Origin of the sequence: Pyxidicoccus sp. MSG2 (assembly GCF_026626705.1) — a bacterium.
Taxonomy (GTDB): domain Bacteria; phylum Myxococcota; class Myxococcia; order Myxococcales; family Myxococcaceae; genus Myxococcus.
Genome location: NZ_JAPNKC010000001.1, coordinates 8,693,795 through 8,808,516 on the forward strand (window position 1 = coordinate 8,693,795; position 114,722 = coordinate 8,808,516).

Below are 114,722 nucleotides of genomic sequence, written 5' to 3' on the forward strand. Positions count from 1 at the left end.
AGCCTGGGAAGGACGGGGTGGAGACAGGCCAGTCGGGAGAGCTGATGCTCCTCAAGCCGCTGGAGCCGGCGTCCACCTATCGCGTCGAGCGCATCATCCGCTTCAACGACTGACAGTTCACGCACGCGTCTCTTGCCGCGGGCGCCAGGGCGGGGCCGCGTCCCGGGGGAGCCCGTGGCGGAGCAGTCGCTCCGCCACGGTTTCCCATTCATCGCACTACGGCGCGTACGAGTCGGCCGGCACCACGCACAGGTTCAGGGTGGCGGCGTTCTGCCCGCCGTGGCCGTCCTTGGCCGTCATGGTGACGCTGCAGTTGTTGCAGCTCCCGGAGGGAAGCGCGGACGGGGTGAAGCGCGAGCCCTGGGAGTTGGGCGTGGAGAAGGTGCCCGCGCAGGTCGCGGTCCACTGGTACGTCACCGGCTCGAAGTCCACGTCCACGACGTTGGCGGACAGCGTGGTGTCCTGCCCGAGCCGCACGCGGCCCTCGGTCGCCGTCACCGAGACGATCGGCGGGGTGTTGAAGCTCACCTGGATGGTGGCGCTGCCCCCCACGGGCGTCGCGGCCACCACCTCCACGCTCACCCGGGCGGTGCTGACGCCGCCGCGCACGTCGCGGACGGTCAGCGTGAGGGTGACGGTCTGCGCCGTGGACGGCGCCGTCCAGACGGTGTTGGCGGTGCTCGCACTGCTCAGCGAGCCCGCGCTGGCCGTCCAGGCGTAGGACAGCGTGTCGCTCACCACGGGGTCATGCGCCGTGGCGCTCAGGGTGAGCTGTCCGCCGGCCTCCACCGTATTGGAAGACACCGTCACCGAGTCGATGATGGGCACGTCGTTGGTCGGGGTCACCGGAACGCTCAGGTCCTGCAGCGTGACGGCAACCAGCGCCGTGTTGCCCGCGACGATGGTGACGTTGGTGGCCTGGCCCTCGAAGATGCGCACGCCCTGGGCGCTGAAGCCGGTGGCGAGGAAGCTCCGGTCGGTGCCCGCGGGAATGCCGCTGATGGTGCCGCCCCAGGTTCCGCTCGTCTTCACCAGGTCCTGGCTGATGCTGGCGAAGTCCGGGCCGGACACGGTGACCTGGATGCGGGCGACGGAGCTGCCGTTGGCCGCGAACTCCTGTGAGGAGACGACGAACTGCACCGAGCCCGTGGCTGCCTCCGGGCTACAGCCGGCGACGAGTGCGAACATGAGGGTGACGATGGAAAGACGCTTGAGTCCGAGCATGGATGTTCCCCCTCTCACCTCCGGGCGAGGATTCGCCCGCCGAGGTGCGAGGGCTTCAGGTTGCCACATCGCCCCGCATCCCCGCATCCCCCGGCAGGGTGGTAACTCTTGTAACCCCAGTACCCCTGGGTAGGTGGTAACCCGTGTAACCAGGTGGTCTCCCGAGTTACCACCCGCCGAAGGTGTGACGGCCCGGTAACAAGGCCCGTTTCCCTCTGACGCACCGTCTCGCGAGTCCCACGAAAGGGCTGGCATGTCCCCTGCTCAGGGAAAACCCGAAACGCCAGGGCACACCCTCAATGCCCACGAGCAGGGGTACCCCTCACCCTGGCGTCTGCCTTTGCTCTGGGCCGATTCCTCCCAACCATGACCCGAAAGTTCGATTGGCTCTCTTCCGTGACGGCGATGTTCGCCGGCCTGGCCGCGGTGGCTGGCATCCCGACGTCCGCCGAGGCCGCGCAGGACGTGTCGCCGGAAATCGTCTCCGCGATGCGGCGTGACCTGGGCCTCACCGAGGCGCAGGTTCACCGCCGGCTCGCCTTCGAGGCGAAAGCTCCCCAGCTCGAGCAGAGCCTGCGCCAGCAGCTCGGCGCGAAGTTCGGCGGTGCGTGGCTCGACGCGGAAGGTGGCCAGCTCATCGTCGGTGTCACCGACGAGGCCAGCGCGGCCAAGGCACGCCTCGCCGGTGCGCGGCCCCAGCGCGTGGCCCGCAGCCAGGCACAGTTGGAGCGCGTGAAGGCGGAGCTGGACCTCAACGTGAAGGAGCTCTCTCCCGCCATCCACTCCTGGTACGTCGACCTGCCCACCAACACCGTCGTCGTCTTCGCGGACGCATCCAGCCAGACGAAGCTCCGCGCGGACGCCTTCATCGCCGGCAGCAGCGGCGCGAAGGACGGCTCCATCCGTGTCCTCCCCTCCACGCAGGCGCCGCAGGTCGTCTACGACGTGCGCGGCGGTGACCCGTACTACTTCAGCAACTTCCGCTGTTCGATTGGCTTCGCGGTGAATGGCGGCTTCGTCACCGCGGGCCACTGTGGCGGAGCGGGCACCGCCACCACCGGGTACAACGGCGTGGCGCTGGGCACCATCCAGGCGTCCACCTTCCCGGGCAACGACTTCGGCTGGGTGGCGACCAACGGCTCGTGGACGCCGCAGCCGTGGGTCTACAACTACAACGGCGGCAACGTGACGGTGGCGGGCTCGAATGAGGCCCCGCTGGGCGCCTCCATCTGCCGCTCCGGCTACACCACCGGCTGGCGCTGCGGCACGCTCGACGCGAAGAACGTGACAGTCAACTACTCCAACGGCCCCGTGTACGGCCTGAGCCGCAGCAACGCCTGCGCGGACGGCGGTGACTCGGGTGGCTCGTTCATCTCCGGCAACCAGGCGCAGGGCGTGACGTCCGGCGTGGCGGGCACGTGCGCCAATGGCAATCCTCCGCAGACGTTCTTCCAGCCCATCAACCCCATCCTGAACACCTACCGCCTCACGCTCCGCACGACGGGCGGCGGCAGCAGCGGCGCGTCGTTCATCTCGCGCTGGAATGGCAAGTGCATCGACGTGCCCAACTCCAACTTCTCGGACGGCGTGCCGCTCCAGATGTGGGACTGCAACAACACCAGCGCGCAGAAGTGGACCTGGGTCAACGGCACGCTCCAGGCCGGCGGCAAGTGCATGGACGTGGCCGGGGCTTCGACGGCCGGTGGCACGACCATCCAGCTCGCCAACTGCAATGGCAACGCGGCCCAGCAGTTCGTGCTGAGCGGCGCGGGTGACCTCGTCAGCGTGCTCGCCAACAAGTGCGTGGACATCAAGGACTGGAACTCGGCCAGCGGCGCCCGGCTGATCATCTGGGATTGCACCGGCGGTGCGAACCAGAAGTGGGACTACCGCTGAGCCCTGAGGCAGCCTGAAGACATCGCGGGCCAGGGGAGGCGCTGTCTTCCCTGGCCCGTGCTTCAGAACACGCTGCGCACGAGGCCGCCGTCGATGCGCAGCGCGGCCCCGTTGATGGCCGAGGCGAGCGGGCTGCTCACGTAGGTGACGAAGTCCGCCACCTCCTTCGGGTCGATGAGGCGCTCAATCAGCGAGGTGGGGCGGTTCTCCCTCATGAAGCGCCTCTCCGCCTCCGCGAGCGGCAGCCCGGGGAAGATGTCCTGCACCAGCTTCGCGACGCCTTCGGTCCGCGTCGAGCCTGGCATGACGGTGTTGACGGTGACGGCCGTCCCCTTGGTCAGCTCCGCGAGGCTGCGCGACAGGGAGAGCTGCATCGTCTTCGTCGCGCTGTAGTGGGCCATCTCGGGCGAGGGGCTGATGGCCGCCTCACTGGCGATGAACAGCACGCGGCCAGTCTTCTTCGCCAGCATGCCCTTGAGGTAATGACGGGCGAGGCGCACCCCGCTCAGGATGTTGACCTCGAACAGGCGCTGCCAGGCCTCGTCCGTCTCGTCGAAGAAGCCCACCGCCTCGTAGATGCCCAGGTTGTTGATGAGGATGTCCACCGCGGGGAACTTGCGGACAGTCTCGGCGGTGCCCTCGGCGGTGCCGTTGTCGGCCGCCAGCTTCTCGAGCTTCGCCCCCGGCACGCGGGCGCGGATGTCGGCGATGGCGCCCTCCACGCTGGCCAGGGTGCGGCCGTTGATGATGACCGTGGCGCCCTCACGGGCGAGGGCAGTGGCGATTTCCCGACCGATGCCGCCGGTGGAGGCGGTGACGAGGGCAAGCTTGTTTTCGAGCTGGAGGTTCATGCCCCCATAGGTGTCGCGGAGGGAGCCGGCCTGCAACCCTCTCTGGGGACCAGCACCTGTGACTTCGATTCAAAACCGACGCTGAAGCGGGCCCTCAGCGGGTGCGCTTGTCGTAGGCCTTTCGCGCGGCCTCCACCTGCTCGCGCCGTGACAGGGCCCACCGCGCCATGGCGTCGAGGGGCGTCAGCACCTCGCGCCCCAGCCCGGTCAATTCGTAGTCGACCCGGGGCGGAACCATCGAGTCGATTGTCGATTGCGCGGAGAGTCTGGTGCGTGAAGGGTGGGTGTGAGAGGACCTCGAAGGCCTCATTCCAACGGGGCTTCGCATCGAGGATGACTTTGAAACGAGCTGTGCTTCTTTTCCTGTGTGTGGGATTGGCCGCGCCAGCCACGGCGCTGGCGGTGGATCCATTCCTGACTTCGTCTCGCTCCACCACGCTTCCCGCCAATGAGTTCTGGAACATCTACGGGCAGGGGTACGACCTGGGCGGGGGACTTCCTCCGGACCGCAACAATATGTCCTATGGCGGGAATACCGCCTGGAACGAGTGGGATGCCCTCAAGCTCTCCTGGACCAACATCAACGGCGGCCGTACCGCGGTGGCCGGGTTCCTTCGTGGCTCCAGGGTGAATGGGGTGACGACCGAGGCCAATGGCACCTTGACCTCGGGGGCCCGGGAGCGAGGCTTTGTCTGGTCCTGGGCGATCAACGAGCGCTGGCCGGACACCTGCTCGCAGGCAGACTACCCCCGGTGCTTCGCCGCACACGGGACGGAAGGCTCCTTCCACTTCGACCAGGTGCCTGCGTACATCAATGGCATCCATCTGCTGTATGTCTGGACTCGCGACACGGCCTTTCTGCAGGAGATGCTGCCTCGTGCCGAGGTCGTCATGGACGAGTACCTGCTGGGGGTGATGGGCGGGTCGACGGGCGTAGCGGTGATACCCGGGAACGCCAACACGGGGACCTCCAGCGGCCGGCCCAGCACGTACCTGGACCAGATTCGCTCCGGCCACAAGGACACCTGGGTCAACGCCTCGTTCTACACGGCGCTGCTCTCCATGGGAGACCTGGAAGAGGCCGCGGGAAACACCAGCAAGGCCAGTTCCTATCGCACCCGTGCCGCGAGCTTCCGGGCCCATTTCCACGATGCGTTCTGGACGGGCACGCGCTACGCGGGCTGGCGGGATGTGAATGGCGCCCTGCACGATGCCGGATACACGCACGTCAACCTGATGGCGCTGACCCGGGGGCTTGCCAGCGTGAGCGAGGCCGACAGCATCATCGAGTGGCTGGACGGACCGGTGACGGCGACGGTCGGCGGCGTTCGCGTGGGCAGCACCTCCACCTATCAGAACGTCTTCGCTCCCCGGACCAACACCTCGCCCGTGCCCGCCGCGGACTGGGATGAGTGGTCCAACCCTTCGAACATCAGCGGGCCGTTGCCGTACGGCGCGGGTATCGGGGACGGAGGCACGATGCTGTGGCTGGCCTACTACGACGTCATGGGGCGGCTGCGTTACCGGCACGCGGATGAAGCCTTCGCGCGCTACCAGGCCATGTTGACGCAGATGTCCCGAGATACCGCGCGACTGACCTACTGCTTCCCGGAATGGGTCTGGTGCAACGGCACCGGGCGCTACGAGAATGACTTCCACGAGCGCCACGGAGAGGTGGCCACCAACGGACCGTTCCCGGAGTCCGGGCTGTCGGTCCTGCCGCTGCTCCATGGCTTCATGGGGGTAGGCGCGAACCTCCAGGGGCTGCGCGTTGCTCCGGAGCTGCCGTCGTCCCTCGTCTTCGCGTCGACCTCGGGCGTGGATTACCTGGGGGCTCAGCGCACCATCCGGGTGAGTCGTGGCCGCTTCATCTCCAACCAGGAGACCGCCACCAGTACGACGGACGTGGGGAGCTCGGTGCTGACGCAGACCTTCCTGCCGGCGGAAGCGTTCAACGAGGTCGGGGTCCTGGTCGGCACCTATGGCGTGGACGGGGTGAGCTTCACCCTCTCGCTCGAGAAGTCCGGCAATGGAGGGTTCAACTGGGTCCCCGTCGCCACGCGCAGGCTCACGGGCGTGCAGGACAATACGTGGGTCTACATGGGCGTTCCGTCCCAGGCCGCGGGAGGGTTCCAGTACCGGCTGTCCGTGCGGGACGCTTCCAGTGCGCTGGCCTGGTGGAGGGACCCGGGCTCCACCCTCTTCGGTTCCGCCGCGAGCGGCGGGACGCTGCTGACCGGTGACTTCGCCTTCCGCGCGGTGGACGCCTGGCAGACGCCGCTCGTCGGCGAGAGCTCGACGGATGTCGCCGATTCGATGACGGGCTCGCTCGGACAGGTCTTCACGACGACCCAGCCGTTCGACCGGGTGTCGATGCGCATCGGGACGTATGTCACGACCACGTCCGGCTTCACGGCCACGCTCTACCGGGACAGCGGCGCTGGCTGGAAGCAGCTGGCGCGGCAGACCTTCAAGAACGTGGTCGACAACTCAGACGTGATGATGAGCTTCGCGTCCATGAAGCCCGGGAAGTACTACCTGGAGATTTCGGACCAGGTGGGCTCCATCACCTGGTGGCGCAACAGCACGAGCAACCTGGGCGCGGGGTTCTGGGCCGCGACGAACGCGGTGCAGCAGTCGGGCAACCGCACGTTCTATGTCTACCGGGGGCAGTACCGCATCGAGGTGCCGGAGAAGGGCGTCGACGTGACGGTCTCCGCTGGTGACTCCTACACGATGACGAACTGAGTGACGCAACGGGCGGGTGTTCTCCGCCCGTCGCGGGGCCCACGGCGCCTCAGGGCTACCCGTGGGCCCGCTTCCGGCGGGTTCCAGGCTTCCCCGAGGGAGCCGGGGCCTCCACTGGCGGAGGGGAGGCAGCGTCCTGTGCGGAGTAGCTGCGGGCCTCGTCGAGCAGCCACTCCCGGAACGCGGCGAGCCCCGCGTGGTCGTCCGAGCGCTGCGGATACACGAGGTGGTGCGCGCGGTCTGTCTTCAGGCACTCGGTGAAGAGCGGCACGAGCATCCCCGCCTTCACCAGCGGGCGAATCAGCGTCAGCCGGCCCAGGGCGATGCCGAGCCCCTCCACCGCGGCGCGGTTGAGCGTCTCCGTGTCGTCGAAGTTGGCGACGAAGCGACGGGGCGAGGTGCCACCGAAGCGCTCGAACCACGGGCTCCAGGTGGCGGCGGAGCCCAGCAGCGGAAAGCGCTCCAGGGTCCGCAGGGTGGGGCGTCCCAGCCGCTCGATGAGTGCCGGGCTCGCCGACGGGGTGACCCAGTCGTCGAACAGGTGCACGGTGCGCAGCCCCGGCCAGGGCCCACGGCCGAAGCGCAGTCCGGCGTCGATGTCCGTCTCCTTCTCGAAGTCCACGACCTCCACGCTCGACTGCAGGTTGATTTCGAGCCGCGGATGGAGGGCGACGAAGCGCGGCAGGCGCGGCACGAGCCAGCTCGTCGCGAGCGAGGGCAGCAGCGTGAGCGTCAGCACGTCATCGCGCCGTGCGCGGTAGGGCCGCATGGCGTGTTCAATCGCATCGAGGTGCTCGGCGACGCGCTCGAAGAGCCGCCGGCCGTCGGCGGTCAGTTCGACGCCGCGCGCGTTGCGCACGAAGAGGCGCTGGTCGAGCTGCTCCTCCAGGCCGCGAATCTGGTGGCTCAGCGCGCTGACGGTGAGGTGCAGCGACTTCGCCGCGCGCGACAGGTTGCCGTGGCGGGCGGCACTCACGAAGCCCTGCAGGGCGTACAAGGACGGGCGGGACATCGCGGTCAGCACCTTGAGGAAAGTTCAAAGCAGGGTTGCAAAATCATCGCTTTTCCCCCGGGGAGCATGTCCGTACCTTGAGGACAGTTCAACGAAACGCCTGGGGAGGCAGCACATGAGCATCTACAAGGGCCTGTTGATGTTGGAGGGTTATCTGACCACTGTCGAGCGCGACGACGACGCGTCGAGCGGCCGTGGTGCTGGCGCGACGGAGCCTCGCCCGACGGGGGGCAGGCGGGCGGCCGCACCGCGCGCAGTGCCGGAATCGGAGCCGGTCAGCGCGGAGTCGGGCTGCCTGGCCGGAGGTTGCTGCTGAGGGGCTGCTTCACCGCGGCGGTGTCACGGAGTCGGAGCTCGCCGAGAGCATCACCGACCCGCTGGCCCGGCAGGGGATGAAGGAGTTCCGGCGGATTGCGATTTCCGCCGCCGCCATCGCCCGGGCCATCGCGTTCGCCGTGGAGCAGCCCGACGACGTCGACGTCAGCGAAATCATCGTCCGGCCCACGGCCAGCCCCTACTGAGCGGGGACTGTCGGCGCGGGCTTCAGAAGTCTCCACCCACCGCGAGCACCGCGCCGCCGCGGGCCGGCACCACGGACACTCGTGGCAGGCGCCGCAGGTCCGAGTCCGTGCGCCACTGCCGCACCAGGTGCTCGGTGGCGCTCTCCGTGTACCAGGCGCGCAGCAGGTACGCCGTGCCTCCCACCGCCGAGAGCAGCGCCGAGGTCTCCCCGTTCACCACCTCCTGCCGGTCACCTCCCTCCACACGCTGCCTCTCGGCGAGGATCAGCGATACCGCGGCCGACCCCAGGTAGATCCAGCCGAGCGTCGCCAACTGGCGACGGATCCTCCGCTCCTGCGCGAGGAAGCGGTTGAGGCGGTAGTCCACGCGCGCGATGGTCCGGCCCGGGTCCGCCGCCGGGTCTGCTTCCGACGCGTTGAACTCCTCCAGGAGGGTCTTGGGGTCCTCCTGCCGGAGCTGCTGGACGAAGTCCGTGCCATTGAAGAACAGGCTCAAGCCCAGGGTGCCGAGGCCCTGGATGCGCAAGGCGTAGTCCCCATTCGCCAGCAGGACCGTGCTGGCGCCCACCGACGACACCAGGGTCGCTCCGAAGAGGATGGTCTGCGTGCGGCGCCGGTCGCGCTCCACCGCGCTGAAGGTCTCCACCATCTGCCGCATGCGCTCGCGGTCCGCCAACGAGATGCCGTACACGGGCGGGTGCTCAGAGCGCCGGGCCTGCTCGAACGCGGCCAGCGCCCGGGGGCCGAAGGGCGTTGCGAAGAGCTGTCGGAGCTGGTCCTGCACGCCGCGCGCGGCCGGAGGCACGGGCGCCGGGGTGGTGAAGCCCGCCAGCTCCACCGAGGTGTCGGGCGCGAGGTCTCCCAGGGACCAGACGCGCTCGGCGTCGGGTGCGTCCAGGCGCTCCACCTCCATGCCTCGCGCCACCCCGGAGGGCAGCCGCAGCGCCAGCGGGACACCGGCCTCCTTGTTCAGGTCCGCCCAGCGCAGGCCCTGGGCATCGCGCAGCGTGAGGCGCACCGAGGGCGGAGCGTCCACCTTCAGCGTCACCGCCGCGCGCACCGCCCGCAGGTCCACCAGCGTGGCCTGGGAGCTGCGTCCCGGGCCGAGCGCGAACAGGCGCGGCCGGAATAGCGGGTTGGGAATCTCCTGGGCGGCGATGCTCGCGAAGGCCTCCAGCTCCGCGTAGGTGACGCGCCCGTCCGCGTCCGCATCCGCGGCCCCCATCAGCCCCGCGCGCACCACGTGGCTGAAGACGCCGGACTGCAGCTCGGACCACTCGTACACTTCGGCTTCGGCGCTGGTGGACAGCAGCACGCCCACCGCGGGCAGCCGCTCCGCCAGATGCTGCGTCATGTCCGTCGGCGTGGCGTAGCGCCGACCACCCGCCTTGCGCGGGCTCACCACGAAGAAGGAGTTGCAGCTGTCCAGGAGCACGTGCGCGCGCGTCGCGTCCACCTGACGCAGCAGCGCCTGCAGGTCTTCCGAGTCGAAGGGGCGGTCGCCCAGCTCCAGGAAGCCGCGCCCCTTGTCCACGTCGCCGTGGCCGGCGAAGACGAAGTAGAAGTCCACCTCGCGCCCGGCGTGCTTCGCCTCGGCGATGCGCGCGGCCAGTGTCCGGGCCGCCTCCGTCACGTTCGCGAAGGTGGGCGCGCGCGCCACCGGCACGAGCGACGGGAACAGCCGGCGGGTGTCCGAGTCCAGCTCGGTGAGCAGCACCGTGCCCCCGGGCTCCGACAGCATGGAGAAGACCTCGTGGTACTTCGCCCCGTCGTCGTCCGCATACTGCAGCGTCGCCCGGCCGGGCGCATAGCTGTGGTTGTTGGACACCACCAGCGCGAACACCGCCGGCGGCGAGGCCGGGGCCTCCTCCACGGCGGTGGCGGACAGCGTGAGCGCGATGAGGAGCGGCAGCAGGGACGTCAAGGCGTCGCCCCCGGCCCCGCCAGGACGACGGATACGGCCTCCACCGCGGCCTCCGGCCACCGCCGCCGCAGCGCCTCGGGCGTGCGTCCCTCCGGTGCGAGCGACTCGATGTCCTTCACGCCCAGCGGCGCGCGGGTGACGACGGACACGAGCCGCAGCGGCCCGGGGGCCGGCCCCTCCAGCACGACGACCTCGTCCAGCGCCCGCGTCTCCGCCGACGCCGCCAGCCGCACCGACGGCTCGTTCGCGTCCTCGCGCAGGTGGGCCGGGTAGAGCCAGTGCACCTCGCCGCGCGCGTCCTGGGCGAAGGCCAGCAGGTACACCGGCTCTCGCATCTCCAGGTTGCGGTAGCGCACTCCGAAGCCCGACTCCGCGGGCACCTCCGCTCCGGGTGCGAGGGGCGCGGTGCCTGTGCCCGGCGTGTGGAAGGTGATGCCCACGCTCCGGGCCAGCGAGGCCGCCACCGGTCCACCGCGCGAGGTCCACGTCTCCTCGCCGGGTGGCTGGACCGACGTGGGACGCAGGACGAGCACCGCGAGCCCCGCGGCGAGCGCGGCGGCCGCGGCCCCTGCCGCCCAGGGCCGGCCCCAGCGGGAGCGCGCCCGCCGCTCGGCGGGGCCTTCACGCACCCGGCGCATCACCCGCGCCACCGCCTCCTCCGTGGGCGCGGCCGGCTCCAGCGGCGCGGCGATTCTCGCGACGAGCGCCTCAATGTCTCGCAGCTCGGCCTGGCAGCGCGCGCAGCCCCGGGCATGGGCGCGGAGTGACTCTGCCTGTTCCTCGGAGAGCTGCCGGTCGACGAGCTGCGACCAGGCCGACGGCTCGGGGCATGCCGACTTCACGGACGACCTCCAGACACCCTACCGCGGAGCTTCTTCAATCCATGGAACACGCGCGAGCGCACGGTGGCCTCATTGCGCCCGACGATGCGGGAAATCTCCGCGTAGTCGAGCTCCTGGTCGAACCGCAGCAGCAGCACCTCGCGGAACTTCTCCGGCAGCTCCAGCATCGCCTCGCGCACGCGCCGCTGCTGCTCGCGCTCCAGCAACCGGTCCATCACGTCCGGAGCCGCCGATGAGGACTCCGCCTCCAGTCGGGCCTCGGGCGCCTCCGTCAGCCAGCGCTCCCTCCGGCCCGAGTCCCGCGCGCGGTTGCGGCACAGGTTCCGGGCCAGGGTGAGCATGAAGACGACGAAGGGCGCGCGGGGCTGGTAGTCGTGGCGCGCCTCCCACACCCGCACCAGCGTCTCCTGCGCCAGCTCGTCGCCCTCGGCGGCGCTGCCTACGGACTTGCCGCAGTAGCGCGCCAGCCGTGGGTGGTGCCGGCGCACGAGCTGCTCGAAGGCCTCCTCGGAGCCCGCGGCGGACAGGAGCATCAGCTCCTCATCCGTGCGCGACTCGAGCCGTCGCCGGGTGTCCCCGGGGAAGGGGACCACCTTGTGGGAGTCACGGGGAGAATCCGTCATGGCGAGGCCCGCGCACACTACTGGAACCTCCTAGAGAACGGAAAAGCCGCCGGAGATGCCCAGCACCACGCCTCCGGGCCGGGAGAAGCGCAGCACCTGCTTCTCGGTGTCGGTCAGCTCGCGCTCGCCGCTGGTGTGGTAGCGCGCGGGGTCCAGGCGGAAGGCCCAGCCCGCCTCGAACGCCAGCCACCCGCGAACGCCCATGTCCATGCGGTAGCCCAGCGAGGCGTTGGCGGTGGTGGCGGCCGAGCGGATGACGCGCACGCCCACGTCATCCTCCTCGTCGAGCCAGCTCTTGTGCCCCAGGTTGTGCGCGAGCGCGCCCTGCAGGAAGAAGGAGCGCGAGACACCGAGCGGGTACACGCGCGAGTGCGCGGTGAAGCGATAGCCCCACAGCCCTCTGCCCGCGCCGGCGCCCACGGAGAGGAAGTCCACCAGCCGCAGGTCGGCCGCCAGCCCGAAGCCGGTGAAGGAGCCCAGTCCCCCGGCGTTGTTGAAGCCGAAGCTGCCGCCCACATCGAGCCGGTGTCCATGCGACGGCGTATCGAGCACGGAGCCAGGGCCTCCGGATGGCACGTGTTCCCCGGCATGGGCGAGCGTGGACAGGGTGAGCGAGGCGAACAGCAGGGCAGCCGCGGCGCGGACGGTCTTCATGGGGGCTCCAGGGGCCCGCGGCAACGGGCCCGTGTGTCGTGAATGCCCGGAGAACCCCCAGCGCCAACGCGCGTTTAAAAAATCTTTCGCGGCGTTGACGGCTCGCGACGAACCCCTGTCTTATCCCGCCCCGTCTCATTCCGGACAGTAGATGAGGGGGGCTGGAGATGTTCGCGCGCAGGTGGAGACACGAGGTTTTCGAGGGGCCCGTCCGCCTGACAGGGCGTTCGATGCAGGTCCTCTCGCTTCTGCTCACGGGGGCCATGGTCTGCCTGTCACTGAGGCCCATGGCGGCGGCGGCCGAGACGCGCGCACTGCCCATGCCGGCCAGCCGCCCGGCGCCACCGCGGCCCCTGAACAGCGAGGAGAAGCTGGCGCTGACGCTGGCGGCCCTCGAAGGCACCCTGGCCGACAAGGCGAAGTCCGCGACGCAGGGGGCGGAGCTGGCGGTGCTGCGCGAGAAGCTGGGAGCGTTGGACCGGGAGGCGACGGCCGACTTCGCGCGCGTCGAACGGAACGTGAGGGCGCTGGGCCTGGGTCCCGAGTTCCTGCGGCGTCACCAGAGCGCCGTGACTCAATACCGCTCCCGCATGGCGGACCTCCAGGCCCGGCTCGACGTCGTGGGGCGCGCCGGGGACGAGGCGAAGCGCGGGCTCGCGAACGAGGAGGCCCGGAAGCTGCTCGCGAAGACGCGGGAGCGGCCCGCGCGCATTCCCCTGGACCCGAGCCGGCTGCCATTCCGCGCCACCGACGGCCGCACGCGTGAGCCGCTGTCCTCCGCGAAGGACCTGCAGGCCCGCCTGTTCCCGAAGACGAAGTCCTCGCCGGACGCGGCCGCGCGCTCCACGGGAGATGCCAGCGCCCTGGCGCCGCCCACGCCCGCGGACCTGTCGGCCACGGAGGACGTGCAGCTCACGCAGCCCATCCGGGACCTGGCGGACTCGCTGGGCCACCACCCGGTCCGCATCTACAACTGGGTGCGCAACAACATCCGCTTCCTGCCGACGCATGGCTCGGTGCAGGGCTCCGCGATGACGCTGGCATCGCGGCAGGGCAACGCGTTCGACACGGCGAGCCTGCTCATCGCGCTGCTGCGGGCCTCCGACATCCCCGCGCGCTACGTGTACGGCACCGTGCGGGTGCCGGCGGCGCAGGCGATGAACTGGGTGGGCGGAGTGTCCTCTCCTCAGGCCGCGCAGGACCTGATGGGCCAGGGAGGCATCCCCAACGCCGCCCTCGTCCAGGGCAATCGCATCACCCACCTCCAGGTGGAGCACGTCTGGGTGGAGGCGTACGTGGACTTCGAGCCCTCGCGCGGCGCCATCCACAAGCAGGGCGACACCTGGGTGCCGCTGGATGCGTCGTTCAAGCAGCACGCGGTCACCGCGCCCATGGACCTGGCGCACGAGGTATCCATCGACTACGGCCAGCTCACGCGCGGCATGGCGGAGGCTGCCCGGACGTCGCCCCAGGGCGGCGTCACGGGCCTGTACCCCGGCTACGTCCGGAAGACGCTGGAGGACGCCCTGGCGGAGACGCAGGACAAGCTGGGGGACCGGATGGCGCAGCTCACCCCGGAGGATGTCCTCGGCTCCGTGAAGGTGGTGGCGGACGAGTCGACGCTCCTGGCCGGCAGCCTGCCGTACCAGCTCATCGCGCGGGGCGCCTCGCCGAGCGCGCTGCCACCGGGCCTTCGCCACTCCGTCAGCCTCACGCTCTACGCGACGCAGCTCGACCGCGCGTATGAATCGCCGGAGTTGAGCTGGTCCATCAGCCTGCCGGAGCTGAACAGCCGGCGGCTCGGCGTCCACTACCGGCCCGCCACGCCCGGCGACGCCCAGCTCATCCAGAGCTACGTCAGCCAGGGGGCGTCGTCTCTGCCCGTGTACCTCATCCGCGTCGTCCCCGAGGTGCAGGTGGACGGGGTGGTGGTGGCGCAGGGCAGCCCGGTGATGATGGGAACGCAGCAGGTGTGGGAGCTGTCGCTCCAGGAGCCGGGCCGCTCGTCACCGCCCGACGCGTACGAGGTCGTCGCGGGCAGTGAGGTGGTGTTCGGCGTCAACGGCAACGGCATCACCCGGAAGGTGCTCGAGGACCGCTTCGCGTCCATGCCGTCCGACTCGGTGGCGGAGAACCTGCACGAGGCGGCGCTCACGTTCTGGTACCAGCACGATTTGTTCGACGGAGTCGCCGCGGCGACGCACCGCGTGCACACGCAGCGCCTGCCGTCGGCCGGCCTGTTCGCCACGCCGATGGAGGTCCGGTACTGGTTCGGGCTGCCGCGCAGCGGCACCTTCGCGTCGTACGTCATGGACGTGCAGCGCGTCACCGTCGGCGTCACCGCGGACTCCGCGAAGCAGCAGGTCGACTTCATGTCGCAGGCGGGGCTCCAGGGCTCGTACCTGGAGGGCTCCGTGTTCGAGCAGCTCTTCCGCCGCTTCCAGGGCACGGGCCAGTCGACGGCGCAGGTGCTGGTGGACGCCGCGGCGGACGACATCCCCATCTACCGCATCGACTCCAGCAACGTGGACACCGTCCTGCCGCTGTTGAGCGTCTCCGAAGACGTCCGCCAGGACATCGTCAACGGCGTCGCCGCGGGCAAGCGCGTCACGATTCCCCAGCGAGACCCGCGCGGCGTCACCGGCTACATCGTCCAGGACCCCCAGACGGGGGCCGCCGCCTACCTCATCGAGGGTGGGCTCAACGGCGGCAGGCAGAGCAACTGCCAGGAGGAGCCGCAGCCGGTGCGGGTGCCGAGCTGGCTGGTGGACCTGTTCCTGGCGCTGCTGCTCATCGCCATCATGGCGGCCCTCATCTACATCGCCGTCCAGTCGGGAGGGGTGCTCGCGCCGCAGGCGGCCTCCGTCTTCCTGGCCGTCGCGGGAGGCTCGCTGATGTTCTCCGGCAATGCCTACGCGGCGACGCGCAACCCGTGCTGCACCGTGAAGCCGGTGCCCCACCTGGGCGGAGACCCGGTGCACGACCTGTGCGCGGACCTCATCGGGCCCAATGACCATCCCGGCATGGACGCCCACGTGGACGGGCGCAACTTCGACGCGGTGACGGACAACGCGGTGCTGTGGGAGGTCAAGACGTACAACCTCGCCAACTGCACCACGAGCTTCTGCCAGACGGTGCTCCTGCCCCGCTGGGTCGCCGAGACGAATGCCCAGCTCCAGGCGGACCTGCAGCTGGCCCACCGCTGCGGCTACATGATGGCCTTCGGGGCGGGCGACCCCATCTTCGCGGCGATGATCAGCCCCACCGCGTATGACGTGATGGCGGTGCAGCCCGGCATCTGCCTGCAACCGTGACCGGGACCGACGCGCATGCGCCTCAATCCCGTGAAGTTGGACTTCATCGTGCCGCCGCTGACCCCGGATGACGGACGCATGTCCGGGGTGCTGCGCGCGCTGGAGGACTTCTTCCCGGGCACGGAGCTGAGCTGGCGCGTCGAGCAGACGGAAGAAGGCGGGCCGGCGGCGTCCCGGCCCGCGCACGATGAGAGCCGGTACCGGCAGGTGCGAATCTCCGACCGCGACGCCTGGGTGGCGGACTGCCTCCGGAGCGGGACGCTGCTCCAGGTGTTCAGTGGGCCGGGGCAATACCCCGTCAATGTCTCCACGAGCCCCGGGCTGCGCTCGAGGACCCGAGACGGCGCGGAGCAGGAGACGGTGACGGTGTGGCTCTCCCGGGACGAGGTGCTCACCGACGGGCGCGTGGGGCAACTCGTGGCGCGGTGTGGAGACACGCTGCGAGCCTGGCACCTGGCCTTCACACCGCTGGCGGCCCTGGGCACGCTGCTGCCGGTGCTGTTCTCGGCGAACGTACGCCTGCCGGCCTCCCTGGACCCGAGGGCGCGGCTCCCGGCCCTGAAGGCGCTGCCCCGGCTGGGCAACCGCACCGAGCTGCTCCCGGGCCCGGAGACGCCGCTGCAGCTCGGGTGGCTGAACTACTGGTCCCCGGAGACGGCGCTGCGGCTCGGCTTTCCCGACGCCTCCCGGGACGGCGAGTGGCTGGCGCGGAGCACCCGTACGGACTCCGGCGCGTGGGTGGTGAAGCTCACCGACACGCCGCTGGAGCTGGAGCGGCCCGAGCACGTGGAGGCGCTGGTGCGGGCCTATGCCCGCTTCGACCCGGTGGGCGCGCGCGGCTGACGCTCACGGAGCCGTGAAACACCGGAGCGGGTCTGTCTACCCGGAGGAGTCGCTCGGGTTCGGTGCCTCTCCCGTCACTGCCACGTGAAGCCTCTGGCGCACCTGGTTGTAGAGCGCCAGCCGCCGGGTGCCGGGCGGAACCACCCGCTCCTTCGCGGTGCGCAGCGCGGTGAAGATGCGCCAGGAGACGTGGGCCTCCATCCGCGCCAGGGCGGACCGGAGCTGCTCCAGCTCCGCGCCCTGCTGCTCGATTCGCGCCCGCGCCTGGTCCAGCGCGGTGGCCTGCTGTTCGATTCGTGCCTGGGCCTGCGCCAGCTCTCCGCGAAGACGCACGGCGGTGGCGGTCTCTGCTTCCAGGGCGGAGCTCAGGCTGGCGTTGCGCTGCTCCACGCCGGTGATGTGGGCCTGGCGCGCCTGGGCGAGCTCCTGCGCCGCCGCGGCCCGTTGCTCCACGCCGGAGATGTGGGCCAGGCGCGCCTGGGCGAGCTCCTCCGCCGCCGCGGCCCGCTGCTCCACGCCGGTGATGTGGGCCTGGCGCGCTTGCGCGAGCTCCTGCGCCGCCGCGGCCTGCTGCTCCAGATAGGCCACATGCGCGGGGTGGCGAGGGTCCACCGCATCCGCGTACGCCCGCCCGGTGCGACCGTAGGCGGCCCGGGTGGTGTCGCCCAGTGACGTCCCTCCCGCCCGGGCCTGCTCGTACAGCGAGACCAGCTCCTGGGCGCGCCCGCTCAGCCGGTGTTCGCTCCAGAGGCGGTCCGCGACGGCCGCGACGTCCAGGCGCTCTGCCTCCTCGAAGAGGAGGTGGCCCAGCTCCTCGCGTGAGGGACGCGCGCGCGTGTGGCGGCCGGAGAAGTTGACGCGGGCCTGGGCGTCGAAGTGCTCGACGGACAGCAGGCCGTCGCAGCCGTGGACGTCGTAGAGCAGGCACGGAATCTGGAGGGCCGCCGCGAGCAGCGGCGTGCGCCCGATGCTCACCACCCGGTCGAAGTCCCGCAGCAGCTCCGGCGTTATCTCCGTGGAGTGATGGGGCAGGCCCAGGTGCGTCCACGACACTTCCGGGCGCGCCCGGCACACCGCGTCCAGGTCTTCCTTCAGCCGCGGGTCCAGGTGGTTGGTCACCACCGCGATGCGCCGCGCCGGGCGCGCCCGTGCGGCAGCGGGCTTCTCCAGGCCGGTGTCGTCGAACCAGTTGCGGCACAGCGAAACGGGCACCGCCGCGCCGAAGGGCGTGGGCGTCAGGGCCTCGCGCACCTCCTCGGAGACGGCGAGCGCGTGGGCCACTCCGGCCCAGACGATGGGCGCCCCTTCCAGGGCGGGCAGCACGCCCAGCGAGGAGAACACCACGGGGGCACGCAGTCGGAGCGCGCCCAGGAAGTAGAGGCAGGGCGCGTGGTGGACATGGAGCACCTCCGGGTCGAAGGCCTCGATGGCCGCGTCATCCGTCACCGAGAACACGCGGACGTCCCGGCGGCGGAACTCCTCGGAGATGGCTCCGGGACGGAAGGTGAAGAGGGCCACCTGATGGCCGGCCCGGGTCAGCGCGGTCGCCAGTTCCAGGCAATACAGCTCGGAGCCTGCGCGCTGATCGAGATGATGATTCGCGAGGAGGATGCGCATGGGGGGCTGCCCACATGGTAGGCCGGCCCGGCGCTTGTTGTGACCTCAAAGTAACAGAGCCTGGAAAAGTGCTGAGGAGCGGACGGATGTATGCCCGGCAGTCCGAGGGCTCCCCGCCTCCACGGGGGGAGCCCCCGTCAAATCAGGCCGACAGCTTCGCGGTGAGGTCGATGGAGGTGGGGCTCGTCGGCACGGCGAACGTCTTCCCAGCGGCCTTGCCGAAGTCGAGCGTCCTCAGGTCGACGGAGTACACGAGCATGTTGCCGTACATGCGCACGTTGAGGACGGTGTGGGTGAGGTCCTTCACCACGGCCCACTGCGTGTAGTCAGCCTCCTCCTTGCCCGTCTTCAGGCTGAGCGAGCGGCTGGTGCCCTGCGGGATGTCGACGTCGTTGAGGATGTGGAACGCCAGGTTGCACGCTTCCGCCGCGTTGGCGGGAGGCTGGGCGAACTGCTTGAGGTAGGCGGCGCGCACGAAGCGCGCGGGCGGCGTCGAGTCACCGGGGATGCCGCGCAGGCCGCTGCCATGTCCCGAGGGCGCGAAGGACTTGCCGCCCATTTCCACGGGCCTGGCGTCCCACGGCGACAGGTTGGAGTAGCCACCGAGATTCTCCAGTTGCTGCGGGAAGGGAGGGTCGTTGGTGAGGACGGCCACGGGGTTGGAGTAGATGTTCGCCTTCCCGTCGATGAACTCCACGACGAGGCTCTGGCCGCGCGCATCGTGGATGGGGAAGTGCAGCGGCAGCATCTTGGTGAGCCAGGTGCCTTCCCAGACCTCCGCCTGTCCGGTGGTGAGGGCGAGCCGCACCTCGTCCACGTCCTTGAAATTGCCGAGCACCCACCCGGCGAAGTCCTCCAGGGCCAGGGCGCGGGAGGTGTTCGTCACCGTCTGGTAGGTGGAGCCGGGCAGCCAGAGGCAGCCAATCGACAGGCCGTGCGTGTTCAGGCCATCCACCACCATGGGGAAGTCGGAGTACGCGGTGAGGCCGACGTACCCGTACTTCACCGTCCACGACAGCCCATTCAGGCCCGTGGGTGAGAGGGATTGGAACTTCGCACCGGGCGCGCGGACCAGGAGCATGGATTGGAGGTCGAGGCCGAACTCCATGCTGCGGCCATTCACCGCGCTCTTGTCCGTGGCGGTGATGAGGAAGTCTGTGCACATGTGTGGGACTCCTGCGTGGAGCCGACCCATCCGCGGGGGCGGGGGTCGTCCACGATGCCGGGCCCCTTCTGCACGTGCCGCACCAGCTTTTCGGCCAGACCAGGCCTCCAGGCAATCCAGGAGGTTGGGTGCATGGAGCGGTGGTGGATGGCCGGGGCTGCGTCCTGATGGGAAGCACCTGCGTCCTTCGCACGCGTGACTGGATTTCTCCCGGTCTACACTCCCGGGGATGACGGAGCAGCAGAACGAGCTGACGAACCTCATCCGGAAGATCAACGACCTCCACTACATCGAGACCTACAACCGGGTGGAACTGCCGGAGGCCGAGTACCTGGCGGTCCTGCGCAAGGCCCAGGACAGCAACGCCGCGGTGCTCGACAGCATCCGGCGGCTCCTCGCCGAGGGCGTGAGCCTCGACTTCAAGACCATCAATGGCCACACGCCCCTGGCCGTCGCAGTGACCCAGAACAACGTCGAGCTGATTCAACTCCTGATGGAGCACGGCGCCGACATCCGCGAGGAGGTGGGCTACGACACCCCGCTGCACCGGGCGGCGGAGTTCGGAGCCGACCGGGTGGTCCGGTTCCTCATCGAACAAGGGCTGGACCCGCGCGGGAAGACACCGGGCGGCAGGTCCGTCCTGTTTGCGGCGCGCAGCTCGCGTCACAGCAAGAACGTCGTCCCCCTGCTGGTCGAGCTCTTGAAGAAGACGAAGTCGGAGCGGCCACCGCCTCCGAAGAAGCTGAAGGAGCTCTCCGAGGAGCGTGTCACCCGCTACCTGGCCGGCCCCGCGCCGGGGGCGCTGGAGCCCCGTGAGTGGGAGGCGCTCCGGGCGTTCATGGACAGCGTCTTCGTGGAGGAGCACTCGGTCACCATCGACCAGCTCTACGAGAGCATCGAGGAGCACGGCGCCATGCGGCCCCACCTCGTCTTCGCCTGCATCGACCTCATCCGGCAGGTGTCGACGCGTGAACCCAAGCCCAAGAAGGTGAAGAAGGTCTCCAAGAACGTCTCCGTGCACCACGGCGACCTGGAGGTGGACGGCAAGCTGAACGTGGGCTCGCTGATGGTGACGGGCAGGCTGACGGTGAAGGGGAGTGCCGCGAACCGCCAGGGGCGCCGGTTGTTCGTGGGCGGCGACTTCGAGTGTGACACCCTCTACACGGAGGGGCCCGTGGTGATTGGAGGAGACCTCCGGGCCCGCGCCGTCGAGGCCTACTACAACGACTACAGCCTGGAGGTGCGCGGCGTGCTGAAGGCCGACACGCTGACGGTGGAGCGTCATCAGGTGACGGCGGGCCGGTTCGATGTCAGGGAGCGGGTCGACAAGTAGCGCGGTGGCGTAGGCTCCGCGCCATGCTGACCCGGCTCACGCGGCTGGAAGTCGATGGGTTCCGCTCGCTGCGCGACGTGGTGCTGTGCCCGAGAGCGCTGGAGGTCGTGCTGGATGCAGAGGGCACCGCCACGCGGGACCTCGTCGCGCTCTTCGAGCTGCTGCGGGAGCTGGCCGAGGGTCGGCTTCAACAGCACCTGTCGCGGAACCGCGTGAGCACCCGGGGCTCCGTGCGGGTGGAGCTGGGGGTGCACTTCGACCAGTACGGAGTGGAGCTCCAGTGCTCGGCGGATGGCATCTGGCGTATCACCCGAGAGGAGCTGCACCTCCTGGCGGGGGTGTCATGGTGCCTCACCGACCCGGCGAAGGATGCCCCCCGGGAGGAGTCGATGTTCCCCACGTACGCGGCCCGGAAGCCCGAGCCCAGGGCTCCCGGCAGCTCCGGTGATGAGGAGGGCGAGTGGCTGGGCTTCGTCGTCAGCGAGACGCTGTGGAACGTCCGCCAGTTCCTGCGAGGCTTCCGCGTCCAGTCCGCCGAGGACTTCACCGAGGCGGAGGGCTCGTTCCTGTTCCTGGAGGAGCCGTCCCCGGACCTGCCCGCGAACGCCCTCTGGGACCGCGCCCGGTCCGCTCGCGCGGCGTCCTCCCGGTTCCAGGTGCTGCTGTGCACGCCGTCGGTGACGCTGGCGGACACCTTCGACCGCGAGGACGTCGTCCGCGCCGAGACGTCCGAGGCCGTGTCCTGCTTCCAGCCGCTCGTGCCGCGTCGGGACGACTGACGCCGCTACGACTCGCGAGCGGGCAGCCCCTCATCCAGGAACGCCTTCAGCTCCGGGAGCACGCGCTCGGGGTGCTCCTGGTGGGGACTGTGCCCCGCGTCCACGCGCAACAGCCTCGCCTTCGGAAGCCGCCGCGCCGCCTCCTCCGCGAGCGACGGAGGCAGCACATCCTCCTTCTCACCCCATACGAGCAGCACCGGCGCCTTCACCTCACCCAGTCGCTCCCGTCGGTGGAACACGGGCCCCGTCAGCGGCACCAGCGTGTTGAACGCCCGCGCCCCCGCGTCCCGGCCTTCCGGCACCGCGAGCAATTCATAATCCAGCGCTCCCAGCCGCTCGCCCAGCGGCGTGGGAGGCGGCGGCATCAGCCGGGACCAGGCCCACGGCCCCAGCGAGCGCGCCAAGCGCTCCGGCCCGGCCCGGAAGAACAGGCGCGCCTTGCGCAGCATCTCCGGCCCCAGCCCCATCGCATCCACCAGGGCCAGCCGCTCCACCGGCACCCGGCCGCGAAGCGCCAACTCCAGCCCCACCAGCCCGCCCAGCGAGTGGCCCACCACCGCCACCGGCCCCGTCCCCAACTGGAGCAACAATTCCTCCACCGGCTCGGTGAAGAAGCGCACCCCGTCCTCCGCGGAGTCCAGCGCCCCCTCTGTCGCCGAGGACATCCCAAAACCGGGAAGGTCCACCGCCAGCACCCGGTGTCCCCGGGCCAGTGCCGTCAGGTAGACGAACCAGGTGGACGCGGCCCCGCCTCGCCCGTGTAGCAGCACCACCGTGGGGCCCTGGCCCCCCTCCAGAACCCGCAGCGCCCCGCCCCCTGGCAGCCAGCGCACCGTCGCCGTCACCGCCGGGGCCAGTTGCCCCAGCAGTCCCGCCTCCACCGCCCCCACCGCCGGAGCCTTCGCCGGCGCCTTCATGACCGGCCCCCGGGACACGCGGGGCGGACCGGCTTCCACCGGGAGTGGAACGTCCGGGGGTGGGACGGGGCAGGGTGGGACATGGGAAACGGGGCTCCGGCAGGGGCGGTCGGACGCGCAACTTACTGGAATGGCCGGGCTTCTGCGGTGTTGAGCCCGATACCCGGTAACCCCTAGGCTGCCGCCGCCAGTCCGACACGAGGCGACATTGAACACCGACATCCGCGCGCTCACCGAACGCGTGCAGCAGGAAAGCAGCTTCGTCGAGATCCTCAACCAGGAGACCGGCAAGGTCATCGTCGGCCAGCGCTACATGCTGGAGCGCATCCTCATCGGCCTGCTCTGCAACGGGCACGTGCTGCTCGAAGGTGTCCCCGGCCTCGCGAAGACGCTCACCGTGCGCACCGTGGCGGACGCGCTCAGCGCCACCTTCATGCGCATCCAGTTCACCCCGGACCTGCTGCCCGCGGACGTGGTGGGCACGATGATCTACAACCAGCAGGCCGCGAACTTCACCGTCCGCAAGGGCCCCATCTTCGCGAACATCGTCCTCGCGGACGAAATCAACCGCGCCCCCGCCAAGGTGCAGTCCGCCCTCCTGGAGGCCATGGCCGAGCGCCAGGTCACCATCGGCGACCAGTCCTTCGGTCTGCCCTCGCCGTTCCTCGTGCTGGCCACCCAGAACCCGATTGAACAGGAAGGTACCTACCCGCTGCCCGAGGCGCAGGTAGACCGCTTCATGCTCAAGGTGAAGGTGGGCTACCCCACGCGCGACGAGGAGAAGGTCATCATGGACCGGATGTCCGGCGGCACCACGCCCCGGGCGCAGAAGGTCATCAACCTGGAGCACCTGGTCCGCGCCCGCGAGCTCGTCCACCACATCTACATGGACGAGAAGGTGAAGGAGTACATCCTCAACGTGGTGTTCGCCACGCGCGAGCCCAACAAGTACGGCCTCAAGGACCTGGCGGACTACATCCAGTTCGGCGCCTCGCCGCGCGCCACCATCTCCCTCGCGCAGGCCGCGCGCGCCCACGCCTTCCTGCGCCACCGCGGCTTCGTCACCCCCGAGGACGTGAAGGCGATTGCCTTCGATGTGCTCCGCCACCGCATCGCCATGACGTACGAGGCGGAGGCCGAGGAGCTCACCACGGAGAAGATCATCCAGCGCGTGTTCGACCGCGTCGAAGTCCCCTGACGCACCCTCCCGAGCCGCAGGCGCCCCCGTGCTTCCCAAGGACCTCATCCGCCGCATCCGCAAGCTGGAGATTCGCACCCGCAAGGTGGTCTCCGACATGCTCGCGGGTCAGTACCACTCGGTCTTCAAGGGCCGCGGCATGGCCTTCTCCGAGGTGCGCCAGTACCAGCCCGGTGACGAGATTCGCATCATCGACTGGAACGTCACCGCACGCATGAACGAGGCCTACGTCAAGGTCTTCACCGAGGAGCGCGAGCTGACGGTGATGCTCCTGGTGGACGTGTCCGCCTCGAAGGAGTTCGGCTCCAAGGAGCGCACCAAGGCGGAGATTGCCGCCGAGGTCGCCGCGCAGATTGCCTTCAGCGCGATTGCGAACAACGACCGGGTGGGGCTCATCCTCTTCTCGGACCGGGTGGAGAAGGTGGTGCCGCCGCGCAAGGGCCGCACGCACGTGCTGCGGCTGGTCAGCGACATCCTCACCTTCCAGCCGCAGGGGAAGGGGACGGACCTGTCCACGGGGCTCACGTACCTGACGCAGGTGGCGAAGCGGAAGGCCGTCACGTTCCTCATCTCCGACTTCCAGGCGCGCGACTACGAGAAGCCGCTGCGGCTGGTGGGGCGCAAGCACGACCTGGTGCCGGTGGTGGTGGAGGACCCGTTGGAGGAGGCCTTCCCGCGACTGGGGCTGGTGGAGATGGAGGACCCGGAGTCGGGCGAGCGCTTCGTGGTGGACACCAGCGACCCGCGCGTGCGCGGCCGTTTCGCGCGCGCCATGCAGACCGCGCGCGACGAGCGCCGCAAGCTGTTCAAGAAGCTGGAGCTGGACCACGTGGAGCTGCGGGCCGGCGATGACCACGGCAAGGCGCTCGCGCAGTTCTTCCGCGCGCGGGCCCGGAGGATGGCGGCGTGACGCGGCTCCTTCCCGTGCTGGCCCTGTTGCTGGTGGGTGCGCTCCCTTCGAGTGCGGCGGCGCAGCAGCCTCCCGGCGCGCCCGCGGACGAGACGGTGCAGCCGCAGAACGTCTCCGCGCGCGTGGAGCCGAGGCAGGTGCGCATCGGCGACCCCTTCGTCTACGAGGTGGTCATCACCCACCCGAAGGAGCACCGCTACGAACTGGTGATGCCCAAGGAGACGGGCGACTTCGAGGTGCTGGACCAGACGCGCCAGCGCCAGGACGGGCCGGACTCGGCCACCACGACCTTCGGCGTGCGCATGTCCGCCTTCGCGCTGGGCACGGTGCCGCTGCCGTCGCTTTCCTTCGACGTGGCCACGCCGGACGGCCCGAAGAAGTTCTCCCTGCCGGGCCGCGAGGTGGAGGTGGTGTCCACGCTGCCGCCGGACGTGGACCAGCAGGGCGTCCACTTCTTCGACCTCCAGCCGCCGCAGGAGGTGCCCATCCGCTCGTGGCGGCTGGTGCTGGTGGGGCTGGGCCTGCTGGCCGCGGGCCTGCTGGCGTGGGCGCTGTATCGCTGGTGGAAGAACCGGCCGAAGCACGTGGAGCAGGTGCCGCTGCTGCCCCTGGACGTGCGCACGCGCAAGGCGCTGGACGCGCTCAAGGCCGAGGACCTGCCCGCGCACGGCCACGCGAAGGACTTCTACTTCCGGCTCTCCGAAATCGTCCGCGGCTACCTCGGTGAGCGCTACGGCTTCGAGGCGCTGGAGTGCACCAGCTCGGAGCTGATGGCCTCGCTGCGCCGCCTCCCCACCCCCGGGCTCCCCGAGGACGCGCTGATGCGCTTCGTGTCCGAGTCGGACATGGTGAAGTACGCGCGCGCGGATGCCCCACCCGAGTCCTGTCGCGACGCGCTCGCCTTCGGCTACGCGCTCATCGACAAGACGTACGTTCCGCCCCCGCCCCAGGCTCCCGCCAATGCCGCCGCTCCCCACGTTCAATAACCCCGAGGCGCTCTGGGGGCTGCTGCTCGTGCCGCTGCTGCTGGTGCAGGCGTGGCGGGAGCGGCGCGCCCGCGCCACGCTGCGCTTCTCCGCCGCGCACGTCTTCGCCCGCAACGGCAAGGGGCTGCGCACGTACCTGCTGCCCCTGCTCCCACTGCTGCGCGCGGCGGCGGTGGCCGCGGCCATCTTCGCCATTGCCCGGCCCCAGGCGCGCGACTCGCGCGTGCGGGACTTGTCGGTGGAGGGCATCGACATCGTGGTGGCGCTCGACCTGTCCACCTCCATGGAGGCCGGAGACTTCCGCCCGCAGAACCGCCTGCACGTGGCGAAGGAAGTGCTCAGCGAGTTCATCGCCAACCGGGTGAATGACCGCATCGGCCTGGTGGTGTTCGCGGGCGCGGCCTACACGCAGGCGCCGCTGACGCTGGACTACGGCGTGCTGAAGGAGGTCATCAAGCAGTTGCGCACGCGCGTGCTGGAGGACGGCACGGCCATTGGCGACGCGCTGGCCACGTCGCTCAACCGCCTGCGCGACTCGGAGGCGAAGAGCCGCGTGGTGGTGCTGATTACCGACGGTGACAACAACGCCGGGAAGATTTCGCCCATGGACTCGGCGAACATGGCCCACTCGCTCAACGTGCCCATCTACACGATCCTGGTGGGCAAGGGCGGCAAGGTGCCCTTCCCGCAGGGCACCGACCTGTTCGGCAACACCGTGTGGCGCGAGACGGAGATTCCCATCAACCCGGAGCTGATGCAGGACATCGCGGACCGCACCGGCGGTGAGTACTACCGCGCCACGGACCCGGAGGGCCTGCGCGCGGGCCTGCAGAAGGTGCTCGACTCGCTGGAGCGCTCGAAGCTGATGGAGGGCGGCGCCAGCGCCACCTACCGCGAGGAGTTCCACCCGTTCCTGCTGGCCGCCTTCGGCCTCGCCGCGCTGGAGTTGCTCCTGCGCGCTTCCTTCCTGAGGGTCTTCCCGTGACGCCCGTGGAAGCCTGGCGCTTCACACTGCTCGGCTACCAGGTGGGGCTTGCCCAGCCCTTCTATCTGCTGCTGGTGGGGTTGGGCGTGCTGCTGGGGCTGCTCGCGCTGGTGGGCGCGCTGCGACGCTCCTCCCGCGTGCGCGCGCTGCTCAACGAGCGCCACGCGGAGCGCTTCACCCCGGGCGTCTCGGTGTGGCGGCCGGCGGTGCAGGGCGGCATGTACGGGCTGGGGCTGGCGCTCTTCGGCTTCGCGCTCGCGCAGCCGCAGTGTGGCACCAAGAGCGAGCTGACGAAGCGCCGCGGCATCGACGTGGTGGTGGCGCTGGACGCGTCCAAGTCCATGCTCGCGCGCGACGTGCAGCCCAGCCGCCTGGAGCGCGCGAAGCTGGAGCTCACGACGCTGCTGGATGAGTTGAAGGGCGACCGCGTGGGCCTGGTGGTGTTCGCGGGCGACGCGTTCATCCAGTCGCCGCTGACGTCGGACTACTCGGCGGTGAAGCTGTTCCTGCGCGCGGTGGACCCGGAGGTGATGCCCCAGGGCGGCACCAACGTGGGCGCGGCGCTGAAGCTGTCGAAGCAGGTGCTGGACAACGCGGACCGCGGCTCGAAGGAGCGCGTGGTGGTGCTGCTGTCGGACGGCGAGGACCTCTTCGGCGAGGTGGCCGAGGCCACCGAGGCGCTGAAGGAAGCGAATGTCCCGGTGCTGGCGGTGGGCGTGGGCTCCGAGTCCGGTGAGCCCATCCCCGTCTACGACAGGCGCGGCGAGTTCGTGGACTACAAGAAGGACGCGGCCGGCGAGACGGTGATTACGCGGTTGGACCGCGCGGGCCTGACGACCATCGCCGAGGGCTCCGGCGGGGCCTTCTTCTACCAGCCGCGCGGCGTGGCCATGGCGCAGGTGGTGGAGCGCATCGACCAGATGCAGAAGAGCGAGCTGGAGAGCCGGGTGACGGTCCGCTACGACGAGCGCTTCCAGTCCTTCGCCATTCCGGGGCTGGCGCTGCTCGCGCTGGGCATGCTGCTCCTACCGTCCTCGCGCCGGAGGTCCTCGCCGTGAGCGCGCGTCTGGAGTCACCGAGCCGAGCGAGCCGCGCCGCGCGCTTGCTGACCTGGACGCTGGTGGTGGCGCTCGCGCTGCCGACGTCCGCGGGGGCGGCGGGGCCGCTGCAGAAGGACCACCCGCTGGTGGAGCAGGGCCGCGAGGCCTACACCGCGGGCCGCTACGAGGACGCGCTGGCTGCCTTCGAGGCTGCGAAGAAGGAAGTGCCCAATGACCCGGCGGTGGACTTCAACCGTGCGGACGCGCTGGCGAAGCTGGGGCGCGTCCCCGAGGCGCAGGAGGCCTTCCGTGGGGTGACGGAGTCCAACCGTCCCGACCTGCGGCAGAAGGCCTGGTACAACCTGGGCAACCTGTACGCCACCACGGGAGACAAGCAGGAGGCGTTGAAGTCCTACCGGCGCGCGCTGACGCTAGACCCGCAGGACGTGCAGGCCCGGCACAACTACGAGGTCGTGCTGCGCGACGTGCCACCTCAGCAGCAGAAGAGCCAACCCGACGGCGGCGCGGATGGCGGCTCCGACGGAGGCAGTGACGGTGGGCGCCCGGATGCGGGCCAGGACGGAGGCACGCGCGGCGATGGTGGCACCCCGCAGGACGGGGGCATGGATGGTGGCGCGGACGGCGGCGCGGATGGTGGCAGCGCGGATGGTGGCGCGGACGGCGGCGCGGATGGAGGCCAGGGCGACGGTGGCAGTGACGGCGGCGCGGATGGCGGCGCGGACGGCGGGCAGCAGGGGCCGCAGCAGAAGGGCGACGGCGGTGCCGACGGCGGCGCGGATGGTGGCCAGGACGAGGGTGAGGGTGAATCGCAGGACGGTGGCAGTGACGGGGGCAGCGCGGGAGAAGAGGACGCGGAGGAGTCCCGTGATGGCGGGGCGAGCCCGACGGACGTCGACCGGCAGGAAGCGGAGCGCCTGCTGGATGCGATGAAGCAGAACGAGAAGAATCTCCAGCTCTGGCGTTTCCAGCAGAAGAAGAAGCAGAGGAAGCCCAATGAGAAGGACTGGTAGCGCCCGCGGGGCCCTGCTGGCCGTGCTCGCCCTGCTGGCCACCGCGCCGGCGTGGGCGAACGACGACCTGGATTTCTACCAGACGGTGGACCGCGAAGAGGTGGGCAGCCAGGACACCTTCCGCCTCACGGTGGTGGTGGTGGACGCGCCGCCCAACGCGCAGGTGCAGTTGCCGGAGTCGGAGGACTTCGAGGTCCTCTCCAGCTCGCGCAGCAGCCAGCGCTCCATCTCCCTGTCCGGCGGCGGCCCGGCCGTCATCCAGGACGTCACCCGGTACGTGCTGGTGATGCGGGCCAATCGCGCCGGGCGGCTGACGATTCCGCCCTCGCAAATCACGGTGCGCGGGAAGACGTACCGCACGCGGCCGGTGGAGCTGTCGGTGAGGACGGGCCGGCTGAGCTCGCCGCCCTCGGGCAGTTCCGGAAGCTCGTTGCCGGACCCGTTCGCCAGCGCGCCCTCGCAGCAGCGGCCGGACCCGTTCGGCGAGGAGCTGGATGCGGACGAGCCCACGATTCCGCGCGGGGACTCGGACCTGTTCCTGCGCGCGAGCCTGGACCGGGACGAGGTGTACGTCGGCGAGCAGGTGACGCTGTCGCTCTACATCTACTCGCGGGTGGACCTGTCGAGCGTGGACTCCGTCACCATGCCCAAGCTGGAAGGCTTCTGGACGGAGGAGGTGGAGAGCCCCACGCAGCTGTCCGGCGAGCAGAAGATTGTCGACGGTATTCCCTACCGCGCCTACCTGCTGCGCCGCCGCGCGCTCTTCCCGGTGAAGCCCGGCACGCTGTCCATCACCGCCGCGGAGGCGGACATCACCACCGGCTTCCTCTTCGCCGGCCACCGCGTGCACCGCGTGTCCAACGCGCTGAAGGTGAAGGTGCGGCCGCTGCCGCCGGGCGCGCCCCCGGGCATGGCCAACGCGCAGGTGGGCACCTGGCGGCTGTCCATGGACGTGTCGCAGACGCGCGTGGAGCTGGGCCAGCCCGTCACGGTGAAGGTCATCCTGGAGGGCGTGGGCAACGTGAAGAACGTCACCCCGCCGAAGCTCACCGGCCCCGCCGCGCTCAAAATCTATGACCCCACCACGACGGACAAGGTGGCGCCCCAGCGCAACCGCGTGCAGGGCCGCCGCGTGGTGGAGTACCTGGTGATGCCGCAGCGCACGGGCACCTTCACGCTGCCCGCGCTGGAGTTCCCGTACTTCGACCCGCGCCAGCAGGCCTACGAGGTGGCCCGCACGGACGCGGTGACGATTACGGTGGAGGCGGGTGCGGGCGGTGTGTCGGCGCTGCCCTCGTCGCCGTCGCACGTGGCGGACGCGGCCAACGAGCAGAAGAACGTGCTGACGGCGGGCGGGCTGCGGCCGGTGCGCTACCAGGCGAAGTTCGTGGCCCCGTCCGAGCCCCCGTGGAAGCGCGGCTTCTTCGTGCCGGCGGTGCTGGCGCCGCTGGGGCTGTTGCTGGGCGTGGCGCTCATCGGCGGGGTGCGCGGCAGGCTGGCCACCCGGACGGAGGCGGACCGCGGCCGGCAGCAGGCGAAGGCCGCGCGCAAGCGTCTGGCGGAGGCGGAGAAGCTGCAGGGCGGCGCCAACGTGGGCGCCTTCTACGCGGAGGTGGAGAAGGCGCTGCACGGCTTCCTGGAGGCGCGGCTGGGCGTTCCGGTGGGCGGCCTCACCCGCGAGGTGCTCGCCGAGCGGCTGGCGGCGAAGGGCGCGGACGCGGAGCGACGCTCGCGGGTGCTCTTCGTGCTGGAGGCGTGTGATCTCGGCCGCTACGGCGGCGGCGGCAACCCGGCGGAGCGGCAGAAGGTGATGGATGCCGCGATGGCGGCCATGGAGGGTTGGGCGTGAGCGGCTACTACACGCCGGAAGAGGCGCAGGACGTCTTCCTGAAGGCCAATGAGGCGTACGCGCGCGAGGACTACGCGGCGGCGCAGCAGGGCTACGAGAAGCTCCTGTCCCACGGCCACGGCGGACCGGACGTGCTCTACAACCTGGGCACCTCGCACCTGGCGCGGGGAGACCTGGGCCGGGCGGTGCTGGCGCTGGAGCAGGCGAAGAAGGAGGGCGCCCGCGCGCCGGACCTGGAGGCCAACCTGGCCGTGGCCCGCGCGCGTCAGGTGGACAAGGTGGTGGGCGCCACGGCGGAGGAGGAGTTCCTCCCGCGGGTGACGGCGGCCACGGACGGCACGGTGGTGGCGTGGACCTTCCTGGGCACCTGGGTGGCGGCCTTCGCGCTGGTGCTGCTGTGGCGCGCGCTGCGCCCGGGCCGGCGCACGGCGGTGGGCATCATGGCCGCGCTGCTCTTCACGGTGGCGGTGCCCTCCGGGCTGCTGCTGGCCGCCCACGCGTGGGTGGAGGAGACGGTGCACGAGGCCGTCGTCCTGGCCCCCACGTTGGTGGCGCGCGAGCTGCCCCAGGCCGGCGCCCGCTCCATCTTCGAGGTCCACGCCGGCCTCAAGGTGCGGCTGCTGGAGGAGACCGGCCGCTTCGTCCGCATCCGCCTCCCCAATGGCCTGGAGGGCTGGGCCGAGCGCGAAGGCGTGGCGGAAATCTGAAGTCGTGGCCGACCCCCGCCTTCGGGCGCGGCGCGGCATGGAAGGGCGCGCTGTCCCGCAGCTAGACTCGGGCGGAGGGAAGGCGACTTCTTCCCGGAGGTCGTGGCTCCGTGTTCGAGGTCGAGGCGCGCGTCGGCAAGAATCGGCTGGTGGTGCGTATCTGGGGAGACGTCGAGGACGCGGAGGCTCGCCGGATTGGCGACGCCGCGGTGGCCGCCATCGACCGGCTGCGGCCGGGGCTCGACCTGGTGTCGGACCTCAGCGGCCTGACGTCGGTGCCTCCGGAGGCAATGACCCAGCTGCGGCGCATCGTCGAGGCGGCGCGGGCGCGGGGCTTCCGCCGGAGTGTGCGGGTGGTGGGGCGCTCGACGGTGGCGGCCCTCCAGTTCGAGCGCATCAGCCGCGCCATCGGCCACGAGGCGCACCTGGCCTTCTCATTGGAGGAGGCCGAGCGGCTGCTGGACGGCGGCGGGTCTACCTGAGTCGCCTGGGGCGGAGGCGTCCCTTCCGCTTCAGCTCCGCCGGCCGGTGAGGCGCGCGAAGAGGCCGCGCCGGGACTCCTGGCGCTCGCCCGCGGCGGCCGCCATGAGGCCCGTCACCTTGAGCAGGTTCTGCTGGAAGACGGCATTGCCCGGCTCCAGCTCCACGGCGCGCTCCAGCAGCGCCGCCGCGGTCCTGTAGTCCTTGCGCTGGTGGACCAGGATGAGGGCCAGCTTGCTGTGGAGCGGCGCGGCCTCGGGCACGCGGTCGATGGCGCGCGTGAGCACCTCGATGGCGCGCTCCACCTGTCCCTCGCGCTCCAGCCGCACCGCGCGCTGGAGGAAGTCCTCCGCCGTGGCCGGCCCGTTGCCCCGGGGCCGGGGCGGGGGCACGGTGGCGCGGGGAGGAGGAGGCGTCGCTGCGAGGGGCGGCGAAGGGAGCGGCGGGGGCTGCGCGAGGGCGGGCCGGGACGGCGGGCTCGACGGGTCCGGTATCACCGCCCGGGTAGGGCGGGGGGCGGGCTCCTCGTCCCCGAGCGCCATGGGCTCCGGCACCAGGAAGTCGTTGCCGTCCAGCACCGGCAGCTCCTCCGCCGGGAGCGTGTGCAGGCCGGGGGCGCCGGGCATGCGGTGCAGCTCCACCACGCCGCGCTCCAGCAGGGCCTTGAGGACGACCTTCACCTCGATTTCGGGCAGCCTCGCCGCGCGCGCCAGGGCGGGCACCGGCTGGACTCCGTCGATGAAGGACGCGATGTGCGCCTCGAACGGGTGGAGCGGCTGCAGGGCGATGTCCAGCCCGCCGCGCAGGTGCGGCACCGTGTGCGCGTCCATGGGCACGGTGAAGCGCGCCGTGGCCAGGTCATGCGGCGTGGGCTGCTGGGGCGGCGGTAGCGGCACCTCCAGCGTCCGCGTGCGCTGGGGCGGCGACAGCAGCGCCCGGACGATGGTGGGCTCGTGGGCGACGTACTCGCCACTGGCCTGCTCCGCGTCCAGCAGCAGCCCGCAGTGCGTGCACTGGAAGTCGGCCTCGCCCACCAGGCCCTGGCACTCTGGACATTCGAGCTTTGCGGACATTTCCGGCTCATCATAACGCCGGGGGGGCGGGGGCGTCGTGACGCCCGGGCGTCGAATGTTGGCTTCACCCGCCTGTCAGTCTGGCTAATCAGCAGGCGTGCGGGAGCCGGGTGGGATGGGGGCGTGGGAAGTGAGGCAACCGCACGGGGCCCGGCTTACGTAAGGGCGGTGCGCGGTGCACCCGACAATCGACGCAACCACCCTGTTGCGAGGGGGGCTCGCGGGGCTATACCGCGCGCCGCAGGTGGCACCGGCATCGGGGGTGATGCACGGGCCCGCGAGCTGTCCCGCAGTGGTCTCGAGTCGCGCCCGGAGAACCATGGCTGGCAATTCCCAGGCACCCTTCCACATCCTGCTCGTCGAGGATGAACCGGTCATCCGGGAGCTGGTGCGCTCGATGTTGAGCGATGGCACCGTGGACGTGGTGTGCGCGGCCAACGGGCTGGAGGGGCTGAAGCTCGCGCGCAGCCAGACGTTCCACCTCATCTTGATGGACGTGGTACTGCCGCAGCTCGATGGCATCTCCGTGTGTCGCATCCTCAAGAGCGACCCGGTGACGGCCGAGGTGCCGCTCTACATGCTCACCGCGAAGGCGAAGAAGTCCGACATGGAGAGCGCCACGCTGGCTGGCGCGGACGGCTACATCCACAAGCCCTTCCGCGGCGCGGAGCTGATGGCGCTGGTGGAGCGGCTGCGCGCGGGCCCGCTGAAGACCGAGCCCGCCTGAGCCCCTCGCGGGGCTTCAGGGAAGGCGCGGGTGGAGGAAGCGCGCCAGGGCGAGGAAGTCGTCCCAGTCCAGCTCGCCGAACTCCAGCGCCACACCATCCACCTCGCGGCGGCGGATGGTGCAGGTGGTGACGATTTCGCGGTCCCCCGGCAGGGGCACGGCGATGGTGAGCTGCTGAAGGCTGTCCGCCGCGTGCGCCTGGAGGAACAGGCCGGCCATGGACACGTCGCGCGCCTGCACCGTCACCGTCCGGCCCGACAGGTGCACCTTCACGGTGAGCTGGGTCTCGACGCGAGGGTGGAAGCGTTCGACTGCCTTGGGATTGCCAGTGGGAGTCATCACCGGTGCGGCTCCTCTTCGTGCGACAGGGTGCGACAACTCTGAGGCACGGGGCCGGAGAGGCAAGTTTCCGTCCGCCCCGTCCGTCCCGCTGGACGGACCCTGCTCCCGCTCCGCGGAGGGCCCACGCCCACGCCGCCCGGGCCATGTGCTTGGGATTGCTGGGGTTGTGCCCTGGCATGCCGGCTGAAGAAGACCTCCCGCAACCCACCGCAGGAGGCTGCCCTTGGACAACGACAACCGGATTCCCTCGCTGACCATCACCCCCACCGTTGCGCGGCAGACGCCGAAGAACGAGTTCGGGACGGTGCTGGCGCGCGCGGCGCAGGAGGTGGTGCGCTCGGGCGCGGGACTCGTGGGGGGGATGATTCCGGCGGGCCCCATCGTGAGCGCGGCCGTCTCCAGCACGCGGGCGGTGGTGTCGACGGTGGCGTCCACGGGCGGGTCCAGCACCACGGTGCCCGTGGGCTCCGGGGGCACGGCGGGCGCTGGCGGCTCGACGGGCACGGGCGCGGCGACGGGCAATGGAGACGCGTGGGATTTGCTGGAGGCGCAGCGGGCGCTCAGCGCGGATGGCCAGAAGTTCAACATGGCCTACCTGGCGCTCCAGAACGAGATGCAGAAGGAGAGCCGCGAGCACAACGCCATCTCCAACATCATGAAGGTCCGCCACGACTCGGCGAAAGCGGCCATCAACAACATCCGCTGAGGAGTCGGGCAAGCCATGACCATGGACAAGTTGGGCCCGGTGGGCGGAGCGGGCGTGTCGCCCTCGGTGGAGCCCGCGCGGGAGCGGTTCGGCAAGGTGCTGGAAGAGGCAAAGGGGCCCGCGCGGGGCGCCGGGTTGCCGGTGGCCACGGAAGGGCCGCCCCGGAGCGCGCGGACGGAGGCTCCGCGAGGGCCCGGCCGGGCGGAGGCGGTGGGCCGGGCCTCGCCGGGTTGCGCGGAGGTGAAGCCGGGAGCGTCCCGGGTGGACTCGGTGCAGGCGGCGCGCGAGCAGCAGGCGGCGCAGGTGCTGGACAGGGTGGGGCAGGCGCAGAAGCGGCTGGACCACATCCTCAAGCTCGCGGAGTCCGGCCGCACCTTCAGCGCCGCGGAGTTGCTCGCGCTGCAGGCCCACGTCTACCGGGCGAGCCAGGAGCTCGACCTCGCCGGAAAGGTCGTCGAGAAGGCGACCGGCGGCGTCAAGCAGGTCCTGCAAACGCAGGTTTGAGGAGCCCCCATCATGCGATTCCCTCCCCGACGCTGTCTCATCCTCCTCCTGCTCCTGGGCGCCACCGCGTGCCGGGAGCGCATCCAGCACGGCCTGGACGAGCGGCAGGCCAACGAGCTGCAGGCGGTGCTCATCGAGCGCGGGCTCGACGCGCGCAAGGTGCCGGAGGGGGGCAAGAAGCCCTCCTGGTCCATCGAAGTCACCGACGAGCACTCCTCGGACGCGGTGCGAATCCTCGCGGAGCTGGGGCTCCCGAGGCCCGCGGAGGAGGTGGGGTGCGACGTCTTCGGAGGGGGAGGGCTGGTGCGCACGCCGGTGGAGGAGGGGGTCTGCCGGGTGCGTGTGCTGGAGCGGGGGCTGGAGAAGACGCTGCAGACGGTGGAGGGCGTGCTGCTGGCGCGCGTCCACCTCGTGGTGCCCGCGCCGCCGAGGCCCGGTCAGGCCCCCACGCCCTCGAAGGCGTCGGCCATGCTGCGCGTGGTTCCGGGAGACGCGGCGCGGGTGCGGCAGTCCTCGGAGACGTTGAGGTCCCTCATCGCGGGAGGGGTGGAAGGCCTGTCGCCGGAAGCGGTGTCGCTGCTGGTGGACGAGGTCTCCACGCGGGTGGAGGTGCCGGCGGGAGGGGGCGTGTCACTCCTGACGAGGCTTCGCGCGCTGCTCGCGGTGCTCGGCGTGGTGGTGACGGGGCTGGCGGTGGCGCTGGTGCTGGTGACGCTGCGGATGCGCCACTACCGGGACAGGGCTTCTGCGGCGCCCGTGCCTCCAGCACCCGCGCGGCCGGTGCTGACACCGGGAGCGGCGCGCAAGGTGGCGTGAGAGTTCAAGGGAGGACGTCACCATGGAAGCGACACGTGTGGGCCGGGCGGCCCGGCCGAACAAGAGGGCGAAGCCAACGGCCCAGGTCCCCGCTCGGGAGGCGCCGCCGCCTCAGGCCATACCGCCTCCGCCGCTGGCCCTTCCGCTGGAGCGCTGGGCGCTCGTGGCGTGGGTGCTCGGGCGCGAGCGGGCGGCGGAGCTTCTGAGCGGGCTGGGCGTGCGCGAGGCGGAGCGCGCGAAGGAGCACCTGCTGCGCCTGGCGGGGCTGCCGTCGGCGCAGCGACAGGCGAAGGTCGCGGTGGAGTTCGGGGAGCGCGCTGACGCCGCCGCGAGGTTGAAGGCGCTGATGGAAGAGGCGTCGGAGCCGCTGCGGAGGGAAATCTTCCGGCGCCTGCCGCCCTACCACCGGAGCCTGTTCCCCGGACGCCCCGCGGAGCCTGGGGAGCAGGCGTCGCCCGTCATGGGAGCCCTGGCCGAGCGGCTCATTCGCGAGGCCACGCGCTGAGTCTTTCGCGGAGCCGTCCCGGCCCGCGTACCCGGCATCCCGCATCCGGATGCCACGTCTCTTCAACCCCACGACTTCACGGACGCGGCACCTGGCGGGTGCCGTGCACGGGTGGGGTGTGTCCCAACACCGCCAGGGAGCTTTCGATGAACCCCGATGTCGAGCAGTCCGCCACCCGGAAGGTCCGCCCGCTGCGCGGGTTGGGCTCGCGCCGATTGACCCGCGCGCACGTCGCGCTCTCGGAGCGGCCCCGCGTCGCCGAGCTCGGCCGGGAAGCGCTGGGTGTGGTGGCGGACGTGTTGTCCCGGGAGCTGGAGTGTCCGGTGAAGGCGGAGGCGCGGCTCCTGGAGGCCGCCATCTCTCCGACGACGGGGCTGGCGCAGCCGGCGGTGTTCGCGCTGCTGGAGTTGTCGGCGGTGGGCGGGACGGGCGTGCTGGAGCTGGAGCCGGCGCTCGCCTTCGCCGCGCTGGAGCGCATCGCGGGTGCGGGGCAGCGGCCGGGCGTGGTGACGGAGCTGGCGCGGCTGGAGGAGGCGACGCTGGCCTACCTGCTGCTGCTGGCGCTCTCCGCGGTGCGCTCCCAGGGAGTGCTGAACCCGAAGCTGGGGCCGCGGCTGTCGGGCGTGACGATGCGGCGGGCGGACGTGGTGGCGCGGCTGGATGGGCGGCAGTCGCTGGTGGCCATCGAGCTGTCGCTGACGGTGGGGGCGGTGAGCGCGGGGGCGCGCCTGCTGCTGCCTTCCCCGGTGCTCCAGACGGTGTTCCAGGAGCTGCCCGTGGAGTGCGGGCCGGGCATCGCGCCGGAGGTGCTCGCGGCGTCGCTGGAGGCGCGGTGCCTCATCGGACAGACGCCGCTGCCGGCCATGGCGCTGGAGTCGCTCTCCGTGGGGGACGTCGTCCTCTTCGAGGGGGTGCGCCGCGAGGGCGGGTGCCTCCTGGGCCAGGGGCGGCTCGTCACCCGTGGTTTCGCGCTGGTGGGGAACTTCCTCGCCGGGGGCTTTTCGCTGACGCGCGCGGAGGGAAGCGCGCATTCCCAGGAGTCGGACATGGTGGACCTGAAGGAGCTGCGCGAGGGCATGCCCCCGCTGCCGGTGGATGTGGAAATCGAGCTGACGCGGGTGATGGTACCGCTGTCGGAGCTGGCGGCGCTGAAGCCGGGCGCGCTGCTGCCGCTGCACATCAGCGCCAACGCGCCGGTGCTGCTGCGCGTGGGCGACCGCGCGGTGGCCCGTGCCGAGCTCGTGGAAATCGAGGGCGAGGTCGGTGCCCGGGTCCTGGCGCTGCTGCCATGAGGCCACCGATGAAAAGCGTCCTCTCATCCGTGTCTCCCCGCGCGCGCCTGCTGGCGGCGGGGGCCCTCGTGCTCGGGCTGTCGGCGCTCGGGCCGCTGGGGGGACTGTCCATGACCTCCGCCGCACGCGGGCTGCTGGGTGCACTGGCGCTGGGCGGCCTGGGCTGGTGGTTGCGACGACGGGGCGCACCGGGGCCGGAGGTGCCCCAGGTGGCACGGCTGCACGTCGTCTCGCGAGCGGGGCTCTCCCCGCGGTGTGGCCTGGCGCTGGTGGAGGTGGACGGGCGCAGCTTCCTGGTGGCCTTCGGGGATTCGTTCGCGGAGATCCGCGAGACGCAGGAGCCGGAGGACGTGTTCGCGCGGGCGTTGGCGCAGGCCCGCCGGCCGATGCCGAGGCGCCGCGTACCATGGCGGGGCAAGGGGGTGGGGCGATGAAGCGCGTGCTCATGGGCGCGGGGCTGCTGGCTCCGGCCCTGGCCTCCGCGGCGGAGACGTCGCTCTCGCGGATGTCCTATGCGGGAAGCCCGCTGTCGATGATGGGGATGCTCGCGCTGATGTCGCTGCTGCCGTTCGCGGTGCTGATGCTGACGAGCTTCTCGAAAATCGCGGTGGTGCTGTCGCTGGCGCGCTCGGCGATGGGGACGCAGCAGGCGCCGCCGACGCTGGTGCTGACGGGACTGGCGGCAGTGCTCACGGGGCACATCATGGCGCCGGTCATGGAGCGCATGTACGACGCGGGGCAGGTGGCGTACGCGGAGGTGGAGGCGGGCTCCGGGGCGCAGATTCTGTCGGCCGCGTCGCGGGTGTCGGAGCCGCTGCGCTCGTTCCTGGTGAAGCACGGCAGCCCGGAGGAGCGGGCGCGCTTCGTGGACCTGGCGCGCGAGCTCCGGCCGCCGGAGGAAGCGGACGCGGTGCACGAGACGGACCTCTTCGTGGTGATTCCCGCCTTCGTCATCACCGAGCTGAAGGAGGCCTTCCAGATTGGCTTCCTCGTCTTCCTCCCGTTCCTGGTGCTGGACATGGTCATCGCCAACGTGCTGCTCGCGCTGGGGATGCAGACGTTGTCACCGAGTCAGGTGAGCCTGCCCTTCAAGATCCTCCTCTTCGTCGCCGTGGATGGCTGGGCGCTGCTCGCGCGGGGCCTCATCCTCGGCTACCGGTGACGCCATGACTCCGGACGTCCTGCTCACGCTGGGGCGCGAGGCCTTGCTGTTGATGGTGCTCGCCTCGCTTCCTCCCATTGGCGCGAGCCTGCTGGTGGGCTTCCTGTCGAGCCTCTTCCAGGCCACCACGCAGCTCCAGGAGAGCACGCTCGCGGTGGTACCCAAGCTGTGCGCGGCGGTCCTCGCGCTCGTGCTCGCCGGGCCGTGGATTGCCGGGCAGCTCACGCGCTTCACGCACCAGCTCCTCCTGCTCATCGCCGAGGTGGCGGCATGAACCTGGAGCCGCTGCGTCTCTGGCTCGAAACGCTGGGGCCGGACATCGTCGTGGTGGCGCTGTGTGCCGCGCGGCTCGTGCCCATTGCTTTCCTGTGCCCGCTCTTGGGAGGGCAGGCCACACCCACGACGGTGCGGCTGGCGCTGGTGCTCTCCCTGGCGCTCTTCCTGCGCCTGGAGGCGGGCGTGGAGCTGGTGACGCCGGTGGCGTCCTCGCTGGAGCTGGCGGCGTTGGTGGTGCGAGAACTGGGCTATGGGATGTCGGTGGGGCTCGTGGCGGTGCTGCCCTTCGACGCGGCGCGGATGGGCGGACGCTTCATCGACCTGTTCCGGGGGACGTCGGCGGAGGCCAGCCTGCCCGCCGCGGGCAGTCGCGAGTCGGCCACGGGGGATGGGCTCTACCACCTGCTGGTGGCGCTCGTGGTGTCGGGAAGCCTGTTTTCGCAGGTCCTCTCCGGGCTGCTGCGCGGCTTCGGGGTGGTGCGTCTGGGAGCCTTCGTCCCGACGGAAGCGGCCGCGATGCACGTCGTCGTGCTGGCGGGAGGCGCCCTGGCCTCGGGCCTGGCGGTGGGGGCGCCGGTGGCCGCGGCGGCGCTGGCGGTGGACTGCTTCCTCGGACTGGCTTCGCGAGCCGCGCCACAGGTGAACCTGCAGGAGGTGGGAGCGCCGCTGCGGATTCTCGGGGGCGGCGCGTTGCTGTGGCTGGGCGTGGGCGTGCTCTGCGAGCGACTGCTGGCGGGCGTGCTCTCCACGGAGGGCGCACTGGCGATGCTGGGCGAGGTGGCGCGATGAGTGGTGAGAAGACGGAGCAGCCCACCGCGAAGCGCCTTCGGGAAGCACGGCGCAAGGGACAGATTCCGCGCAGCCGGCTGCTGACGTCCAGCGCGGTGACGTTGGGAGGGCTGCTGGGCTTCACGGCCTTCGCACCCGAGGGCTTCCTTCGACTGCAGGACTGGACCGCGCGTCTGTTCCTCGAACAGCGCGACCTGGGCGCGTGGCGGGAGGGGCTTTGGATTGCCGCGAGGCTCTGCGGGCCGGCGCTGGGGGGCGCCCTCGCGGCGTCGCTGGGGGTGTCCGTCGCCACGGTGGGCTTCGAGCTGGAGATGGGCCACGCGGCGCCGAAGCTGGAGCGCATCAGTCCCGCGGCGGGGCTGAAGCGGCTGTTCAGCCTGCGGCCGCTGGTGGAGGTGGGGAAGGCGCTGGCGGTGGTGGCGCTGGTGGCGGCGCTCGTCTGGAGCGAGGTGGAGGAGGTCGGCCCGGACGCGCTGCGTGTCGCCTGGCTGGGCGGCGCGCAGGGACTGACGCTGCTGGTGGAGCGCCTGGGCACTCTCGCCATCCGGCTCGCCTGGGTGGTGCTGCTGCTGGGCGTGGGGGACTACGCCCTCGCGCGTCGGCGCCACCTGAAGGACCTGATGATGAGCCGCGAGGAGGTGAAGCGCGAGCACAAGGAGAGCGAGGGCGACCCGCGTCAGAAGGGACAGCGGCGGGCCCTGCAGCGGCAGCTCGCGCAGGGGGGACCGGCACGTGGAGTGCAGAAGGCCACCGCCGTGGTCATCAACCCCACGCACCTCGCGGTCGCGCTCCGCTACGACGCCCGGGAATGTGAGGCGCCCTACCTCGTGGCCAAGGCCCGGGAGGAAGACGCCCTTGCCCTCCGGGAGGAAGCGCGGAGGCTCGGGATTCCGGTGGTCAGGGACATCCCGCTGGCCCGCAGCCTCATCCACTACGACCTCGGGGAGGCCATCCCCGAGGAGCTGTACCAGGCGGCCGCGGTCGTCCTGCGCACGGCGATGGAGACGCGAAGCGTGGACGACCATCCACGGAGACAGACGCCATGAACCCGCTCTCGAAAATCTTGTTGAAGGCCCGGAAGTCCTCGGACGTGGTGCTCGCGGTGGCGATGGCCGCCGTGTTGGGTGCTCTCATCATTCCCCTGCCGGCCTGGATGCTGGACGCGGGGCTCGCGGTGAACCTGGCCGCGGCGGTGGCGTTGCTGGTGGCGGCGCTCCGGGCAAAGGACGCGCTGAAGGTGACGGCGTTTCCCACGCTGCTGCTGTTCACCACGCTGTTCCGGCTGGCGCTCAATGTGTCGTCCACGCGGCTGGCGCTCGCGGAGGGGCATGCGGGCGAGGTCATCCAGGCGTTCGGAGAGTTCGTGGTGCGTGGGGACTACGTGGTGGGCGCCGTGGTCTTCGCCATCCTCACGCTGGTGCAGTTCCTGGTGGTGGCCAAGGGTGCCGAGCGCGTCGCGGAGGTGTCCGCGCGGTTCACCCTGGATGCGATGCCGGGCAAGCAGATGTCCATCGACGCGGACCTGCGCGCGGGGGCCATCGACCAGGCGCAGGCCCGGCGACGCAGGCGCGACCTGGAGCGCGAGTCGCAGATGTTCGGCGCCATGGATGGCGCGATGAAGTTCGTGAAGGGCGACGTCGTCGCCGGCCTCGTCATCGTCGCGGTGAACCTGCTGGGAGGAACCGTCATCGGCGTGCTCCAGGGCGGCATGTCCCTGTCGGAGGCCGCGTCGACTTTCGCGCTCATCGCGATTGGGGATGGACTGGTGTCGCAGGTCCCCTCGCTCTGCATCGCGGTGGCGGCGGGCCTCGTCGTCACGCGGGTGGCCTCGGAGAAGGAGGACGACTCGCTCGGCCTGGAGATTGGCTCGCAATTCTTCGGCGAGGCCCGGACGCTCTGGGTGGTGGCGGGGCTCTGTGGAGCGCTGGCCCTCATGCCGGGCATGCCGCACCTGACGTTTCTCATCCTGGCGGCGGGACTGGGCGGGCTCGGCCATGCGCTGAATCAACGGGAGCCCGTGGGGCCCGGGGAGAAGGAGGGCGCCAACCCTGGCGCGGCCGCTCCAGGCCCTGCCCCGGGCGCGCCGCCGGAGAGCGCCTCGGTACCCGTGGGCGTCTCGCCGCTCACCCTGGACCTGGCGCCGGACCTGACTGCGCTGGCGGAAGAGGAAGGCGGTGCCTTCGTCCACAAGACGCTGAACGCGGTGCGGGATGAGCTGTTCTTCGAGCTGGGAGTGCGCATCCCCGGCATCCGCGTGCGGACGCAGGCTGCCTACCTGTCGCCCGGGGAGTACCGCATCCAGGTGGACGAGGTCCCCTCGGGTGGAGGGCAGGTCGTTCCGGGCACGCTCTACGCGTTGGCGCCCCCGGAGGAACTCGCCTTCCTCCAGGTGAAGGCCGAGCCCGCGGCGGAGCCCGGCACCGGCAGGACCATCAGCCGAATCACGGAGGCGGGGCGGGCCCTGCTGGAGGCGGCGCAGGTCCCCATGCGGAGCCCGGCAGCGCTGCTGGCGGACCACCTGCGGGGCGTTCTGCGGGCCCGCGCCGCGGACCTGCTGGGGCTCCAGGACGTCCAGGGACTGCTGGAGGGGCTGGAGGCCCAGTCACCCGTCCTGGTGAAGGAAGCCCTGCAGAAGGTGCCGCTGCCGCTGCTGACGGATGTGCTGCGCAAGCTCCTCCAGGAAGGCGTCAGCATCCGAGACCTGCGCGCCATCCTGGAGGCGCTCGTCTCGCCCACCACCGAGGGGGACGCGGTGGCGCTCGCCGAGCGCTGCCGCCAGGCGCTGCGCCGGTACCTCAGCCACAAGTTCGCTCCCACGGGGCCGCTGTACGCCTACCTCGTAGACCCGGAGGTGGAGGAGGTGCTGCGGGCGACGGGGCCTCGCGGGCCCGCGCCCGACCCGGAGCGGGTGGCGGAAATCCTGGAGGGCGTGAGGCAGGTGGCGACGGGAGGGAGGGCGGTGCTGCTCACCGCGCCGGATGTGCGCCGGCCCCTGCGCAGGCTCTGCGAGGGCGCATTCCCCGACGTCGCGGTGCTCACCTACGGCGAGCTGGACGGGGCGCTGCAGATTCGTCCCATCGGTCGGCTGTCGCCCGTGCCGATGGGACGCTGAGTCAACCGGAAGGGCTCAGAGCCCCGTGCCGGTGCTGGGGCCCTTGCTCTCGGAGACGGGGGGAAGGTCCGTCTGGGCCTGCTGGGGCGGCGGACGGTTGACCCGGTCGCGCAGCTCCTTGCCCGTGCGGAAGAGCAGGCCGCGCTTGGGCTTCACCGGGATGACCTGTCCCGTCTTCGGATTGCGGCCCTGGTAGCCCTGGTAGTTCTTCACGTGGAAGGCACCCAGGCCGCGAATCTCGATGTTCTCCCCGCGGCAGAGGGCATCCTTCATCGACTCGAAGATCGTCTCGATGGTGGCCTCAGCCTGCTTCTGCGTCACGCCCCGCTTGGCGACGAGGATGTTGATCAGATCGGACTTGAGCATCGGACGCTCCCGCAAACCCGGTGACCCCTTGGAAACAGGGCACTCTGGCCCTCGGTCGAATCCTGAAAACATAGCAGAACGCATCCCCCATGCAAGCGAGGTGGACAGCCAACCACCCAGAACCTCTACGGATTTCCGCTAGCCGCAACCCTGGGGGACGCGGGGGCCACGGGCTCGGCCAGTCCGGGGCGCAGATGCACCACGAGGTCCAGCCAGCGGGTGCGGCGCAGCAGGTCGATGCCGGCGCAGTCGGCCGCCTGGAAGAGGGGCTCCATCTGCTCGAAGCCCGGCGCACGGGGGCCGCTCCAGGTCTCCGAGTCGCCGCTGATCATCACCCCGTGCACCGCCAGCGTGGTGTCCGCCAGCGTGAGGGTGGCCGGGTCCCTTGCGGGACGGAGGCCGCCCCGGCGCAGGCGCTCGAGCAGCTCCGCTTCCACCATGCGGTCCACGACTTCGTGGACGAGCGACTCGGGGACCCGCAGGCGGGTTGCCAGCTCGCGGGGCGTGGGGGCTTGCGTCCCATCCACCCAGGCCAGCGTGGTCTCCTGGGCGATGCGGGAGGCCACCAGCTCGTGTGCGCGCGGGTGGGTGCCAAAGGCGAAGAGCGAGTCCCGGAAGGCGGCGTGCTCCACGGCGTAGGACAGCCGGGCCCCGAAGAGGAGCAGCAACCAGCTCACGTACACCCACGCGAGGAACAGGGGCAGGGCGCTGAGGGAGGCGTAGATGGGGTTGTGGCGGAAGCTGCGGAGCGCGAACTCGGCGTAGACCTGCTTGGCCACCATCCACCCCAGGCCCGCCACCAGCCCTCCCGCGAGCGCCGAGCGCACGCGCACGTGGGAGTAGGGCGTCCAGAAGTAGAGCAGGGTGAGGCTGGCGATGGCGACGAGGCTGGTGCCGAGGAAGATGAAGGCGTGGGCGTGAGGGGCGTGGGTCTGCAGGAACTCGCGGACCTTGCCCGTCCCGGAGAAGGAGACCGCGAGGAAGAAGGGGCCCAGTAGCAGCAGTCCCCCGTAGATGAGCAGGCGCACGCCCCAGGGGCGCTGGCGGCGGATGCCCCACAGCTCGTTCACCGCGCCATCGAGCTGCCGGAGCAGCGAGCCCGCGGACATCATCACCGCGAGGAAGCCCACGCTGCCGATGGCGATGCGGTTGCTGGGCTGCAGGAACCGGTCGAGGAACTCGGACGTCTTGCCCACCACGCCCGGATCCAACAGCTCGCCTACGACGCGGCGCAGCTCGGCCTTGAACCCGTCCTGGTGGAAGGCGGTGAGCAGCACCAGGGCCACCGTCAGCAGCGGCACCAGCGAGAACATGCTGATGTACGTGAGCGCGGCGGCCCGCAGCCGCAGGTTCTCCCCACGGAAGCCCTGGGCCACGGTCCGCGCGGCCATGAAGGTGTCCGTCGCGAAGCGCCCCACCTGGGTGCGTTGTGCTGGAGCCCAGACCCGGAGGGCCCAGGCCACCGTCCTGTCTCGCGTCGCCCGCAGCCACGGAAGCGGATTGGCCGTCACGGTCCCCCCCAGGCGCCGCGAGGCGGGTGGGCAGGAGCCCGCTCGCGACAGGCGATACGGCACCTCGTAAGGGTCGGCCCGCGTAGGGGAAGGGGAGAAATCATCCGTGGGAGCTGGCCGGGCCCGGAGCGGACAACGCCCCGCGGCAAGGGGACCCAAGGCTAGCCAATTCGAGGCCCCCGGGGCCAGCCCACCCCAGGGGGCGTGGGCGGCCAGCGCATCCCATCCGACACAGCCGTGAGGTGCGGCGGAGTGCATGGGAAACCGTGCCGGAAGCACCCACGGCACGGAACGGAGCAGGACGCCTGCTCCCTTGCCCTGCGTCCGTCACGCGGCCGCGGGGCTGGGAGCCGGCTTCAACCGCCTGAGGCTCAGGTCGTGCCGCCGCCCGACGGCTCGGAGCCGCCGCCCGACGACGAGGGCGGAGTCGAGCCGCCACCGCCTTCATTTCCGCCAGAGCCTCCGCTGCCACCAGGCGAGCCCTGGCCACCGCCGCGCTCACCACGCTCACCGCGTTCGCCCCGGTCACCGCGCTGCTCGCCGCCCCGGCGCTCACCGCGTTCGCCGCGCTGCTCGCCGCCCCGGTCGCCGCGCTGCTCACCGCCACGCTCGCCACCGCGCTGCTCACCGCCACGCTCGCCACCGCGCTGCTCACCGCCCCGGTCGCCCCGGGGCCGGTCGCCGCCGCGGTCGGGCCGACGGCCCTCGCGCCGGTCGCCACCGCGGTCTCCGCGCTCGCCACCGCCCCGGTCGCCACCACGCTCACCCCCCCGGTCGCGGTCCCTGCCGCCACCGCCCCGGCGGCCCTGGTCCTGGCGTCCGTAGCCGCCGCCGCCGTTGCTGTCCGGCTTGCGCTGCTGCATGGCCAGCTCACCGTCACCGGAGCCCGGCGACGAGGCCACCTTGTGCTCGGGGCCCGTGGCCGAGCGGCCGTAGATGTCGTACTGCTCGCGGTGGTAGTTCTGCTGCGCCTTGACCTGGATGGACTTGTTGTACCGGTCCATCAGGTGGCGCAGCTCGTTGCGCTCCTCGCCCTGGAGCAGGCGCGCCACTTCCGCGTTGCAGTTGATGACCAGCGTGGAGTCCTTGTAGCCCGGCGCCTCGCGGCGGATCTCCCGGAAGATTTCGTACGCCACGGTGGTGGCCGTCTTCACGAAGCCGTTGCCGTCGCAGTACGGGCAGTCCTCGTGCAGCATCCGGCCGATGGACTCGCGCACGCGCTTGCGCGTCATCTCCACGAGGCCCAGCTCGGAGATGCGCAGCACGTTCGTCTTCGCCTTGTCGCGGCCCAGCGCCTCCTGCAGCGACTTGAAGACCTTGTCCCGGTTCTGCGCCTTCTCCATGTCGATGAAGTCGCAGATGATGATGCCGCCGATGTTGCGCAGCCGGAGCTGGTAGACAATCTCCTTGGCCGCCTCGACGTTGATCTTCGTAATCGTCTCTTCGAGGCTCTTCTTGCCGACGTACCGGCCCGAGTTGACGTCGATGGCGGTGAGCGCCTCGGCCTGGTCGATGATGAGGTAGCCGCCGCTCTTCAGCCACACCTTGCGCTGGGTGGCGCGCTGCAATTCCTGCTCGATGCCGTACGCGTCGAAGACGGTGTCGTCGCCCTCGTGTAGCGCCACCCTGTCGCGCAGCGCGGGGTCCTGCGCGGTGACGAAGCCGAGGATGCGCTCGTACTCCTCGCGGTCATCGACGACGAGCTTCTCCACGTCGTGCGCGAAGAGGTCTCTCGTGGCGCGCAGGATGAGGTCCAGGTCCGGGTGCAGCAGGCCGGGGCCGCCGCGCTTCTCGTTGCGGCGCACCACCTGGTTCCACACCTCGATGAGGAACCGGATGTCGCTCTCCAGCTTCTCCTGGGGAACGTTCTCCGCCACCGTGCGGACGATGAAGCCCGTCCCGGGCGGCCGCATCTTGTCCACGATGTCGCGCAGCCGCCGGCGCTCCTTCTCGTTGGAGATGCGGCGGCTGATGCCCACGTGGTCCACCGTGGGCATGAACACCAGGTGACGGCCGGGGATGGAGATGTGCGAGGTGAGCCGCGCGCCCTTCGTGCCGATGGGGTCCTTCGAAATCTGGACCACGACTTCCTGGCCCACCTTCAGCAGGTCCTCAATCTTGTCCGTCCGGCGCTGCTTCGGCTTCTCCTTCTCGTCGTCGCGCTTGTCGCCGCGGCGCTTCTCCTCCGGGCGCCGGCCCTTGTCCTTCTCGCGGTCCTTCTCACGGCCCTCGCGGGCGCGGGGCTCGCGAGCCTCCCGTGCCTCGCGCGGCGTGCGGCGCTCGCCGGAGACTTCGGCGGGGCGCGCGGCTGGCGCGGACTCGGCGCCGGCGGGCGGGGGAACGATTTCGCCCAGCGCGGCGGCCGCCGCCGGAGGAGGCTCCGCCTGCAGCATCGCCGCCGCCAGTGCCGCGGCGGTGGCGCTTGCGTCGGAGCTCTCCGCGGCGCCAGCCTCCGGGGCCGCGGCGGCGCCCTCGGGAGCACCCGGCGCGGCGGCCTCGGCCACCGGCGTCGCTTCCGTCACCTCCGTCACCGCGGCGGGAGCCTCGGCGGAGGCCGGAACCTCGGGCGCCGCGCTGACCGCGGGGGCCTCTTCGGCGGCGGGCGCGGCGGCCTCGGCCGGAGCGGGCGTGCTGTCCGAAAGAATCACGGCCGGCGCGTTGGCGGCCAGCTCCATGACGGTGTCGCGTGGCAGGGACGAGGCGAGGTGCAGGGCCGCCTCGCCGGTCAGCTCCTCCACCTCCGCCTCCACCACGGGGCCATGGACGTGGGCGGCCTCGGCCGCGTCGGCCTCGGACTCGGTGGGGACTTCCGGCGCGTCCTCGTGCTCGCCCTCGGTCAGCTCGAACTGGGCGCGCGCGAAGTCCGGGTCGTAGACGACGTCGCTGACGTAGAGGAAGGCGGCCTTCTCCAGGCCGATGTCGACAAAGGCGGCCTGCATGCCCGGGAGCACCCGGACGACCCGGCCCTTGTAGATGTTTCCGACGACTCCCTTGTCCTTCTTACGCTCGAGGTAGAACTCCGCGATGTGGCCGCCCTCGACGAGCGCGACACGAGTCTCGCGACCCGCGGCGTTGATGACCAGGATGCTGCTCATGGATGAATCCTGCACGCGCGCGCGGTAGGGCGGACCTCACCGGACGGGAGGCGGCAAGACGCCGCGCCTCCGAGCACGCTGCGAAGGGAGAGGCGGCCTCCGGTGGACCTCCGGCGAACCGGCCCCGCCCGGACTGTCCGGGTAGGGTTCGTGTCGCACTGTCGAGGACCGAGGGGACCACCGCCTGCTCCTCCGAGTTCATGTCGCCCCGCATTGCGACCGGCACCGTACCGGGCGGGGCCTTGTCTTCACACGCGCTCGAGTCCCTCCACCACGTGCGGGCCACCCGCTCTTCTATCCGCACCCGGTCGGTGCCCGTCTGGGGCCACCTTGGGGGGGCGACTGGAGCCTCGGTGCAGCCGGCGCGCCCGGAGGAGACCGGAGACGCAACCCGTCAAAATCCCTACCGGACATGACCCCCGACAACGCGGGGCGTCATACAAACGTCCAGAAACACGGAGAGTTTTCCACCCCCTGCCCGTGGTGTAAAGCCGAGAAACGGCTTCCATCCACTGTCTGGCAGATGATGGGTGCCTGCCCGGCCGGGCTTCAGGCCTGGGCCGGGGCCTGCTTGCGGCCCTCGGGCTTGTCCAGCCGCCCGCGCGGCCGGCGCACCAGCCTCAGCCCCGTCCACGTGGCGTCGATGAGGCAGATTTTGTTGTCCACCAGACCGATATCCAGGGCCGCGTGGCGGACGAAGTCCTCGGAGAGGCTCGTCTTGACGCCCTCGCCGCCGGGCCAGCACACCCAGATGCCGCCGGTGAGCGCCATGGCACGTGCCAGGGCGGGCAACCGCTGCACCAATTCCTGGGCGTCCGAGGTGAAGAAGAGGATGACATCCAGGCCTGTCTGCGCGGTGATGAGGAACTCCACCCCATCCGGCAGCGGGTTGAGCTTCTGCACGAAGCCCCGCGGCGGGTTGATGACGGAGACCTTGGACCCGGCCCGGATGCCCAGCATGGCCGGCAGGGATGCCAGCGCGTAGGGCGTCATGACGTGCGCTCCACGTTGAAATGACTGAACTCGCCGGTGGCCTCGCCGTCCGTGCGCGCCACGTCCGTGACGCGCGCCTGCTGCGGACCGCGGTGACACCACCGGATGAACTCTTCCAGCACGGCGGGCGCACCCTCCGCCACGGCCTCCACGGCGCCGTCGGAGCAGTTGCGCACCCAGCCGGTGAGGCCCAGGCGCGAGGCTTCGCCGCGGGCGCTCTCCCGGAAGAAGACGCCCTGCACCTTGCCCTCGATTCGCAGCGTGACTCGCCGCGCGCCACTCATGAACCCAAGCCTCACCCTCTGGCGTTGGCCTGCAACAGCTGCAGGAACGCCTGCTCGTCCAGGATTCTTACCCCGAGTTCCTGGGCCTTCTTCAGCTTGCTACCGGCATCGTCGCCGGCAACGAGAAAATCGGTCTTGCGCGAGACACTTCCCGCCACCTTGCCACCACGCCGTTCGACCTCTTCCTTCGCCTGCTCTCGCGTCATACCCGTCATGGCCCCGGTGAGCACCACCGTCTTGCCCACGAAGGGGCCTCCGGTGGCCACCTGCGGGGGGGCCGGGGAGACGCCGGCGCGCAGCAGCGCCTCCACCGCGTCGCGGTTCTGCGGCTCCTGGAAGAAGGAGTGGATGACCTGGGCCATGACGGGGCCCACGTCCTTCACGCGGGTGATTTCGTCCAGGCTGGCGGTGAAGAGCTGGCGCACGTCCGGGAAGGCCTCGGCCAGGGCCTTGGCCGTGGCGTCCCCCACATGGCGGATGCCCAGCGAATAGAGGAAGCGGCGCTGCGTGGTCTGCTTGGAGTGCTCCACCGACGCCAACAGGTTGTCCGCGCTCTTGTCGCCCATGCGCTCCAGCGTCAGGAGCTTCTCCTTCGTGAGCGCGTACAGGTCCGCGAACGTCTTGACCGTGCCGGTGGCCACCAGCTGCGCGGCCAGCTTGTCGCCCAGGCCCTCGATGTCCATCGCGATGCGGCTGGCGAAGTGGCGGATCTTCTCCACCAGCTGCGCGGGGCACGAGGCGCCGGTGCAGCGGATGACGGCCCCGTCCTCGTCCTTCACCGCCACCGCGCCGCACACCGGGCAGTGCTTCGGGAACTCGAAGGGCCTGGAGTCCTCGGGACGCCTGGACGGCACCACGGAGACGATTTCCGGAATCACGTCACCGGCACGGCGCACGAAGACGGTGTCGCCCCGGCGCACGTCCTTGCGGCGCAGCTCGTCCTCGTTGTGCAGCGTGGCGCGCGCCACGGTGACTCCGCCCACCTTCACCGGCTTCAGGTGCGCCACCGGCGTCAGCGCGCCCGTGCGGCCCACCTGGATGCCGATGTCCTCCACCAGGGTGGATTCCTCCTCCGGAGGGAACTTGTACGCCACCGCCCAGCGGGGGCTCTTGGAGACCTGGCCCAGCCGGCGGCGCAGGTCCTCCTCGTCCACCTTCACCACCATGCCGTCCACTTCGAAGGGCAGCCCGTGGCGGCCCTCGAGGGAGGCGTCATGCGCCTTGCGCACGCCGTCGATGCCCTCCGCGCGGACGTAGCGGTTGATGGGCAGGCCGAGCGTCTTGAGGTACTCCAGCTTCTCGATGTGCGACTTGAAGTCGGGCACGCCGTCGCCGGGGACGCACTCGTAGAGGTAGATGGACAGCGGGCGCGCGGCCGTCTCCTTCGGGTCCAGCTGACGGAGGCTGCCGGCGGCGGCGTTGCGCGGGTTGGCGAAGAGCGGCTCGCCCTCCTCCTCGCGCTTGTCGTTGAGCTTCTTGAAGTCCGCCTTGCGGATGAAGACCTCGCCGCGCACCTCGAGCAGCCCGGGCACCTTCACGCCGCCCTGCGGGAGCAGCTCCATGGGCAGGCTGCGCACGGTGCGCAGGTTGGCGGTGACGTCCTCGCCGGTGTTGCCGTCGCCGCGCGTGGCGCCCTGGATGAAGACGCCCTTCTCGTAGCGCAGGGAGATGGCCAGGCCGTCGAGCTTCGGCTCGCACACGTAGGTGACGGAGGGCAGTCCCACCAGCTTGCGGATGCGCTCGTCGAACTCCTGCAGGCCCTCGTCGTCGAAGATGTTGGCCAGCGAGAGCATGGGGACGCGGTGGACCACCTCCCCGAACTCGTCGACCGCCGCGCCGCCCACGCGCTGGGTGGGCGAGTCCGGCGTCTGCAGGGTGGGGTGCTTCTCCTCCAGCCCCTGCAGCTCGCGCATCAGCTTGTCGTATTGCGCGTCGCTGATCTCCGGCGAGTCGAGCACGTAGTAGCGGTAGTTGTGGTGCGCCAGCTCATGGCGGAGCTCGCGGGCTCGGGCTTCGGCTTTCTGGAAGTCGTCCACGATGTGCGGTCCTTACCTCAAATCCCACCACCGGAGGGGGCGCCACGCGCGGGCCTCCGGTGTCCGCGCAATCTAGAGCGCCTCACCGACATGCCGTCACATGCTTCCGCGCGATGCGCTGGAGCTTGCCCGGAGCGACAACCCGTGGAGTAGGACGCCGGTGACGGGGCCTGACCCGGTGCGGCGCACGGGAGGGAGGACGTCCCGGCGCGAACCCGTGGGGATGGGCCGGACTGGAAGGCCGGGACGTCCGGTCGGGGCGGGTGGGGAAGGGGAGGACGGGCCGGCGTGTTGCCTTCCCACACGGGGGGCGCCGTGCGGCAACCCGCGGGGTCCTTGCTTCCGGGACGGGGCATGACATGCAGGCCGGGGCCCGTCGCGGAAATGTGCCGGCCCCGCTCTCCTGTTGGTCATCAGGAAGAGAGGGACCCCGGACAGCAAGGATGCCTTGACAGGTCCGGAGGGGGTCAATAACGTCCCTCGGCGGTTCATGGCGCAGGAGTTTCGACGGCGCCGTCTTCTCCCCAACCAACAGGCTCACGCCCGCGCAGTCCCGTTCAGGGATTCCGGCGGGGCCGTCCTCCTGGAAGGTGCTTCCGAGGGCCGCGGACATTTCCGCAGCAATCCCCCCCGTCCGACGCCTCGGTCGCCCCGCTCCTCCCCAAGCGTTACAGACATGCGTAAAGCCCGTACTTCGAGAGAGAAGGTTGCCGCCACCGAGGTCGCCGTGGAGGCCGACGTGGAGAAGCCTCGCCGCAAGCGCGCGGCGAAGACGGCCGACCGCGACGACACGGAGAAGCCCGCCCGTGCCCGGCGCACCCGCCGCGACGACGAGGTCGCGGCCGAGCCCGAGGCGGCCCCCGAGCCGCCCCGCCCGGTACTCACCCCCATTTCCCGCCCGGTGCGCGACGACGACATCCAGGAGGCGCGCATCTCCGGTGGCGACGAGGAGCAGCCGGCCGCCACGCTGGCGCCTCCTCCAGAGTCCCCCGAGGCCCCCGCCTTCACGGAAGTCACGCGTGACGGCGCGCCGATGCAGGTCATCAAGCTGAACGACCTGAAGCGGATGAAGATCACGGACCTGGCGAAGATGGCCCACGACACGGGCATCGAGGGCTACCAGGGCCTGAAGAAGCAGGACCTCATCTTCGCGCTGCTGGGCGGCATCGCCGACAAGCGCTTCGAGGTCCACGCGGAGGGCGTGCTGGAGCTCCTGAGCGACGGCTTCGGCTTCCTGCGCAGCTCGGACAGCGACTACCAGCCCAGCCCGGACGACATCTACGTGTCCCCGTCGCAGGTGCGCCGCTTCAACCTGCGGCCCGGCGACACGGTGACGGGCCCCATCCGCCAGCCCCGCGAGGGCGAGCGCTTCTTCGCGCTCCAGAAGGTGGACAAGGTCAACTTCGCGGACCCGATGTCGGACGCGGCGCGCGAGCGCATCCTGTTCGACAACCTCACGCCGCTCTATCCGACGCGCAAGCTCAAGCTGGAGCACGAGTCGTCGGAGATGACCACGCGCATCATCGACATGTTCTGCCCCATCGGCCTGGGCCAGCGCTGCCTCATCGTCGCGCCGCCGAAGGCCGGCAAGACGGTGCTCTTGCAGAACATCGCGCACGCCATCAGCCGCAACCACCCGGACGTGTACCTCATCGTGCTGCTCGTGGACGAGCGCCCCGAGGAAGTCACGGACATGGAGCGCAGCGTGCGCGGCGAGGTGGTGTCGTCGACGTTCGACGAGCCCGCCACGCGGCACGTGCAGGTGGCGGAGATGGTCATCGACAAGGCCAAGCGCCTCGTCGAGCAGAAGTACGACGTCTGCATCCTCCTGGACTCGATTACGCGTCTGGCGCGCGCCTACAACACGGTGGTGCCCGCGTCCGGCAAGATTCTGTCCGGCGGCGTGGACGCCAACGCGCTCCACAAGCCGAAGCGCTTCTTCGGCGCCGCGCGCAACATCGAGGAGGGCGGCTCGCTGACCATCATCGGCACCGCGCTCATCGACACCGGCAGCCGCATGGACGAGGTCATCTTCGAGGAGTTCAAGGGCACCGGTAACTCCGAAATCGTCCTGGACCGGAAGCTGATGGAGAAGCGCATCTTCCCGACGTTGGACATCAACAAGTCCGGCACGCGCAAGGAAGAGCTGCTGTTGACGCCGGGCGACCTCGTGCGCATCACCGCCCTGCGTCAGGTGCTGCACCCGTTCACGCCGATTGACGCGATGGAATTTGTGCTCAAGCACATGCGTCCGACGCCGTCGAACGCCGACTTCCTCGGCTCGATGAACCGGTAAGCCACCGGAAAAGGAGCGCCCATGCGCCGCCCCCTGCTGGTCCGCCTGTCCACCCTTGTCGTGGGGATGACACTCGGAGCGCTGGCAGGGTGCGACCTGGGCACCCTGGACCCGCCGACGGAGGACCCTCCGCCGGTGCTGTCCAGCGCCACCTGCTACGGCGATGACGACTGCGTGGCCGACGCCTGCTGTGGGCTCGGCACCGCCGTCACCCACGTGGAAGAGGGTCCGAGCTGCGGCGGCGTCTCGTGCACGGGCGGCTGTCCGGCGGGCTCCATCGACTGCGGCCGCTGCATCCCCGTCTGCCGGGGCTCGCGCTGCTCCGCCGCCTGTACCGCGAGCCCGTGAGGGCCTGAGCCTCCGGTGGGCGTGTGTCAGGCCCTCGACGTCCCGGGCCCGCCGTGGGCCAGGTGCGCCTGGCCCGTGCCCTCGTCACGCCGGTGCGTGAGGCCTCAATGAGAGGAGGCTTGCGTCACGCCGCGGGCGCCCGCGGCGCCTCGGCCTCCGTCGTCGCCACCACGGGCGCCGGTTGGGCCTTGAGGCGCGCATAGTCGAAGCACGCCACGAGGATGGAGGCGACGGGCACGGCGAAGAGGGCGCCCACCAGTCCGAAGAGCCGCTCCCCGGCGATGAGGGAGAAGGCGACGATGACGGGGTGCAGGTGCGCGGCCTGGCCCATGATTTTCGGATTGAGGAAGTACGCCTCCAGCGCGTGGATGCCGACAATCCACGCCAGAATCGCCAGGGCCTTCCGGAAGTCGTCCGCCAACGCGATGAGGACGATGGGCACCGAGCTGAGGATGGTGCCGAAGATGGGGATGAGGCTGAAGAGCGTGGCGATGGTGGCGAGCAGGAACGCGAACTTCACGCCGAACAGCAGCAGCCCCACGAAGGTCAGCGTGCCGTTGACGACGCAGATGGTGACCTGGCCGCGCACCACGCCGGACAGGGAGCGGTCGATGCGCTCGACGAGCTGGCGCGCGTCGTGGGTGTATTCGGGGGGAATCAGCGTGCCGACGTAGCGGCGGATGGCCTGCGCGTCGATGGAGAAGAACGCCCCCACCATCAGCACGAAGAACAGCATGAAGACGCCCGCGGCCACTCCGGCGACGATGCTGCGCGACACGTTGACGATGTCGCCCAGGTTCTCCCGCACCAGTGACGAGGCGCGCTTCACCGTGTCACCCAGCAGTTGCTCCAAATCCAGCGCGAGGCTGAACTGCCCCGTGTGGACTCCGTCGTCGGCGCCCTCCAGCGCGCGGGTGGAGAGGGCCACGGGGATGCCCCGGTTGCTGAGCCACGTCTCACCGCGCTGGGCCAGCTCCTGCACGTGCTCCGGGGTGAGCGTGTTGGCGAAGGCCATGGCGTCGCGGCTGACGCGGGCCAGCTCGCGGTAGAGCTGCGGCACCAACGCGACGAAGAAGAGGTACACGCCCACGAAGAAGCCGGCGTAGATGAGCAGAATCGCCACCCAGCGCGGCACGGTCCGGCCCGCCACCTTCACCCGGGTGATGCGTGCGACCAGCGGCTGCACGAGGTACGCGATGAGCGCCGCGCCGGCGAACGGCATCACCACCGAGCGGAAGGAGACCAGCGCCACCGCGATGGCCAGCCACAGCGCCGCCAGGATGAGCAGTCGCTTGCGTCGTTCGGTCGTCGGGGTGTGGAGGCCGGGAGGAGGGTCCAGGGGCTGCAACATGGCACCGGCTTATGGCAGTGCCTCCCCCCTGACAAGAGCAGGCACGCTCGGGCCGCTCCTCGTCACACCCGCGTCAATCCGGAGTCCCTGTAGCGCTACAGCAGCGCCGGCCCCGTGGAAGCAGGCGGGCAGGCGAGGAGCCCTTCAGGCGCTGGGCACCGTTGCGAGCCGCAGCTTCGACTCCAGCCGGTCCAGGCAGTCCCGCATGTGCTTGCGCTTGACGCGGCCCTCGGTGGCCTCACCCAGGCCCGCCATCTGCTCGGTGAGCCAACGACTGAGGAACAGCAGCGGCAGCCGGTCGTCCGGACCCAGGCCGTGCTCCAGGTAGCGCTTGTGGCGCATGTACTCGTCGTAGGCGTCCGCTTCGTGTGCCAGCTCCCAGCGCGTCAGCCGCAAGGCCTCCGTGTAGACGGCCGGCGCGGGGCGCGGGCGGGGCTCGGTGAAGAGGGGCGCGAAGCTTCCGCCCGTGTCCAGGTCCAGCTCCTGCACCGGCGGGGGCCACTGCTGGAGGTCCTTCGCCAGCAGCCGCGCCACCTCTTCCAGGAGGTGGTCCAGCAGGGTGACGGGCTTGAGGTCGAAGAGGTGGTCCCAGCGCGACGGCATGCCTTCCTCTCTACCTCAGGACGCGGAGGCCGGCAGCGACAGCGAGCGCAGCACCGGGGCCGGTGCGGGCTCGCCATAGCCCAGGGCCAGCTCGCGGCGGATGACCTCGTACACCGCCCGCCGGGTGAGCAGCTCGCCATGGCCCGCGCCGGGCACCTCCACGTTGAAGACGTTGGGCTGTCCTTCCACGTCCACCACGGCCGAGGGCCAGCGCGTCACCCCGTCCTCGCGCGAGTAGAGGGACACCAGGCGCACGTCGCGCGGGAAGGCCCCCATGCGCAGTTGCTTGAGGAAGGGCGACACCGGCGTGAGCTGCCACATGCTGCGGCTGAACCAGCCCAGCGTCGCGCAGCCCAGGTACGCCAGCCGCGAGCCCCGGTGCGGCGTGCCCAGCGTAACCAGGCTGCGCACGCGCTGGTCCCCACCCAGCCGCTTCACGTAGTAGCTGCCGATGAGGCCGCCCTTCGAATGGCCGATGATGGTGAGCGGCCCCATGCCGGGGAAGCGCGAGTACATGCGCTCCACCTTCTCGCGCACCTTCCGGGCCAGCACGTCGATGCCGTAGGTGTTGAAGCGGTCCAGCGCCCCACCCAGGTGGATGGACCAGACGCAGTAGCCGTCACGCCGCAGCCGCTGCTCCAGCACCTCGAAGACGCGCCGGGTGCTGAAGAAGCCGTACAGGAGCAGCACCGGCTTGGGGCAGTCCGTGAAGTCCGTCCGCCGCACGATGCGGTTGGCGTTCGGGTCCAGGTGCACATAGCCCGCGAGGTCCCGAAGCTGGCGCTTCCACCGGCGGTAACGCAGGACGAGAGGATTCATGTCACACCAGGGCGCCCACGGCGCCGCATGTGACCAGGATAGGGAGCGTGTGCTGCCCGTGCCGGCCTGCCCGCCGGGTGGGCGCGGTGCAACGCGAAATGCTCAACGTCCCGCGTCACCCCCGAGGGCACCACCGTCGGGAATCCCACCATCCCTCGTCCCGGCGTCCGCGGTTCCTCCGTCCGAAGTGCCCGCGTCCGTGCTGCCCTGGCAGCACGCCGGTACCTGCGCGAAGTACAGGCCCGCCTGCGAGCAGGGGACGCGGATGTCGCGGAGGTAGGCGCTGCAGCCGCGCACCAGTCGCGAGCCCTCACACACGGGCGGGCCCGCGTCCGCCGGAGTGCACGCCGTCAGCTCCAGCGCGCACACCGCGCGTGAGCGATAGAAGCGTGCGTCGTTGCGGTTGCCGGGGACGACGGTGCAGGTGGCGCCCTCGCCACAGTCCTGCACGGTGGGCCCGGTGGAGCAGGGGCCCACGGCGCAGGCGGTCTCACAGTTGATGGCCTCCGTGTCGTCGCAGCGCGGGGCCTGGGCGCAGAGGTCTCCGCCCGAGCAGGCGGAGGTGAGGAGGAAGAGGAGGACGAGCGGAGGTGCGAGACGCGGCAAGTGGGGCCTCGGGCGGGTTCAGGTGAAGCGCTCGAGGAAGTTCACCAGGATTCGCCTCCCAGAGGGAGTGGGCGCGATGCCCGCGAGCAATTGGGGCACCCGCTCTCCCGGCGCGGCACCTTGCGCGACGGCGTCCCGCTCCAGGCTCTCCTGCCTCGCCAGGATGATGGCGCGGATGGCGTCCGCCGGGGCCTCCGGGTGGAACTGCACGCCGCGCACGTTCGGCCGGAAGGCCAGCGCCTGTGCGGCGGTGTTGGCGTTGCCCGCCAGCACGCGTGTGCCCTCGGGGAGCTGGGTGACGATGTCCTCGTGGGTGGCCTGCACGGCGAAGCGCTCGGGCAGCCCGTCGAAGAGGGCGTCCTTGCGGCCCTCCTCCGTGAGGGTCACCTCCACGGTGCCCGTCTCCCGGCCCCTCGGGTTGCGTTCCACGCGGCCGCCGTACGCATGCGCGAGCAGCTGCTGGCCGAAGCACACGCCGAGCACCGGCGTGCCGCGCTCGCCCGCCTCGACCATGAAGGCCGCGGCGCGCTCCATCCACGGCTCGAGCTGCGTCACCGAGAGCGGAGAGCCCGTCATCATCACCGCGTCGTAGCCGTCCGCACTCTGGGGTAGCGGGGCTTCGCGGTGCACGTGGAGGATGTCGAAGCGGTAGTCGGACAGTCCGATGGTTTGCAGAAACCAGCGTTCGTAGTCGCCCACCGAGAGGCGCACGGACTGGGCCGCGTCGCCTGCTTTCAGCAAGAGGACGTTCTTCACCGCGGCGGGTTGCCGCATCCGTGCCTCGTTCCTAACGTCTCGTGCCACGCGTGTCCGCTCCTGAGCATTGGGAGGGGGCCGCCAGTGTGACCCGGGGCATCCCGATGATGGACGCTTGCTCGCTCACTCCTCGGCTTCCCGCCCTCACGTTGCACATCGACAGTCCGCTCGACGAGGCCACCCGGCACGGTGGCTGGAAGGAATGAATCCATGCCGACGCGTCCCAAGGCGAAGGTCCTCACGCATCCTGCCATGGCCCGGAGGGCCCGCACCAAGGAACGCGAGCCCACTCGCGGCAGCATCTCCCGCGAAGGCAACGGGACGGACACGCTGCGCCGCTGGCTGGACGAGAGGGGTGTGAAGAAGGTGAAGGTGGGCGCGGTCGACATCGACGGCATCTGGCGCGGCAAGTACATCTCCCTGGAGAAGTTCCTCAGCGCCGCCAAGGGCGGGCTGGGCTTCTGCGACGTCGTCTTCGGCTGGGACATGGGCGACGAGCTGCTCGACAACACCCAGGTGACGGGCTGGCACACCGGCTACCCGGACGCGCACGCGAAGGTGGACACCTCCACCGGGCGCATCATCCCGTGGGAGCCTGACACCGCGGCCTTCCTGCTGGACTTCGTCAATGCGGACGGCTCTCCCTTCGAGGCCAGCCCACGCCAACTGCTGCAGAAGATTTCGGCGCGCGCGAGGGAGCTGGGCTATCTGCCCCGTTTCGGCGCCGAGTACGAGTTCTTCATCTTCAAGGAACAGCCGCAGAGCCTGAGGGAGAAGGGCTTCCAGTCGCTGACGCCGCTGACGCCGGGCATGTTCGGCTACTCGTGGCTGCGCACCTCGCAGAACGCGCCGCTGGTGCACGCGCTCATCGACGGGTGCAACGGCTTCGGGCTCAACATCGAGGGCTTCCACACGGAGACGGGCCCGGGCGTCTACGAGGCCGCCATCCGTTACGACGACATCGAGAAGTCCGCCGACAAGGCCGCGCTCTTCAAGACGGTGGTGAAGGAAATCTGTGCCCGCCACGGCCTCACCGCGTGCTTCATGGCGAAGGTGAACGCGAAGCTGCCGGGCTGCTCGGGGCACGTGCACCAGTCGCTGTGGGACTTGAAGGGGGAGAAGAACCTCTTCCACGAGGAGGGCTCGCCGCACGGCATGAGCCGGATGATGCGGCACTACATCGGCGGGCAGCTCGAGCTGATGCCGGAGTTGACGGCGCTCTACTGGCCCACCATCAACAGCTACAAGCGCAGCGTGGAGAACACGTGGGCGCCCACCACCGCGACGTGGGGCCTGGAGAACCGCACCACCGCCATCCGCGTCATCGGTGAGAACGCCAAGGCGATGCGGATTGAGTACCGGCAGCTCGCCGCGGACATGAACGCGTACATCGGCATGGCGGTGAGCCTGGCCGCGGGCCTGTGGGGCATCCAGAACAAGGTGGAGCCGCCCGCGGCCTGCAACAGCAATGCGTATGCGGAGGCCGACGCCCGGCCCCTTCCCCGCAACCTGAGGGACGCGGTGGCGCTGCTCAAGAACAGCGAGCGCGCGCGGGAGATTCTGGGCGAGGGCTTCGTGGACCACTTCGTGCGCACGCGCGAGTGGGAGGTGCGCCAGTACGAGCGCGCCGTCACCAACTGGGAGCTGGAGCGCTACCTGGAGCTCATCTGATGAGCACGACGGAGGAAGCAGTCATGAAGCCGTTCGACATCCCCACCGAGCCCCGTGTCACGGAGATGGCATGGCCCACGCGCATCGTCTTCGGCGCGGGCGCCCTGCAGCGGCTCCCCGCCCAGGCGCAGCGACTGAAGATGAAGCGCCCGCTGCTGGTGACGGACGCGGGCGTGGTGAAGGCGGGGCTCGCCGCGCGCGTGCTCGAAGTCATGAAGAGCGCGGGCCTGGAGTGCGCCGTCTTCGACCGCGTGGAGCCCAACCCCACCGAGCGCGACGTCTTCGCCGGCCTGGAGGCGTACCGCAAGGCCGGCTGTGACGGCATCGTCGCCCTCGGCGGCGGCAGCGCGCTGGATGCGGGCAAGCTGGTGCAGTTGCTCACCACGCACGAGCCGCCGCTCAGTCGCTACGACGACGCGAAGGGCGGCGACCAGTACGTGCGCGATGATTTGCCGCCGCTCATCGCGATTCCGACCACCGCGGGCACGGGCTCGGAGGTGGGGCGTTCGGGCGTGGTGACGCTGGAGGACACCGGCCGCAAGACGGTCATCTTCAGCCCGCACCTGCTGCCACGCGCGGCCATCTGCGACCCGGAGCTGACACTGGGCCTGCCTCCCGGCGTCACCGCGGCCACGGGCATGGACGCCTTCACGCACTGCCTGGAGGCGTACCTGGCCAATGGCTTCCACCCGCTGGCGGACGCGGTGGCCATCGATGGCATCCACCGCGTGGGCCGCTCGCTGGTGACGGCGGTGAAGGAGGGCAGCAACCTGGCCGCGCGCACGGACATGATGGTGGCGGCGATGGAGGGCGCCATGGCCTTCCAGAAGGGCCTGGGCGCCTGCCACGCGCTGGCGCACGCGCTCACGCCCATCTCCGGCGTGCACCACGGCCTGTCCAACGCCATCGTCCTGCCCGTGGTGATGGAGTTCAACCGCGCGGTGTGCACGGCGCGGCTGGCCCGGGTGGCGCAGGCCATGGGTGACACGTCCAATGCGCGCGAGGAGGTGCTCGCGAGCAACGCCATCGACAGGGTTCGCCGGCTCAACGCGGCCATTGGCATCCCCTCGCGGCTGCGTGACGCGGGCGTGCAGGAGAAGGACCTGCCGAGAATCGCGGACAAGGCCTTCCAGGACGCCTCGCACCTGAGCAACCCGCGCAAGGTGACCGAGGCCGACCTGCTGGCCATGGCCCGCGAGGCGTACTGACGGAAGCCTCGTGGACCTCGGACCGGGGGAGGCGGAGTGCCTCCCCCGGGTGTTTCAGGGCGCCTCTTCCGAATCGCCCGGCCCACCCACGGTGCCGCCATCCGGGAGCACCGGGGCGCCGCCCGTGCCGTTGCCATTGCCGTTGGGAGTGCCGGCATCCACCTCGCCGTGCGAGCCCACCACCGCACCCGTCACGGGGGGGGCGGACTCCTCGGGGCTGAACTCCAGAATCTCCACGAACACGCGCCCGGGCAGGCGCAGGTCCATGGCGTTGATGCGCTCCTGGCCGCGCAAGTCATAGAGCTGCTGTGCCACCGGGCCCGCGGGGATGCGGTCATCGGAGAAGAAGATGTACATCCGCACCTTCCCCTCCTGGACGGGGATGCGGAAGCTCGTGTTGGCCACGGGCTTGTTCGGGTCACACCGGATGGACCGGTTCTCCCGCGTCAGCGTGAGCTGACGGATGATGCCTTTCTCCGACACCGTGTAGAGCATGCAATAGGGGAGCTGTCCCTCCGAGGGGATGACCTCCACCGTGGCCGCACCCGTCTTCCGCAACTGCGCGCGAGCGGGCCTGTCCGCCTTCTTCCCGTCACAGCTCCCACACAGCGCCAACACTGTCGACACCACCAGCACCGCACTCCAGCGCTTCATGTGTCCCTCCCGAGGGGCGTGGAAGAACCACCGTCTGCGCGGCAAGCCTACTTCGGGGCATGGGACTTCGGGGAGGTCATGGCAGCTCGCGTGGCACTTCCCGGACACCACAACGACCGCTTGTGCACACCGCCACCGGGCGAGTCCGGGGGGGAGCACACGGGGGAATGATGCAGCGCTCCCCACGCTCCCGGCACTCGCGCTCGCGCACGTCGATGGCCTGGTCCTCCGCCACCGTCACCGCGCGGCCGGTGCACAGCCGGGCGCAGCACTCGCCCTCGGGCACCAGGGTGATGGCGCAGTCCGCGTCGCTCCGACATTGGGCCGCCTGCGCGGTGGGCGACGGGCCCGTGGGGCCGCCGTCCGTGGGCATGGTCGCCGAGGTGCCGCCGCTCGCGGTGGGCGTCGCATCCGGACCTTCCGCGTGCGCCGAGGGTGCAGGGCCACCATTCTCCGGTGACGCCGCGTCGTCTGGCCGGCTCATGGGCTCCACCGAGCGCGCACAGCCGAGGCACAGCAGGAGGGAGCACAGCAGCAGGGAAGGGCGCATGGGGTGCATCGTGTCCCAGGTGGCTGGAGATGTCCGTGCCGTCATCCACGCCAGGGTGCCGCTTCGCGTCATCGTCGCCGTGGAGGCCTCCGGGACGCGGCCCTGTGCGGGGCCGCATCGCGCACGGAGTCCGCCCGGGGTGTCACGCCCGGGCGGGGTCGGTGCTTCAGGGGCTCACGGGCAGCCGGAGCTGACCTCGAGCGCGTCGTAGGCCATCCACCCGTTGCGCTTGGTGCCGGTGGTGGCGGCGATGACGTAGCCGTAGATGAACTTCATCGTCCCCGACTGCGTGCGGTAGCGGCCCGCGCTGTCCTTCACCCACAGCGGGATGTCGATGGACGGCGCGCCGTTGTCGGTGGGCACGTCCAGGCGCTGGAACTTCGTGCCCGCGGGGAAGTGGTCCACCGCGGGGCCGCCCAGGGCCATGCCCGGCACGTTGAAGATGAGGTTGACCGAGCGCAGCCCGTTGGCGCGCACCAGCGGCAGGTAGTCGCCCGCGCGCTCGTTGGCCGACGTGGTGTCGTAGACCACCTTCTTCACCTCGAGCGCCGGGTCATGCCAGTTGCGCACGGCGTAGCAGGCCATCTTCGTCAGGCCCGAGCCCAGCGCCGAGACGTGGCCCACCTTCTGCTCGAAGGACGTGCGGCCGAGGATGGCCGACATCGGCAGCCAGCCCGCGCTGGAGTTGGAGGTGGACACCGCGAAGGCGTGCAGTTCGCCCGCGAAGGTGCGCGTCTGGCCGTAGTTGAACGCGGAGCTGGTGCGGGTGTTGGTGCCCACCACCGTGCCGTTGCCGTCGCGGATGGGGACGCCCGTCACCAGGCCCCAGTTGTCGTCGGCCGGGTCATTGGTGGGAACGCGGTTGCCACCCGGGTCCTGCAGCTTGCAGTTGTACGGGCTCTCCAGACAGTACGTGCCGTTCACGCCCGAGTACGCCGCCTGCTGCTGCGCGGCGAGGCCCTCGCCGGACACCGCGCTGTCGACTGCCTCCTGGCCACCGCACGCGGCGGAGGCCAAGGCAAAGGTGCAAATCAAGGAAAAGTTGTTTCGCATGTTCTCATGGAATGCGAGGAAGACCCCGGGTGTCAATCGGGTCCGCTTCGCCCCCACTACTTCGCGAGCGCGTCGAGCCGGGCGACCGCGCGCGGCGCGCCCATCATCACCGCCGCAATCAGCGCGGTGTTGCCGCTGGCGTCCTGACGCTCGGGGTCCGCGCCGCGCGAGAGGAGCAGCTCCAGCACTTCGAGCCGGTCGAACATGGCCGCGAACATGAGTGCGGTGCGCCCGTCCGGCCCGGCCCCGTCCACGGGAGCGCCGCCGTCGAGCAGCAGCTCCACCATGCGCACGTCGCCCTTGAAGGCGGCGCCGGCCAGCGGCGTCTGTCCCTTGTCGTTGGCGCGCGTGGCATCCGCGCCGCGCGACAGCAGCAGCTTCGCGACGTCGGCCTGACCCGAGTACGCGGCGAGCATCAGGAGCGTGTTGCCTTCCTCGTTGGTGAGGTTCACCGACAGCCCCGCGTCGAGCATCTGGCGGAGGGTGTCGGTGTTGCCCTGGCGAGCGAGGTTGAAGGCCTCGCGGGTGGCCGCGAGCGCTCGGGGGTCGATGTCGTCGGAGGGAGGGGGCGGGGACATGGGCGGACTCCTGCGGGGGCAGGCCAACTGTATACGCCCCTCGCGGAGGACGAGCGGGTTGTCGCCGCGCGTCGTGGCCTGGATGACCCTCGAGCGACAGGTCCTGCCCGGCGCTCGTGAAGTCGAAAGGGCACGGTGCGCGTGCGCTGTGCGACGCGACGTGGCACCCCGGGTGCGCTGGGTGGGCCGGGAGGGCTCGTCACATTTGGCGCCGCCGCGAACCCATTGCGGTGAGGAGGGGGCACGATGAAGCAGCGAAACACCTGGCTGTCACTGTGCGGGGCCACCGCGTTGCTGGCCGCTTGTGGGGTCGCGGAAGTCGCCGGAGATGACGCCCGTGCGCGCGAGGCCGAGGAGGTTCTCCCGAGCGAAGCGGAGTCCGTGGCGGACACGGCTTCGGCCCGTGACGCGGCGGGGGCGCACGACTGCGGGTGCCAGCCTCCCACCTTCGTGGCGGACCTCACTCCGGGCCTCGAAGGCACGGACGTCCGCAGCTTCATCGACCTGGACGGCACGCCCATCGTCAACGGCTACAACGGTGGCATCAACACCCTGTGGCGGCTGGAGCGGAGGGGCGGATGTGGCCAATGGGACGCGGCCCTCATCAAGGGCGGCTTCGGCGGCCTTCCGCTGCTCTTCGGCTCCGCCGTCATCGGTCGGACGCTGTACTTCGCCGCCGACGACGGCGTGTACGGCCGCGAGCTGTGGAAGACGGACGGCACGGCCGAGGGCACGGTGCTGGTGAAGGACATCAACCCCGGCCCCGAGAACGCCTTCCCTGGCGACCCGAACACGCCCTTTGTCGTGGGAAGCGGGCTCGTGTTCAACGCCATCGAGCCCGTTCACGGCGACGAGCTGTGGTGGACCGACGGCACCACGGCGGGGACGCGGATGGCGGACCTCTACGAGGGCACCGCGAGTTCCTACCCCTACGGCTTCACGCGAGTGGGCAAATGGGTCTTCTTCACGGCGGATGATGGTGTGCGCGGCCGCGAGCCCTGGGCCCTGCCAGTGGCGTGCTTCCCGGACGTCGACGACTGAAGCTCGCGCACCCGCTACTTCGGCCGGATGAACTGGAGGTCGCGGCGCGACGCGTCGGCGGCGGCGAAGGTGAGCAGCTTCTCGCCTTCGTCCGTCACCTCCTCGCGCTCGCGGGGCGACAGCCGCTTGAAGGGCTCGATGAGCAGGGTGGCGGTGCCTCGGCCCTGCTGGAGCTTCCAGGTGCCGCGGAAGAAGCCATCCACGAGCAGGGAGCCGGGCACCAGGCCATTCGGGGTGATGGTGCGCTTGCGGTCCTCGTCGGAGATGACGCGCGTGCGGTCCGCGTGGGACAGGAGCAGGTTGTCGAACTCGGGCAGGAAGCGCACCGGAGCGGGCGTCTCCGGGTCGGGCCTCGGCGCATCCGGCACATCGAACAGCTCGCGGCCCTGCTCGTCGCGGAAGGTGCGCAGACCGGGCCTCAGCCGCTCGACCACCTCGCCCAGCCGGGTGAGCCCCGACCACGCCTGCACGTCCATGACGGACGCCGGGCCGAAGGCGGCGAGGTAGCGCAGCACCATTTCATCCACGGAAGGGGTGGCGTCGAGGGGCTGCCCGAGCCAGGACTCGATGGTGGTGCAGCGGGCCTGTCCAGCAGAACCCCAGACGCCACGCGGTGGTACCTGTATCAGCGGTGCCAGGAGGCGGATGGCCTGTGCGAGGGCCGTGGGGGCACGGTCCGGCCAGCGCTCCGCGAGCCGTGCGCCGAGTTCCGTGTACGTGAGCGGCTGCTCATCGACGTGCGCCCGCCCCGCCGCCACGAGTGCCTCGAGGTCCAGGCCCGTGAGCTTCCGGGCATGCGCGCTGCCCGTCTTGAGGACCCGCTCCAGCATGGGCTGCACCAGCGGCCGCAGCATCCGCGCGTCGCGGCCCGTGGCGAGGTGCAGCGTCCCGCGCATCAGCACGAGGCGCACCACCTGCCGGTCGATGAGCAGCGCGGACAAATCCTCCTGGCGGAAGCCCTGCAGCCGCGTCCACAGGCCGTAGTACGGCGCGTTCGGCGCCTGGGCCTGGAGCCCCACGAGGTGCTCCACGGCCTTCAGCACCGGCAGCTTGGAGCGGCGGAGCAACAACTGCCGCTCGAGCATGGCGCGGTTGAGGGCTCGCTGGCCAAGCACCTGCGACGGGCGGCTTCCTCCGCGACGGGCGACCGCGGCCACGGGCTTTCGGGTGGGCATGATCATCCTCGCGCCTCCCACCGATGCCACGGAGCGCGCCGCGCTGGAACCCCGGGGAGCGACACCGGTGGGGAATCCGAGCGGCAGGAGCGGGAAGAAGAAGGAGAGCATGTCGGCCTCGTACCGGGCTTGGGTGGGCGCTCCCTTTCGAGGGCGCGGCGCTACCTTGGGCCTCGGGGATGACAGCCTTGTGTCAGGTATGTCGGACGCCCCGGGCGATGCCCGCCTGCCCGCGCTCCGGGTGTTTTTACCCGGGTGATATTGACGGATGAATATTACCCGGGTAATAACCCGCGCGTCGAAGCGAGGAGGACACGTGCGTCAGGCGAAGTCAGCGGGGGAAGAGGGCGGGTACACGGCGTTCGCGGGGCCGCGCTGCATCGCCTCGGGAGGGTTGGAGGCGGTCGCGCTGAAGGTGAAGGCGTGGGTCGACGGTGGAGAGACGGTGCCGGTCGTCATCTACGAGGACGCGACGGGCCTGCCCGTCCACCCGGACCTGCGCGGGACTCGAGAGGACGTGCTGCGCGGGCTCGAAGCGCGGCGCGCACGGGCCGCTGCCTCCAGTGAGGACACGGAGGAGCCGCGGAGGAGCGGGCCGGGGCGGCCGAAGCTGGGCGTCATCTCCCGTGAGGTCTCCCTGCTGCCCCGCCACTGGGAGTGGCTCAACGCTCAGCCGAGCGGCGCGTCCGCGGCGCTGCGCAAGCTCGTCGAGAACGAGATGCGCGGCGGGCAGGGCCGCGAGCGGGCCCGGAAGTCACAGGAGGCCGCGGGCCGCTTCATGCTCGCCGTGGCCGGAGACCTTCCCGGCTTCGAGGAGGCGTCGCGCGCCTTCTACGCCCGGAACCCGGAGCGCTTCGACGAGCTCACCCAGCCGTGGCCCAGGGACGTCCGCGAGCACGTCCGCCGGCTGGTCGCCATCGTCATCCGTGACGAGGCCGAAGTGACACGTGCCACCCCCTAGCGGTGTTGAGCTTCCGCGCGCTCACCGAGGACTCCGTCGTGGACATCTTCCTGCTGTATTTCCTGCCCGTGCCGCTGGCCTGGGCGAGTCGTCCCGCAAAAACCAGGCGCCTCACGGTGGTGGGTGGCAAGGCCGGGGCGAAGGACTCCGGGCGTCCGCTCCCCGCCCGGAAGGCGCGCGCTTCCACCGCGCCGCGTGAGCGCCGTCGTGGTGGGGGGCGAATCAAGGCCCCAGCGGCCGGGCGATGATGCCGAGGTGATTGGCCACGGGCCGCTCCCACCAGGGCAGGCGGAAGTTGCTCGTGGCGTTGATGTGCTGGACGTGCCCGGAGGCGCTGCTCCGCACGAGCGTGGCGGACCCGCCGCCATCCAACTGGATGGCCGCATGCGCGCCGTGCTTCAGCATCAGGTCGGCGACTTCCGTCAGCGTGGCACCCTGGCTGTAGCCGCGCTGCTTGCCGTCCACCACCGCCAGCAGCAGATAGCGTCCAGTGACGTCGAGGCCGATGGCCGTGCGCGGGTAGGGCGCATCTCCGACGGGCGTGCCTTCGAGCGACGTCCGCCGCCCGTCACGAACGACGTAGCCCAGCCCGGAGATGGCGTGCCAGACCTCCGCGGGCGGCGGGCCGAAGTGGGCGCGCCGCTCGCGTGACAGGTTGAGGGTGACGGTGCCCTTCGCCCCCTCGCCGTAGAGCACGCCGCGCGAGGCCGCGAGCCCCACGACGTGCACCGGCTCTCCCGTCCGGGGCGCGTAGTCGAGCGGGTGGTTGGCGCGGAAGGGGAAGAAGAAGTTGGCGTTGATGGCGACCTGCACGCCATGCCGCGCCGCGAACCCGCTCACCGTGTCCGCACGCACATCTCCCGCGTCGGAGGGCTCCGCCGGTGTCACGAGGAAGTCGATGCCCGGCGCCTCCAGGTCCACGCGGACGACGTGGGCCACCATCGCTCGCGGGGACACACGCACCTCGCGCGTGTACTCGACGCCCTCGAACCACACCTCGTGCGCGGGCTCCGGGGGACCTCGGTGTGTGAACCAGGTCCAGTACCCGCCGCTGACACAGCCGGCGATGGCCGGAACCAGCAGCACCAGCCCGCACGTCCACCGCAGCCACCGGCGGCCCCGCCAGTGGCGCAGCACGGTGAGGCCCAGGGCGAGCAGGACGCTGGCGCCAGCGAGGATGAGAGGACCCATTCCGGCCCGAGCATAGTGAAGCGGGCTTTCCTCCGGCAGCCGTCCAGAAGCCCTTGGTGGTTAATATAAGTGCTTATATAAAAGCGCTGTTGAATCTCTCGAAATGACGGACGCGCATCCGCCGTACGGATGAACACGGCCCGCGACGGGCACCCGCATCGGAGTGAGTCGCCATGAGGTCCCTCTTCATCAATGCCGAGAACCGCGTGCGCAATGGCTGGAAGGTGCTGGGCTATTTCGCAGTGACGGCCCTCTTCGTGATGGGCCTCATCTTCCTGCGCAGGGCGTTGCCGGACGCCGTGCGGCCCTTCGCTCCGGAGCCGTTCCTCGCGTTCCTGGGCGCGCTCATCCCCTCGTGGTTCTTCGCGCGGCTGGAGCGCACGTCACTGGCCGCGCAAGGCTTCGAACTCCATCGGCGCGCGGGTCGTGATTTCGCGCTCGGCGTGGCCGGCGGGTCCATCCTGGTGATGTGGGTGGCCTTTGCCGTCTGGCTGCTCGACGGTTTCCACTGGGTGCGGGCACCGGAGGGTGCGGCCCTGGGGCTCGTGAAGAGCGCCTGGACGATGCTGGCCGTCGCGCTCTTCGAGGAAACGTTGTTCCACGGCTATGCATTCCAGCGGGCCATCCGAGGCATGGGGCCGCACTGGACCCAGTTCCTGTTCGCGACGATTTTCGCCCTCGCGCACCCGTTCGGTCCGGACATGGCGGGAAGCGCCGTGGCCGTGGCGATGCTCAACATCTTCCTGGCGGGCTGGCTGCTGGGCTTCTGCTACCTGCGCACGGGCAGCCTGGCACTTCCGGTCGGCGTGCACCTCGGGTGGAACTGGATGCTGGGCAGCCTGGGCTTCGGTGTGAGCGGGAGTGCTTCGCGGGGACTGTGGACGCCGGTGTTCCACGGCCGGCCCGTCTGGTTGACGGGAGGCGACTACGGCCTGGAGGCGTCCGCCGTCAGCATCGTGATTCTCGGACTGGCCGTGGTGGGTCTCGCCCGCTGGAGGGGCGCTCGGGCCCGCGCGGAAGCGCCCGCCCAGGTGCCGCCAGGCCTGTCGCCGAGCGAAGCGGCGTAGTGGCTACCGCCTCTCGGGCCGGACGTAGACGATGACCTGCGGCGTTTCGTCCAGGTACAGCCCCGTCACCGGCGTGCGCGTGCCGAAGGCCTGCCAGGTTTGGAACTCCTGCTCACGGAACTCCTGGTGGTACTGGTACGCGACGATGTCCGCGTCGAAGGGGCTGCCCACCGCGCGCAGGTCGTTCCGCAGCATGCCGTTGCGCTGGTAGTCGCGGAACGAGCCGTTGTGCACCTCGTGCAGGAACAGCCGCGCCCCCGGCTTCGCGTGCTCGTTGATCCACGGCAGCACGCCCGTCACGTGGCTGGACCAGAACTGCCGCTGCATGCCCAGCGTGGCCGCGCCCGGCAACCCACCCGCCAGCTCCGAGTACGCCGCCGTCCCGTACGGAAACACGCGCGCCGAGTACACCAGCGCCGGCGCCAGCAGCACGACGAACACCGGCGCCGCCACCACCGCGAAGGGCAGTGAGGGGCGCTTCGTCTTGAGCACGTCCCACAGCGCCGCGCAGCCGCGCGTCACCGCCGCGCCCGCGAGGATGCCCAGGAACACCATGGACGGGAACCAGTGCTTCACCCCGCCGAAGTGCGGCACCTGCGGGTGGCTGATGATGAGGATGGACGTCACCGCATTCACACCGACGAGCGCCTCGGTCAGCGTCACCGGCCGTGCCACCCACGCTCGCGTCCGCGCGAAGAGCCCCAGCACCGCGCGCGCCGCCAGCGCCCCCAGTCCCGTCACCATGGGCACGAAGAGGCTGGTGGGCACCGTCAGCGCCGTCTTCACCACCACGTAGCTGAGCGGGAAGGGTGGCTCGCGCAGCAGCGTCCCCAGATAGAACCAGGCGTAGTGGTTGTGCTTCGCGTGGAAGGCCAGGTACCACGCCGTGCGCTCCACCGGCTCATGCCAGAGGTACGGCCAGTGGAGGTAGAAGATGACCGGGCCCAGCACCGCCATGGACAGCACCGGCACCAGCGCGCGCGTCACCGGCCCGTCCACCTTCTTCAGACCGTTCAGCACCCAGGCACCGCCGGCCGCCAGCCCGACGAAGAGCAGCGTGTGCGGGCTGAGCAGCAGGAACTTCTTCTGGAAGGCCTCGCCCCCGCCCAGCGACACCAGCAGCCACCCGTAGAGCACGGCCACCGCCGCGAACAGCCCCACGAAGCGCACGAGCCAGGTGCGCGCTTCGGGCTTGCCCGCGCTCGCCGTCCACGCGCGCCACAGCGCGAAGGGCGTCAGCACGAAGGGGATGAAGAGCGCGTTGTGCTTGGTGGCGATGGCCAGGCCGAAGGCCACGCCGCACCACACGCCCCACTTCATGTCCTCCAGCGCGCGCCAGAAGCAGTACACGACGAGCAGCCACATGGCCGCCACCGGCACGTCGAAGCACGCCAGCTCACTGTTGAAGTACTGCCGCGGCACCAGCATGAAGGCGAGCGCGGCGAACAGCCCCGCGGTGCGCCCGTACAGCGCGCTGCCGAAGAGGAAGCTCAGCGCCGGAATCAGCGCGGCGATGGCGAAGGCCGGCAGCCGGAAGGCCGTGGCCGAGCGCGTCCACCCGAGCGCGTCGTGGAAGAGCAGGTGGCTCAACCCGAACAGCGTCTTCATCAGCGCCGGGTGCTCGTGGTTGTAGTCCCACGCGCGGACGATGGCGTCGTCCGTGAAGGCCCGCGCCGGGGACTGGAAGAGCAGCCGGAACCAGCTCGCGTAGCCCTCCGCCGCCGCGAAGTAGACGCTCTCGTCGCGCGTGAAGCCCACCGCGGACTCCGTCAGGAGCAGCGCCACGAAGGCCAGCACCCACAGCGCCCAGGCCAGCCGCTTCTCGTCGCGCGTGGGAGCCCGGCCCATCATCCCCGCACCCCCACCGCGGGCTCCACCGCGAGCACGTCCAGGCACACCTGCCGCCGGTCCGCGTTGTCCGACTGCACCCAGACCTTCACCGTGCGCGGCTCGCCCTCGGGCAGACGGACCTCGGCCTTCTGCACGCCCTCCAGGCCCGGCGGCACCACCACCTCCAGGAGCCGCACGCCGCTCCGCGCATCATCCACGCCCAGGTACGCCGGGGTGAGCCGCGCGTCCTTGAGGTGCGCCTGCTCCCAGATGATGCCGCCCTCCAGGCGCAGGCCCACGCCGCCGGGGATGCCGTCGAACTCCGCGACCAGTCGCTGCGGGCCGCCGGGCGCGTGCATCCACAGGCAGCGGCGCGGCTCGTAGAACAGCTCGTGCCACTCCGGCGCGACGTACAGGTAGTTGGGGCCGGGGCAGCGGTGCGCCTGCCCGTCGAAGGGACAGTCGCGGCGCGTGCCGTCCGGCGCTTCCAGGTACACGCGGGCCTTCGCAATCGCGTCCGTGGCCGTGAAGCGGCGCGGCCGGTAGCGGCCATTCTCGTAGAGCGCCAGCGACAGGGGCCCTTCGTGCACCGGCGTGCCCACCGCGCGGCGCTCGGGCAGGAAGGCGGCGAGGAAGTCGTCCTCGTCCGAGCGTGGCAGCTCCGGCTGCCCCAGCACCCAGATGCGCGGGTGCGCGGAGAGGTCGTCCCGGTCCGAGCCCAGGTAGCCGTACACCGGGACTTCGGGCGGGACGAAGAGGCGGGCGCGCTCCGTCCACCAGGGGAAGAGGAGCACCGCGTCGCCGGGGCGGGCCTCGGCCTTCAGGCGCTCCGTCACCGCGCGGTAGTCACCTTCCGAGGGAAGGTGCCCCGGCAGCCGCAGGTGGAAGACGAGGCAGAGGAGCGCGACGAGCACCAGGCCCCCCAGCTCCACGAGGGGCAGTGCGCGCGGGAAGCTAGGACTTCGCAAGGCGGATCTTCTGCTCGCTCTTTTCCCGGCAGAAGGTGCAGAAGATGGGCTCGCCCTGGGTGAACGACGGCGTCCAGGGCGGGTACATCGAGCACCGCGGGTCCAGGCAGTGGTGCAGCTCCCAGAGGTGTCCCAGCTGGTGGAGCGCGTGGCGGGCCACGGGCTTGAAGCCGGTCTCCAGGTCCTTGTAGGGGGCGATGCTGAGGACCGCGCGGTCCTTGCCGTGCCACGCGAAGCCGGACGTCGGCGCCACGCCGCTGGGCAGCTCGCGCTCCTTCAGCTTGCGCGTGGTGAGCAGCAGCACCTTGTCATCCTTGTACGAACGGATGCCCTTCACCTCCTGGAGCAGCTTCTCCGCATCCAGCGGCTCGGGCATGCCGGCGGGCACTTCGGCGCTGCCGGAGTGCTCGCTGCCCACGCCGAACGCCGTGTAGAGCGTGCGGTTGAACTTCGCGAGCTGCTTGTCGTCGAAGGAGTCCAGCGTCCAGACGCGAATCACGGTGCGTCACCTCGGCGGGAGGGCCCTCTCGGTGGGCGGGGCGGCCTGTGCGCACCCGCCCCGGATGGGCCCGTCGGTTATCAGTCCTCGCCCTCGGACGGCTTCGCCTTGGGCGGGCGGCCACGCTTCTTCGGCGCCGCGGGAGCAGCCCCTTCCGCCTCGGGCGGCTTGGGCTTGGGCGGACGGCCGCGCTTCTTGGGCGCGGGAGCTTCGGCTCCGGCGGCGGCGGTGGCCTCCGGCTTGGGCTTGGGCGGACGGCCGCGCTTCTTGGGCGCGGCAGCCTCGCCACCCTCGGTGGCCTCGGGCTTCGCCTTGGGCGGGCGGCCCCGCTTCTTGGGGGCGGCCTCCTCGGTCGACTCGGCGGCCTCGCCCTCCTCGCCTTCCTCGGAGGACTCCTCCTCGGCGGGCTCGGCGGGCGGTTCCTCGTCCGACGGCAGGTCGAGGTCGCCATCCAGGCCCAGCAGGTCGCCGTCGAGGCCCAGGTCCTCGTCGTCGCGGGCGAACTCGGCGGCGGTGCGCTTGGGGCGCTCGCGGCCGGGCGGGAAGAGGACGACGTCGATGGAGTCCTCGGCGTTGACCTCGGCGCAGCCGAGCGCGGCGGCGACCTCCATCACCAGCAGGTGCCGGGCGTTGTCGTAGAGCTCACGCTCCTTGGTCGGCAGGGGGCGCAGTTCGCTGAGGACCTGGAGGCCCTTCACCACCTCGGCCAGTCCCAGGATTCCGCCCTGGGTCATCCGGTCCAGGTTGGTGCGGGCGCGCTGCTTCCAGTCCAGGTCGGCCTTGTCGCTGTCCGAACGCAGGAACTCGAAGATGCTCTCCACATCCTCGGCGGTGGCGACCTTGCGCACGCCGATGGCGACCACCTTGTTGGATGGCACCATGACGACCGCGCCGTCTTCTTCGCGGCGCATCGTGACGAAGGTGAGCTTCTGACCGGCCACCTCCTTCACGTCGATGGCGGTGACGCGGCAGACCCCCTGGTTCGGATAGACGACCCGGTCGCCGACCGCGAGCTGGAGTGACGCGGACCCTTCAGGCATGTCCCCCTCACGGGCGAGGTAAACGTCAGCGGAGGCCCGGGCTTAGCACCGAGCCGCGCCGGACGCTACGAGTTTACCGGTGAAGTGCCGCCGTCCGTGCGTCCGTCACCTGGGCCCGCAGCAGGGCGCCCAACAGCTCCTTCTGCCGCGCGTCCAGCGCCGCCTCCACCTGGGCCTCCGTCGGCTCCAGCCCCACGCTCCCCGGCTGCGCGTCCACGCGCACGGACAGCCCGAGCGTCCCCGTCACCGCCACCCCGAACACGAGCACTGCCACCAGTTTCTTCATGGTGATGCCTCCAGGGCGCCCAGGGTAGGGGGCGGCCCCGGATGATCAATTTTTCTGCAACACGTCGCTGCACCGCTGTAGCGCCAGGGGCTAGCGCGTGGGGGTGTCGAACATGCGCCCCGGCGCCCGCACGGGAGGCGGACGGGCGGGCGGCACCACGGGGGACACCTCCAGGAGCAGGGTGCCCGTGTTGTCGGCCAGGTGGTCGTCCGGGAAGGCCAACTGGAGCCAGGACGCTCCCCGCAGGCGCACCGGCTGCCCCACCTCCAGCAACTCCAGGACGCCGGGGGCGGACTCGGGGCCTTCGCCCGTGCCGTGGAGGCCGAGCACCCGGCCCACCGGGCCGCCCTCGTAGCCCCGGGTGCGCGCGGGCTCGGGGCTGTCGCGCAGCACCACTTCATAGGTGGTGTCCGGGTCCAACTGGCGCAGCAGGAAGCGGTCCGTGCGCGACAGCTTCAGGGCGTGCGTGCGCGCATCCAGCCGGACGATGGTGACGGTGCCGCTGTCCCGCTCGCGCACCCGCACCTGGAGGGAGCCATGGTTGTCCTCCTTCCGCGCGTCCAGCAGGAAGACGTAGAGCATGGAGGCGTTGTGCACCAGCCGCTCCTCGGGGCCGACGAGGCCGAAGGACTCGTGCGCGGGGAGCTGCTCGGTGCCCTCCAGGAAGTAGCCGGCCTGCTCCACCGTCGCGGGGCCGCCCGTGGACAGGCGCCCCTCCACGCGCACGGCGTAGGTCCGCGCCGGGTTCAGCTTCACCTCCGCCGCGGACTCGAAGGGGACGCGGAAGGCGTGTCCCACGGCGGACAGGGTGACCCGACTCACGGGCATGGTGGCCTCCTGCGGCGGCGGGGCGCGGACGGACTTCGACGCCGTCCCTCCCTGCGCCCTCGGGCGGAGGCGGGCATGGACGGCCAGGGTGGTGCCGCGCTCGGCTCGCACCATCTGGCTCCACGGCACCATGCCCGTCACGTGCACCTCCAGGAGGTGCTCGCCGTCGGCGGGCAGGTGGGTGATGAGGGCGGGGGTGCGCGAGGCCAGGGGGCGGCCGTCCACGCGGATGGTGGCGCCCGGCGGCGTGGAGCTCAGCTCCACCGAGAAGGTGCCCGTGTTGCCCATCTGAATCATCACCGCCATGGCGACCAGGACCAGGGCCACCGGCGCCCCCAGCACCACGCCGCGCGGCAGGCCGGGGCCCCTCGACGGGGACGGCGCCAGGGCCTTTTCCGGCGCGGGGCCCCCGTTGGGGACGAGCGCGAGGGGGATGCGCCCGGTGGCGTAGACGGAGTGCTCGGAGGGGGCCGGGTCCAGGCTGATGGGCTGCGTGGTGGGGCCGGGCTCGCGCGCGTCCTGCGCGGAGGGGGGCCCCAGGGTGATGGGCTGGGTGGTGCGGTCGCCCGTGCCCGGCGCCTCGGGGAGCGGGGGCGCCTCGCGCAGGTAGGCGGGCTCGCGCGAGCCGCGGCGCTCGGCGGGGCCCTGCGTCCAGCGGGTCAGCTGCGCCAGGAACTCGCGCGGCAGCAGCACCGGGCGGCCGTCCTCCACCAGCTCGGCCTCGAAGAGGAAGCCCATGAAGTGGGCCCGGGCCCGGGGAGAGACGTCCGGCGCGGCGGTGTGGAGGTAGCGGGTGAGGGCCTCCGCGAAGGCCTCGGCGGTGGGGTAGCGCTGCTCACGCTCCACGGCCAGGGCGGTGAGGAGGATGCGCTCCAGCGCGGGAGGCAGGTCCGGGTTGAGGTCCCTGGGGCGCGGGAAGTCGCCCATGGCGACCTTGCGCAGCACGTCCGTCATCTTCCCCTCGAAGGGGAGCCGGCCGCACAGCATCTCGTAGAGGACGACGCCGGCGGCGAAGACGTCCGTGCGCGCGTCCAGCTCACGGCCGCGGGCCTGCTCCGGGGCGAAGTAGGCGTACTTGCCCATGACCTCGCCGTCCTCGGCCTCGTTGCGGCCGGCGAGCCGGGCCTTCGCGATGCCGAAGTCCACCAGCTTCACCTGGCCCTCGTAGCCGAGGAGCACGTTCTGCGGGCTGACGTCCCGGTGGACGATGTGGAGCGGGCGCCCGCGCTCGTCCAGGCGGGTGTGCGCGTAGGCCAGTCCCTCCAGCACCTCCACCGCGATGAGCAGCGCCAGGGGCTGCGGCAGGGTGTACAGCCCCTTCTCCCTCGCGCGCCGGAGCACGCGCGACAGCGGCTGGCCGTCCACGAACTCCATGGCGATGAAGTACTGGCCGTCCACCTCGCCGAAGTCGAAGACCTGGGCGATGTTGCCGTGGCTCAGCCCCGCGGCGATGCGCGCCTCGTTGACGAACATGGACACGAAGGCGGTGTTGCCCGCGTAGCCGGGGAGGATTTTCTTGATGACCACGGGCTTGGTGACGCCCGCCACGGCGGTCATCCGGGCGCGGTAGATCTCCGCCATCCCGCCCGTCGCGATGCGCTCGAGCAGCTTGTACTTGCCGAAATGGAGCCCTTCGGAAGGCTGCTGCACGTTCGTTCCGGCTCCTTCGGGCGTACCGGGCCGTAGCACCTGCATCTGCCCTCCACGCTGCCGTCGCGGAGTCTCGCGGCACGCTATCATGGGGTATGGCCAACACTGTAATAGGAAAATTCCGTTGAAACCGCTTATCTGCCCTTTAGGGCTGGTCGTACTCCTCGCTACATCCACCTCCGCGTCGGCGGAGCCGGCGGTCCTTTTGGCTCCCACGATTGGGAGGCCGGAGGGGGTACTCCTCCAGGGCCGGGTGTTGAAAGAGGCACCTGCTGAGGGGAGCACCGCGTTGTCTCGGAATGTGAGACGGCTGACAGCAGCCAACTGGGAGGGCGCCCGGGTCGAGGTGTCCTTCCAGGGCGTGGTGGCGACGGTGAAAAGCGGCCATGACGGCGGCTTCGAGGTGAACCTGCGGCCGCTGGAGGGCCAGCGCTTCGCGGTGGGGACGGGCGAGGCGGAGGCGAAGGTGCCGGGGGCGGCGGCGAAGGCGCCGGTGGAGGTCATCCCGGATACGGCGCCGCTGCTGGTGGTCTCCGACTTCGACGACACCGTGGCGGTGACGAACGTGACGAGCCCGGTGAAGCTGGTGGAGTCGGCGTTGCTGAAGGACTCGGACACGCAGGCGGTGGTGCCGGGCATGGCGGCGTTCTACGGGTGCCTCAAGAGCACGTCGGCGCCGGCCTTCGCCCTGGTGAGTGGCTCGCCCGTGCAGTACCTGCCGCGCATCCGGACCTTTCTGTCGCGCCATGGCTTTCCGGCGGGCTTCGGGCTGTACCTGAGGGACCTCGGCCCGGGGACGCTGTCCGGGTACAAGCAGCCCGCCATCCGCCGCCTGCTCCAGCAGTTCTCGCAGCCGGTGGTGCTGGTGGGGGACTCGGGGGAGAAGGACCCGGAGGTGTACGCGCAGATTCGCGACGAGTTCCCTGGACGCGTGAAGGCCATCTACATCCGCGACGCGGGGCGCACCGAGGACGCGAAGCGGTTCAAGGACATGGTGCTCTTCAAGGAGTCGGGGGATGCGGCCGCGCACGCCGCGGGGGCCGGGCTGGCGGATGCCGCCTGTGTGGCCAACGCGTTCCCGAAGGCCGTGCCCGTCGTCGCGCCCGCGGGCGCCACCGTGAAGCAGACACCTCCGTGACGAGCGGGGCATGGGCACGGAGGGCGTTGCTGCCCGGGCGGCGCGTTGGATCTCCACCGCGGTCCGTGGGGCTCGTCCGTGTCCTCGGTGCCATGCTGCTCGTCGCGGTGGGCACGGGCTGCCGCGACGAGAAGCCCGCCGAGCCGCTGCAGTCCCTGAAGCCGGAGCCGCTGCCGTCGCTCGCTTCGGGGAGTGGGGCGCCCGTCGGGGATGCGGGGGCCGTGGCGCGGGACGAGTCCGCGCCGTCCGTGGAGTTGGCGCCTGTCTACGGTGAGGCCGTGCCGGAGGAGGCGCTGCGACTCGAGCTGGCGGGAGAGCAGGTACGGCTGGGGCAGGAGTCCTTCGAGGCCGGGCGTCCCGCGGAGGCCGCGCGCCTGGCGGAGCGGGTGAAGGACCGCGAGGTGTTGCTGGTGCCGGACGCGGACACGTACCTGGTGCAGGTGTCCGAGTTGTTGAGGGTGCTGCGGGACTCGGCGAAGGCGGTGTGGCTGAAGCACCCGGACGGGCCGGTGGCGTACCCCGTGGTGCTGCGCGACGAGGCGGGCTTCCGTGCGTGGCTCGAGGAGGTGGCGGCGGGGAAGCTGCGCATCATCCAGCGCTCGGATGGCTTCGAGCTGATGACCAGCGTGGGCAAGCTGCCCGGGCCGGATGCGAATGGCCCATCGGTGCCGGTGCGTGGAGGGCGGCAGGACCTGGCGACGCTGCGCCGGGCGCTCGGACTGCTGAAGCGGCGCTTCAAGACGTCGGAGGACATCTGCCTCGTGCCGTCGTTCGGCACCGAGGTGGCTCAGGCGGTGAGGGCGCTCGGTGCGGTGTACACGGCGAATGGTGAGCCGCTGTTCGAGACGCTGTGCCTCATCTACCCCACGCCGCGCGGGGTGAAGGACGGGGGCTGAGACGTGTGTCAGGGCAATTCGCCCACGCCCGCGAAGGCCGTCATCCACGCGGCTTCGTCGCGGGCCCGGGCCGCGTAGCACTCGTCCTGCAACGAAGGTAGGGGCCAGCGATAGCAGGCCGCCTTCTGCACGGCCTCCTCCCAGATGCCCAGCTCGACCCAGCGGTTGACGGCCTTCTCCATGTCCGGGACATGGTGCGTCAGCTCGGAGCTGAAATTCTGCAGACGCATTCCCCGGCTCATCTCCAGGCGCGAGCGCTGCTCGCGCAGGCGCGCGCCGATGTCCCAGAGCATCCTTCCCATCCATCGCTGTTCGTCCTCGGAGAGGTGCGTCTTGGTGACGTCGGCGCGTTGGTGGAGGAGGAGACCGAGCGATATTCCCTGGGCCAGGATGACGAGCCGCCACGCGTGATGGCCCGGCGCGAGAATCAGGCCGTCGAAGAGGGAGCGCATCTCCTGGAAGAAGGCTCCATTCGAGTGTTGCTTCCAGGCGGGAATCGCAGACACCCGCTCGAGTGCCTCCAGGTCCGAGCGCTGGAAGGGCATGGTGGCGGTGCTGCCTTTCAGGAGCGAGAACAACGCGAGTTGCTGCGTCGGGGGTGAAGCGTCGGCGACCTTCTGGAGCCGCTTCTCCACGTCGTCGAGGAGGAGGGCCACGATATCGGGGTCAGTCTCGGGCGCGCTGAGCTGGGCCAGGAGCGCCATCAACAGCGGCACGGAGGTCGTGGCGGCAATCTGCTTCACGAGCCATAGGATGTTCGCCCTGCGCTTGCTCAGCGTGACGTCGAGTGCCACGAGCGCGAAGCGCTGTTCGTCGCTGGCCTGGTCCCAGTTTTGCTCGGGGACGCCGAGCAGGTACTCCATGCCCATGGCCTCGGGAAGGAGCGGGCTCTTGGAGAAGTCGGGCGTGCCGAGCGCCAGCCATGAATCGAAGAACGCATGTCTCCAGTCAGGAGCCTGGGGCCGGCGTTCCGTGAGCTCGAGCAGGAGCTTGGCTTCGGGTGTCCCTTTCAACCTCGGAACATCGAGGACGTTCCGTGCCGCGTCCCAGTTGCGCTCTTCCAGGTGGATGCCTGCGAGCAGCAGCAGGGCGGGGGCGTAGCCCCGGGATGCCTGAAGTGCCTCGGCTGCTTCCTTGCGAGCGTCGGGAGCGTTCGCGAAGCAGAAGGGGGCGGCCCGTTCGACGAGTGCTGCGGCCCGGGCATCGTCGTTTGCCTGCTCGCGCCACTTGAAGGTGGCCACGCCTCCACCCGCGAGGATGGGAGCGAGCCCGAGCGACCAATGCAACACGCGGCGGCGGGACCACTTCCGCTCAGGCGCGGTCGCGTCGCGTGGCTCGGAGGGCACGCTGTCATTGTTCACGGAGGGCTCAAGAGTAGAGACAAGGGAGGGACAGGTCGCGATGCTACCCTCGATTCGATGATTCCCACCGTGAGACATGGCGTGGTGCTGCTGCTCCTGTCCCTGTTCCAGGGTGGGTGTCTGGCGGAGTCCTCACTGGATGGCGGAGAGCTGAAGTGCGGCCCTCGGGACCTCACGCCCGAGTGCTGTCTGAAGCGGAACCCCGGTGATTGGCAGAAATGTACCGGTGCTTCAGGTCCAGCCGAGGCGGGCATTTCCGTAGCCATGAAAATCGCGTCCGTGGGGGCTTCCGCTGCACTCGCGCTCCAGCCCATCATCGGTTCCGCCGAGCGCCGGGGCGTGGAACTGGCTACGGACCTACGTTCCGATGTCGAAGCGGCCATCTTGAAGTGCGTGCGCAGGGTGGAGCGGCAAGGCAACGACAACTACTTCGATGGTGAGAGCCCGAGCCGGGAACAGTGCGCCGAGCTCAAGATGGAGGGGCAGACCTGGGCCATGTACCTGGGCGCCTTCAAGCACAGCCTGGCATGGGACTGCATCCACGAAGCCTTGAAGAAGCTGTTGCCCCATCGCTACCTGTTCGAGCCTCGTTTCCGGCTCAATGAGCGGACAGGGGAGTGGGAGTACCTCACCCCGAAGGCAGTGAATCAGACTGTGTCGAACCTGGGGTGGAAGGGACTGGAAGGCACCATTGCGCCGGACATCGTCATCATGGATGAGCGCGGCGTCATCATTCATGTCTACGACATGAAGTTCCCATGCCCGGAGAGCAATGTGGCCAGTTGGCACCGCTACACCAAGGCCCCATGGGAACCGTTCCGGCAGGACGAAATCTACCTTGATGCACTCAAGGCAGAGCCCTGGCTTGTCTCTCCCAGAGAAGGCGTGAAACGGCGGTAGGTCGAGGTCCCAAGAATGCGTTACCCAAGACTGCGCTACGCGAATCGCGAGGGCTTCCCAATCGCCAGTGATGTTGTGGTCATGTGCTTCTACCTTCAGCATGCCCACAATCGCATTGCACCCGTCGTCATGAGTGCGCTCGACCTCTTTCGGGAGCGCACGAGTCCATATCGGCTCGATTGGAGCTTCGACGCCGAAGGACAATCCCACCCGCTCGATGATGCTGAATGGGAACGCATCCGCCAGCAGGTGTTGGAGACCAATGAGTCTGCGGTCGTTCATTTGTCGGGAGAGCCGCGTGTTGGTGGGCTCTATGTTGATTACAGAGGGTTGCGTTGCTACCCGCTGCCCTGGCCGGGACGAGAGCGCGATGTGAGCGCCTTGTTCCTGCTCCTGCCGACCGAGTACCTGGAGGAAAACGGCCCAGGTCGGATTCGAGAGTTGGCTCTCGACCTGGCTGAACAGTTCCCCTTCACCTCCGGATACGTTGACCTTGCTCTCGACGGAGGTGGCATGGATGGAGAGGCCGCCGCTCTCGTACGTACGCGGTATCCCGGCATGCACATGACGTTCGGGTCCCCGGACATCCGCATGGACACCCACGTCGACGGCGTCCACTGGATGAACTTCCTCGGCCAACCCGTGCTCGGGAAACTCGGCGGCAGCTCCGCCCTTCGCGAGCGACTGACTCTCCCCGGAATCTCCATCCAGGAACTCACTGGCGACCGTGCCCTCATCACCCTGGGCGAAGCCCCGAACCCCGGCGACACAGAGACCGGAGAGACGCTCCCCCTCCACCGTGCGCTCGCCCGGCTCCTCGAGCCGTACCTCTACCGGAACACCCGGCCGCTCGGCCGGATGACTCCGGAGGACATGCGCCGCTGGGAGCGCCGCTTCCTGGACTGAGCACTCCGGCGCGCCGCCGGCCCCGCCGTCGGACCTGCGCGTCCGCATGAAGCCAGCGGCCGTGGTTGCTACTACCTCCCTGTCCCGCCACACCCTAGATTGCCCGCGGCGGGAGCCTGCCCGCCCGGCGGAGGGACGTCCCTTCCGCGCACCTGGAGGTCGTTGATGGTTGCCGTACTCGAGCCCGCCCCTTCGAAGGAGATTCCCGCCGGCGGCGCGTTCCTCTTCCAGGAGGTGGGCGCCACCCGCATCGTCACCCCTGAGACATTCGCCGAGGACCAGCGCCTCTTCTTCAAGACGGCCCTCCAGTTCTCCCGCGAGCAGGTGCTCCCCCAGGCCGAGCGCATCGAAGCCAAGGACAACGCCCTCCTGCGCAACCTCCTCCGCCAGGCCGGTGAACTGGGCCTGCTCAGCGTGGACATCCCCGAGGCCTACGGCGGCACCGGCCTCGACAAGACGACCTCCCTCCTGCTCGCCGAGGCGATGAGCCTCAACGGCTCCTGGTCCGTGACTTTCGGCGCGCACACCGGCATCGGCACGCTGCCCATCGTCTGGTTCGGCAACGCGGCCCAAAAGCAGAAGTACCTCCCGAAGCTCGCCACCGGTGAGTGGGTCGCCGCCTACGCCCTCACGGAGCAGGGCAGCGGCAGCGACGCGCTCGGCGCGAAGACGAAGGCGGTGCGCTCGCCGGACGGCAAGCACTGGATTCTCAACGGCTCCAAGCTCTACATCACCAACGCGGCCTTCGCGGACGTGTTCGTCGTCTTCGCCAAGGTGGACGGCGACAAGTTCACCGGCTTCATCGTCGAGAAGGACACTCCCGGCCTCACCGTGGGCCCGGAGGAACACAAGATGGGCATCCGCGGCTCGTCCACGTGTCCCCTCTACTTCGAGGACGCGCGCGTCCCGGTGGAGAACCAGCTCGGCGAGGTCGGCAAGGGCCACAAGATTGCCTTCAACATCCTCAACTACGGCCGCCTCAAGCTGGGCGCGGGCGTGCTGGGCGGCATGAAGCTCCAGCTCCAGCACGCGCTGCGCTTCACGCAGGAGCGCAAGCAGTTCGGCACCCCCATCGTCCAGTTCCCCCTGTCGCGCGAGAAGCTGGCCCGCATGACGGCGCTCATCCACGCCGTGGAGAGCATGACGTACCGCACCGCCGGCCTCGTGGACGCGCGCCTCGCCGGCCACGACAAGACCGCCGCCGACCACGAGACGCGCCTGCTCGCCGCCGTCGAGGAGTACGCCATCGAGTCGTCCATCATGAAGGTGCACGGCTCGGAGTCGCTCGGCATCCTCGTGGACGACGCCGTGCAGCTCCACGGCGGCGCCGGCTACATCGAGGAGTATCCGGTGGAGCGCGCGTACCGCGACGCACGCATCAACCGCATCTTCGAGGGCACCAACGAAATCAACCGCATGCTCATCGTCGGCATGCTCCTCAAGCGCGCGGTGAAGGGCGACCTGCCGCTGTTCGCCGTCGCCGGCAACGTGGCCGATGAGCTGTCCCGGGGCGAGCGCCCCCGCGCGCGCGGCCAGGACGCGCTGGCCCCGCAGGAGGTGGCCGCCGAGTCCGCCAAGCACCTCGCCCTCCACGGCCTGCGCATCGCCGCGGAGACCTTCGGCACGGATTTGGAGAAGCACCAGGAGGTGCTCGCCGCGCTGTCGGACGTGGTGATGGACGCCTTCGCGCTGGACTCCATGGTGACGCGCACCCGGCAGGCCGCCGGCCAGGGGAAGCTGGACCCGGTGCGCGTGGCGCTGACGCAGCTGTACGCGCTGGACGCCGTCCCCCGCGCCTTCGACAGGACGCGCCGCGCGCTGTGCGCCACGCTCCAGGGCGAGGCGCTCGACAAGGAGCTGAAGCGCCTCTCCTCGCTGGACGTCTTCACTCCGTACAACCCCGCAGAGCTGCGCGAGACGGTGGTGACGGCGCTCGAGGCCGCGGGCAGCTACCCGTTCAGCCAGGAGTAGAGCGGGGCAGGGGGCGGGGCTTCCGGAACAGGAGGAGCCCCGTGCGCCTCACGGCATCCGCGTCACCGCGTCCATGCCGAAGCTCACGCGCGCCTTCCAGGGCGCGGGGGGCAGGGACGCCAGGGTCAGCAGGGCCTCCAGCCGCTTCTGCATCTCCGGCCGCAGCCGTCCGAAGGTGGCGCCGAAGCCCGGCGTCACCGTCTCCGAGTGCTTCTTCGGCACCGACGAGGTCCACACCACCTCGCCGTGCAGCATCAGCGGGCCCCCCTGGAGGTCCATCTCCAGGAGGAAGGGCGTGCCCACGTGCACCTTGCGGGGCAGCGCCGGGGCCTGTACCTCCAGCCCCACGCCGCCCTTGGAGATGTCCCGCACCAGGAAGATGGGGGACATGGGCGCCGCCTCCATCGCGCGCAGGTGCAGGGGCAGTCGCGGGAAGCGGCGCAGCCCCTCCTGCTCCTGAACGGAGAAGATGCGCTGGAGCATGGCGTCCAGCGCGGTGCGGTCCTGGCCCACGCCGTAGCGCACGGTGAGCAGGTAGCGCTGTGACTCGCGCGGCTCCACCTGCACCACCTCGCCCAGGACCTCCACGGGTCTGGGCACGCCTCCGGCGTGCAGCTCGAAGGTGAAGCGAGTCCCGAGCGGAAGGCTGCGGCGCGTCTCCAGCGTGACGCCCCCCTGCCCGACGCTGCGTGTGTACTCCCCCACCAATGACTGCGGGGTCTTGTAGGCCACCTTCAGTCGTACGTTCGTATTCACGCAAAAGGCACTCTGCGCCTGTCTCCGGGTGGAACTCAAGCACGCCCCATCTCCCTGGGTAGGGCGCCGCGACGCGGCAACCACTGGACCTTCCAGGTGTGGCGGGACTTCTGGAATCGGCCACTCGCGGTGCGGGGGCCTCTGGATTCCAGCCGCCCGCGGTGCGGGGGCCTCCGGAATCCATCCGCGAGCCCCGTGCCGCACCGCTCCAGGTGTCTGGCGCCAACGAACTGCTGTTCCAACCTGTTGCGGTTTCTTGACCCCCCCCAGGGGGACGCGTATGTATGCCGCCCGGTAGTGGCAAGGAGTGGGAAGGAGTGGAGGTCAATCCCCTGTCGGGTTGAAAAGGTGGATCGTCCCGCGTGTTCCGAGGCGTCTATGAGCACCAGATCGACGCGAAGGGGCGGACGAGCCTCCCGGCGAAGCTCCGGGAAACGCTGGTGGGCGCCTACGACGAGCGGCTCATCATCACCACGGCGCTCGACAGGTGCCTCCACGCGTACCCGGTGCGGGAGTGGGAAGCGCTGGAGGCATCCCTGGCCCGCCGCAACCCGATGGAGCCAGGGGTGAAGACGCTGATGCGCCTGTACGTGGCCAGCGCGCAGGAGTGCCCGTTGGACAAGCTGGGGCGCCTGCTCATCCCTCCCACGCTTCGCACCTATGCCGGGCTGGAGAAGGACGTGGTGTGGGCGGGGATGGTGAAGGTGATTGAGCTGTGGAGTCGCGAGGGCTGGGCGAAGGCGCAGGAGGAGGCCCGCCAGGAGGCGACCTCCGCGGATGTCATGAAGGTGCTGTCGGAGCTGCGCCAGCAGTAGCGGGAAAGTCGACAGGGCTCAGAAGTCCCGGGAGGGTGGCAAGCGTATGAACCAGGTTCTGGAGGTGCGGCGAGGGGCGGGCGCGGCGGTGGCTACCGGGCGCGTGGAGACGCTCATGCTCGAGGGCGAGCTGAGCGAGCAGGACCTGCTTCAGCTCTGCGAGGACCTCACCCGGAAGATGCAGCGCGGCGTGCGCCAGGTGGTGCTCGACTTCGCCGACGTGGGGCACCTGAACTACCGGGGCGTCAAGCCGCTCATGGCCCGCGCGGAGGCCTTCCGCCGCACGGGCGGCGACCTGAAGCTGTCCGGCCTGTCGCCGTACCTGGCCGCCATCTTCCGCGCGGCCGGCGCGCACGACGCCTTCGAAATCTACCCGCACATGAACGACGCCCGGGCCGCCTTCGCGCTCGCGCGGGCCCCGTTCGTCTGACGGCGCGTGGAGGCCTTGGACTTCCAGCACCAGACCGTCCTCCTGCGGGAAGCAGTGGACTTGCTCCAACCGGGAGTGGGGAAGGTGATCATCGACGGCACACTGGGCGGCGGTGGCCACACGGAGGCGCTCCTGGCTCGGGGCGCCACCGTGGTGGGCGTGGACCGCGACCCGGTGGCGCTCGCCGCGGCCACCTCGCGCGTGGGGGGCAACCCGCGCTTCCAGGCCCGGCAGGGCAACTTCGCCGAGCTGCCCCGCGTGGCCGCGGAGCTGCTCCCGGTGGACGGGGTGCTGGTGGACCTGGGCGTCTCCTCCCCACAGCTCGACGTGGCCGAGCGCGGCTTCTCCTTCATGAAGGAGGGCCCGCTGGACATGCGCATGGGCGACACGGGGCCCACCGCCGCGGAGCTCATCGCCTCCATGGATGAGCGCGACCTGGCCCACATCCTCAAGGAGTACGGCGAGGAGCCCTTCGCGCTGCCCATCGCCCGTGAGCTGAAGCGCGCGCTGCCCACGCGCACCCTGGAGGCCGCCGAGGTGGTGAAGCGGGCGGTGCCGCGCAAGGCGTGGCCCAACCGCATCCATGTCGCCACCCGCACGTTCCAGGCGCTGCGCATGGCCGTCAACGGTGAGCTGGAGGCGCTGGACGCGCTGCTCGCCGCCATCCCGGGCCTCCTCAAGGTGGGCGGCCGCGCCGCCATCATCGCCTTCCACTCCCTGGAGGACCGGAAGGTGAAGGAGGCCTTCAGGGACATGGTGGGCCGGTGCACCTGTCCGCCGGGGCTGCCGGTGTGCGCCTGTGGCTATTCGGGTGCGTTCGCCCTGGTGACGAAGAAGGCCGTGGCCGCCTCGGACGAAGAGGTGGAGGCCAACCCCCGCTCTCGCAGCGCGCACCTGCGCGTGGTGGAGAAACTCCGATGAGCAAGGCGACTTCCAGGTTCGGTTCGACGCGTGGCTCCGTCTCGCTGACGGGGGTGCTGATGCACCTGTTGCCGCCCGTCCTCCTCTTCGCCCTCTTCGCGGCGGTGGGCATGCTCCACGTCACCAGCCGCGTGCTGGTGGTGGACATGGGCTACCGCCTGTCGAGCGCGGAGGCCGAGAGCCGCACCCTCACCCGGGAGAACGACCGGCTGAAGCTGGAGCTGGCCACCCTCAAGGCCCCGGCGCGGCTGGAGCGCGTGGCGCGCGAGCAGCTGGGCATGGCCATGCCCACCGGCGGCGCGGTGGTGTCGCTGGCCGCGGAGAAGCCGGCCCGCGGGGACGCCCGTGTCGAAGCACGCGGCTCCGAGCAGGCCGGCGCGCGGGTGGCCGGGCGCGGCGCGACGGGGTCGGCGCGGTGAGGGACTTCAAGGCGACGCGGGCTCCCGAGCCCAACGCGAAGTGGCTGAGGCTGCGGGTGCAGCTGCTGTTCGGCCTCTTCCTGACGCTGCTGGGCGTCGCCTTCGGTCGCGCGGTGTTCCTCCAGGTCTTCGAGCAGGAGAAGCTGCGCGGCCTGGCGCAGGACCAGTACGTCCGCCAGATTGAAATCCCCGCCCGCCGCGGCGACATCTTCGACCGGCGCGGCACCCCCCTGGCCCAGAGCGTGGAGGTGGACTCCATCTGGGTGGACCCGTCGATGCTGCCGGACGTGCGGGCCGCCTCGCGCGCGCTGGCCAAGGCCCTCAAGGTGGACGCGGACGAGATGGCCGCCCGCCTGGGCCGCGCCAAGCGCTTCGCCTGGGTGAAGCGCCAGGCGAAGCCGCAGGAGGTGGAGGCGGTGAAGGCGCTGGGCCTGCCCGGTTTCGGCTTCACCAAGGAGCCCAAGCGCTTCTACCCGCAGCGCGAATTGGGCGCCCACGTGGTGGGCATGGTGGGCATGGACGGGCACGGCCTGGAGGGCCTGGAGCTGGCCTTCGAGGACGAGCTGTCCGGGCAGAACTCGCGCATGTCCGGCTTCCGCGACGCCAAGGGCCGCAAGCTGCTGGTGCAGGGCGCGTTGGACCCGCTGGAGCGCCAGGGCGCCGCCGTCACCCTCACCCTCGACCGCCACCTCCAGTACGTGACGGAGAAGGCGCTGGCGAAGGCGGTGGAGGAGGCCAAGGGCGTGGCCGGCATGGCGGTGGTGTTGGATCCGCGCACCGGCGAATTGCTCGCCCTCGCCAACCACCCGCGCTTCAACCCCAACAACCCCGGGGCCGGCACGCGCGCCGAGATGCGCAACCGCGCCGCGCTGGACACCTTCGAGCCCGGCTCCACGACGAAGCCCTTCGTGGTGGCCGCCGCCCTGGAGCAGCAGTCGATAACGCCCGACAGCGTCTTCTTCTGCGAGAACGGCGCCTGGCCCATCGGCCGCCACACCATCAACGACACCCACCCGCACGGCTGGATGGCTCCCCGGGCCATCCTCCAGGTGTCCTCCAACATCTGCATGGCGAAGATTGCCCAGGCGCTGGGGCGCGAGAAGCTGGTGGCGGGCTACCACGCCTTCGGCTTCGCCGAGCGCACCGGCCTGGCGCTGCCGGGCGAGGGGCGCGGCGTCATCCCCTTCCCGAAGGCGGAGGTGGCCCTGGCGACCCAGTCCTTCGGCCAGGGCATGACGGCCACCGCGGTACAGATTGCGTCCGCCTATGGTGCGCTGGCCAACGATGGCGTGCTCATGCGGCCCTACCTCGTGTCGAAGGTGGTGGACCCGGATGGGGTAGTCCTGCTGGAAAACCGCCCCACGGAGATTCGCCGGGTGGTTTCATCCAAGGTGGCCCGGCAGGTGGTGGGCATGCTCGAGAGTGTGGTGACCAGGGAGGGGACCGCCCCTCGGGCCGCCATGGAGGAGTACAGGGTGGCGGGCAAGACAGGCACGGCCCAGAAGGCGGACCCCGTCGCTCGGGGGTATTCGGACAAGCGAATCGCCTCCTTCGCTGGCATGGTGCCGGCCGAGTCTCCGCGTGCGGTAATTCTCGTCGTAGTGGACGAACCGAAGACAGACGTATACGGGGGGCTCGTGGCTGCCCCTGCTTTCAAGGAGATTGCGACTGCCGCCATGGCCCACCTGGCCGTGCCCCCGTCCCGGACGGTGGCACCCGAGGTGGCCGTGGCAGCCGTGTCCCCCGCGCCCGCCGCGGCGAAGCCGGTGGCCCCCAAGGCCGCCGTGCCCGCGCGTCCGGTGCTGGCGGAGGCGGTGACGGAGACCCCGGAGCCCGGCACGGTGCGTGTGCCGGACGTCCAGGGACAGGTAGGACGAGAAGCCGTGGTGAAGCTGCTCGCCGCGGCCCTCGAGCCACAAGTAATGGGCAGTGGACGAGTGGTGTCTCAAACCCCCGCCGCCGGCGCACTGGTGGAGAAGGGGGCCCGGGTGACGCTGGAGCTCGCGACGCGGCAATGAGGCCGCGCTCGCTCCAGGACCCGCGCTTGCAAGACGTGTGAAGGGGAAGAGATGAAGCTGACGGATGTCCTCGCAGGATGTGGTGCCGAGCAGACCTCGGGCGGCCGTTCCGCGGTTGACGTCACCGGTGTGACGCAGGACTCGCGGCGCGTGAAGGCGGGGGACCTCTTCGTCGCCATTCCTGGCACGAAGGAGGATGGGGCCCAGTTCATCGGCGAGGCCGTGTCCCGTGGTGCGGTGGCGGTGGTCTCCGAGAAGCCGGTGCCCTCCTCGCAGGTGCCCTTCTTCAAGGTGGGCAACGCGCGCAAGGCCCTGGCCATCATCGCGGCCAACTTCTACGGCCGTCCCGCCGACCAGCTCACGCTGCTCGGTGTCACCGGGACGAACGGGAAGACGACGACGACCTACTTGCTGGAGGCGATGAGCACGGCGGCCTATGCGGCCACCGGGGTCATCGGCACGCTGGGCTACAAGTTCTCCGGAAAGACGGTGGAGAGCGCCAATACCACCCCGGATGCGCTGGAGCTGCACCGCATCTTCCGGGAGATGGTCGACGCGGGGGTGGAGACGGTCATCATGGAGGTGTCCAGCCATGCGCTCGCGCAGGAGCGCGTGCACGGGCTCACCTTCAAGGCGGCGGGCTTCTCCAACCTGAGCCGGGACCACCTCGACTACCACAAGGACATGGAGGACTACTTCCAGGCGAAGCGGAAGCTGTTCGCCGAGAACCTGTCCGCCACCGGCGTGGCCGTGGTCAACGGCGACGACACCTACGCCAGCCGCATCTACAACGAGCTGCGCGGCCAGAAGCGCATGGCGTGGAAGTTCAGCCGCGTGGGCAATGGAGAAGTCTCCGCCGCCGACGTCACCTTCACGCTCCAGGGCATCAAGGGAACGCTGAAGACGCCCGCGGGTGACATCCCCATCAAGAGCAAGCTCCTGGGCCCCCACAACCTGGAGAACATCCTCCTGGCGGCGGGCATCGGCCTGGGCGCGGGCTTCGCCCGGCGCGACGTGCAGGAGGGCATCGAGCGCATGACGCCGGTGGCCGGCCGCATGGAGCGCGTGGAGAACTACGGCCCCGGTGGCGCACCGGCGGTGCTGGTGGACTACGCGCACACCGACGACGCGCTCAAGCGCGCGCTGGAGGCCGCTCGCGCGCTGGCCAAGGGCCGTGTCATCACGGTCTTCGGCTGCGGTGGCGACCGGGACAAGGGCAAGCGTCCGCTGATGGGCGCGGTGGCGGCGGAGGCCGCGGACCTGGCCATCGTCACCAGCGACAATCCCCGCAGCGAGAACCCGGACGACATCATCGGCGAGGTCACGCCGGGCCTGGAGAAGGGCGGCCTGCGCCGCATCTCCGCGGGCAAGGCCAAGTCGGGTGAGAAAGGCTACCTGGTGGACGCGGACCGCCGCGCGGCGATTGAACTCGCCATCGGCCTGGCCAGCGCGGACGACGTCGTCCTCATCGCCGGCAAGGGCCACGAGACGTACCAGCAGGTGGGCACGGAGAAGCACAACTTCGACGACCGCCAGGTGGCGGCGAAGGCGCTGGCCAACCGTACCCCCTAGCTGAAGTCACGAGAGCGCGGCCCGGCCCGGCCGCGCTCGCCCCCACACCCCTATGTCAGCCCGATTCAACGACGATGAGGTGGTGCAGGCGACCGGGGCCACCCGGCGCGGAGGTCCGGCCCCGGCCGCGTTCTCCGCGGTCTGCACCGACACGCGCTCGCTCACCCCGGGCTGTCTCTTCGTGGCCCTCGTCGGCGAGCGCTTCGACGCGCACGCCTTCGTGGATGCGGCGGCGAAGGGTGGGGCGGCTGGCGCCGTCGTCGGGCGCGGGCGCACGCTGCCCGCGCTGCCGGAGGGCTTCCCCCTCTACGAGGTGGAGGACACGCTGATGGCGCTGGGGGCCCTCGGCCGCCACCACCGGCAGCACTTCAAGATTCCCCTCTGCGCGGTGGGCGGCTCCAACGGGAAGACGACCACCAAGGAGATGGTGGGCGCCATCCTCGCCACGCGCGGGCCGGCCCTGAAGACGGAGGGCAACCTCAACAACGAGATTGGCGTCCCGCTGACGCTCTTCCGCCTGGAGCCCCAGCACGTGGCGGCCGTCATCGAGGTGGGCATGAACCGCCCCGGTGAGATTGAACGGCTCACCCGCGTGGTGCGGCCGGATGCCGGTGTCATCACCGTCGTCCAGCCCGAGCACCTGGAAGGCCTGGGCAGCATCGAGGGCGTGGCGGAGGCGGAAGGGGAGATGTTCCGCGAGCTGGGCCCCACGTCCACGGTGGTCGTGAATGTGGACGACCCGCTCATCCCGAAGCAGGCCGCGCGGAGCAAGGCGAAGCAGCTGACCTTCGGCCGGGCGGAGGGCGCGGACGTGCGGCTCACGGCGGTGGAGACGCGCGGCCGCGAGGGCATGGTGGCCACGGTGCGCTACTCCGGCCGTGACTGGCCGGTGCGGCTGCACTTCATCGGTCCGCACAACGCGCAGAACGCCACGGCGGCCTTCGCGCTGGCGCTGGCGCTGGGCTACTCGCCGGAGGAGTGCGTGCGCGGCCTGGAGACGGCGCGGCCGTACGCGCGGCGCCTCAACGTGGTGGATGGCAAGGGCGGCGTGACGGTGATTGACGACTGTTACAACGCCAACCCGGCCTCCATGGACGCGGCGCTGGAGACGCTGGGCACGCTGGTGCCCGCAGGCGGCCGTCCGGTGGTGGTGCTGGGGGACATGCTGGAGCTGGGCCCGGGCGAGCTGGAAGAGCACTCGCGCCTGGGCGGGCGCGTTCCCGGGCACGCGAAGCTCGCGGCCTTCTTCGGTCCCCGCTCCGTCAAGGGGTGGGAGGCCGCTTCCATGGGCAATTCCGCTGCCCACTTCACCGAGATTGAGCCGCTGGTGGCCTGGCTGTCGCCCCAACTGCGCGCGGGTGACGTGGTGCTGGTGAAGGCCAGCCGTGGCATGCGGCTGGAACGGGTGGTGGCGGCGCTGACGGGCGCGCCAGCCCCCGGAGGAACTCACTAGTGCTGTATCTCCTCTACGAGCTCATCCAGAACACGGAAGCCGGGCGCGTCCTCAACTTCCTGCGCTACCCCACCTTCCGCATCATCGCCGCGGGCGTCTTCGCCCTGCTGCTCGGCATGCTCATCGGTCCCCGGCTCATTGCCCGCCTGCGGCTGAAGCAGCACGGGCAGAGCAACGTGCGCGAGGACACGCCGGACACGCACCAGAAGAAGAAGGGCACGCCCACCATGGGCGGCTCGCTCATCCTCATCTGCATCGCCGCCGGTACGCTGCTGTTCGCGGACCTGGGCAGCCGTGGCGTGTGGGTGATGCTGCTGCTCACCTTCGGCTACGGCTTCATCGGCTTCCTGGATGACTGGCTGAAGCTGTCCAAGCGCAACTCGAAGGGGCTCGCCGGCCGCAAGAAGATGGTGCTGCAGACCTTCTTCTTCCTCGTCGCGGTGTTCGGCCTGCTCACCACGTGGACGCACCCGGACGGCTCCTTCGGGCCCACGCTGCTCATCAACACGAAGCTGACGGTGCCCTTCATCCCCACGCGCTGGTTCAACCCGGACCTGGGCTGGTTCTACGTCGTCTTCGCGTGGATCGTCATCGTCGGCACCTCCAACGCCGTCAACCTCACCGACGGCCTGGACGGCCTGGCGATTGTCCCCACCATCGTCTCCGCCATCACCTTCGCGGTGCTCTGCTACGTGGCGGGCACCACGCTGAGCATCGCGGACTCGGAATTGGTGAACGGGGTGCCAAAACTCGTGGCCACGCCGCTGTACCAGTACCTGGGCATCCTCCAGGTGCCGGGCGGCGCGGAGCTGGCCGTGTTCTGCGCGGCCATTGTCGGCGCGGGCATCTCCTTCCTCTGGTTCAACACCTATCCGGCCTCCGTCTTCATGGGCGACATCGGCTCGCTGGCGCTGGGTGGCGCGCTGGGCGGCCTGGCCGTCCTGTCCAAGAACGAGGTGGTGTCCGCCATCATCCACGGCATCTTCTTCGCCGAGGCGCTGAGCGTGATGATTCAGGTGGCCTCCTTCAAGATGACGGGCAAGCGCGTCTTCAAGATGGCGCCGGTGCACCACCACTTCGAGCTGAAGGGCCTGGCCGAGCCGAAGATCATCGTCCGTTTCTGGATCGTCTCCATCCTCTGTGGTGGCGTGGCGCTCCTGTCGCTCAAGCTGCGCTGAAACCGCGGCAAAGGGGGCTCGGCCATGTCGTTGTCGCTGTCCGGTCAGAAGGTCCTCGTCTACGGGCTGGCGAAGAGTGGCGTGGCGGCGCTGCGCCTCCTGCGCCAGCACGGCGCTCACGTCACGGCGCTGGATGCGCGCACCGAGGACGCGCTGGGCGAGGTGGGCCGCGAGGTGAAGGCCCTCGGCGCTTCGCTCGTCACCGGCCCGGTGCCTCCGGGCCTGCTCGCGTCGCAGGACCTGGTGGTGGTGAGCCCCGGTGTGCCGCTGGCGCTTCCGGAGATTGAAGCGGCGCGCACCGCGGGCGTGGCGGTGTGGGGCGAGGTGGAGCTGGCCTCGCGCTTCCTCACCGAGGTGCCCCTGTTCGGGATTACGGGCACCAACGGAAAGAGCACCACCACGGCGCTCACCGGCGAGCTCTTCCTGCGCGGCGGCCAGCGTACCTTCGTGGGCGGCAACCTGGGCCGGCCCTTCTCCGAGGCCGCCCTGGCCCCGAAGGACTGGGACGCGCTGGTGGTGGAGCTGTCCAGCTTCCAGCTCGAGGGCATCCGCACCCTGCGCCCGCGCGGCGCCGCCATCCTCAACCTCACGCCGGACCACCTGGACCGGTACGCCACCCACGCCGACTACGGCGCGGCGAAGGCTCGCATCTTTCAAAGCCAGCAGGCCGGGGACTTCGCGGTGGTCAACGCGGACGACGCGGACGTGCTGGGGCTGGCGCGCGCGGCGAAGGTGCCCGTGTACGGCTTCGGCATGACGGGGCGCCCGGTGGCGGACGCGCCGAAGCTGGCGGGCCAGGCCATCGCGGAGGAGGGCGGGTTCCGGCTCGACTTCCTGAACGAGCACTACCGGCTCACCAACCGCGCGCTGCGCGGCGCGCACAATGCGCAGAACGCCATGGCGGCGGCACTGCTGGCGCGGCTGGGCGGCGTGCCGGCCGACGCGGTGCAGGCGGGACTGGACAGCTACCCGGGACTGCCGCACCGCATGGAGAGCGTGCGCGTGCTGGACGGCGTGGAGTGGGTGAACGACTCCAAGGCCACCAACGTGGACTCGGTGCTGGTGGCACTGCGCGCCTTCAAGGGCGACCTGTGGCTGATTGCCGGCGGCAAGGGAAAGGGCGCGCCGTACGCGCCCATGGTGGAGGAGGGGCGGGGCAAGGTGAAGGGCGTGCTCACCATCGGTCAGGACGCCGACGTCCTGGCAAAGGCGTATGCGGGCCAGGCGCCGGTGCATGCATGCGGCACGCTGGACGCGGCGGTGAAGAAGGCGCGCGAAGTGGCGAAGGCGGGGGACACGGTGCTGCTGTCGCCCGCGTGCGCGTCGTATGACCAGTTCAAGAACTTCGAGGACCGGGGCGACACCTTCAAACGCCTCGTCGGGGCGCTGTGATGGACATGAAGACCACTCCTCCCGCGTCCGCCTCCGTGCGGTTCGACCCGATACTCCTGTGCGCCGTGCTCGGCCTCGTCACCTTCGGGCTGGTGATGGTGTACTCGGCCAGCGCGGTGCTGGCGCAGGACAAGCTGGGTGACAGCCTGTACTTCTTCAAGCGCCAGCTCACCGCGGCCGGCATGGGCGTGGTGGCCATGGCGGTGGCCATGAAGGTGGGCTGGCGCAAGCTGGCGCGCTGGGCGTACCCGCTGCTGCTCATCGCCATCGTCCTGCTGGTGGCGGTGGCCATCCCCGGCATCGGCACCACGGCGGGCGGCGCGCGCCGGTGGATTCGCCTGCCGGGCTTCAGCCTGCAGCCCGCGGAGTTGGCGAAGTTCGCCTGGGTCGTCTACCTGTCCTACTCGCTGGCGAAGAAGCGCGAGAAGGTGGCCACCTTCTCCGTGGGCTTCCTCCCGCACCTGGCCCTGTGTGGAGTGCTCGTCCTCCTGTGCATGCTCCAGCCGGACTTCGGCAGCAGCGTGCTGCTGGTGTTCATGCTCTTCGTGCTGCTCTTCGCGGCCGGGGCGAAGCTGAGCTACCTGGTGGGCTCGGTGCTGCTGGCGCTGCCCCTGGCGTACGTCGCGATTGCGACGAGCCCGTACCGCATGAAGCGCATCCTCGCCTTCCTGGACCCGTGGGCGCACCGGCACGACGTGGGCTACCAGGTGGCCGAGTCGCTGATGTCCATCGGCTCGGGCGGAGTGTCGGGCCTGGGGCTGGGGGACGGGCGGCAGAAGCTCTTCTTCCTGCCGGAGGCGCACACCGACTTCATCTTCTCCATCATCGGCGAGGAGACGGGGCTGATAGGCGTGGGGTTGCTGGTGACGCTGTACGGAATGGTGCTGTGGCGCGGGGTGCGCGCCAGCCTGGCCGCGGGGGAGACGTTCGGCACGTACCTGGGGCTGGGCATCACCTCCATCATCGCGTTCCAGGCCACGGTGAACATGTGCGTGGCCATGGGGCTGCTGCCCACGAAGGGGCTGACGCTGCCCTTCGTCTCGTACGGAGGAACTTCCTTGGTGGTGCTGATGGGAGCGGCGGGGGTGCTGTTGTCCTTGAGCGCGAATGCCGAGCCGGCAACACGCGCCACGCGGACGGGCACGGACATGCGGGAGGTGACGGCGTGAAGGTCCTCATCGCGGGCGGCGGCACCGGTGGCCATCTCTTCCCGGGCATCGCCCTGGCGGAAGAGGTGACGACGCGTCACCATGGCAACGAGGTGGTCTTCGTGGGCACCGAGCGGGGCCTCGAGGCGCGCGTGGTGCCGAAGGAGGGCTACCCGCTGGAGTTGGTGAAGGTGCAGGGCCTCAAGGGGAAGAACCTGTTCGCCTTCATCAAGGCGCTCTTCGCCCTGCCGCTGGCCTTCATCGAGTCGTTCCGCATCCTCGCCCGGCAGAAGCCGGACGTGGTGGTGGGCGTGGGCGGCTACGCCAGCGGGCCGGTGGTGCTGGCCGCATGGCTGATGGGCATCCCCACCGCGATTCAGGAACAGAACGCGCTGCCGGGCCTCACCAACAAGCTGCTGGGCAAGGTGGTTCGCGTCGTCTTCACCGCCTTCGAGGGCGCGCACCGCTTCTTCCCGGAGAAGAAGGTGCAGCTCATCGGCAACCCCATCCGCCGCAAGCTGATGGACAACTACCTGCGCAGCCACGTGGCGCACGAGAAGTTCTCGCTGCTCGTCTTCGGCGGCAGCCTGGGCGCGCGCGGCATCAATCAGCGGATGATTGAGGCGTTGAACTCCCTGGGCGACCTGAAGGACGGGCTGCACTTCGTCCACCAGACGGGGAAGAACGACCTGGAGCAGGTGCGCAAGGGCTACGCGGAGAAGGGCTTCCAGGCGGACGTGGTGGAGTTCATCGACGACATGTCGAGCGCGTACGCGAAGGCGGACCTCGTCGTCTGTCGCGCCGGGGCCACCACGCTGGCGGAGCTGACCGTGTGCAAGAAGGCCAGCATCCTCATTCCCTTTCCTCACGCCACGGATGACCACCAGGCCGTGAATGCGAAGGCACTCGTGGACGCGGGCGCGGCGCTGATGTTCCGCGAGTCGGAGCTCACCGGGGAGAAGCTGGCGGAGGTCATCCGCACCCTGAAGAGCGACCCGGCGAAGCTGAAGAACATGGAGAAGAAGGCGGGCCTGCTGGGCCGCCCGGAGGCAGCCAAGGAGCTGGCGGACGTCTGCGTGGACCTGATGGTGCAGGCGTGGGGCCCCAATGGTAGGGAGCGCGCCCCCACCGAGCCGAAGAAGGCGCCGAGGAGCCACTCGTGACGAAGAACAAGCCCGTCAGCCTCTTCAAGACGCGCCACGCCGCGCAGGTGCACTTCGTGGGCATCGGCGGCATCGGCATGAGCGGCATCGCCGAGGTGCTGCTCAACCTGGGCTACCGGGTGTCCGGCAGCGACTTGAAGGAGAGCGACATCACCCGGCGCCTGACGCGCATGGGGGCCACCATCTTCGAGGGGCACAAGGCGCAGAACCTCGTCCAGGCGGACGTGGTGGTCATCTCCTCCGCGGTGCGCAAGGACAACCCGGAGGTCGTCACCGCGCGGCAGCGGAAGATTCCCGTCATCCCCCGCGCGGAGATGCTCGCGGAGTTGATGCGCCTGAAGTACTCCGTCGCGGTGGCGGGCAGCCACGGCAAGACGACGACGACGTCCATGGTGGCCACGGTGCTGAGCGCCGCGGGGTTGGACCCGACGGCGGTGGTGGGCGGCAAGGTGAACGTGCTCGACTCCAACGCCAAGCTGGGCAAGAGCGAGCTGATGGTGGTGGAGGCGGACGAGAGCGACGGCAGCTTCCTCAAGCTGCACCCGTCCATCTCCATCGTCACCAACATCGACCCGGAGCACATGGACCACTACGGCACGCTGGACACGCTCCAGTCCGCCTTCGTGGAGTTCTGCAACCGGGTGCCCTTCTACGGCCTCAACGTCCTCTGCCTGGACAACCCCAACGTCCAGGCACTGCTGCCGCGGATTGAGAAGCGCTTCGTCACCTACGGCAGTTCGCATATGGCGGACTACCGGCTGGAGAACATCCAACTGGACGGCTTCACCACCACCTTCCAGGCCTTCCGCCGGGACGAGCCGCTGGGCGAGTTCCGCGTGCGCATGGTGGGCGCGCACAACGCCTTCAACGCGCTGGCCGTCATCGCCGTGGCGGAGGAGATGGACATCCCGCTGGAGACGGTGCGCGGCGCGCTGGCCGAGTTCGGCGGCGTGCAGCGGCGCTTCACCGTGCGCGGCGAGGCGCAGGGCATCACCGTGGTGGACGACTACGGGCACCACCCCACCGAGGTCATGGCCACGCTGGCCGGCGCGCGCAAGGCCTTCGGCCGCCGCGTGGTGGTGGCCTTCCAGCCGCACCGCTACACGCGCACCCACGACTTGATGAAGGAGTTCTCCACCTCGTTCAACGACGCGGACGTGCTCTTCGTCACCAGCGTCTACGCGGCGGGCGAGGAGCGGATTGCGGGCGCCACCGGCGACGCGCTGGCGGACGCCATCCGCGCGCACGGCCACCGTGACGTCACCTTCGTGGAGAAGCGCACCGAATTGCCGGCGGCGCTGCTGCCCCGGCTGCGCGAGGGCGACCTGGTGCTCACGCTGGGCGCGGGCGACATCACCCAGGTGGGGCCGGACCTGCTCACCCTGCTGGGCACCTCCTCTTTGTCGAAGGGCTGAGCCCCATGGTCGAAGCGGGCGTGAGGACGGCGCTGGCGGAGCGCGTGGCGCGGCTGTCCGGCTGCGAGGTGAAGCCGGGCGAGCCCCTGGCCCCGCTCACCAGCGTTCGGGTGGGCGGCGCGGCGGAAGCGCTGGTGCGCCCGCGCTCGCCGGAGGCGCTGGTGGCGCTCCTGAAGCTGGCGCGCGAGGAGGGCATTCCCATCTCCATCCTCGGCGGTGGCGCCAACACGCTGGTGGGCGATGGCGGCGTGCCGGGCTTCACCCTGAAGCTGCCCGGAGACCTCTTTCCGGAAGTGGCGGACGTGGGCCCCGAGGAGGGCCGCCTCACGCTGGGCGCGGGCGCGGCCATCGTCCGGCTCATCAACCTCATGCGCGGCAATGCGCTGGTGGGCGCGGAGTTCCTCGCCGGTATTCCCGGCACGCTGGGCGGCGCGGTGGCCATGAATGCCGGCACCAAGAACGGAGAGGCCTTCCGTGCGATTGAGGCGGTGGAGGTCGCCACGGCGGACGGGGTGGGGTGGCTGGAGAAGGCTCGGATTCCGCACGCCTACCGTCATTCCGAATTGCCGCCGGACAGTGTGGTGACGCGGGTGCGCTTCCTCTTGAGAAAGGGGGACGTGCAGGCGTCCAAGGCCGCCATGGACGCGGACCTGGGCTACCGCAAGCGCACGCAGCCGCTGAGTCAGCCCAACTTCGGCAGCGTCTTCACCAACCCGCTGGGCGACCATGCCGGCAGGCTCATTGAATTGGTCGGCCTCAAGGGGCATACGCTGGGCCGCGCGCAGGTCTCCATCCTGCACGCCAACTGGATTGTGAATCTGGGCGGAGCCACCGCCCGTGACGTGCTGGGCCTCGTCACCCTCATGCAGCAGCGGGTGCGCGAGGAGACCGGCGTCGACATGAAACCCGAAGTCAAGCGCGTGGGAGAGTTCCTGCCATGACCCCGAATCGCGGCGCCTTCACGAAGGACGAGCTCAAGACGAAGCGCGTGGGCGTGCTCTATGGCGGCCTGTCCGCCGAGCGTGAAGTCTCCCTGCGCACCGGCGCGGCCGTGGCCGGAGCGCTGCGCTCGCTGGGCTACGACGTGGTGGAAGTGGACGTCGGCAAGGACCTGCCCGCGCGTCTCATCGCGGAGAAGGTGGACGTGGCGTGGCTGGCGGTGCACGGCCGCTATGGCGAGGACGGGTGCCTCCAGGGCCTGCTGGAGTCCATGTTCATCCCCTACAGCGGCAGCGGCGTGCTGGCCTCCGCGCTGGGCATGGACAAGGTGTACGCCAAGCAGGTCTTCGTCGCGTACGGCATCCCCACTCCGGCGTACCGCGCCTTCAAGGACGCGGAGTCGGCGCTGGCGGCGGCGGACTCGCTGCCCTTCCCCTTCCCGGTGGTGGTGAAGCCCAGCCGCGAGGGCAGCAGCGTGGGCGTTCATATCTGCAAGAAGCGCGAGGACTACGACGCCGCCGTGAAGGACGCGGCGAAGTACGCCGGCACCCTGCTGGTGGAGCAGTTCGTCAAGGGACGCGAAGTGCAGGGTGGGGTGCTGGACGATGAGGCCCTCGGCGTCATCGAGGTGCGCGCCGCGCGCGAGTTCTACGACTACGAAGCCAAGTACAAGGCGGGCTCCGGTACTCAGTATCTCTTCCCCGCGCCCCTGCCTCCTGAGCAGTATGCCCGGGTGAACGAGGTGAGCCTGGCCGCGCACAAGGCCCTCGGCTGCAGCGGGGGCTCCCGGTCCGACGTCATCATCACCGAGGGGGGGGACGTGTTCCTGCTGGAGATCAACACGCTGCCCGGCATGACGGCCACCAGTCTCCTCCCCAAGATTGCCGCCGGACGTGGTATCGACTTCCCGGCCCTGTGTGAGCGCCTGCTGTTGGGCGCCTCCCTCAAGGCCTGAGCCGCCCCCTCGCGGGCCCGACGCAACTTGGCGCCGGGCTTCGTCGAAAACCCCCGGAAGTCCCTGGCCCCGCACCCGCCGCCAGCGCTACAGCGACGTGCCTGTAGCCAAAAACTGGCGTGGAGATCCATCCGCGCGCAGCATGCGTGCGACCGTCCCGACCCATGGCCTTTGGCAGAGCGCGAAATCGTCGTCGTCAGGATACCGCCCAGCAGAAGGAGGCGGTGAAGGGTGCCGTGCGCTCGCACGGCCCCGGCGTCCTGAAGGTGCTCGCGCTGACGCTGGCCACGGGCCTGCTGGTGTGGGGCGGGGTGGAATCGCGGCACTGGGCGCTGACGTCGCCCCGCTTCGACCTCGCGGCGGTGTCCTTCTCCGGCCTCCAGCGCGCCTCGCGCGTGGAGTTGCTGCGGCTGGCGGTGCTGACGAAGGGGCAGAACCTGTGGACCCTGGACACGGGCGCCCTGGAGCGCGCCATGTCGCAGCACCCCTGGGTGAAGACGGTGGAGGTGACGCGGCGCTTCCCCAACCGCGTGTCGGTGGAGGTGACCGAACACGTGCCGGTGGCCCTGGCGGTGCTGGGCGAGTTGTACGTCCTGGACGAGGACGGTGAGCCCTTCAAGCGGGTGACGCCGGGGGACGGGCTGGATTTGCCGCTCGTCACGGGGTTGGACCGCGAGGGGTACGTGACGGACCCGACGGTGGCGCGCGAGCGCCTGCGCTCGGCGCTGGAGGTGGCGAGCGCCTATGCGCGGCTGTCAACCGACAAGGCCGAGCGCCTGTCCGAGGTCCGCATGGAGGCGCAGAGCGTGGCGCTGGTGACGGCGTCCGGCCAGGAAGTGCGCCTGGGAGAAGGAGATTCCGAGGTCAAGCTGCAGCGGCTGGCCCGGGTCCGGCGAGAGCTGGGCACGAGGGGGCTTGCAGCGGAGATCATTCACCTGGATAACCGTGCCCGACCCGGTTGGGTGGCGGTGAAGCTTTCGAGCCCTGTCTCCGAGAGGAACGGGGTCTCGACGCGGTAAGCGGATGCCCCTTTCACGAGAGTGGGGGGCCTGGGAGGGTTGTCATGGCGAAGCAGAAGTCGGGGGAGATCATCGTCGGCCTCGACATCGGCACGACGAAGATCTGCGCCATCGTCGGAGAGCTGACCGACAGCGGCATCGACATCATCGGCATCGGTACGCACCCGTCGAAGGGGTTGCGCAAGGGCGTGGTGGTCAACATCGAGGCCACGGTCTCCTCCATCCGGCGCGCCGTCGAAGAGGCGGAGCTGATGGCGGGGGCTGAAATCTCCCACGTCTATACGGGCATCGCCGGCGGCCACATCAAGGGCTTCAACTCCCAGGGCATCGTCGCGGTGAAGGACAAGGAGGTCCGCGAGGCGGACATCGCCCGCGTCATCGACGCGGCGAAGGCGGTGGCCATCCCCCTGGACCGGGAGGTCATCCACGTCCTGCCGCAGGAGTTCATCATCGACGACCAGGGCGGCATCAAGGAGCCGCTGGGCATGGCGGGCGTGCGCCTGGAGGCCAAGGTGCACATCGTCACCGGGGCCGTCTCGAGCGCGCAGAACATCGTCAAGTGCGCCAACCGCACGGGGCTGAATGTCTCCGACATCGTCCTGCAGCCGCTGGCCAGCGCGGAGGCGGTGCTGGGCGAGGACGAGAAGGAGCTGGGCGTGTGCCTCGTCGACATCGGCGGCGGCACCACGGACATCGCCATCTTCTCCGGCGGCTCCATCGTCCACACGGCGGTGATTGCGCTGGGCGGCAACAACCTCACCAGCGACATCGCCATCGGCCTGCGCACGCCCGCGCACGAGGCCGAGCGCATCAAGCAGAAGTACGGCTGCGCGCTGGCGTCCCTCATCAACAAGGACGACACGATTGAGGTGCCCAGCGTGGGCGGCCGCCAGCCGCGCGTCCTGGGGCGGCAGATTCTCTGCGAGATTCTGGAGCCGCGCGTGGAGGAGATCTTCCAGCTCGTGCACCGCGAAATCCAGAAGTGCGGCTACGAGGACCTGCTGGCCTCGGGCGTGGTGATTACGGGTGGCTCCACGCTGCTGGCCGGCATGCCGGAGCTGGCCGAAGAGGTGCTCGGGCTGCCGGTGCGCCGCGGCATGCCGCGTGGCATCGGCGGGCTGGTGGACGTGGTGAAGAGCCCCATGTACGCCACGGGCGTGGGCCTGGTCGTCTACGGTGCCAAGCACCTGGACCGGCGCATGTTCCGCATCCGCGAGGAGAACGTGTACAAGAAGGTGAAGGGCCGCATGCGCGAGTGGCTCGAGGAAATCTTCTGACGGGCTGAGTCAACCCGCCCGCCGCATGCGAAGGGGCTCTCCGGAAGGGGGGCCCCTTTTGCATTCTGGCCAGGTGCGTCATGCCCAGATCGCGTCGGACGTGGACGCGTCAGGAGTCCCTTCCGCGTCCGGTGCTGACGCGTCAGGAGCGGCTTCGGGCGCGTCCGGTTGGGACGCAAAGCTGTCTGGTTTCCAGAATCCGGATCCGTGATTCGGATTGCCCTCTGGGAGGGGAGGGTGCTGGGTCCCAGAAGCCCTTGGAACTGCGGGGGTTGGGAACTGGACGAGGGATGGCTTCGGGATTGCTATGTGCGGCCATTGCCGCCGGGACCCCATCCCACCTCGCGCGGCCCCGCCCACATGAACGACAACACCCCCACCTACACTCCGCTGGCGCTGGCGCGACGCATCCGTGCTCGCCTGCCTGCCGCTGGCCTTCTGGCGCTGCTGTGCGCCGTGCTGGTGGCTCCCGCCGCCCAGGCCGAGCTCGACACCTTCCAGTTGGGCAATGGCCACAATGGCGCACTGACGGTCAACGCCGCCAACACCGTCGTCAACACCTATACGCGGGTGACGGCGGCGGTTCCGGTGAACCAGAGCTTCGTCACCGTGACCTCCTCGACGGGTTTCGCGAACGGCGACCTGGTCCTGGTGTACCAGGGCACGGGCTACACCGGGACGGTGACGTCGGGGGGCCAGACGGCCCTCGACCTGACGGGGAACACGGTGGGCCGGTGGCAGTTCGGGCGGGTGCAGTCTCTCACCGCCACCCGGCTCACCTTCAGCCAGCCGCTCACGGTGAGCTTCGCGGCCAACGTGACGCAGGCCATCCGGGTGCCCGAGTACACCACCGTGACGGTCAACGCCGCGGGCAGCATCGTCGCCCAGGCCTGGGATGGCATTACGGGTGGCGTGGTCATCTTCCTGGCGACGGGTGCGGTGAGCAACGCGGGCGCCATCTCCGCGAGCGGACTGGGATTCCGCGGCGGCCAGTTCCTCAACGGCAACGGTGACAACTGCACCGGCATCGACCAGGCGTACCCGGGAGGCACGACGAAGGGTGAGGGCATCGTTCCGGCGCGCTACTCCCTTGCGATTCCTCCAGCGGGGGGCACGACGGGGTACGGCAACATCTTCAACGGTGGTGGCGGCGGCATCTGCCACAACTCGGGTGGTGGCGGTGGCAGCAGCCATGGCACGGGTGGCAAGGGCGGCCGCACGTGGAGCGGCGACACGGTTCCCTCGCGTGACGTCGGTGGTCGCGGCGGCGCGCAGATGCTCTTCACCCCGCAGGACCACCTGCTCTTCGGCGGTGGTGGCGGCGCGGGCCACAGCAATGACGACCTGGGTGGCGGTGGCAGCGCCGGTGGCGGCATCGTGTTCATCCGCGCGGCGTCGCTGACGGGAGCCGGAACGATTTCGGCGAACGGCGTGGCGGGTGTGAACGCGACGGATCCGGGCAACGACGCGGCGGGCGGCGGCGGCGCGGGCGGTACGCTGTACCTGCGCTTCACGGGGAACTTCACGTGCAACGCCAATCAGGTGACGGCGCGCGGTGGCGCTGGTGGCAGCACCGCGTTCGACCAGCACGGCACGGGTGGTGGTGGCGGTGGTGGCCGCGGCCTGATTCAGGGTGGCACGGTGGGCTGCACGCCCGCGGTCACCGGTGGTGCGGCGGGTACGCAGCCGACGGCCGGCGCTCCCGACGGTCTGACCTACGGCGCCATTGCCGGCAGTGTCGGCCTCGTCACCACCCTGTCGGGTGCCTTCCCGGCTCCGGCCGCACCAGTGGTCACGTTGCCAGCCAACGGCTCCACCACCGGCGTCCGCCCGCCCATGGGCGGCACGGCCCCGGCGAACTCGACGGTGATCATCTACGTCGACGGCGTGGAGTACGCCCGCGTGACGGCGGATGCCGCTGGCAACTTCACGTACACCCCGACGGCCGACCTCGCGGCTGGTGCGCACACCATCAGCGCCGTGGCCGAGGTGCAGGGCGTTGCCAGTGCGCGCAGCAACACCAACACCTTCACGGTGGCGTCGGACACCACGCCGCCAGATACGACGATTGTCAGCGGCCCGGCCCTGGTGACGAACGCCACCACGGCCACGTTCGACTTCTCCGCGAACGAGACCCCGGTGACGTACGAGTGCTCGCTGGACGGCGCGGCCTTCGCGGCCTGCACCGACCCGGTGACCTTCACGGGCCTGGCGCAGGGCAACCACACCCTGTCGGTGCGTGCGCGTGATGCGGCCGGCAACGTGGACCCGACTCCGGCCACCTACGCGTGGACCGTCGACACCACGCCTCCGGATACCACCATCGTGAGCGGCCCGGCGGCGGTGACGAGCTCCACCAGCGCCACGTTCGACTTCAGCTCGCCCGACAGCCCGGTGACGTACGAGTGCTCGCTGGATGGCGCGGCCTATGCGGCCTGCACCGACCCGGTGACCTTCACGGGACTCGCGCAGGGCAACCACACGCTGTCTGTCCGCGCGCGTGACGCCGCCGGCAACGTGGACCCGACGCCGGCCACCTACGCGTGGACGGTAGACACCACTGCTCCAGACACGACGATTGTCTCCGGCCCGCCCGCGCTGACGAACAGCAACAGCGCGACGTTCGACTTCAGCTCGAACGAGAGCCCGGTGACGTACCAGTGCTCGCTGGACGGCGCGGCCTTCGTGGCCTGCACCGACCCGCGTACGTTCACGGGCCTGGCGGACGGCAACCACACGCTGGCGGTCCGCGCGGTGGATGCCGCGGGCAACATCGACGGCAGCCCGGCGACCCACGCCTGGACGGTGGACACCTCCCCGCCGGACACCACCATCGTGAGTGGTCCGGCGTCGGTGACGAACAGCAACAGCGCCACGTTCGACTTCAGCTCTCCCGACGCGGCCGCCACCTTCGAGTGCTCGCTGGACGGCGCGGCCTTCGTGGCCTGCTCCGACCCGCGCACCTTCACCGGCCTGGCGGACGGCAACCACACGCTGTCGGTCCGCGCGCGTGACACCGCGGGCAACGTGGACCCGACGCCCGCCACCTACGCGTGGACCGTGGACACCGCCCCTCCGGACACCACCATCGTGAGTGGCCCCTCGGGGCTGACGGCTTCCACGTCGGCCACCTTCGACTTCAGCTCTCCTGACAGCCCCGTCACCTACGAGTGCTCGCTGGACGGCGCGGCCTTCGCGGCCTGCACGGACCCGGTGACGTTCACGGGCCTGGCCCAGGGCGGCCACACGCTGTCGGTGCGCGCCCGTGATGCGGCTGGCAACGTGGACCCCACGCCCGCCACCCGCGCGTGGACGGTCGACACGGTGGCTCCGGACACCACGTTCACCAGCACGCCGCCCCTGATTACGAACTCGGCGGTGGCCAACTTCGACTTCAACTCCAACGAGAGCCCCGTCACCTACGAGTGCCGTCTGGACGGCGCGGTGCTGTTCACCGCGTGCGCGGACCCGCAGACCTTCCCGGGCCTGTCGAACGGCAGCCACACGCTCGAGGTTCGCGCGGTGGACAGCGCCGGCAACGTGGACACGACGCCGGCTACGTATACGTGGACCGTCGACACCACGCCTCCGGATACCACCATCGTGAGCGGCCCGGCGGCGGTGACGAACTCCACCAGCGCCACGTTCGACTTCAACTCTCCCGACAGCCCGGTGACGTACCAGTGCTCGCTGGACGGCGGGGCCTTCACGAGCTGCACGGACCCGGTGACCTTCACGGGCCTGGCCAACGGCAACCACACGCTGTCGGTGCGCGCGGTGGATGCGGCCGGCAACGTGGACCCGACTCCGGCCACCCACGCCTGGATGGTGGACACCACCCCTCCGGACACCTCCATCGTGAGCGGCCCGGCGGCGGTGACGAACTCCACCAGCGCCACGTTCGACTTCAGCTCGCCCGACAGCCCGGTGACGTACGAGTGCTCGCTGGATGGCGCGGCGTATGCGGCCTGCACCGACCCGGTGACCTTCACGGGACTTGCGCAGGGCAACCACACCCTGTCGGTGCGCGCCCGTGATGCGGCTGGCAACGTGGACCCGACTCCGGCGACGTACGCCTGGACGGTGGACACCAGCGCTCCGGACACGACGATTGTGTCCGGCCCGCCCGCGCTGACGAACAGCAACAGCGCGACGTTCGACTTCAGCTCGAACGAGAGCCCGGTGACGTACCAGTGCTCGCTGGACGGCGCGGCCTTCGTGGCGTGCAGCGACCCGCGCACGTACACGGGCCTTGCGGACGGCAACCACACGCTGGCGGTGCGCGCGGTGGATGCGGCCGGCAACGTGGACGGCAGCCCCGCGACCCACGCCTGGACGGTGGACACCACGCCGCCGAACACGGTGATTGACTCGGGCCCGGCGGCGCAGACGAACGCGACGACGGCCACGTTCAACTTCAGCTCGCCCGACAGCCCGGTGACGTACCAGTGCTCGCTGGACGGCGCGGCCTTCACGGCCTGCACCGACCCGGTGACCTTCACGGGCCTGGCGGAAGGTGGCCACACGCTGGCGGTGCGCGCGGTGGATGCGGCCGGCAACGTGGACCCCACGCCCGCGACCTACAGCTGGACGGTGGACCGCACCGCCCCCGGCATCCCGGTGGTGACGGCTCCGGCCGACGGCACGACGGTGCCGACGCAGCAGCCGACGTTCGCCGGCACGGCGGACCCGGGCACGACGGTGACGGTGATTGTGGACGGCGTGGTGCTGGGCACCGCGCCGGTGGACGGCCTGGGCAACTGGACGTTCCCCTGCCCGGTGGTGCTGGACCAGGGTCCGCACACGGTGGTCGCCACGTCCACGGACGCGGCGGGCAACGTCAGCGGGCCGAGCGCTCCCAACACCTTCATCGTGGACACGGTGCGGCCGGCGGCTCCGGAAATCGACCGTCCCGCCGATGGGGCGACGGTGGCCACGCGCCGCCCGACGTACGAGGGCACGGCCGAGCCGGGCGCCGATGTGACGGTGATTGTGGACGGCGTGGTGCTGGGCACCGTGAGGGCCGACGTGAATGGGAACTGGAGCATCGTGGAGGACGGGGACCTGTCCGACGGCTCGCACACGGTGGAGGCCACGGCGACGGACGCCGCTGGCAACATCAGCGAGGCGACGGCGCATGACTTCCTCGTCGACACCTCGGCTCCGGACACCCTCATCGTCTCCGGTCCGAACCTGCGCACCAACTCGACGACGGCCACCTTCGACTTCGACCAGATCAACGGCGGCGTGCGGTACGAGTGCAGCCTGGACGGCGCGGCCTTCGTGGCCTGCACGGACCCGGTGACCTTCACGGGCCTGGCGGCGGGCAACCACACGCTGGCGGTGCGTACGGTCAATGCGATTGGCACGGCGGACCCGGAGCCGGCCACCTACGCGTGGACGGTGGACCTGACGGCGCCGACGCTGCCGACCATCGACTCGCCGGCCGATGGCGACACGGTGGGCACCGCGACGCCCACCATCACCGGCACCGGTGAGCCGGGCAGCAGCATCTTCCTGGACCTGGATGGCGCCACCTACGGCCCCATCCCGGTGGATGGCTCGGGCAACTGGACCTTCACGGTTCCGGTGCCGCTGGCCGAGGGTCCGTACACGGTGTCCGCCACCAGCGTGGACGCTGCCGGCAACTCCGCCGGCCCGGTGACGAGCACCTTCATCGTCGACCTGGCGGCCCCGGACACGATCATCGTCTCTGGCCCGCCGGCCCTCACCCGCGAGACGTCCGCCACCTTCGACTTCGACCAGACGGGCGGTGGAGTCTCCTACCAGTGCAGCCTCGACGGCGCTTCCTACGTGCCGTGCACGGACCCGGTGACCTTCACGAGCCTCGCGGACGGCGAGCACGTGCTGCTGGTGCGCGCGGTGGACGCGGTGGGCAACGTGGACCTCACTCCGGCCGAGCACCGCTGGACGGTGGACACCACGGAGCCCGACACGCTCATCGACTCCGGTCCCGCCGACCCGACGAACGCGACGTCGGCGACCTTCGAGTTCTCGGCCTCCGAGCCGGGCTCCACCTACGAGTGCAGCGTGGACGGCGCCGCCTACGTGCCGTGCACGGACCCGGTGACGTTCAACGGCTTCGCGGAGGGTGGGCACACGCTGCAGGTTCGCGCGGTGGACGCGGCGGGCAACGTGGACCCGACGCCCGCCGAGTACACCTGGACGGTGGACCTCACGGCCCCGGTCGTTCCGGTCATCGTCACGCCGGCCAACGGCGCGGTGCTGCCTGACGGCAACGTCACCATCACCGGCACGGCGGTGGGCGCCACGTCGGTGACGCTGACGCTGGACGGGACGACCTACGGCCCCATCCCGGTGGATGGCTCGGGCAACTGGACCTTCTCGCCTCCGGTGACGCTGGCGGACGGCCCGTACACCGTCTCGGTGGTGGCGGTGGACGACGTGGGCAACACGAGCGGCCCGGCGACCTCCACCTTCACGGTGGACCACACGGCGCCGGACACGGCCATCGACAGCGGCCCCGCGGCGCTGACGCGCGAGACGACGGCGAACTTCGTCTTCTCCTCCAACGAGTCCCCGGTGACGTTCGAGTGCAGCCTGGACGGCGCGGCCTTCACGGCGTGCCCGGCCCAGACGAGCTTCGGCCCGCTGGCCGACGGCGAGCACACCCTGGCGGTGCGCGCGGTGGACACGGCTGGCAACGTGGATACGACGCCGGCCACGCACACGTGGACGGTGGACACGGTGGCGCCGGTGGTGACGCTCACCACGCCCGCCGATGGCGCGGTCGTCCCGACGCCGCAGGTGACGTACTCGGGCACCACGGAGCCGGGCGCCACGGTGTCGGTGGTGGTGGACGGCGTGGAGGTGGGGCCGGTGACGGCGGACGCCTCGGGCAACTGGACGCTGCCGGTGGGCACGGGGCTGGCCGAAGGGCCTCACACCGTCACCGTCACGGCCACGGACCCGGCGGGCAACACCAGCCCGCCCGTGACGCACGACTTCACGGTGGACGCGCTGCCGCCGAACACGAGCTTCACCGTCACGCCGCCCGCGCTCACCAACAGCACCACGGCCAACTTCGAGTTCACCTCGGATGAGTCGCCGGTGACGTTCGAGTGCAGCCTGGATGGCGCGGCCTTCGCGCCCTGCACCACGCCGCTCGAGCTGAACGGCCTGGCGGAGGGTGAGCACACCCTGGCGGTGCGCGCGCGGGACACGGACGGCAACGTGGACCCGACGCCGGCCACGCACACGTGGACCGTGGACCGCACCGCTCCGGACACCCTCATCGTGAGCGGCCCGCCGCTGGCGGACGCGCCGAGCACGGCCACCTTCGACCTCGACCAGACGGGCGGCGGTGTGTCGTATGAGTGCAGCCTGGACGGGGCGGCCTTCGCGCCGTGCCCGGACCCGGTGACCTTCACCAGCCTGGCCTCGGGCCCGCACACCCTGGCGGTGCGCGCGGTGGACGGGGCGGGCAACGTGGACGCGACACCGGCCACGTACAACTGGTCGGTCAGCGTCGACACGGACGGCGACGGCCTCACGGACGCCGAGGAAGTCACGCTCGGCACGGACCCGAACAACCCGGACACGGACGGCGACGGCCTGACGGACGGCATCGAGGTCAACGTCGGCGACACGGATCCGCTCGACGACGACTCGGATGACGACGGCGTGATGGACGGCACGGAGGACGCCGACCACGACGGCATCGTGGACGCGAACGAGACCGACCCGAACGAGGCGGACACGGACGGCGACGGCCTGACGGACGGCCTGGAGCTGGGCCTGACGGAGCCCGAGGGCGACGACACCGACCCGGCGCACTTCACGCCGGACGCGGACCCGACCACCACGACGAACCCGCTCAACGTCGACACCGACGGTGGCAGCGTGCGCGACGGGGTGGAGGACGCCAACCACAACGGCCGCGTGGACGCGGGCGAGACGAATCCGCTCGTGGCCGCCGACGACACCGACTCGGACGGTGACGGCGTGGACGACGCCACCGAAATCGAGCTGGGCACCGACCCGCACGACGCGGACACGGACGACGACGGCGTGCAGGACGGCGCCGACGGCCTCACCGACACGGATGGCGACGGCACCATCGACGCCCTCGACCCGGACAGCGACAACGACGGCCTGCTCGACGGCACGGAGCGGGGCGTGACGCTGGAGAACGCGCCGGTGGGCACCAACACCAGCTCGCCCAACTTCGTCCCGGACGCGGACCCGAGCACCACCACCGACCCGAAGAAGGCCGACACGGATGGTGACGGGCTGACCGATGGGGCGGAGGACGCGGACTCCAACGGCGCCGTGAGCTCCACCGAGACCGACCCGAACAAGGCGGACACGGATGGCGACAGCCTGAACGACGGCCTCGAGGTGATGGGCCGCAACTCGACGGACCCGCTCAACCCCGACACGGATGGTGACGGGCTGAACGACGGTCGCGAGGACGCGAACCTCAACGGCAGCTTCGACAATGGCGAGACGGACCCGAGGAACCGGGACACGGACCAGGGCGGTGCCAGCGACGGGGACGAGGTCAACGCCGGTGGCAACCCGCTGGACGGCAACGACGACTTCGTGGTCGTGGGCCGTGGCTGCAGCACGGGCGGGGCGGGCACCTTCGCTCCGCTGGCGCTGCTCCTCCTCGCGCTGCCCATGCTGGGCCGCCTGCGCCGCTCGGGCCGGCGTCCCTCGCGGGCGCTGGTGGCCGGTGCCGCCGGGGGCCTTGCCCTCACCGGGGCGCTGGTGGCCCCGACGGCCCAGGCGCAGGTGACGGCGCCCACGGCGTCGCAGGCCATCGACGTGCAGCAGTACAAGCCGGGCCCGGGCGCCGGGGACATCCTCGGCGTGCACAGCGCCCGCGTGCAGAGCCACCTCAACTGGAACGTGGGCCTGTCCCTCAACTACGCGGACAAGCCGCTCAACTTCCTCGACCCGCGGCAGGACCGGTTCATCACCGCGCTGGTGCGCAGCCAGGTGGGGTTGGACCTGATGGGCGCGGTGGGTCTGTTCGACCGCTTCGAGGTGGGCGTGGTGCTGCCGGTGACGCTGCAGGACTCGGAGCCGGCGCCGCAGGTGGACCCGAGCTTCTCGCAGGGCGTGGGCTCGGGCGGCATTGGCGACCTGCGCGTGGTGCCCAAGGCGCGGCTGGTGGACGGTGAGTCCTTCGGCCTCGCGCTGGCGGTGCCGGTGGTGCTGCCCACGGGCGGCGGCTCGGACTTCCTCGGTGGCTCGGGCGTCGGCATCCAGCCGCGCCTGGTGGCCGAGTACGGACAGCGGCTGCGCCTCGCCGCGAACCTGGGCATCGACATCCGCAAGCAGCAGCAGCTTCGCAACCTGAACACCGGCAACGCGCTGACCTACGGTGTGGGCGCGGAGCTGCCCTTCACCCTGGGCGAGCTGCCGCTGGCCGCGGAGGCCACGGTGGTGGGCGCGCTGGGCTTCGAGGAGCAGGACACGGAGGAGCGCCCGCTGGAGCTGCTGGCGGCGCTGAAGTACCGCTCGCTGGGCGGCCTGTCCGCGCACCTGGGCGCCGGGCCGGGCCTCACCCGCGGTTACGGCACCCCGGGCTTCCGCGTGCTCGCGGGCCTGAGCTACAGCCCTCCGCCCTCGAAGGAGCCCAAGCCCGTCGTCACGCCCGCGCCGGTGGACACCGACGGCGACGGCCTGATGGACCCGCAGGACCGCTGCCCCGTCGAGGCCGAGGACAAGGACGGCTTCGAGGACGCGGACGGCTGCCCGGACCTGGACAACGACAAGGACGGCATCGTCGACGGCTCCGACAAGTGCATGAACGAGCCCGAGTCGAAGAACGACTACGAGGACGCGGACGGCTGCCCGGACGAGGTGCCCGCGCCGGTGGACTCGGATGGTGACGGCCTCCTGGACCCGGACGATGCGTGCCCCTCGAAGGCCGAGGACAAGGACGGCTTCGAGGACGCGGATGGCTGCCCGGACCCGGACAACGACAAGGACGGAATCGCCGACGTGGCGGACAAGTGCGTCAACGAGCCCGAGGTCATCAACGGCGTGGATGACGCGGACGGCTGCCCGGACAAGGGCAAGGTGAAGGTGCTCGTCGACGGCGAGCGCATCCTCATCCTGGAGAAGGTCTACTTCGCCACGTCGAAGGACGTCATCCTCGCGCGCTCCTTCCCGCTGCTGAAGCAGGTGGCCGCGGTGCTGCGCGCCAACCCGCAGGTGGAGCTGCTCCGCATCGAGGGCCACACGGACGACCAGGGCAACGACGCCAAGAACCTGGACCTGTCCCAGCGCCGCGCCAACAACGTGCGCAAGTTCCTGGTGAACGAGGGCATCCTCCCCGTTCGCCTGGAGTCGGCGGGCTACGGCGAGACGAAGCCGGTGGACACCAACAAGACGGCGGCGGGCCGCGAGAACAACCGCCGCGTGGAGTTCACCATCCTCCGCGTGGGCAAGGTGGAAGTGGAGCGCGAGGCCCAGTAGTCCGCCGGCCCTGAAGAACCGGTGAACACCACCGGATGATGCGCGAGGGTGGTCCTGGACGATGCTCCGGGACCACCCTTTGCGTTGGTGGCGAGGCGTGATTCCGACCTGCCGAGGCGTACCGCTTTTCGCGAGTCAAGAGGCGAAGTGCTCCCACCACGCCGCACCGCGTGCATGCCAGCCCGCTGCGTAAGTGCGCGTCAGGACTCGGCGGCGGCTCATCCCGCTACAGGCTCGTAGCGGAATACTTGCCAAAGCGTGGGACTTGCTGATGATTGTGGAGGTTGGGGGTGCGCGCGCTGCACCGCGCCGCTCCAGCCGAAAGGACCGCCATGGATCAGTTCGATCAGAACAAGCAGGCCGCCAAGATTCGGGTCGTGGGGGCAGGTGGGGCCGGCTGCAACGCGGTCAACACGATGATTCTGTCGAAGCTCGACCGGGTCGACTTCATCGCCGCCAACACCGATGTGCAGGCGCTCGCGGCGAGCAAGGCTCCCACGCGTCTCCAGCTCGGCCAGACGCTGACGAAGGGCCTGGGCGCGGGTGCCAACCCGGAGATGGGCCGCGAGGCCGCCCTGGAGTCGAGGGACCAGATTGCCGCGGTGCTCGAGGGCGCCGACATGGTGTTCGTCACCGCCGGCATGGGCGGCGGCACCGGCACGGGCGCCGCGCCCATCATCGCGGACATCGCCAAGAGCCTGGGCTGCCTCACGGTGGGCGTCGTCACCAAGCCCTTCCTCTTCGAGGGCAACAAGCGCCGCAAGCAGGCCGAGCAGGGCATCGTGGAGCTGAAGGCCGCGGTGGACACCCTCATCACCATTCCGAACCAGCGCCTGCTGTCGCTCTCCAACGAGCCGATGCCGCTCCTGGAGACCTTCAAGCGCGCGGACGAGGTCCTCCTGAATGCCGTGCAGGGCATCAGCGACCTCATCCAGTACCACGGCTACATCAACGTGGACTTCGCGGACGTGAAGACCATCATGAGCGACAAGGGCCTGGCGCTCATGGGCACCGGCCACTCGTCCGGTGACAAGCGCGCGCTCACCGCCATGCAGCAGGCCATCTCCAGCCCGCTGCTGGAGGACGTGTCCATCGACGGCGCCACCGGCCTGCTCATCAACATCACCGGCGGCCGCGACATGACCCTGCAGGAGGTCAACGAGGCGCTGACGCTGGTGCACGACGCGGCCGACAGCGAGGCGGAAATCATCTTCGGCTCGCTCATCGACGACCAGATTCAGGACGAGGTGAAGATCACCATCATCGCCACCGGCTTCGTCCACCGGGACGCGCCCAAGGTTCGCGCGGCGCCGACGGTGGTGCAGGTACCGCTGTCCCGCCCGGCCCCGTCCGTGCTCGCCACCACGCGCGAGGAAGTGGCCAGCCTGGTGCCCACCAAGGGCAGCGCGCCCCGGCCCCTGCCCGCCGTGGAGAGCGGCAAGGCCATGAGCACGCGCACCTCGGTGGTGAAGGAAGCCGCGCTGCCGCTGGACGAGGACCAGTTCGACATCCCCACCTTCCTCCGGCGCCAGGGCCAGACGGAGCTGCCGTAGCGCTTGGGAAGGGGAGGGGCGCGGAGGGCCGTGCTAGCGGCCCGGAAGCCGCGCCACGCTCGCCTCGTCGCGGCCCGCCAGCTTGTCCGCGCGGTCGAAGAGGTCGTCCACCTCCTCGTACAGCGCGTCGACCCGCTCCGGCCTGCGAGGCGCGGGCAGCACGCCGCCGCCGGACAACTCGTCCAGGCGCGCGCTGGCGCGCTGCAGGAACTGGAGGGCCTTCAGCAGGGACAGGCCGCGCCGCGTGCCCTCTTTCGTGAAGAGGGTGCCGCTCTGGGTGAGGGTTTCGAGCGTGGTGCGGACGGTGCCGACACGGTCCGCCTGCCGGGAACGGTAGAGGTCCAGCCGCCTGGCGCGCCGCGCGCGGTGCAGGTCCACGACGCCTTCGGGGCCTTGGGAAGAGGGGGGCTTCACGGGGCGGCAAGGTACGTCAGGGCCTCGCAAGGCCGCAAATTTACGGGACTGTACCCACCTGTTGCACGCTCGCCCGCGCCCTTGTCATGGGAGGGGTCGAGGGTTAGGTTCGCCGCCCTTCACAGGGGAGGCCGACCGCCATGTTCCAGAAGCTGCTCATCGCCAACCGGGGA

At 70.4% G+C, this 114,722-nt stretch carries 100 protein-coding genes (2 of these 100 running past the window's edge); 61 read left to right on the forward strand and 39 right to left on the reverse strand.

What is annotated here, in order from left to right:
- A protein-coding gene (locus tag OV427_RS34010; protein ID WP_267860375.1) for a M14 family metallopeptidase crosses the window boundary here: on the forward strand, positions 1–113 show its 3' portion. It extends 1,195 nt beyond the left edge of the window; the window shows 113 of its 1,308 coding nt (coding positions 1,196–1,308); its start codon lies beyond the left edge, outside the window; it ends in the stop codon at positions 111–113.
- 103 nt (positions 114–216) lie between these two features.
- Here the strand turns inward: OV427_RS34010 and OV427_RS34015 are convergent, their stop codons facing one another.
- Entirely contained in the window at positions 217–1,224 is a 1,008-nt protein-coding gene (locus OV427_RS34015; RefSeq protein ID WP_267860376.1) for an Ig-like domain-containing protein, read from the reverse strand.
- Between the two features lie 366 nt (positions 1,225–1,590).
- Between OV427_RS34015 and OV427_RS34020 the strand changes: the two genes are divergently transcribed.
- On the forward strand, positions 1,591–3,120 hold the full coding sequence (locus OV427_RS34020) for a ricin-type beta-trefoil lectin domain protein (RefSeq protein WP_267860377.1): 1,530 nt from the start codon (positions 1,591–1,593) through the stop codon (positions 3,118–3,120).
- Positions 3,121–3,182: 62 nt separating this feature from the next.
- Here the strand turns inward: OV427_RS34020 and OV427_RS34025 are convergent, their stop codons facing one another.
- Positions 3,183–3,971, reverse strand: coding sequence for an SDR family NAD(P)-dependent oxidoreductase (locus tag OV427_RS34025; protein ID WP_267860378.1), 789 nt, complete (start codon positions 3,969–3,971; stop codon positions 3,183–3,185).
- 94 nt (positions 3,972–4,065) lie between these two features.
- Entirely contained in the window at positions 4,066–4,209 is a 144-nt protein-coding gene (locus tag OV427_RS34030; protein ID WP_267860379.1) for a winged helix-turn-helix transcriptional regulator, read from the reverse strand.
- Between the two features lie 137 nt (positions 4,210–4,346).
- On the opposite strand from OV427_RS34030, the gene OV427_RS34035 reads away from it, so the two are divergent.
- Positions 4,347–6,719 (forward strand): hypothetical protein, encoded by a 2,373-nt coding sequence (locus OV427_RS34035; protein WP_267860380.1) that lies wholly within the window; start codon positions 4,347–4,349, stop codon positions 6,717–6,719.
- A 55-nt stretch (positions 6,720–6,774) separates the two neighbouring features.
- Here OV427_RS34035 and OV427_RS34040 read toward each other — a convergent pair whose 3' ends face one another.
- Positions 6,775–7,731, reverse strand: a complete 957-nt coding sequence (locus OV427_RS34040; protein ID WP_267860381.1) for a LysR substrate-binding domain-containing protein — start codon at positions 7,729–7,731, stop codon at positions 6,775–6,777.
- Positions 7,732–7,846: 115 nt separating this feature from the next.
- Here OV427_RS34040 and OV427_RS34045 point away from each other — a divergent pair, with 115 nt between their 5' ends.
- Positions 7,847–8,047, forward strand: a complete 201-nt coding sequence (locus tag OV427_RS34045) for a hypothetical protein (protein WP_267863604.1) — start codon at positions 7,847–7,849, stop codon at positions 8,045–8,047.
- A 76-nt stretch (positions 8,048–8,123) separates the two neighbouring features.
- Positions 8,124–8,252, forward strand: a complete 129-nt coding sequence (locus OV427_RS34050; RefSeq protein WP_324290018.1) for a hypothetical protein — start codon at positions 8,124–8,126, stop codon at positions 8,250–8,252.
- Positions 8,253–8,274: 22 nt separating this feature from the next.
- Here OV427_RS34050 and OV427_RS34055 read toward each other — a convergent pair whose 3' ends face one another.
- From OV427_RS34055 to OV427_RS34070, 4 genes are read right to left on the reverse strand one after another with little or no spacing between them, the layout of a single operon-like run.
- On the reverse strand, positions 8,275–10,176 hold the full coding sequence (locus OV427_RS34055; RefSeq protein WP_267860382.1) for a hypothetical protein: 1,902 nt from the start codon (positions 10,174–10,176) through the stop codon (positions 8,275–8,277).
- Positions 10,173–11,018, reverse strand: a complete 846-nt coding sequence (locus OV427_RS34060) for an anti-sigma factor family protein (RefSeq protein ID WP_267860383.1) — start codon at positions 11,016–11,018, stop codon at positions 10,173–10,175. The genes OV427_RS34055 and OV427_RS34060 overlap by 4 nt, the downstream gene beginning before the upstream one ends.
- Positions 11,015–11,641, reverse strand: coding sequence for an RNA polymerase sigma factor (locus OV427_RS34065; RefSeq protein ID WP_267860384.1), 627 nt, complete (start codon positions 11,639–11,641; stop codon positions 11,015–11,017). Before OV427_RS34065 ends, OV427_RS34060 begins: the two co-directional genes overlap by 4 nt.
- A gap of 30 nt (positions 11,642–11,671) precedes the next feature.
- Positions 11,672–12,295 carry a hypothetical protein gene (locus OV427_RS34070; RefSeq protein WP_267860385.1) on the reverse strand — a complete coding sequence of 208 codons (624 nt, stop codon included), beginning with the start codon at positions 12,293–12,295 and terminating at the stop codon, positions 11,672–11,674.
- Positions 12,296–12,525: 230 nt separating this feature from the next.
- Here OV427_RS34070 and OV427_RS34075 point away from each other — a divergent pair, with 230 nt between their 5' ends.
- Both OV427_RS34075 and OV427_RS34080 read left to right on the forward strand, forming a co-directional pair.
- Positions 12,526–15,609 carry a DUF6310 domain-containing protein gene (locus OV427_RS34075; RefSeq protein WP_267860386.1) on the forward strand — a complete coding sequence of 1,028 codons (3,084 nt, stop codon included), beginning with the start codon at positions 12,526–12,528 and terminating at the stop codon, positions 15,607–15,609.
- Between the two features lie 15 nt (positions 15,610–15,624).
- Positions 15,625–16,452, forward strand: a complete 828-nt coding sequence (locus OV427_RS34080) for a DUF5953 family protein (protein WP_267860387.1) — start codon at positions 15,625–15,627, stop codon at positions 16,450–16,452.
- Between the two features lie 36 nt (positions 16,453–16,488).
- On the opposite strand, the gene OV427_RS34085 is transcribed toward OV427_RS34080, so the two are convergent.
- Together OV427_RS34085 and OV427_RS34090 are read right to left on the reverse strand one after the other, a co-directional pair.
- On the reverse strand, positions 16,489–18,069 hold the full coding sequence (locus OV427_RS34085) for a glycosyltransferase family 4 protein (RefSeq protein ID WP_267860388.1): 1,581 nt from the start codon (positions 18,067–18,069) through the stop codon (positions 16,489–16,491).
- A gap of 142 nt (positions 18,070–18,211) precedes the next feature.
- Positions 18,212–19,234: a linear amide C-N hydrolase gene (locus OV427_RS34090; protein ID WP_267860389.1), complete on the reverse strand. Its 1,023-nt coding sequence runs from the start codon at positions 19,232–19,234 to the stop codon at positions 18,212–18,214.
- 229 nt (positions 19,235–19,463) lie between these two features.
- Between OV427_RS34090 and OV427_RS34095 the strand changes: the two genes are divergently transcribed.
- Together OV427_RS34095 and OV427_RS34100 are read left to right on the forward strand one after the other, a co-directional pair.
- On the forward strand, positions 19,464–20,567 hold the full coding sequence (locus OV427_RS34095) for an ankyrin repeat domain-containing protein (protein ID WP_267860390.1): 1,104 nt from the start codon (positions 19,464–19,466) through the stop codon (positions 20,565–20,567).
- A gap of 23 nt (positions 20,568–20,590) precedes the next feature.
- Complete coding sequence (locus OV427_RS34100) at positions 20,591–21,346, forward strand: hypothetical protein (protein WP_267860391.1); 756 nt, start codon at positions 20,591–20,593, stop codon at positions 21,344–21,346.
- Positions 21,347–21,351: 5 nt separating this feature from the next.
- On the opposite strand, the gene OV427_RS34105 is transcribed toward OV427_RS34100, so the two are convergent.
- Positions 21,352–22,263, reverse strand: coding sequence for an alpha/beta fold hydrolase (locus OV427_RS34105; RefSeq protein ID WP_267860392.1), 912 nt, complete (start codon positions 22,261–22,263; stop codon positions 21,352–21,354).
- Positions 22,264–22,531: 268 nt separating this feature from the next.
- On the opposite strand from OV427_RS34105, the gene OV427_RS34110 reads away from it, so the two are divergent.
- The 9 genes from OV427_RS34110 to OV427_RS34150 all read left to right on the forward strand — a co-directional run bounded on the left by OV427_RS34110 (position 22,532) and on the right by OV427_RS34150 (position 31,451).
- Positions 22,532–23,461 carry an AAA family ATPase gene (locus OV427_RS34110; RefSeq protein WP_420718377.1) on the forward strand — a complete coding sequence of 310 codons (930 nt, stop codon included), beginning with the start codon at positions 22,532–22,534 and terminating at the stop codon, positions 23,459–23,461.
- Positions 23,462–23,489: 28 nt separating this feature from the next.
- The gene (locus OV427_RS34115; protein ID WP_267860394.1) at positions 23,490–24,371 is read left to right on the forward strand and encodes a DUF58 domain-containing protein; all 882 of its coding nucleotides are present in this window, start codon (positions 23,490–23,492) and stop codon (positions 24,369–24,371) included.
- Complete coding sequence (locus tag OV427_RS34120; RefSeq protein WP_267860395.1) at positions 24,368–25,357, forward strand: hypothetical protein; 990 nt, start codon at positions 24,368–24,370, stop codon at positions 25,355–25,357. The genes OV427_RS34115 and OV427_RS34120 overlap by 4 nt, the downstream gene beginning before the upstream one ends.
- Positions 25,332–26,342, forward strand: a complete 1,011-nt coding sequence (locus tag OV427_RS34125; protein WP_267860396.1) for a vWA domain-containing protein — start codon at positions 25,332–25,334, stop codon at positions 26,340–26,342. The genes OV427_RS34120 and OV427_RS34125 overlap by 26 nt, the downstream gene beginning before the upstream one ends.
- Positions 26,339–27,400, forward strand: coding sequence for a VWA domain-containing protein (locus OV427_RS34130; RefSeq protein WP_267860397.1), 1,062 nt, complete (start codon positions 26,339–26,341; stop codon positions 27,398–27,400). Before OV427_RS34125 ends, OV427_RS34130 begins: the two co-directional genes overlap by 4 nt.
- On the forward strand, positions 27,397–28,413 hold the full coding sequence (locus OV427_RS34135) for a tetratricopeptide repeat protein (RefSeq protein ID WP_267860398.1): 1,017 nt from the start codon (positions 27,397–27,399) through the stop codon (positions 28,411–28,413). Before OV427_RS34130 ends, OV427_RS34135 begins: the two co-directional genes overlap by 4 nt.
- On the forward strand, positions 28,397–30,262 hold the full coding sequence (locus tag OV427_RS34140) for a BatD family protein (protein WP_267860399.1): 1,866 nt from the start codon (positions 28,397–28,399) through the stop codon (positions 30,260–30,262). Before OV427_RS34135 ends, OV427_RS34140 begins: the two co-directional genes overlap by 17 nt.
- Positions 30,259–30,969, forward strand: a complete 711-nt coding sequence (locus OV427_RS34145; protein ID WP_267860400.1) for an SH3 domain-containing protein — start codon at positions 30,259–30,261, stop codon at positions 30,967–30,969. The genes OV427_RS34140 and OV427_RS34145 overlap by 4 nt, the downstream gene beginning before the upstream one ends.
- 110 nt (positions 30,970–31,079) lie before the next feature.
- Positions 31,080–31,451: a hypothetical protein gene (locus OV427_RS34150; RefSeq protein WP_267860401.1), complete on the forward strand. Its 372-nt coding sequence runs from the start codon at positions 31,080–31,082 to the stop codon at positions 31,449–31,451.
- A 30-nt stretch (positions 31,452–31,481) separates the two neighbouring features.
- Here the strand turns inward: OV427_RS34150 and OV427_RS34155 are convergent, their stop codons facing one another.
- Positions 31,482–32,522 carry a tetratricopeptide repeat protein gene (locus OV427_RS34155; protein ID WP_267860402.1) on the reverse strand — a complete coding sequence of 347 codons (1,041 nt, stop codon included), beginning with the start codon at positions 32,520–32,522 and terminating at the stop codon, positions 31,482–31,484.
- Positions 32,523–32,841: 319 nt separating this feature from the next.
- On the opposite strand from OV427_RS34155, the gene OV427_RS34160 reads away from it, so the two are divergent.
- Positions 32,842–33,249 (forward strand): response regulator, encoded by a 408-nt coding sequence (locus OV427_RS34160; RefSeq protein ID WP_163995245.1) that lies wholly within the window; start codon positions 32,842–32,844, stop codon positions 33,247–33,249.
- A 15-nt stretch (positions 33,250–33,264) separates the two neighbouring features.
- Here the strand turns inward: OV427_RS34160 and OV427_RS34165 are convergent, their stop codons facing one another.
- Positions 33,265–33,588 carry a PilZ domain-containing protein gene (locus OV427_RS34165; RefSeq protein ID WP_267863520.1) on the reverse strand — a complete coding sequence of 108 codons (324 nt, stop codon included), beginning with the start codon at positions 33,586–33,588 and terminating at the stop codon, positions 33,265–33,267.
- 226 nt (positions 33,589–33,814) lie between these two features.
- On the opposite strand from OV427_RS34165, the gene OV427_RS34170 reads away from it, so the two are divergent.
- The 11 genes from OV427_RS34170 (at position 33,815) to OV427_RS34220 (ending at position 42,753) form a co-directional block, all read left to right on the forward strand.
- Positions 33,815–34,297, forward strand: a complete 483-nt coding sequence (locus tag OV427_RS34170; RefSeq protein ID WP_267860403.1) for a hypothetical protein — start codon at positions 33,815–33,817, stop codon at positions 34,295–34,297.
- Positions 34,298–34,312: 15 nt separating this feature from the next.
- A complete protein-coding gene (locus tag OV427_RS34175; RefSeq protein ID WP_267860404.1) occupies positions 34,313–34,801 on the forward strand; it encodes an ATP-dependent helicase HrpB in 489 nt (162 codons plus the stop codon).
- Positions 34,802–34,813: 12 nt separating this feature from the next.
- The gene (locus OV427_RS34180; protein WP_267860405.1) at positions 34,814–35,617 is read left to right on the forward strand and encodes a flagellar M-ring protein FliF; all 804 of its coding nucleotides are present in this window, start codon (positions 34,814–34,816) and stop codon (positions 35,615–35,617) included.
- A gap of 22 nt (positions 35,618–35,639) precedes the next feature.
- On the forward strand, positions 35,640–36,122 hold the full coding sequence (locus tag OV427_RS34185) for a hypothetical protein (RefSeq protein WP_267860406.1): 483 nt from the start codon (positions 35,640–35,642) through the stop codon (positions 36,120–36,122).
- 146 nt (positions 36,123–36,268) lie between these two features.
- Complete coding sequence (gene sctQ / locus OV427_RS34190) at positions 36,269–37,414, forward strand: type III secretion system cytoplasmic ring protein SctQ (RefSeq protein WP_267860407.1); 1,146 nt, start codon at positions 36,269–36,271, stop codon at positions 37,412–37,414.
- Positions 37,415–37,422: 8 nt separating this feature from the next.
- On the forward strand, positions 37,423–37,848 hold the full coding sequence (locus tag OV427_RS34195) for a flagellar biosynthetic protein FliO (protein ID WP_267860408.1): 426 nt from the start codon (positions 37,423–37,425) through the stop codon (positions 37,846–37,848).
- Positions 37,845–38,576, forward strand: coding sequence for a type III secretion system export apparatus subunit SctR (gene sctR / locus OV427_RS34200; protein ID WP_163995238.1), 732 nt, complete (start codon positions 37,845–37,847; stop codon positions 38,574–38,576). Before OV427_RS34195 ends, sctR begins: the two co-directional genes overlap by 4 nt.
- 4 nt (positions 38,577–38,580) lie before the next feature.
- Entirely contained in the window at positions 38,581–38,850 is a 270-nt protein-coding gene (locus tag OV427_RS34205; protein WP_267860409.1) for a flagellar biosynthetic protein FliQ, read from the forward strand.
- Entirely contained in the window at positions 38,847–39,641 is a 795-nt protein-coding gene (locus tag OV427_RS34210) for an EscT/YscT/HrcT family type III secretion system export apparatus protein (RefSeq protein ID WP_267860410.1), read from the forward strand. The genes OV427_RS34205 and OV427_RS34210 overlap by 4 nt, the downstream gene beginning before the upstream one ends.
- Positions 39,638–40,687: an EscU/YscU/HrcU family type III secretion system export apparatus switch protein gene (locus tag OV427_RS34215; protein WP_267860411.1), complete on the forward strand. Its 1,050-nt coding sequence runs from the start codon at positions 39,638–39,640 to the stop codon at positions 40,685–40,687. The genes OV427_RS34210 and OV427_RS34215 overlap by 4 nt, the downstream gene beginning before the upstream one ends.
- Positions 40,684–42,753, forward strand: a complete 2,070-nt coding sequence (locus OV427_RS34220) for a flagellar biosynthesis protein FlhA (RefSeq protein ID WP_267860412.1) — start codon at positions 40,684–40,686, stop codon at positions 42,751–42,753. Before OV427_RS34215 ends, OV427_RS34220 begins: the two co-directional genes overlap by 4 nt.
- Positions 42,754–42,768: 15 nt before the next feature.
- On the opposite strand, the gene OV427_RS34225 is transcribed toward OV427_RS34220, so the two are convergent.
- The 6 genes from OV427_RS34225 to ligA all read right to left on the reverse strand — a co-directional run bounded on the left by OV427_RS34225 (position 42,769) and on the right by ligA (position 51,038).
- Positions 42,769–43,119 (reverse strand): HU family DNA-binding protein, encoded by a 351-nt coding sequence (locus tag OV427_RS34225; protein WP_267860413.1) that lies wholly within the window; start codon positions 43,117–43,119, stop codon positions 42,769–42,771.
- 125 nt (positions 43,120–43,244) lie between these two features.
- Positions 43,245–44,630, reverse strand: a complete 1,386-nt coding sequence (locus OV427_RS34230; RefSeq protein WP_267860414.1) for a YhjD/YihY/BrkB family envelope integrity protein — start codon at positions 44,628–44,630, stop codon at positions 43,245–43,247.
- Positions 44,631–45,001: 371 nt separating this feature from the next.
- Positions 45,002–47,725, reverse strand: a complete 2,724-nt coding sequence (locus OV427_RS34235; protein WP_267860415.1) for an Rne/Rng family ribonuclease — start codon at positions 47,723–47,725, stop codon at positions 45,002–45,004.
- A 549-nt stretch (positions 47,726–48,274) separates the two neighbouring features.
- On the reverse strand, positions 48,275–48,718 hold the full coding sequence (locus OV427_RS34240) for a DUF3052 family protein (protein ID WP_206725572.1): 444 nt from the start codon (positions 48,716–48,718) through the stop codon (positions 48,275–48,277).
- Positions 48,715–49,002, reverse strand: a complete 288-nt coding sequence (locus OV427_RS34245; protein WP_267860416.1) for an acylphosphatase — start codon at positions 49,000–49,002, stop codon at positions 48,715–48,717. Before OV427_RS34245 ends, OV427_RS34240 begins: the two co-directional genes overlap by 4 nt.
- Before the next feature lie 11 nt (positions 49,003–49,013).
- Positions 49,014–51,038 (reverse strand): NAD-dependent DNA ligase LigA, encoded by a 2,025-nt coding sequence (ligA, locus tag OV427_RS34250; protein ID WP_267860417.1) that lies wholly within the window; start codon positions 51,036–51,038, stop codon positions 49,014–49,016.
- A 676-nt stretch (positions 51,039–51,714) separates the two neighbouring features.
- Between ligA and rho the strand changes: the two genes are divergently transcribed.
- Positions 51,715–53,334, forward strand: a complete 1,620-nt coding sequence (gene rho, locus OV427_RS34255; RefSeq protein WP_267860418.1) for a transcription termination factor Rho — start codon at positions 51,715–51,717, stop codon at positions 53,332–53,334.
- A gap of 21 nt (positions 53,335–53,355) precedes the next feature.
- Positions 53,356–53,682, forward strand: coding sequence for a hypothetical protein (locus OV427_RS34260; RefSeq protein WP_267860419.1), 327 nt, complete (start codon positions 53,356–53,358; stop codon positions 53,680–53,682).
- A gap of 124 nt (positions 53,683–53,806) precedes the next feature.
- Here the strand turns inward: OV427_RS34260 and OV427_RS34265 are convergent, their stop codons facing one another.
- The 5 genes from OV427_RS34265 to OV427_RS34285 form a co-directional block, all read right to left on the reverse strand.
- Positions 53,807–55,033 (reverse strand): AI-2E family transporter, encoded by a 1,227-nt coding sequence (locus OV427_RS34265; protein ID WP_267860420.1) that lies wholly within the window; start codon positions 55,031–55,033, stop codon positions 53,807–53,809.
- Positions 55,034–55,177: 144 nt separating this feature from the next.
- Positions 55,178–55,636 carry a hypothetical protein gene (locus OV427_RS34270; RefSeq protein WP_267860421.1) on the reverse strand — a complete coding sequence of 153 codons (459 nt, stop codon included), beginning with the start codon at positions 55,634–55,636 and terminating at the stop codon, positions 55,178–55,180.
- 15 nt (positions 55,637–55,651) lie between these two features.
- Positions 55,652–56,455 carry an esterase/lipase family protein gene (locus OV427_RS34275; RefSeq protein ID WP_267860422.1) on the reverse strand — a complete coding sequence of 268 codons (804 nt, stop codon included), beginning with the start codon at positions 56,453–56,455 and terminating at the stop codon, positions 55,652–55,654.
- 102 nt (positions 56,456–56,557) lie between these two features.
- Positions 56,558–57,061 carry a hypothetical protein gene (locus tag OV427_RS34280; RefSeq protein WP_267860423.1) on the reverse strand — a complete coding sequence of 168 codons (504 nt, stop codon included), beginning with the start codon at positions 57,059–57,061 and terminating at the stop codon, positions 56,558–56,560.
- Positions 57,062–57,079: 18 nt separating this feature from the next.
- Complete coding sequence (locus tag OV427_RS34285) at positions 57,080–57,835, reverse strand: glutamine amidotransferase (RefSeq protein ID WP_267860424.1); 756 nt, start codon at positions 57,833–57,835, stop codon at positions 57,080–57,082.
- Positions 57,836–58,027: 192 nt separating this feature from the next.
- Here OV427_RS34285 and OV427_RS34290 point away from each other — a divergent pair, with 192 nt between their 5' ends.
- Complete coding sequence (locus OV427_RS34290) at positions 58,028–59,488, forward strand: glutamine synthetase family protein (RefSeq protein ID WP_267860425.1); 1,461 nt, start codon at positions 58,028–58,030, stop codon at positions 59,486–59,488.
- Between the two features lie 23 nt (positions 59,489–59,511).
- Positions 59,512–60,696, forward strand: coding sequence for an iron-containing alcohol dehydrogenase (locus OV427_RS34295; RefSeq protein WP_267860426.1), 1,185 nt, complete (start codon positions 59,512–59,514; stop codon positions 60,694–60,696).
- 54 nt (positions 60,697–60,750) lie between these two features.
- On the opposite strand, the gene OV427_RS34300 is transcribed toward OV427_RS34295, so the two are convergent.
- The 4 genes from OV427_RS34300 to OV427_RS34315 form a co-directional block, all read right to left on the reverse strand.
- Positions 60,751–61,350 carry a hypothetical protein gene (locus tag OV427_RS34300; protein WP_267860427.1) on the reverse strand — a complete coding sequence of 200 codons (600 nt, stop codon included), beginning with the start codon at positions 61,348–61,350 and terminating at the stop codon, positions 60,751–60,753.
- A gap of 76 nt (positions 61,351–61,426) precedes the next feature.
- Positions 61,427–61,900: a hypothetical protein gene (locus OV427_RS34305; RefSeq protein ID WP_267860428.1), complete on the reverse strand. Its 474-nt coding sequence runs from the start codon at positions 61,898–61,900 to the stop codon at positions 61,427–61,429.
- A gap of 174 nt (positions 61,901–62,074) precedes the next feature.
- Positions 62,075–62,917, reverse strand: a complete 843-nt coding sequence (locus OV427_RS34310) for a hypothetical protein (protein WP_420718301.1) — start codon at positions 62,915–62,917, stop codon at positions 62,075–62,077.
- A 92-nt stretch (positions 62,918–63,009) separates the two neighbouring features.
- The gene (locus tag OV427_RS34315) at positions 63,010–63,531 is read right to left on the reverse strand and encodes an ankyrin repeat domain-containing protein (RefSeq protein WP_267860430.1); all 522 of its coding nucleotides are present in this window, start codon (positions 63,529–63,531) and stop codon (positions 63,010–63,012) included.
- 246 nt (positions 63,532–63,777) lie between these two features.
- Between OV427_RS34315 and OV427_RS34320 the strand changes: the two genes are divergently transcribed.
- Positions 63,778–64,572 (forward strand): ELWxxDGT repeat protein, encoded by a 795-nt coding sequence (locus OV427_RS34320; RefSeq protein ID WP_267860431.1) that lies wholly within the window; start codon positions 63,778–63,780, stop codon positions 64,570–64,572.
- Positions 64,573–64,586: 14 nt separating this feature from the next.
- On the opposite strand, the gene OV427_RS34325 is transcribed toward OV427_RS34320, so the two are convergent.
- Complete coding sequence (locus tag OV427_RS34325; RefSeq protein WP_267860432.1) at positions 64,587–65,858, reverse strand: winged helix DNA-binding domain-containing protein; 1,272 nt, start codon at positions 65,856–65,858, stop codon at positions 64,587–64,589.
- Between the two features lie 205 nt (positions 65,859–66,063).
- On the opposite strand from OV427_RS34325, the gene OV427_RS34330 reads away from it, so the two are divergent.
- Entirely contained in the window at positions 66,064–66,708 is a 645-nt protein-coding gene (locus OV427_RS34330) for a DUF2239 family protein (RefSeq protein WP_267860433.1), read from the forward strand.
- 222 nt (positions 66,709–66,930) lie between these two features.
- On the opposite strand, the gene OV427_RS34335 is transcribed toward OV427_RS34330, so the two are convergent.
- Positions 66,931–67,899 (reverse strand): phosphodiester glycosidase family protein, encoded by a 969-nt coding sequence (locus OV427_RS34335; protein WP_267860434.1) that lies wholly within the window; start codon positions 67,897–67,899, stop codon positions 66,931–66,933.
- A gap of 173 nt (positions 67,900–68,072) precedes the next feature.
- Here OV427_RS34335 and OV427_RS34340 point away from each other — a divergent pair, with 173 nt between their 5' ends.
- A complete protein-coding gene (locus OV427_RS34340; RefSeq protein WP_267860435.1) occupies positions 68,073–68,966 on the forward strand; it encodes a CPBP family intramembrane glutamic endopeptidase in 894 nt (297 codons plus the stop codon).
- 3 nt (positions 68,967–68,969) lie between these two features.
- On the opposite strand, the gene OV427_RS34345 is transcribed toward OV427_RS34340, so the two are convergent.
- The 6 genes from OV427_RS34345 to OV427_RS34370 all read right to left on the reverse strand — a co-directional run bounded on the left by OV427_RS34345 (position 68,970) and on the right by OV427_RS34370 (position 76,067).
- The gene (locus tag OV427_RS34345) at positions 68,970–70,817 is read right to left on the reverse strand and encodes an ArnT family glycosyltransferase (RefSeq protein WP_267860436.1); all 1,848 of its coding nucleotides are present in this window, start codon (positions 70,815–70,817) and stop codon (positions 68,970–68,972) included.
- A complete protein-coding gene (locus OV427_RS34350) occupies positions 70,814–71,764 on the reverse strand; it encodes a hypothetical protein (protein ID WP_267860437.1) in 951 nt (316 codons plus the stop codon). Before OV427_RS34350 ends, OV427_RS34345 begins: the two co-directional genes overlap by 4 nt.
- Positions 71,751–72,263 (reverse strand): hypothetical protein, encoded by a 513-nt coding sequence (locus tag OV427_RS34355; protein ID WP_267860438.1) that lies wholly within the window; start codon positions 72,261–72,263, stop codon positions 71,751–71,753. The genes OV427_RS34350 and OV427_RS34355 overlap by 14 nt, the downstream gene beginning before the upstream one ends.
- Positions 72,264–72,343: 80 nt before the next feature.
- Positions 72,344–73,303: a CarD family transcriptional regulator gene (locus tag OV427_RS34360; RefSeq protein WP_267860439.1), complete on the reverse strand. Its 960-nt coding sequence runs from the start codon at positions 73,301–73,303 to the stop codon at positions 72,344–72,346.
- Between the two features lie 73 nt (positions 73,304–73,376).
- Entirely contained in the window at positions 73,377–73,589 is a 213-nt protein-coding gene (locus tag OV427_RS34365) for a hypothetical protein (protein ID WP_267860440.1), read from the reverse strand.
- Between the two features lie 90 nt (positions 73,590–73,679).
- Positions 73,680–76,067 (reverse strand): serine/threonine-protein kinase, encoded by a 2,388-nt coding sequence (locus OV427_RS34370; protein ID WP_267860441.1) that lies wholly within the window; start codon positions 76,065–76,067, stop codon positions 73,680–73,682.
- A gap of 289 nt (positions 76,068–76,356) precedes the next feature.
- On the opposite strand from OV427_RS34370, the gene OV427_RS34375 reads away from it, so the two are divergent.
- Together OV427_RS34375 and OV427_RS34380 are read left to right on the forward strand one after the other, a co-directional pair.
- Complete coding sequence (locus OV427_RS34375) at positions 76,357–77,205, forward strand: phosphatidate phosphatase App1 family protein (protein ID WP_267860442.1); 849 nt, start codon at positions 76,357–76,359, stop codon at positions 77,203–77,205.
- Positions 77,206–77,297: 92 nt separating this feature from the next.
- On the forward strand, positions 77,298–78,101 hold the full coding sequence (locus tag OV427_RS34380; RefSeq protein ID WP_267863521.1) for a hypothetical protein: 804 nt from the start codon (positions 77,298–77,300) through the stop codon (positions 78,099–78,101).
- An 8-nt stretch (positions 78,102–78,109) separates the two neighbouring features.
- Here OV427_RS34380 and OV427_RS34385 read toward each other — a convergent pair whose 3' ends face one another.
- Positions 78,110–79,462: a hypothetical protein gene (locus OV427_RS34385; RefSeq protein ID WP_267860443.1), complete on the reverse strand. Its 1,353-nt coding sequence runs from the start codon at positions 79,460–79,462 to the stop codon at positions 78,110–78,112.
- Positions 79,463–79,543: 81 nt separating this feature from the next.
- On the opposite strand from OV427_RS34385, the gene OV427_RS34390 reads away from it, so the two are divergent.
- The 3 genes from OV427_RS34390 (at position 79,544) to OV427_RS34400 (ending at position 83,239) form a co-directional block, all read left to right on the forward strand.
- Positions 79,544–80,362: a hypothetical protein gene (locus tag OV427_RS34390; protein ID WP_267860444.1), complete on the forward strand. Its 819-nt coding sequence runs from the start codon at positions 79,544–79,546 to the stop codon at positions 80,360–80,362.
- A 129-nt stretch (positions 80,363–80,491) separates the two neighbouring features.
- On the forward strand, positions 80,492–81,268 hold the full coding sequence (locus OV427_RS34395) for a type VI immunity family protein (RefSeq protein ID WP_267860445.1): 777 nt from the start codon (positions 80,492–80,494) through the stop codon (positions 81,266–81,268).
- A 165-nt stretch (positions 81,269–81,433) separates the two neighbouring features.
- A complete protein-coding gene (locus tag OV427_RS34400; RefSeq protein WP_267860446.1) occupies positions 81,434–83,239 on the forward strand; it encodes an acyl-CoA dehydrogenase family protein in 1,806 nt (601 codons plus the stop codon).
- 48 nt (positions 83,240–83,287) lie between these two features.
- Here the strand turns inward: OV427_RS34400 and OV427_RS34405 are convergent, their stop codons facing one another.
- On the reverse strand, positions 83,288–83,995 hold the full coding sequence (locus OV427_RS34405; RefSeq protein WP_267860447.1) for a PilZ domain-containing protein: 708 nt from the start codon (positions 83,993–83,995) through the stop codon (positions 83,288–83,290).
- Positions 83,996–84,357: 362 nt separating this feature from the next.
- Between OV427_RS34405 and mraZ the strand changes: the two genes are divergently transcribed.
- The 18 genes from mraZ to ftsZ all read left to right on the forward strand — a co-directional run bounded on the left by mraZ (position 84,358) and on the right by ftsZ (position 114,135).
- Positions 84,358–84,810 (forward strand): division/cell wall cluster transcriptional repressor MraZ, encoded by a 453-nt coding sequence (gene mraZ, locus OV427_RS34410; RefSeq protein WP_163995200.1) that lies wholly within the window; start codon positions 84,358–84,360, stop codon positions 84,808–84,810.
- A 46-nt stretch (positions 84,811–84,856) separates the two neighbouring features.
- Positions 84,857–85,240 carry an STAS domain-containing protein gene (locus tag OV427_RS34415; protein WP_267860448.1) on the forward strand — a complete coding sequence of 128 codons (384 nt, stop codon included), beginning with the start codon at positions 84,857–84,859 and terminating at the stop codon, positions 85,238–85,240.
- Positions 85,241–85,246: 6 nt separating this feature from the next.
- On the forward strand, positions 85,247–86,161 hold the full coding sequence (gene rsmH, locus OV427_RS34420) for a 16S rRNA (cytosine(1402)-N(4))-methyltransferase RsmH (protein WP_267860449.1): 915 nt from the start codon (positions 85,247–85,249) through the stop codon (positions 86,159–86,161).
- Complete coding sequence (gene ftsL, locus OV427_RS34425) at positions 86,158–86,580, forward strand: cell division protein FtsL (RefSeq protein ID WP_267860450.1); 423 nt, start codon at positions 86,158–86,160, stop codon at positions 86,578–86,580. Before rsmH ends, ftsL begins: the two co-directional genes overlap by 4 nt.
- Positions 86,577–88,598 (forward strand): penicillin-binding protein, encoded by a 2,022-nt coding sequence (locus OV427_RS34430; protein ID WP_267860451.1) that lies wholly within the window; start codon positions 86,577–86,579, stop codon positions 88,596–88,598. The genes ftsL and OV427_RS34430 overlap by 4 nt, the downstream gene beginning before the upstream one ends.
- A 51-nt stretch (positions 88,599–88,649) precedes the next feature.
- The gene (locus OV427_RS34435) at positions 88,650–90,170 is read left to right on the forward strand and encodes a UDP-N-acetylmuramoyl-L-alanyl-D-glutamate--2,6-diaminopimelate ligase (protein ID WP_267860452.1); all 1,521 of its coding nucleotides are present in this window, start codon (positions 88,650–88,652) and stop codon (positions 90,168–90,170) included.
- 52 nt (positions 90,171–90,222) lie between these two features.
- On the forward strand, positions 90,223–91,623 hold the full coding sequence (locus tag OV427_RS34440; RefSeq protein WP_267860453.1) for a UDP-N-acetylmuramoyl-tripeptide--D-alanyl-D-alanine ligase: 1,401 nt from the start codon (positions 90,223–90,225) through the stop codon (positions 91,621–91,623).
- Complete coding sequence (gene mraY, locus OV427_RS34445; RefSeq protein WP_267860454.1) at positions 91,623–92,801, forward strand: phospho-N-acetylmuramoyl-pentapeptide-transferase; 1,179 nt, start codon at positions 91,623–91,625, stop codon at positions 92,799–92,801. The genes OV427_RS34440 and mraY overlap by 1 nt, the downstream gene beginning before the upstream one ends.
- 24 nt (positions 92,802–92,825) lie before the next feature.
- Positions 92,826–94,193 carry a UDP-N-acetylmuramoyl-L-alanine--D-glutamate ligase gene (murD, locus tag OV427_RS34450; protein ID WP_267860455.1) on the forward strand — a complete coding sequence of 456 codons (1,368 nt, stop codon included), beginning with the start codon at positions 92,826–92,828 and terminating at the stop codon, positions 94,191–94,193.
- 5 nt (positions 94,194–94,198) lie between these two features.
- A complete protein-coding gene (gene ftsW / locus OV427_RS34455; protein WP_267860456.1) occupies positions 94,199–95,362 on the forward strand; it encodes a putative lipid II flippase FtsW in 1,164 nt (387 codons plus the stop codon).
- Complete coding sequence (gene murG / locus OV427_RS34460) at positions 95,359–96,504, forward strand: undecaprenyldiphospho-muramoylpentapeptide beta-N-acetylglucosaminyltransferase (RefSeq protein WP_267860457.1); 1,146 nt, start codon at positions 95,359–95,361, stop codon at positions 96,502–96,504. Before ftsW ends, murG begins: the two co-directional genes overlap by 4 nt.
- The gene (murC, locus tag OV427_RS34465) at positions 96,501–97,919 is read left to right on the forward strand and encodes a UDP-N-acetylmuramate--L-alanine ligase (protein ID WP_267860458.1); all 1,419 of its coding nucleotides are present in this window, start codon (positions 96,501–96,503) and stop codon (positions 97,917–97,919) included. The genes murG and murC overlap by 4 nt, the downstream gene beginning before the upstream one ends.
- 5 nt (positions 97,920–97,924) lie before the next feature.
- Positions 97,925–98,860, forward strand: coding sequence for a UDP-N-acetylmuramate dehydrogenase (gene murB, locus OV427_RS34470; RefSeq protein ID WP_267860459.1), 936 nt, complete (start codon positions 97,925–97,927; stop codon positions 98,858–98,860).
- Positions 98,857–99,813: a D-alanine--D-alanine ligase gene (locus tag OV427_RS34475; RefSeq protein ID WP_267860460.1), complete on the forward strand. Its 957-nt coding sequence runs from the start codon at positions 98,857–98,859 to the stop codon at positions 99,811–99,813. The genes murB and OV427_RS34475 overlap by 4 nt, the downstream gene beginning before the upstream one ends.
- Before the next feature lie 164 nt (positions 99,814–99,977).
- Positions 99,978–100,832, forward strand: coding sequence for a cell division protein FtsQ/DivIB (locus OV427_RS34480; RefSeq protein ID WP_267860461.1), 855 nt, complete (start codon positions 99,978–99,980; stop codon positions 100,830–100,832).
- A 44-nt stretch (positions 100,833–100,876) separates the two neighbouring features.
- A complete protein-coding gene (gene ftsA, locus OV427_RS34485) occupies positions 100,877–102,109 on the forward strand; it encodes a cell division protein FtsA (RefSeq protein WP_163995185.1) in 1,233 nt (410 codons plus the stop codon).
- Between the two features lie 360 nt (positions 102,110–102,469).
- A complete protein-coding gene (gene agmC / locus OV427_RS34490; protein WP_267860462.1) occupies positions 102,470–112,582 on the forward strand; it encodes an adventurous gliding motility protein AgmC in 10,113 nt (3,370 codons plus the stop codon).
- Positions 112,583–112,914: 332 nt separating this feature from the next.
- A complete protein-coding gene (ftsZ, locus tag OV427_RS34495; RefSeq protein ID WP_267860463.1) occupies positions 112,915–114,135 on the forward strand; it encodes a cell division protein FtsZ in 1,221 nt (406 codons plus the stop codon).
- Between the two features lie 33 nt (positions 114,136–114,168).
- Here the strand turns inward: ftsZ and OV427_RS34500 are convergent, their stop codons facing one another.
- On the reverse strand, positions 114,169–114,513 hold the full coding sequence (locus OV427_RS34500; protein ID WP_267860464.1) for a hypothetical protein: 345 nt from the start codon (positions 114,511–114,513) through the stop codon (positions 114,169–114,171).
- Positions 114,514–114,689: 176 nt separating this feature from the next.
- On the opposite strand from OV427_RS34500, the gene OV427_RS34505 reads away from it, so the two are divergent.
- Positions 114,690–114,722, forward strand: the 5' portion of a protein-coding gene (locus OV427_RS34505; protein ID WP_267860465.1) for an acetyl-CoA carboxylase biotin carboxylase subunit. Its footprint extends 1,320 nt past the window's final position; only the first 33 of its 1,353 coding nucleotides appear in the window; the start codon lies at positions 114,690–114,692; its stop codon lies beyond the right edge, outside the window.

Coding starts and splice junctions, on each gene's coding strand:
- OV427_RS34415 (WP_267860448.1), top strand. CDS start 84,857: ATGAACCAGGTTCTGGAGGTGCGGCGAGGGGCGGGCGCGGCGGTGGCT.
- OV427_RS34260 (WP_267860419.1), top strand. CDS start 53,356: ATGCGCCGCCCCCTGCTGGTCCGCCTGTCCACCCTTGTCGTGGGGATG.
- OV427_RS34480 (WP_267860461.1), top strand. CDS start 99,978: ATGGCCTTTGGCAGAGCGCGAAATCGTCGTCGTCAGGATACCGCCCAG.
- OV427_RS34105 (WP_267860392.1), bottom strand. CDS start 22,263: ATGAAGGCGCCGGCGAAGGCTCCGGCGGTGGGGGCGGTGGAGGCGGGA.
- OV427_RS34025 (WP_267860378.1), bottom strand. CDS start 3,971: ATGAACCTCCAGCTCGAAAACAAGCTTGCCCTCGTCACCGCCTCCACC.
- OV427_RS34325 (WP_267860432.1), bottom strand. CDS start 65,858: ATGCTCTCCTTCTTCTTCCCGCTCCTGCCGCTCGGATTCCCCACCGGT.
- rho (WP_267860418.1), top strand. CDS start 51,715: ATGCGTAAAGCCCGTACTTCGAGAGAGAAGGTTGCCGCCACCGAGGTC.
- OV427_RS34215 (WP_267860411.1), top strand. CDS start 39,638: ATGAGTGGTGAGAAGACGGAGCAGCCCACCGCGAAGCGCCTTCGGGAA.
- OV427_RS34175 (WP_267860404.1), top strand. CDS start 34,313: ATGACCATGGACAAGTTGGGCCCGGTGGGCGGAGCGGGCGTGTCGCCC.
- OV427_RS34085 (WP_267860388.1), bottom strand. CDS start 18,069: ATGCGCATCCTCCTCGCGAATCATCATCTCGATCAGCGCGCAGGCTCC.
- OV427_RS34185 (WP_267860406.1), top strand. CDS start 35,640: ATGGAAGCGACACGTGTGGGCCGGGCGGCCCGGCCGAACAAGAGGGCG.
- OV427_RS34290 (WP_267860425.1), top strand. CDS start 58,028: ATGCCGACGCGTCCCAAGGCGAAGGTCCTCACGCATCCTGCCATGGCC.
- murB (WP_267860459.1), top strand. CDS start 97,925: ATGGTCGAAGCGGGCGTGAGGACGGCGCTGGCGGAGCGCGTGGCGCGG.
- OV427_RS34245 (WP_267860416.1), bottom strand. CDS start 49,002: ATGAGTGGCGCGCGGCGAGTCACGCTGCGAATCGAGGGCAAGGTGCAG.
- sctQ (WP_267860407.1), top strand. CDS start 36,269: ATGAACCCCGATGTCGAGCAGTCCGCCACCCGGAAGGTCCGCCCGCTG.
- ftsW (WP_267860456.1), top strand. CDS start 94,199: ATGAAGACCACTCCTCCCGCGTCCGCCTCCGTGCGGTTCGACCCGATA.
- OV427_RS34285 (WP_267860424.1), bottom strand. CDS start 57,835: ATGCGGCAACCCGCCGCGGTGAAGAACGTCCTCTTGCTGAAAGCAGGC.
- OV427_RS34295 (WP_267860426.1), top strand. CDS start 59,512: ATGAAGCCGTTCGACATCCCCACCGAGCCCCGTGTCACGGAGATGGCA.
- OV427_RS34180 (WP_267860405.1), top strand. CDS start 34,814: ATGCGATTCCCTCCCCGACGCTGTCTCATCCTCCTCCTGCTCCTGGGC.
- ftsA (WP_163995185.1), top strand. CDS start 100,877: ATGGCGAAGCAGAAGTCGGGGGAGATCATCGTCGGCCTCGACATCGGC.
- ftsL (WP_267860450.1), top strand. CDS start 86,158: ATGAGCAAGGCGACTTCCAGGTTCGGTTCGACGCGTGGCTCCGTCTCG.
- OV427_RS34475 (WP_267860460.1), top strand. CDS start 98,857: ATGACCCCGAATCGCGGCGCCTTCACGAAGGACGAGCTCAAGACGAAG.
- OV427_RS34155 (WP_267860402.1), bottom strand. CDS start 32,522: ATGTCCGCAAAGCTCGAATGTCCAGAGTGCCAGGGCCTGGTGGGCGAG.
- OV427_RS34210 (WP_267860410.1), top strand. CDS start 38,847: ATGAACCTGGAGCCGCTGCGTCTCTGGCTCGAAACGCTGGGGCCGGAC.
- OV427_RS34020 (WP_267860377.1), top strand. CDS start 1,591: ATGACCCGAAAGTTCGATTGGCTCTCTTCCGTGACGGCGATGTTCGCC.
- OV427_RS34075 (WP_267860386.1), top strand. CDS start 12,526: ATGCAGGTCCTCTCGCTTCTGCTCACGGGGGCCATGGTCTGCCTGTCA.
- sctR (WP_163995238.1), top strand. CDS start 37,845: ATGAAGCGCGTGCTCATGGGCGCGGGGCTGCTGGCTCCGGCCCTGGCC.
- OV427_RS34050 (WP_324290018.1), top strand. CDS start 8,124: ATGAAGGAGTTCCGGCGGATTGCGATTTCCGCCGCCGCCATCGCCCGG.
- OV427_RS34380 (WP_267863521.1), top strand. CDS start 77,298: ATGCTGCTCGTCGCGGTGGGCACGGGCTGCCGCGACGAGAAGCCCGCC.
- OV427_RS34160 (WP_163995245.1), top strand. CDS start 32,842: ATGGCTGGCAATTCCCAGGCACCCTTCCACATCCTGCTCGTCGAGGAT.
- OV427_RS34205 (WP_267860409.1), top strand. CDS start 38,581: ATGACTCCGGACGTCCTGCTCACGCTGGGGCGCGAGGCCTTGCTGTTG.
- OV427_RS34270 (WP_267860421.1), bottom strand. CDS start 55,636: ATGCCGTCGCGCTGGGACCACCTCTTCGACCTCAAGCCCGTCACCCTG.
- OV427_RS34140 (WP_267860399.1), top strand. CDS start 28,397: ATGAGAAGGACTGGTAGCGCCCGCGGGGCCCTGCTGGCCGTGCTCGCC.
- OV427_RS34030 (WP_267860379.1), bottom strand. CDS start 4,209: ATGGTTCCGCCCCGGGTCGACTACGAATTGACCGGGCTGGGGCGCGAG.
- OV427_RS34360 (WP_267860439.1), bottom strand. CDS start 73,303: ATGCCTGAAGGGTCCGCGTCACTCCAGCTCGCGGTCGGCGACCGGGTC.
- OV427_RS34235 (WP_267860415.1), bottom strand. CDS start 47,725: ATGAGCAGCATCCTGGTCATCAACGCCGCGGGTCGCGAGACTCGTGTC.
- ftsZ (WP_267860463.1), top strand. CDS start 112,915: ATGGATCAGTTCGATCAGAACAAGCAGGCCGCCAAGATTCGGGTCGTG.
- OV427_RS34395 (WP_267860445.1), top strand. CDS start 80,492: ATGAGTGCGCTCGACCTCTTTCGGGAGCGCACGAGTCCATATCGGCTC.
- OV427_RS34240 (WP_206725572.1), bottom strand. CDS start 48,718: ATGACGCCCTACGCGCTGGCATCCCTGCCGGCCATGCTGGGCATCCGG.
- OV427_RS34340 (WP_267860435.1), top strand. CDS start 68,073: ATGAGGTCCCTCTTCATCAATGCCGAGAACCGCGTGCGCAATGGCTGG.
- OV427_RS34100 (WP_267860391.1), top strand. CDS start 20,591: ATGCTGACCCGGCTCACGCGGCTGGAAGTCGATGGGTTCCGCTCGCTG.
- OV427_RS34080 (WP_267860387.1), top strand. CDS start 15,625: ATGCGCCTCAATCCCGTGAAGTTGGACTTCATCGTGCCGCCGCTGACC.
- OV427_RS34095 (WP_267860390.1), top strand. CDS start 19,464: ATGACGGAGCAGCAGAACGAGCTGACGAACCTCATCCGGAAGATCAAC.
- OV427_RS34365 (WP_267860440.1), bottom strand. CDS start 73,589: ATGAAGAAACTGGTGGCAGTGCTCGTGTTCGGGGTGGCGGTGACGGGG.
- OV427_RS34435 (WP_267860452.1), top strand. CDS start 88,650: ATGAAGCTGACGGATGTCCTCGCAGGATGTGGTGCCGAGCAGACCTCG.
- OV427_RS34335 (WP_267860434.1), bottom strand. CDS start 67,899: ATGGGTCCTCTCATCCTCGCTGGCGCCAGCGTCCTGCTCGCCCTGGGC.
- OV427_RS34275 (WP_267860422.1), bottom strand. CDS start 56,455: ATGAATCCTCTCGTCCTGCGTTACCGCCGGTGGAAGCGCCAGCTTCGG.
- OV427_RS34165 (WP_267863520.1), bottom strand. CDS start 33,588: ATGACTCCCACTGGCAATCCCAAGGCAGTCGAACGCTTCCACCCTCGC.
- OV427_RS34040 (WP_267860381.1), bottom strand. CDS start 7,731: ATGTCCCGCCCGTCCTTGTACGCCCTGCAGGGCTTCGTGAGTGCCGCC.
- OV427_RS34305 (WP_267860428.1), bottom strand. CDS start 61,900: ATGCGCCCTTCCCTGCTGCTGTGCTCCCTCCTGCTGTGCCTCGGCTGT.
- OV427_RS34265 (WP_267860420.1), bottom strand. CDS start 55,033: ATGTTGCAGCCCCTGGACCCTCCTCCCGGCCTCCACACCCCGACGACC.
- OV427_RS34315 (WP_267860430.1), bottom strand. CDS start 63,531: ATGTCCCCGCCCCCTCCCTCCGACGACATCGACCCCCGAGCGCTCGCG.
- OV427_RS34045 (WP_267863604.1), top strand. CDS start 7,847: ATGAGCATCTACAAGGGCCTGTTGATGTTGGAGGGTTATCTGACCACT.
- OV427_RS34220 (WP_267860412.1), top strand. CDS start 40,684: ATGAACCCGCTCTCGAAAATCTTGTTGAAGGCCCGGAAGTCCTCGGAC.
- OV427_RS34015 (WP_267860376.1), bottom strand. CDS start 1,224: ATGCTCGGACTCAAGCGTCTTTCCATCGTCACCCTCATGTTCGCACTC.
- OV427_RS34400 (WP_267860446.1), top strand. CDS start 81,434: ATGGTTGCCGTACTCGAGCCCGCCCCTTCGAAGGAGATTCCCGCCGGC.
- OV427_RS34090 (WP_267860389.1), bottom strand. CDS start 19,234: ATGTGCACAGACTTCCTCATCACCGCCACGGACAAGAGCGCGGTGAAT.
- OV427_RS34320 (WP_267860431.1), top strand. CDS start 63,778: ATGAAGCAGCGAAACACCTGGCTGTCACTGTGCGGGGCCACCGCGTTG.
- OV427_RS34065 (WP_267860384.1), bottom strand. CDS start 11,641: ATGACGGATTCTCCCCGTGACTCCCACAAGGTGGTCCCCTTCCCCGGG.
- OV427_RS34125 (WP_267860396.1), top strand. CDS start 25,332: ATGCCGCCGCTCCCCACGTTCAATAACCCCGAGGCGCTCTGGGGGCTG.
- agmC (WP_267860462.1), top strand. CDS start 102,470: ATGAACGACAACACCCCCACCTACACTCCGCTGGCGCTGGCGCGACGC.
- OV427_RS34345 (WP_267860436.1), bottom strand. CDS start 70,817: ATGATGGGCCGGGCTCCCACGCGCGACGAGAAGCGGCTGGCCTGGGCG.
- OV427_RS34440 (WP_267860453.1), top strand. CDS start 90,223: ATGTCAGCCCGATTCAACGACGATGAGGTGGTGCAGGCGACCGGGGCC.
- OV427_RS34195 (WP_267860408.1), top strand. CDS start 37,423: ATGAAAAGCGTCCTCTCATCCGTGTCTCCCCGCGCGCGCCTGCTGGCG.
- OV427_RS34300 (WP_267860427.1), bottom strand. CDS start 61,350: ATGAAGCGCTGGAGTGCGGTGCTGGTGGTGTCGACAGTGTTGGCGCTG.
- OV427_RS34225 (WP_267860413.1), bottom strand. CDS start 43,119: ATGCTCAAGTCCGATCTGATCAACATCCTCGTCGCCAAGCGGGGCGTG.
- OV427_RS34070 (WP_267860385.1), bottom strand. CDS start 12,295: ATGAAGACCGTCCGCGCCGCGGCTGCCCTGCTGTTCGCCTCGCTCACC.
- murD (WP_267860455.1), top strand. CDS start 92,826: ATGTCGTTGTCGCTGTCCGGTCAGAAGGTCCTCGTCTACGGGCTGGCG.